This is a genomic window from Streptosporangium nanhuense, from assembly GCF_059358815.1.
Genome location: NZ_JCADBG010000007.1, coordinates 1 through 115,343 on the forward strand (window position 1 = coordinate 1; position 115,343 = coordinate 115,343).

The window sequence follows — 115,343 nt, forward strand, 5'->3', positions numbered from 1 at the left end:
CGACAGCGACTCCTGGCTCGGCGCCAACACCAGCCCGCTGCTCTTCGACACCTCGGGCAACAAGAAGGCCGCCTACACCTCGGTCCTCAACGCCCTCAACGCCGCCGACCCCAACCCCGACCCCGACCCGACGCCCACACCCACACCGACCCCGACGCCCACGCCGACCGTCACCCCGACCCCGGGTCCGGGGGCGTGCTCGGCGACGGTCACGACGACCAACAGCTGGCCGGGCGGCTTCCAGTCGACGGTGACGGTCAGCGCGGGCAGCGCGCCGGTCAACGGCTGGACCGTACGGTGGACCTGGCCCGGCGGGCAGAGCATCAGCAGCCTGTGGAGCGGCCAGCACACCGTGTCCGGCTCCAGCGTGAGCGTCCGCAACGCCGCGTACAACGGCTCCGTCGCGGCGGGTCAGTCGACCACCTTCGGCTTCACCGCCAACGGCACCGCGGCCGCCCCCACGGCCACCTGCACCAGTCCCTGACCCGATCCGGAACGGGCCGGGCCGTGGTTCCCACGGCCCGGCCCGTTCGTCACGTCCTCGGCTCACCCCCACCCCCGTGGGGGTGAGCCGGTTCTTCCACGTCGGGGGAACGGTCTTTCCTGGAAGGGAGCGGCGGGGTGGCCGAGTCGGCGGACACCCCGCCGCCCGCTCATCGCCGGGGCTTCTGCGGAAGCCTCGGCAGCACGTGGGGCGGCCCGGAGAAGACCAGGTCCGCCTTGACGGTGTTGTAGGCGCGCTTGGGCCGGTAGGACTCGTCGTACAGGGTGGCCAGGCCCTCCGGGGGATCGGTGAACCAGCCGGGCACCCAGGAGTGCCTGTCGGTGAATCCCCAGACGGTGTACGACAGGCAGTGCCGGTTGGCCAGGCACGCCTGAAGGAGCACGCTGTGGTTCGCCGCCGACGCCTGGAGGCGGGGGTTGATCTCGTTGGAGTCGCCCGCCCGCACGCCCTCGGTCATCTGGCTGCGCACGTCCACCTCGGTGAACGCCGTGGCGAGCCCGAGGCCGGAGAAGGCGTCGAGCACCTCGAGCGCCTGGAAGGCGTCGAAGTTGCCGTACTGGGTGCCGAGGTGCCCCTGGCTGCCCACGCCGTCGATGGGGACGCCGCTCGCGCGCAGCTTCCTGACCATGTCGTAGACGTACCAGGTCTTGTCGGAGGGGCCGCGGTCGCCGAACGCCTCGATGTTGTAGTCGTTGTAGAACAGCAGGGCGTTCGGGTCGGCGGCGCGGGCCCAGCGGAAGGCGTCGGCGATGTAGCCGGGGCCGAGGTGCTGCGCCCAGAAGCCCTTCAGGTGGATCGACGACGGGGTGTCCCACGGGTCGCTGGCCGCCTCGTTGACGACGTCCCAGTGGGAGATCTTGCCCTTGAAGCGCTTGACGACGGTGGTGATGTGATCGCGCAGGATGTCGCGGAGTTGCGCCTTGCCGATCGTCCCGTCGGCGACGCCCTGGGTGAGCCAGGCCGGCAGCTGGTTCTGCCAGACCAGCACGTGCCCGCGGACCTGCTGCCTGTTCTTGCGGGCGAACTCGATCAGCTCGTCGGCCGGGCCCCAGTTGTACGTGCCGCGGGTGGGTTCGAGCGACTCCCACTTCATGGCGTTCTCGGCGGTGACGGAGGAGAACTGCGAGGCGGCGAGCGCGCGGTACTGCGGATCGGCCGCGTCGTTCAGTGTGTCCAGGTCGATCGCGGTGCCGATGGCGAGACCGTGGCGGGCGGCGAGCGCGCGCAGGCTCTGCTCGGAGACCGTGGGGTGCCGCTCCTCGGCCAGGACGGGAACGGCGTTCAGCGTGCCGGCCAGCATGAGCGTGGTGGCACCGACGGTCAGGAAACGCTTCATAGAACTCCTTCGGGATCGGCCCCCCGAAACTTTCGGTTCATCAGCGAAATGAATCGTATTAAACCTTTCCCCAAGAGGAAAGGCCAATACCGGAACCCCGAAACACTTCAAAAACACTCGGCGGGCGGGGACGTCCGGCCGTCAGGCATCGGCGGCGTCGCGGCCGCCCGGTCCCGGGTGGCCGGCGGGCGCGCTCCAAGACGTCATCACCGGCCTCTTCGTCCCGTACCGCGATCGGAACGCGTACCGCGGCCGCGGTCGCGCCTCCGGCGTCGGACCCGTCTCACCGGCGCCCTTCGGGCCCGGCCGCACCTCGACGGGCCGGGGGCGGGGCGTCGCGGGAGGTGAAACTTTCAGAATCGCCGGTCTTCCGGCGGCCGGGCGGCGCCGTTGAACGACCTCGATCTCACGCGCCGGGTTTTCGCTGATGGAGAGGCGAATATCTTCCGTGCTGGGAATGTGCCGTTCGCGAATGGCCGCGTCCGTGTGGCGGCGAGCCGCCCGAAACTTTCCAGCCATGTCCTTGACACCTTTCTGGGCCTTTCCCACACTTGGGTGCCGAGCGGGACGTACGCCTTCATTCGATTGTTAGCGCAAACATGCGGTGACCGCCCTTCTCGGGCCGGCGGCGTCCGTCGCGGTGACCACGCTCGGGGCGGTGGCGACAAAGAAGGGCACTCTCGTCGGCGAGCCAGGTGCGCGGCGGGACGAACCGCCGCGGAAACCGCCGGGCCGCCCCGGCCAGACCAGCTTCGCCCGCCGGCAGCATCCGGATGGCACGATCTCGGGAGGGTCCGTGGTACGGATCGTCATGGCAGTCGCCCTTCTCGGCACCTCGCTGGTGGCCGTGGCAGGGCAGGCCGCGACAGGGCAGGCCGCGACAGGGCAGGCCGCGGCCGCGCCCGTCATCACCGTCTCGGACGGTGTGCGTTACCAGGAGATGGACGGCTTCGGCGTCTCCACGGCGTTCCGCCGGGGTGAGCTGCTGCGCAACCTGTCGACGGCGCAGCAGAACGACGTCTTCCGCCTGTGGTTCGACCGCGAGAGCGGCGCGGGACTCAGCATCCTGCGCCTGGGCATCGGCGCCTCGCCGGTCGGCAGCCCGTACGACAAGATGGTCTCCATCCAGCCGCAGAACCCGGGCGGTCCCAGCGCGTCGCCGAAATACGTGTGGGACGGCGACGACGGCGCCCAGGTGTGGGTGGCCAAGGTCGCGCAGTCGTACGGCCTGAAGCGTTTCTACGCCGACGCCTGGAGCGCCCCCGGCTACATGAAGGACAACGGGAGCGAGAACAACGGCGGCACCCTCAAGTCCGAGTGGAGCGCGGCCTACGCCCGCTACCTGGCGCAGTACACGAAGTTCTACGCGCAGGAGGGCATCAAGATCACGGACTTGGGGTTCACCAACGAACCCGACTACACGGCGACCTACGAGTCCATGCGCTTCACCCCGGCCCAGGCCGCCGCCTTCGTCAAGGTCCTCGGCCCGATCGCGCCCGACGTCAAGATCGCGTGTTGCGACTCCTTCGGCTGGGACCAGGGCAAGGCGTACACCAACGCCATCGAGGCGGACTCCGAGGCCCGCCGCTGGGTGTCCACCTACACGGCTCACACCTACGCCAGCCAGATAACGAGCCCGCAACCCGGCAACAAGCGCAGCTGGATGTCGGAATGGGGCCCCGACGGGAGCACCTGGAACGAGAGCTGGGACGACGGGAGCGGCCAGGACGGCTTCACCGTGGCCCAGGCCATCCATCAGGCTCTCACCGTCGGCAACGTCAGCGGCTACATCTACTGGCTGGGGGGCTCCTCGGGGGCCACCCGGGCGCTGATCCAGATCGACCCGGCGGCGCGGACCTACCGCGTGTCCAAGCGGCTGTGGGCGATGGCGGCGTACAGCCGGTTCATCCGGCCGGGCGCGGTCCGGCTCGGCACGTCGACGAGCAACTCGTCGCTGAAGGTGTCGGCGTTCCTCAACTCCGACGGATCGAAGGTCGTCGGGGTGCTGAACACCGGCAACTCGGCCGTCACCTGGGACGGCCTGCAGGGCGGTACCACCGCCTACGTCACCGACAACTCCAACTCGCTCACGAGCGCCACGGTCACGGGCGGCGCCGTCACCCTCAGGCCGCGCTCCCTCACGACCGTCGTGATCGGCGCCACGCCCACCCCGACTCCCACGCCCACGCCGACCCCGACTCCCACGCCGACTCCTACGCCCACTCCCACGCCCACGCCGACCCCCACGCCGACGCCGACTCCCGGCCCCGGTGGGTGCACGGCGACGATCCAGACGGTGAACGACTGGAGCGGTGGCTTCCAGTCCAACGTCACCGTGCGGGCCGGCTCCAGCGCGGTCAACGGCTGGACGGTGAGCTGGACCTGGCCCGGCTCGCAGGCCGTCAACCAGCTGTGGGGAGGCGTACGGTCCGGCTCGGGAGCGGCCGTCACCGTCCGGAACGAGACCTGGAACGGCGGCCTCGCCGCCAACGCCACCACCACGTTCGGGTTCACCGCCAACGGCACCGCCGCCACACCGGTACTGACATGCGGAGTCTCCTGACCCGATGACGACGACGCGCCGCCGCTCCCCCCGCGTGAGGGGGAGCGGCGGCGTCCTTCGTCCGGTCCACGGCATCGGCGATACCACCCTCACCGTGCCGGCGGCCGGCCGAAAGCGAGGGGTCAGCCCACCCGGCAGGAGACCGCCGGCCAGGTCCAGTCGCCGCCGTGCATCACGGTGAAGCCGAAGGTGTTGCCACTGCCGTTGGGGCGCATCGTCATGACCTTGCCGCTGCCGTCCCAGGTCGGGCTGCCGTTCCAGGTGCTGCTGACCCGATGGGCGTTGCGCAGGGTCACCGTGACGATCCAGCTGGTGCTTCCCGAGACGTTGACCGACAGGTTGAACCGGTCGCTCCACTGCTGGCCGGCGGTGACGGTGGCCGTGCAGCCGCCGCCCGGCGAGGTCGTCGGCGTCGGCGAGGGGGTCGGGGTGCCGCCGTCAGGTGCCACGGCCCTGCCGGTGGAGGGCGAGATCATGCCGGCGCACAGGTTGCGGCTCCTCAGGTTCGCGGCGATCTGCGGGATCGCGTTGAGCGTCGTCGCGTACTGGTCGTGCATCAGGATGATCTGGCCGTTCTGCAGCCGTCCGGCGGCCTGCACGATCTGGGCGGTGCTCGCGCCGTTCCAGTCCTGGGAGTCGACGTCCCAGATGATCTCGGTGAGGCCGAGCTGCTGCGCGACCGACCTCAGGGTGGCGTTGGTCTCCCCGTACGGGGGCCGGAAGAGCCTGGGCGCGGTCCCGGTGGCCTGCTGGATGGCCTGCTGGGTCCGCTGCAGCTCCGACTGGATCTGCGAACCGCTCATGTTCACCAGGTGGGGGTGGGTGTAGCTGTGGTTGCCGATCCACATGCCGGCGTCCCGCTGGGCGCGGACCAGAGCCTGGTTGTTCTGAGCGTTCTGCCCGGTGTTGAACATGGTGGCCCGCAGGCCGTTCTGCCGCAGGGCGTTCAGCAGGTTGGCGGTGTTGCCGGGGTTGGGGCCGTCGTCGTAGGTGAGCCCGACATACCCGGCGCCGCAGTCGGCGGCCTGTGCCGCGGGTGACGAGGTCACGGTGAGCGCCGCGCCGAGGACGGTGAGAAGGCCCATCACGAGCGAGCTCCGGATGCGTGAGCGGCGTAACCGGCTTCCGCCGGTGACGGTTGCGTTGTCGATCACTCTGTTCCTCCAGTGGAACATCGATCGGTAAGGACGGGGGGACGCACACGCGCACGGTCGCGGCGTAACGCGTACGGAATGCGCGGAGCCAGGGTGAGCCCTGAGTCTCGTCGCCGGTCACCCGGGTGAGGTGAGCGGGCCTGTCTGGTGAGTCATTCTGTGTATCGCCACGAAACCTGTCAAGAAAGCATCGAAAGCTTTCGGATACATTGGCCAGATTCTGATCATGAGACAGCTGTTTTCATCGGTCGATTCCAAACGCGACCGGCCGGGCGGGATTGATGAACAGGGAAAACGTCCTGCGCGGTAATCAAAATCAAGATCGTATTTCCGATATATTTCTGAAAGTTGTTGACAGTCAGGCGTGCCAAACCCACACTCTCACCATTGACAGGCCCCAACCGCTGTCGATCCGGGTCACCCGCCGCGCGGCCTGGTCCTCCGGTCGCGACCGCGCGACGACCGGCCGGCCCTGCCGCGTTGTACGACCCCGACGCGCGGTGGACGTCACCTCGGCCACCGCCCGCCCCGCGAGTCGTGTCACGCTGCCTGCCCCCACCGGCCCTCACCGGCCTTCACCGGCCTTAACCAGGAGGAAACGCGCATATGAACGATGCCCCCGCCCCCTCGAAGAGCCGAGGGCGTGGCCGTACCAGATCGCTCGTCGGCCGTGTCTGCGCCGTGGCGCTGGCCATGGCCGTGGCGGTGCTGCCCGGCCCCGCCTACGCGGCCATCACCACCAACCAGACCGGTACCAACAACGGTTACTTCTTCTCGTTCTGGACCGACAGCCAGAACACGGTCTCCATGGAGCTGGGGTCCGGCGGCAACTACAGCACCTCGTGGAGGAACACCGGGAACTTCGTCGCCGGCAAGGGCTGGAGCACCGGCGGGCGCAGGAGCGTGAGCTACTCGGGCAGCTTCAACCCGTCCGGCAACGCGTACCTCACCCTCTACGGGTGGACGAGAAACCCGCTGGTGGAGTACTACATCGTCGACAACTGGGGCACCTACCGGCCCACCGGGACGTACAAGGGCACGGTCACCAGCGACGGCGGCACGTACGACATCTACCAGACGACGCGGTACAACGCTCCGTCCATCGAGGGCAACAGGACGTTCAACCAGTACTGGAGCGTCCGCCAGTCGAAGAAGACGGGCGGCACCATAACCTCGGGCAACCACTTCGACGCCTGGGCCCGTAACGGCATGAGCCTGGGCAACCACGACTACATGATCCTCGCGACAGAGGGCTACCAGAGCAGCGGGAACTCCAACATCACGATCGGCGGCTCCTCCGGCGGCGGCGGCGGTGGTGGTGGAGGCGGCGGTGGCGGTGGTGGCGGCGGCTGCACCGCGTCCCTCTCCGCGGGCGAGCAGTGGAGCGACCGCTACAACCTCAACGTCGCGGTCAGCGGTTCGAGCAACTGGACCGTGACGATGAACGTCCCGTCCCCCGCGAAGGTCCTCTCCACCTGGAACGTCAGCGCCAGCTACCCCAGCGCCCAGGTGCTGACCGCCAGGCCCAACGGCAGCGGCAACAACTGGGGCGTGACGATCCAGCGCAACGGCAACTCGACCTGGCCGACGGTCTCCTGCAGCGCGGGCTGACCCCGGCACATCCAGCACATCCAGCACATCCGGCACATCCGGACACCGCCCTCACGGCGCGACGGCCCACCGCCGCCGCGCCGTCGAGGGCGACGGCCGCGTCGGTGGCCGCGCCGGTCGAGTCCGTGGCCGAAACGGCCGCGCCGGTCGAGTCCGTGGCCGGGAACGGGGCGCGTCGGTGACCGGCGCGGCGCGGTGCGGGGTGCGCTCAGCGACGTCGCCGCGTCGCGTCGAGCAGGGCGGGCGGCGTGTCGAACTTCTCGTGCGGGGCGAGGTCGACACCGGGGGCGACGATCGCGTCGATCGCGTCGAGCACGTCGGCGGAGAGCACGGTGTCCGCGGCGGCGAGCTGGGAGCGCAGGTGGTCCATGGTGCGGGGACCGATGATCGCGCTGGTCACGGCGGGGTGCGCGGTGACGAACCCGAGCGCGAGCTGGATCATCGTCAGACCGGCCTCGTCGGCGACCGCCGCCAGCCGCTCGACCGCGTCGAGCCTGGCCCGGTTGGCGGGGACGGCGATGTCGAAGCGCTCCGGCAGGATTGCCGAGCGGCTGGTGGTGATCTTTCGGCCCTCGCGGACCGCGCCCGACAGCCAGCCCGAGGCCAGCGGGCTCCACGCCAGCACGCCGAGCCCGTACTGCTCGGTCACGGGCAGGACGTGGGCCTCGATCCCGCGCTGCAGGATCGAGTAGCTGGGCTGCTCGGTGACATAGCGGCCCAGGTGGTTCTCCCGGGCGGCCCACTCGGCCTGCACGATGCGGTACGCGGGGAACGTCGAGGAGCCGAAGTAACGGATCTTTCCCGCGCGCCGCAGGTCGGTCAGGGCCGACAGCGTCTCCTCGTCGTCGGTGCCCGGGTCCCACCGGTGGATCTGGTAGAGATCGACGTGGTCGACGCCCAGGCGGCGCAGGCTGTTGTCCAGCTCGGTGACCAGCCAGCGGCGCGAACCGCCCCGGTGGTTGCGCTCGTCACCCATCGGCATGCTCGCCTTCGTGGCCAGGACGATGTCGTCGCGGCGGCCGGCGATGGCCTTGCCCACCATCTCCTCCGACTCGCCCTGGCTGTACATGTCGGCGGTGTCGATGAGGTTGATCCCTCCCTCCAGGGCGGCGTCGACCATGGCGGTGACCTCGTCCTGGGTGGTGCGTCCCAGGGCGCCGAAGTTCATCGCGCCGAGTACGAGGGTGCTGACCTGCACGCCGGTGCGGCCCAAGGTGCGGTACTGCATGACTGTTCCTCCTGGGGAGGTGAGGTGAGTGTGCGATGCCCGGCTTGGTGGTGGCTCGCCTCTTCTGGCATCCTGGACAAGCGGAACCGTGTTCCGCTAACCAATATGCGGAACACGGTTCCGTTTGTCAAGCGGGGTGACGGAGGGAGCGGCGCGATGGCCGACATCGACAGCGGATCGGGGGCGCCGGTCCCGCGGAAGCGGGCCGACGCCCGGCGCAACGAGGAGGCGCTGCTGGACGCGGCCGCCGCGGCGTTCGTCGCCTCCGGCGTCGACGTGCCGGTACGCGACATCGCGGCCAGGGCCGGCGTCGGCGTCGGCACGATCTACCGCCACTTCCCGACGCGGGCCGATCTCATCGTCGCCGTCTACCGGCACCAGGTCGAGGCGTGCGCCGAGGCCGGGCCGGCGCTGCTGGCGAGCAGCGACACACCGCACGCCGCCCTGGCGCGGTGGATCGACCTCTTCGTCGACTTCCTGGTCACCAAGCACGGTCTCGCCGGGGCGCTGCAGTCCAACGACGCCGCCTTCCAGACCCTGCACGCCTATTTCCTCGACCGTCTCCTCCCCGTGTGCGCCCGGCTGCTCGACGCCGCCGCCAGCGCGGGTGAGACCCTCCCCGACGTGGCCGCCCACGACCTGATGCGCGGCGTCGGCAACCTCTGCATCGGCGCGGAGAACGACCCCCGCTACGACGCGCGCCGCATGGTCGCGCTCCTCGTCGCGGGACTGCGCCTCCGCTGAGAGCCTCCACTGAGACGACACCGCGGGGCGTCCGACGTACGGACGCCCCGCGGCGGCGTTACCTGACAGGGCGGGCCGGGCCCGCCGTGGTGATCAGCTTCCGTAGACCTCGAAACTGAACAGGGAGTAGCCCCACGCCGTGGCGCGGGTGGTGCCGTAGATGCGCACGTACCTGGTGGAGGCGCTCAGGCCGGTGTTGTCGTCCTCACCGCCGTTGCCGCCGGTCACCGTCCTGGCGGTGGTCCAGGTGGTGCCGTTGGGCGAGGTCTGGATCTGGTACGCCGACCCGTAGGCCGCCTCCCACACCAGGCGCACCCGGTTGATCGTGTACGTGGCGCCCAGGTCGACCTGGATCCACTGCGGGTCGGAGAAGGCGCTGGCCCACCGGGTCGTCGCCGACGCGTCCACCGCGGCCGAGGCCGGGTAGGCGGCCGCCTCCACGCTGGACGCCGTCGCCGTCTTGTTCAGCGCGAGGTTCGACGTCGGTGTGCCACCGCTGGCGAACGTGAAGGAGTCGATGTCGAACAGCGAGCCCGCGCCACCGGTGAAGACGAGGAACAGGTTCGTCGTCCCCGACGGCGGCGTCACGGTGCCGGTGACGTTGGCCCAGGTCTCCCAGCCGCCGGTCGGCGCGACCGTGGCCGTGCCGATCACCGTCCCGGTCGCCGAACCGGCCCGCAGGGTGAGCGTGCCACCGGCGCCGGCCGACGCGACCCGGGCCGTGAACGACGTCACCCCGGTCAGGTTGTACGGCGTGAACGAGATCCAGTCCCCGTTCTCGACGTAGCCGATCGCGTTGCCGCCGTTGGCCGAGGGCTTCGCCACTACCTGCACGCCCTGCTGGGCGCTGAAGTGCTCGGCCTGGCGGGTCCGCGGCTGCAGGACGGCCTGCGGAGCGTGGACCGCGGTGGTCGAGCCGACCGGGGTGTACTCCGCGTCGAAGACGCCGAAGATGTTCGCGTTGGCGTCGTGCTCACCGTCCACCGGGGTCTGGATGGTGCCCGAGCAGCCGGTCGCGCTGGTCATCTGGTGGCCGTGGCTGTCGTGGCCGAGGATGTAGTTGATCTTCACCCGGCTGCAGTCGACGGTCGGGGCGTTCGGGTCGGTGACGCTGATCTGGAACGGGACCGCGTCGCCGAAGTTGAACACCCGCCCGTTGAGCGGCAGGTTGAGGGTGACCACCGGTTGCCCGACGCTGATGGTGGTGCTCGCCGTGGCGCTGCGACCGGTGTTGTCGCTCACCGTCAACGTCGCCGTGTACGTGCCGTTGGCCGTGTAGGTGAACGACGGGTTGGCCGCGGTCGAGTCGGTGCTGCCGTTCGTCGTGAAGTCCCACGCGTACGTGATCGGGTCGCCGTCCGGGTCGGTGGTCCCGGCCGAGCTGAACTGCACGGTGAGCGGCGCGTTGCCGGCCTTCGGGTTGGCGCTGATCGCCGCGATCGGGGCCTGGCCGGTGCCCGAGTTGTACTCGATCCTGTACACGGCCGAGTTGGCGTCGCCGCCGAACCAGCCGGTGCCGTAGTCGAGCACGTACAGCGCCCCGTCAGGCCCGAACTCCGAGTCCATCACCTGCGTGCCGGTCCAGGTGGGGAAGGGCTCGATCGTGCCCACCCCGCCGCTGCCGTTCAGGGTGACCGTCTTGATCCACCGCCGGCCGAACTCGCTGATGAACACCTTGCCGTTCATCGACGCCGGGAACTTCACGTCCGAGACGAGCGCGGCGTTGTAGTTGTAGACCGGGGCGCCCATCGGCGACCAGCTTCCGCAGCACAGCTCCGACCGGTCCTGGCCGACCCCGTACGGCAGCCAGGCCGCGCGCGAGGCCGGGAGCTGGGTGATGCCGGTGTTGTTGCGCGAGTTGTTCGTCGGCCCGCCGGCGCAGTTGAACGCGGAGCCCGAGGGCCCGGAAGGGAACGTGAAGTCGACGTAGGGCACGTTGAACTGCGAGCAGTACGGCCAGCCGTAGTTGCCGGGCTGGGTGATGCGCTCGAACGAGACCGACGCCGCCGGGCCGCGGGTGGCGCTGGCGGTGCCCGAGTCCGGCCCGTAGTCACCCAGGTAGACCGTGCCGGTGGCCTTGTCCACGTTCATCCGGAACGGGTTGCGGAAGCCCATCGCGTAGATCTCGGGCCGGGTGTTCGCGGTGCCCGCCGGGAACATGTTGCCCGACGGGACGGTGTAGCCGCCGCCCGCGCTCGGCTTGATCCGCAGAACCTTGCCCCGCAGGTCGTTGCTGTTGCCGGAGGTGCGCTGCGCGTCGAAGGCCGGGTTGCGGTCGGTCCGCTCGTCGATCGGCGTGTAGCCGCCGGAGTCGAACGGGTTCGTGTCGTCGCCGGTGGAGAGGTAGAGGTTGCCCGCCGCGTCGAAGTCGATGTCGCCGCCGACGTGACAGCACATGCCGCGGCTGGTGGGGACGTCGAGGACGGTGACCGCGGAGGCCGCGTTGAGGGTGTGGTCCGCGTTGACCGTGTACCTGGCCAGCCGGTTCACCCCGTTGAACGGGGCGAACTGGGCCGCCGTGCCCGAGGCCGGGGCGTCACCGCCCGGGGTCGACAGCGGCGGCGCGTAGTAGACGTACACCCACCGGTTCGTCGCGAAGTTCGGGTCGGCCTTGATGCTCTGCAGACCCTCCTCGTCGTGCGTGTACACCGGGATGGTGAGCGCCACCTTGGTGTTGCCCAGCACGTCGGTGTAGCGGATCACGCCGTCGCGTGAGGTGTGCAGCACGCCCCGGTTGGGCAGGACGGTGAGGCCCATCGGCTCGCCGGTCTCCGCCACGCCCTTGGCCAGCGTCACCTGCGTGTAGCCGGGCGCCGCGACCGCGGCGGCCTTCGACGCCGCCTTCGACGCGGTGCTCGGCGCGGCCTGTGCGGCCGGAGGGCCCAGGCTGAGTGCGGTCGCCAGTACGGCGACGCATGCGACTAGCTTTCTCAACATGATCGGTGGTGCTCGCTTCCTGTAGTACGAGTCCATACAGGCGTGCGCCGATCACGCCAACGACGCGGAGAGGCGGGGGGAGATCCCTCAGCGACGTCGTTCGGACAAACTGTGACCCTTATGTGTAAAACAGTCAACAGGTCTCTGTCAGGGGTTGTGAGTCACCTCGTATTCGAGTTTTCGAGGTTTTGAGGCTTCGAGGTTTTGAGGCTTCAGCCGGCCGCGAGCGGACGTGTCGGAGCGCGGCACGAAGGTGAGCGTGCGCGGGAACGCGAGGGGGGTCCCGCTCGCCGTCCGGGGAGGCCGGTGACCGGTGGGCGCCGGTGTCGTCGGCGCCCGTCGGTCTCCGCCGGCGGGTGACGAGCGAGACCGGGCCGGCGGGGGCGGTCGGCGTACGCCCCCGCCGGCCCGGCCATCTCCCTCGTGCCGGCGGCGCGGCACCACCTGGCGCCGCGCCCGCCGTCAGCAGGTCACGGTGGGGCGGATCAGCAGTCGCATGAGACGACCTCCAGGCCGTTCTTCGAGGGGGGTGTGGGGGGTGTGGATCAGCTGATCACCGCGACCGGGGAAGCCACGTCATCAGATGCGGTGGTACGGGTACGGGGTGAGCCGGGGCCGTGGAAGCCCGGCCGCCGCCGTACGGCGGGCCCTGTGGGTGAGGTGGTTCGCTCCCGGCCGATCCGGTCCGGCGGCCGCGCGCACACGCGGTGATCCGGGCCGGTCGCCGATCTCGGCTTCGGACAGCGACCTCGTGCCGCGCGGGGGACGAAGGTGCGGTGCTGCAGTCGCAAATCGCTGCACCTCCTGAACTTTCGCCACTTTTACGGCTTATTTTGTCATTCTGGTGCGATCTTAAAATGTTACGTACAGACTGTCTAGATGTTACGGCCGACTTCGTCGGACTTTCGTCGGTTAGCGACGAAAGTCCAGCGTTATCGGTCGAAACTCCAGGCTGTGGCCGTGGACCCTCGCCGTCCATCCAGGAAACCACCGGCGGTCCTCGCGTTCCCGCGACGGCGACCCCCGAGAAATCATTCCGTTCCCCGCCACCGTTGCCTCCGGCCGGTCGGGCCAAGGAGGATCTTCTTGTCAGGCTGAAGTCAGGGGACGCTGTGTCAGACGGTCACTTGGTCGGGGTCTACCGGATCACCAGGACGCCCGACGAGAACGGATCCACCGATACGGCCCTCGCCACGGGGCCCGACGGCACGCCGGTCGTCATCACCTTCCTGGACGTCGGCGACGATCCCGACGGGTCGGTCGCCCGGCGCACGCTCGACGAGGCCGAGGTGCTGCGCCGGATACCGTCCGCCGGCGTCGCCCGGGTGCTGGACGCTCAGCTGCACGAGGGCAGGCCGTACCTCGTCACCGAGCACGTCGAGGGCCCCACCCTGGCCCGGCGGGTGGCCGGCGAGGGTCCGCTGCGCGGCGACGAGCTGCACCGCCTCGCGCTCGCCACGGTCACCGCGCTGTCCGCGATCCACCGGAGTGGATTCGGCCACCCGCGGGTCGGCCCGGACGACATCGTGCTGGCCGAGGGCGGGGCACGGCTGACCGGCCTGCGCCCCTTCACCGTCCCGGCGGCCGGCGCGGTGACCAGTTCGGCCGTCTCGATAGGTTTCTCCGCGCCGGAGCGGTTGCACGCCTCGGCCACCGACCGGCCGGATCCGGCCTCGGACCTGTTCTCGTGGGCCGCCTGCGTGGTGTACGCCGCGACCGGCAGGCCGCCGTTCGGCACGACGCCGACCGAGGTGGCCGCGCGTCTCGGCGCGGGCGTGGCCGCCGTCGCGCCCGCCGACCTCGCCGCGGTCGGTCCCGGCCTTCAGCACGTGGTGAGCACCTGCCTCTCGCCCGACCCCGGACGCCGGCCCACCGCCGACGAGGTGCTGCTCCGCCTGGTGGGGCAGGACACGAGCCAGGTGGCCCGGCACATCGGCCGGCCCGAGGGCACGACACCCGCCCGGTCGTGGCGGCGGCCCGTGTGGATCGCGTCCGGGGCGGTGGTCCTGGCACTCGCGACGGGCGGCGCCGTGCTGCTGGTGGCCGCCCCCTGGGACGAGCCGGAGCAGCGGCGGTCGGCGGTCCCCGCCCGGTCGGGCCCGGCCACCCCGGCGACCTCGGCGGGCGCGACTTCGGCCGCCCCGAGGCCCGACGTCGTGCTGCCCGCCACGCGCAGGGTGGAGTTACCCGACATGGGCGCGGTGCTCAACGAGAACCCGGACGATCCGGTCCTGCTGGCCGGATACCTCGCCCCCGGCACGGAGGCCACCTACGTCAGGGACGCCGACGGCGACTCCTTCAGCAAGACAGATGACCTGTACCAGCCGGTCCGCTCACCCGACGGCAAGTGGACGGCCATGGTGAGCTGGGCCAAGTTCGGCGGCGGCGTGAACACCGACCATGTCCGGTTCGTCAGCCAGGAGAACGGCGAGCAGTTCGACGTCGAGGTCGGCAGGAAACCGGTCGGCGTGGTCGCGCCCGTGTGGTCCAGGGACGGCGAGCGGGTCCTGCTCACCTTCTACGACAGCACGCCGGGCGCGTCGGCCGCGCAGGGGTTCGTCATCGCGAACCTGGCGACCAGGACCGCCTACGAGGTCCCGCTCGGCAAGGGCCCCGACGTCAGCTCCTTCACCTGGTCGGCCGACGGGAAGGAGGTCGTCAGGGTCGCCGCGCCGGACCCGAGGCGCCCGAGCGTCCTGCGCGCGATCTGGTACTCCGAGACCGGGCGCGAGCTGCGAAGGTCGCCCGAGGAACTGGGACCGACCGTCAGCCGGGGGAACTGGCTCTCGCCCTCGGGCACCAAGTACTTCGCCGTGTGCGCCGGCACCCCCAAGAACGTGTGCGTGTACGACGCCCGCACCGGCAAGCGGCTGGCCGTGGTCCCCACCGGCACGTCGGAGGACGTCGCCAGGCCGCAGGCCTGGTTCGGCGAGGAACACCTTCTCGTGGTCAAGCCCCGGGGCAAGAACAGCCGCTACGAGGTGATCGGCTTCGACGGCGAGGTGCGGCGGGTGCTCGCGGACATCCCCGCCAAGCGCGTCCTCGACTTCCTGATGGACTTCGCGTCCACCCCATGACCCCCCTTCGCGCCGGTGACCCGGACCAGGTGGGCGGTTACCGGCTCCTGGGCCGGCTCGGCGAGGGTGGCCAGGGCGTGGTCTATCTGGCACGGGAGGCGGACAGCGACGGCGGTGGCGAAGGCGACGGCGGCGGCAGGGTCGCGGTGAAGCTGCTGCGCCGCCTGGACGACCCCGACGCCCTGGCCCGCTTCCAGGACGAGGGCCGGATCCTCCGGCGGGTGGCGTCGTTCTGCACCGCCCGGGTCCTCGACTCCGGTACGGAGGGGCGCCTGCCGTACCTCGTCAGCGAGTACATCGAGGGGTCGTCCCTGGCCACGGCCGTGGCCGAGCGCGGGCCGCTCGCCGGTTCCCCGCTCTTCCAGCTCGCGGTCGGGACGCTGACCGCGCTGGCCGCGATCCATCAGAACGGTGTGGCGCATCTCGACTTCAAACCGGGCAACGTCCTGCTGGGCCCCGACGGCCCGCGCGTCATCGACTTCGGCATCTCACGCGTCACGCGGGCCACCCAAACGGTGGAGGAGCTGGTGGGGACGCCCGCGTTCATGGCCCCCGAACAGCTCGGCAGCAACTCGGCGGGACCGGCCTCCGACCTGTTCGCGTGGGCGGGCACCATGGTGTTCGCCGCGACCGGGCGCCCGCCGTTTCCCGGTGACGCGCTCCCGGTGATCTTCTACGGTGTCCTGCACCGCGAGCCCGACCTCTCCGCGTTGCCCTCGGGACTGCGCGAGGTGGTGGCCGCGTGCCTGGTCAAGGATCCGGCACGGCGGCTCTCCGCGGTCGACGCGCTGCTGCGGCTGCTGGGCCGCGACCTGCCGTCCGAGGCGCTGCTGGCGGAGGCCACTGCCATCGCCTCGGGCGCGCCCCGCGGGAGGGGCCGCGCGGTGGCGGCCGTCAGCGCGGTCGCGGCCCTCGCCCTGTCCGCCGCGGCCGTCCTGTACGGCCTCAACCACGGCCTCAACGGCGGGCAGGCACCCCCGGCCGCCGCCCCGGCGAGCGCCGCCCCGCCAACCCCCTCCTCGTCGCAGCGGTTGCCCGGCGCGGACGTCGTCCTGTACGAGAGACCCGGCGACCCCGTACGGCTCGGCAGCTACATGACGCGCGAGTCCGGCTCCATCGGCGCCTACGCCCGGGCGGCGGCCGGGTTCCGCCTGGTGGCCCGTTTTCGCGAGCCCGCCGCCGCACCGTCCGGGGACAGGACAGCCATGATCACCAGGAACAAGTTCGCCGACGGGTCGCGCGACTTCGTCGAGATCACGAGCCCGGAGGGGACCATCACGATCCCCACCACGAGCCGGCCGGTCGGCGCGTACCAGCCGCGCTGGTCGAGGGACGGGCGCCGGCTGGTGCTCACCACCATGGAGGAGACCGGCGAGGCCAGGCGCCCGCGCGGGTTCGTGATCGTGGACGTGGCCGCGCGCACCGCCCGAGCCGTCACCGTGCCCGCCGACGAGGACTCCGGCGAGGACGACCACTACTTCTGGAGCCCCGACGGCACCACGGTCGCGCACGCCTCGGGGACGGGGGTCCGCTTCCACGCCCTCGACGGCCGGCTCGTCCGCGAGATGCGCGACGTCGGCGAACCGGTGAGCCTGGGCGACCCGTTCTCGCCGTCGGGCACGAGAATCCTCACCCGCTGTCCCGACGGCGAGGGCACCCTGTGCGCCTGGGACACCGCGACCGGCCAGGCCAGGGGCCGCTATCCGGCCCTCTCACGCCAGGTCTACGGCTGGTACGGCGAGGACGGCGTGCTGGTGCTCGACCACGGCGCCGAGCCGTACCGGCTGGTCGCCACCGACCGGCGGGGCGGCGAGACACGGCACCTCGCGGAGATCTCACGCGCCGCCTCCGAACGCTGGATCCCCCAGTTCGTCCCCGGCACCCGCTGACCACGTCCGGCATGGACGTGACGCGCAGGGGGACCGCCACCGGCCGTCGGCCGTGAGGACCTACCGCGGGGAAGGCGACCAGGTCGTGCGGATCCGGGCATCGTGAAGATCAGCCACACCCGGCCACCTGAACCCAAGGCGGCCCTCCGGCCTCGCCGGCGCAGCGGTGTTCCCGGCGGCGCCCCGCCGCCGGGAACACCGTCTCCCGCGCGAGGACGACCATGACCGCACCTTCCGCGACCCAAGACCAAGTTGGAGCGGCTGCTGTCGCGGCGCGATCTCCCGCTCCGGGGAAGACGCTCTACCGGATGTGGGCTTACAGCCGGGTAGCCGTGCGGATCAGGCCGGCGAGGGCGAGGGAGCGGCTGTGCGCGGGCCAGGCGATGTGGGTGACGACGGGGGGCGCGTCGATCAGCGGGACGGCGGTGTGTTCGGCCCACAGCCAGGCGCGGGCGGAGTCGGGGAAGATTGCCACGGTGCGTCCGAGGGCGATCAGCTGGGCCAGTTGCGTCTGGTCGTTGATCTCGGGGCCCGGGCCGGGAGGGTAGGTGCCATCGCGGGACCAGCGGGCGAGCGGCAAATCCGGGATGCTGGTGACCTCGGCCAAAAACAGCGTCTTGCGCGCGGCGAGGGGATGTCCGGCGGGCAGGATGACGATCTGCCCTTCGGTCAGCAGTTCCTCGCTGTCGAATCCGGCGAGGGAGTTGAACGGTGCGTGCATGAGTGCCACGTCGGCGCGGCCGTCGCGCAGCATCTCTCCCTGCTCGCACGTGCCGCTCGGCAGCACCTCGACCTCAACGGCGTCGGGCTCGGCCGCGTAGGCGTCGAGGAGTTTGTGCAGCAGCTCGTGGGACGCGGCGGCCTTCACCGCCAGCACCAGTCGGTTGCGGCGGCCGCCGGGGCTCCCGTCGTCGTCGGCACGGCGGGTGCGGCGCGCGGCGGCGGTGATCGCGTCGAGGGCCGCGCGGCCCTCGTGCAGCAGCATCTCACCGGCGCCGGTCAGGGCGACGCCGCGGCGGTTGCGTTCCAGCAGACGGACCCCCAGCTGCCGCTCCAACCGCTGGATCGCCCGGGACAGAGGCGGCTGGGCCATGCTCAGGCGCTCGGCGGCACGACCGAAGTGCAGTTCCTCCGCGACGGCCAGGAAATACCTCAGCTCGCGGGTCTCCAAGGTCTCCATGCCCGCCAGCGTAACCGGTGATACCTGCCGGGTATCACAGGGTGTCGTTTCGGTATTGGCTGTGCTGCTGCCGGACGGGCGAACATCGACGGTAGCGGAGCAGCGAAGCCCGCGCCGGTGCCCGGCACGGGCGCGACACGCAGCCCTCTGGAATATCCAGCTCAGCAGGGAAGACACAGCCATGAACACACCATCTGCCTCACTGCCCGGTGGCACCTGGCCCCTGGGCGACCTGACCGTCACCCGCTTCGGCTACGGCGCCATGCAGCTCGCCGGCCCCGGGGTCATGGGCCCGCCCGCCGACCACGACGGCGCGCTCGCCGTCTTGCGGGAGGCCACCGAGCTCGGGATCACCCACATCGACACTGCTGGCGCCTACGGGCCACGCATCACCAACCGGCTGATCCGTGAAGCGCTACACCCCTATCCCGCATCGCTGCACATCGTGACCAAGGTCGGTGCGGTCCGCGACCAGCAGGGCGGCTGGCCCACCGCCCGCAAGCCCGAGGATCTGCGCCGCGCCGTCCACGAGAACCTGGAGGACCTCGGCCTCGATGTGCTCGACGTGGTCAACCTGCGGCTCGGCGACGCCCAGGGGCCCCGGCCCGGCTCGCTGGCCGAACCATTCGAGACCCTCGCCGAACTCCAGCAGCAGGGCCTGATCCGACACCTGGGAGTGAGTAACGCGACCGCAGAGCAGGTCGCTGAGGCGCAGACAATCGCACCGATCGTATGCGTGCAGAACCTGTACAACCTCGCCTACCGCCACGACGACGAACTGATCGACGAGCTCGCCGCCAAGAACATCGCCTATGTGCCGTTCTTCCCGCTCGGCGGCTTCACCCCGCTGCAGTCCGCGACGCTTACCGCCGTGGCCACCCGGCTGGAATCGACACCGATGTCGGTCGCCCTGGCGTGGCTGCTGCAACGGACGCCGAACATCCTGCTCGTCCCTGGTACCTCGTCCGTGGCACACCTGCGCGAGAACGTCGCCGGCGCAGGACTCTCACTCTCCGACGAGGACCTCGCCGAGCTGGACAAGATCGGCCGCTAGCAGGACCAAAGAGCTGGGGGCGGCAGACCGGGTACGTCATGCGCTGTGCGGCGTGCGGCCGGGCCTGGTCACCGTCGAAGTGACGTCTCCTGAACCCGCTCCAGCGTCCTGCCCAGCCGAAACGCGGTCGAGTCCGAGGGGCGGCCGACACGGCAAGCCGGGCTGCCGTTGACCGATGGTCGCCAGCCGCCAGACCTGTTCTGATCTGGGACGTCTTGGGGAACAACCGAACCGCCGGGCCGGGGTCACTTGAGGAACTCGCCAGCAGCGGGACCCGCTCGGGGTCGTTGGGGTAACCCGAGCGGGGGCCTTGCCATCCCCCCGTGATTACCTCAAGTGACTGTAATGCCACTAAAAGCTATCGGAGGGGAGTGGCATGGCGACGGGTCGAGTGAAGTTGTACGACGCAGACAAGGGCTCTGGCCACATCACTCCGGATGCTGACTGTGACCGCAGGCTCAAGCGGTACAGGGCGGCTCTGGACGTCGGAGGAGATCCTGTCGTGGTCGCCGGGTGGATCAAGCAGACCCAGGGCGAGCGCACGAGGGCCGTGGCCGCACTGTATGAGTCCGGCAGCAAGCCGAAGATCACAAGAGAACTGATCGTCCGCACCATCGAGAACCTGGGAGACATGGTGAGGACCCTGCGGGAGGGGACCGCGGAGCGGAAGAGCGATGTCTATCGAAGCATCGGCCTGCGCGCCGAATTCGATCCCGAGAACAAGAAAGTGCGGGCCGAGGTGAACCTCGATCCCGCACCGTCTGGCAAATCCCGTTGGGATTTGGCTGGTGTCCGAGGGGGGACTTGAACCCCCATGCCCCGCAAAGGGCACTAGCACCTCAAGCTAGCGCGTCTGCCTATTCCGCCACCCGGACGTGGTGCCTGCACGCTGGACCGTCATCCCGCGTCGGCGGACTTAGGTTAGCAAACTCTTGAGCCGGCGTCATATCGGTAAGAGGGCGGGCACGGGCGGGGTGCCGGGAAGGGGAGGCCGACGGCAGGATGGGAGGTGGAAGCCGTACCGAACCCCAAGGAGTCCACATGACGGCGATCAACGCTGAGGACGAGGTCGTCGGGCTGTGCCGCGACCTGATCCGGATCGATTCGACCAACGCGGGCGACAACTCCGGGCCCGGTGAGCGGGCCGCCGCCGAGTACGTGGCCGAGAAGCTGTCCGAGGTCGGACTGGAGCCGCAGATCTTGGAGTCGGACAGCCGCAGGGCCAACGTGGTCGCCCGCATCGCGGGAGAGGACTCCTCCCGTGACGCCCTGCTGCTGCACGGGCACCTGGACGTCGTCCCCTTCAACGCCGGCGACTGGACCCGGCACCCGCTCAGCGGCGAGATCGCCGACGGCTGCGTCTGGGGGCGCGGCGCGGTCGACATGAAGAACATGGACGCGATGATCCTCGCGGTCGTGCGGCAGCGGCTCAGCGAGGGCCGCCGCCCGCCGAGGGACGTGGTGCTGGCGTTCACCGCCGACGAGGAGGCGGGCGGCAAGTACGGCGCGCAGTGGCTGGCCGACGAGCACAAGGACCTGTTCGACGGGTGCTCCGAGGCGATCGGCGAGGTGGGCGGGTTCAGCGTCTCCATCGACGAGGCGCGCAGGCTCTATCTGATCGAGGCCGCTGAGAAGGGCATCGCCTGGATGCGCCTGACCGCCACCGGCAGGGCCGGGCACGGCTCTATGCTCAACGCCGAGAACGCGGTCACCGAGCTGGCCGAGGCGGTGGGCCGCATCGGGCGGTACGAATGGCCGGTGCGGATGACGCGGACGGTCAGGACGTTCCTGGAGGAGACCTCCAGGGCCCTGGAGCTGGAACTCGACCTGGACGACGCGGAGAAGACCGTCGCCAAGCTGGGGCCGCTCGCCCGGATGATCGGCGCCACGCTGCGCAACACCGCCAACCCCACGATGCTGGAGGCCGGCTACAAGGCCAACGTGATCCCCCAGACCGCGACCGCGCACGTGGACGGCCGCTTCCTGCCGGGATACGAGGACGAGTTCTTCGAGACGCTCGACGGGCTGCTCGGCCCCAACGTGACCAGGGAGTTCGTCTACCACGACATCGCCATCGAGACCGGCTTCGACGGGCCCCTGGTGCGCGCGATGGCCGACGCCCTCCTCGCCGAGGACCCGGGCGCGCTGGCCGTGCCGTACACGCTGTCGGGGGGCACGGACCTCAAGGCGTTCAGCAGGCTGGGCATCCGGGGGTTCGGGTTCGCGCCGCTGCGGCTCCCCGCCGACCTGGACTTCTCCGGGATGTTCCATGGCATCGACGAGAGGGTTCCGGTGGATTCGCTCCAGTTCGGCGTCAGGGTCCTTGACCGTTTCCTGGACGGCTGCTGAGCCGTTCCCGGGAAACGCGTTGCGTTAACTCGATGTGGTGCTAGCGTAACTCTCCGTCGAGGGATGGCTCGTGTCCGAACGGGCCCGTCCAGGAGCTTTGGGGAGGTCACGTGGCACGTGTGCCGCACGGGCAGTGGAGGGCGTCCTCGCCCGCTGCCCGACGCGCGCCCGTGACCCTTCCCGTCGACGACACGATCCCCGACCGGGCTGACCGGATGGCGCGGTTCGCGGCCGGCACTCGGCGGGGCGTCAGGCGAGCCCTCGCGGTCGGCGGTCTCCTGGCCGCCGCATGGCTGCTCGCGGTCGTCTTCGGGCTCATCGGCGCCGCTCCCGCGGTCGCGGACACCACCGCGACGACAGGAGAGGCCCGCTCCCAGACCCCTCACACAGCCGCCTCCGGATCGGCCGTCAGGGCCGATGTCTTCCCCACGGTCAGCGGCGGGCTGTCGGCGACGCACAACGCCGAGGCTATGGCGGGGCGCGGTGTGGACGGGCTCACCAGCCAGTCCAGGCCGGGGTTCCCGGCACCCGCCACCGTCGAGCACGGCTCTGGCGCCAATGGATTCGTGCCCCAGAGCGGCAATGGATCCGGTCTCCCAGGATCGGGTCCGGGAGATGTCGCGTGGTTCTCCTACGACCCGCGGCAGACGACGCGGCGTGTCCCGCCGGCGTTCGTGCTCCCCCCTGTCGTCCGCACAGCGGCGGACGACCCTTCTTTCTCTCCTGACTGATCTCGTCGCACGGACCGGCCCATCCCCTTTCGGGTGATCCGCCGGTCGCGGAGCCTGCCTTCATCCTCCATCCCCAGGAGAACCGCTCCGTTCGGTGAGCGATCAGCAGGCGGCAGAAAAGGCAATCCCCATTCCTCGTGACGGCCGTCGGGGCTCCCGCTGTGCGGGTCTGTCCGGCCTTCGCATGGCCTCCATGCCCTCACGAGGGTCAGGTCCCCCCCGAAACTGCTAGGAGCTTCAATCATGCGTACGTGGGTTACGGGCACGGCCCCCGCGGCACTGCTCGCACTGGGCGTCATGGCCATGGGCGGCGGTACGGCCTTCGCCGACACCGACGGCGACCACTCGATCGGCGGCGGTAACCAGGTCAACCTGCCGATCACCCTGCCGATCGACATCAGCGGCAACGCCGCCGGCGTGGCCGGGCAGTCGACCGCGGCCTCGGAGGGCGGCGCCTCCGTCGAGAACGGCGGTGGCGACCCGGGCGCCGGTGGCAACACCACCTCCGGCCGGGGCAGCGTCCTGGGCGGCAACCAGGTCGTCGCTCCCATCACCGCGCCCGTCAACGCCTGTGGCAACGCGGTCTCGGTGTTCGGCCGTTCCGAGGCGGGATGCCGCGGCGGCTCCTCGGTGCGGAACCAGGGCGGGAGCGGCGGCGGAGCCGGCGGCAACCGCACGAACGGAGACCACAGCATCGGCGGCGGCAACCAGGTGGTGGCGCCGATCACCGCCCCGATCAACGCCTGCGGCAACTCCTTCGCGATCTTCGGTGGGGCGGCCGCCGGTTGCCGCGGCGGGGCCTCGGTGAGCAACCAGGGTGGGGCCGGCCGCGGGGCCGGTGGAAACACCACGTCGGGCCGGGGCTCGGTGCTGGGCGGTAACCAGGTGGTGGCGCCGATCACCGCGCCGATCAACATCTGCGGCAACTCCGTCGCCGTCGTCGGCGGTGCCTTCTCCGGCTGTGAGGGCGGCGCCGAGGTCATCGGCGGCGGCACCCCGGGCGGCCCCGGCAACCCGGGCGGTCCCGGGCACCCCGGTGGTCCGGGGCACCCGGGTGGACCTGGTCACCCGGGCGGCCCGGGACGTCCGGGGCACCCGGGTGGTCCGGGGTGGCCCGGTAAGCCCGGTGAGCACGACGGGCCCGGCCGGCCCGGCGGGCCCGGCGGTTCCGGAGAGCACGGCAGGCCGGGCAAGCCCGGCAAGCCGGGTTACGGCGACAACGGCGGCCGTGGGAAGCAGGGGCCGCGTCCCGGTGGCGGCTGGGAGCACGGCCCGCGTCCCGGCGGCCCCGGCTCGGGCGGCCCCGGCGACGGCTGGGAGCGCGGTCCCCGTCCCGGCGGCCCCGGTGGTTACGGCAGGCCCGGCAACGACACCGACGGGCGCTTCGGCGCCGGCAGCGGCAACCAGGTGGTGGCGCCGATCACCACTCCCGCCGAGGTCTGCGGAAACGCCGTCGGCAACGGCCAGGCGGGTTGTCCCGGAGGAGTGTCGGTGCCGGCGGGCCGGGGCGGCGGTGCGGGTGCCGGTGGCAACACCACGTCCGGCCGGGGCTCGGTGCTGGGCGGTAACCAGGTGGTGGCGCCGATCACCGCGCCGATCAACGTCTGCGGCAACGCGGTGGCCGTCCTGGGCGGCGCGTTCGCCGGTTGCCAGGGAGGCGCGTCCGTCACGGGCGGCGCCGGTGGCGGCGGTGGCGCGGGCGGTAACACCACGTCGGGCCGGGGCTCGGTGCTGGGCGGTAACCAGGTGGTGGCGCCGATCACCGCGCCGATCAACGTCTGCGGCAACGCGGTGGGCGTGCTCGGCCAGGCCGCGGCCGCGTGCAGGGGCGGCGCCTCCGTCGCGGGCGGCGCGGGCGCGGGTACGGGCGCGGGGGGCAACCGCACCTCCGGCCAGGGCTCGGTGCTGGGCGGTAACCAGGTGGTGGCGCCGATCACCGCGCCGATCAACATCTGCGGCAACGCGGTGGCCGTCCTGGGCGACGCCGCCGCGGGCTGCCTCGGCGGCTCCCGCGTCGGCGGCCCGTCCGGGCGTCCGGGCGGCGGCCAGTGGGGCGGCCCGGGGGGCCCCGGCGGTAACGGTGGCCCCGGTGGTCACGGTGGTCACGGTGGTCACGGTGGTCACGGTGGTCACGGTGACTACGGTTACGGCGACCACGACCACGGCAACGGTGGCCGAGGTGACCGGGACTCCAAGCCCGGCAGGCACAAGACCAGCGGTCTGCTGCCCGCCCTCCCGGCCGTCCCGGCTCTCGGCGGCACGGCCGGTCAGGCGTCCGTCTCCGGCGCGCCGTCGGCGCCCGCGGCCCGGGGGGCGGCCGACCAGGCGCGGTTCCCGGCCGCCGCGAAGCTGCCCGAGCTTCCCGCCGTGCCCGCCGTGCCCGCGAGCCCGGCGGGTGACCGGGCCGCGGCGGCCGGGAACGGCTCGCCGCTGGCTCCCGTCACCGACCTGACCTCCTCGACTCCGGCGGGCTCCCTGCCGGTCGGCGACCTGGGTCTGATGAGCGCCGCCCAGCCCGTCGGCGTGACCGGGATGAACGTCGGTTCCCTGGTCACCCTCCTGATCGGCGCGATGGCCGCGGTCGCCGCGACGGTCTTCGGCACCACCCGCCGGATCCGTTTCGGCAAGAAGTAGGGCGCGGAAAGTAAGGCATTAGTCACCTATTGGACACGCTTTCCCAGAGCCACTGAGGAGGGCCCGCAGACGCCTCGACGGCGGTGAGACAGGACGACCGCGCCCTCCTGGCGCGGCGTCCGCTCAGCCGGCGAGGCATGGAAGCTTTGCCCGTTCCGGGGGCGCGGCCCGGAGCGGGCAAAGCCATGTCCGGGATCACATCGTCCTGGTCACACGTATGATCTTCCGGCGCAGTCGGACGTCCCGGCGGCCGTCGGGATACAGTCGCAGGCGGTCGAGTTCCCAGTCGCCGTATTCTGCATGTTCGGTCAGTATCCGCCGGGCTGCGTCCCGGGATGTGCCACGCGGAAGGTGGAGAACCAAGTAGGAGTAGTCGAGCACAGCGATTAGTCTCCGAGGGTGAGCTGGGGGACGTCGACACTCATAGGGCTTTATTCTGCGTCCTTGCGGCTTCTCTTGGGAGTGTCCCCGGCTGAGACCGGGTAACCCGAGGGGAAGAAAACGGGGAACGAATGCGAACAGCGAGGTAGGAAGCAGCGTGCCAGCCAAGAACGGCAACGCCGACGGAACCCGCCTGGTGATCGTCGAGTCGCCTTCCAAGGCGAAGACCATCGCCGGGTACCTCGGCCGCGGCTACGTCGTGGAGTCCAGCATCGGGCATATTCGCGACCTCCCCGAGAAGGCCGACGACATCCCCGAGAAGTACAAGGGGGAGTCCTGGGCGCGCCTCGGCGTCAACGTGGATCACGAGTTCGAGCCGCTCTACGTCGTCAACCACGACAAGAAGGCGCAGGTGAGCAAGCTCAAGCAGCTGCTCAAGGACGCCGACGAGCTCTATCTCGCCACTGACGAGGACCGTGAGGGCGAGGCGATCGCCTGGCACCTTCGCGAGGTGCTCAATCCCAAGGTCCCGGTCCACCGCATGGTGTTCCACGAGATCACGCCGCGAGCGATCCAGGAGGCGGTGGCCAATCCCCGCACCCTGAACCTGAGGCTGGTCGACGCCCAGGAGACCAGGCGCATCCTCGACCGCCTCTACGGCTACGAGGTCAGCCCGGTCCTGTGGAAGAAGGTCAAGCCCAAGCTGTCCGCCGGGCGCGTGCAGTCCGTGGCGACCCGGCTGGTCGTGGAGCGCGAGCGCGAGCGCCTGGCGTTCACCAGCGCGAGCTACTGGGACCTGCAGGCCCTGCTCGACACCGGCCGCGACGAGATTCCGCACGAGTTCACCGCCATGCTCACCGGCGTTGACGGCAAGCGCGTCGCTCAAGGGCGTGACTTCGCGAGCAACGGCACGCTCAAGAACGCCGACGTGCTCCACCTGGACGAGCAGGCCGCCCACGCCCTGGCCGGGCGCCTGGCCGGCGTCTCGTACAAGGTCAGGTCCGTCGAGCGCAAGCCGTACACCCGCAAGCCGTACGCGCCGTTCAGGACGACCACGCTGCAGCAGGAGGCCAGCCGCAAGCTGGGCTTCTCCGCGAAGTCGACCATGCAGGTCGCCCAGCGCCTGTACGAGAACGGCTTCATCACCTACATGCGAACCGACAGCATCACGCTGTCGGAGACCGCCGTCGCGGCGGCCCGTAGCCAGGCGATCAAGCTGTACGGCGCGGCGTACGTGCCCGACAAGCCCCGCGTCTACGCCAGCAAGGTCAAGAACGCGCAGGAGGCGCACGAGGCGATCCGCCCCTCGGGCGAGGAGTTCCGCACGCCGGGCGAGACCGGGCTGAGCGGCGACATGTTCCGCCTGTACGAGCTGATCTGGCAGCGGACCGTGGCCTCCCAGATGAAGGACGCGGTCGGCGAGTCGGTCACCGTCAAGGTGGACGGCACGTCCGGCTCGGGCGAGCGGGTCGAGTTCACCGCCTCCGGGCGGACGATCACCTTCCACGGCTTCCTGAAGGCCTACGTCGAGGGCGCGGACGACCCGTCCACCGACCGGGACGACTCCGAGAAGCGCCTGCCGAACCTGACCGAGAACGACCCGCTCACCGCGTCCGCCCTCAACGTGCTGGCGCACGCCACCAAGCCGCCCGCGCGGTACACCGAGGCGTCGCTGATCAAGGAGCTGGAGGACCGGGAGATCGGCCGACCGTCGACGTACGCGTCGATCATCGGGACGATCCTCGACCGCGGGTACGTCTTCAAGAAGGGCACGGCCCTGGTGCCGTCCTTCCTGGCGTTCGCGGTGGTCAACCTGCTGGAGCAGCACTTCGGCCACCTCGTCGACTACGACTTCACCGCCGACATGGAGAAGGTTCTCGACGACATCGCCAACGACAGGGCGGAGCGGGTGCCGGAGCTGCGCCGGTTCTACTTCGGCGTGGACGGCGACGAGGGCCTGAAGGAGATGGTGACCGATCTCAACGAGATCGACGCCAAGGAGATCAGCTCGTTCTCGATCAGGGGCACCGACATCATGATCCGGGTGGGCCGCTACGGCCCGTACCTGGACCGCGACGGCGCCCGGGTGAACGTGCCGGAGGACCTGGCCCCCGACGAGCTCACCGCCGAGATGGCCGAGGAGCTGTTCTCCCGCCCGACGGGTGACCGGGAGCTGGGCAAGGACCCGGTGACCGGGCACGTGATCGTGGCCAAGGACGGCCGCTACGGCCCGTACGTCACCGAGATCCTGCCGGAGGAGGCGCCGCCGGCCGAGGGTGCCAAGAAGAGGACCAAGAAGGCCGACGTTCCCAAGCCGCGCACCGGGTCGCTGCTCAAGACGATGTCCCTGGACACCATCACCCTTGAGGACGCCCTGCTCCTGCTCTCGCTGCCCAGGGTGCTCGGGGTGATCGACGACCAGGAGGTCACCGCCCAGAACGGCAAGTTCGGGCCCTACATCAAGAAGGGCACCGACTCGCGCTCCCTGGCGTCGGAGGAGGAGCTGTTCACGGTCACCCTCGACCGGGCCAAGGAGCTGTTCGCCCAGCCCAAGACCAGGGGCAGGCGGGCGGCCGCCGCGCCGCCGCTGCGCGAGCTGGGTGAGGATCCCGTCTCCAAGAAGCCGATCGTGGTGAAGGAGGGGCGTTTCGGCCCCTACGTCACCGACGGGGAGACCAACGCCTCCCTGCGCAAGGGCGACGAGGTCGAGCAGATCACCACCGAGCGCGCCGCCGAGCTCCTCGCCGACCGCCGCGCCCGCGGCCCGGCGCCCAAGCGTCCCACCACCAGGGCCAAGGCGAAGGCCTGACACCCCGTTCCCGGGTCTCCGGGAACCTGCGGGTTCCGAGGGTTCCGGGAACGCGGGGCGAGAGGTCCGAGGTCCTGTTTCCGGGGTTCCGGGGTGCCGGGGACGTACGGGTTCCGAAGGTCCGGGAGAGCGTGCGGCGAGAGGCCTGACGCCCTGCTTTCCGGGGTTTTCGGAACTTCCGGGGTTCCGGGAACGCATCCGCCGTCCCGGGCGTTCTTCGGAACGCGCCGGGAACCGCCGGTGGGCGAGCGGGAGGGGCGAGTGACGATCGTGGGCTTCGTGTCGATGGTCGTCTGCGCGGTCACGCTGGTCCACTTCTACCTGTGGCACCGCCTGATCCGCGTCACCACCAGGCCCGGCCGGACCCGCCGGGTGCTGACGTGGATCCTCGTCGCCTTGGCCGTGCTCGCCCCGGCGACGTTGATCGCCTCCCGCAGCGAGTGGGGTCACTTCCTGGCGTGGCCGGGGTTCTTCTGGATCGCGGTGATGTTCTACCTCTTCGTGATCCTGGTGCTGCTGGAGATTCCCAGGGCGCTGGCCCTCGCGGTCCTGGGCGTGTTGGAGCGGCGGGCGGAGCGCCGCCGGGTCCCGCCGGGAGTGGCCGCCCGCAGGGCGGAGCGGGCCGCGCTCGTCACCGCCCAGCCGGTGCCCACCACTCAATCCGCCGCCGCCGTCGGCCGGTCCGAGTCCAAGTTCGAGCCCGAGTCCGAGGCGGGTTCCGCGATCGGCGGTGTGATCGTCGTCCCGGGTGCCGGAGACGGGCGGCGCGGCGGCGGGGCCGCGGGCCGGGCGAACGATCCGGCCGCGATGAGCAGGAGGCTGTTCATCGCCCGTACGGCCGCGGTCGCCGCCGGGGCGGGGGCGCTGGGCACGGTCGGGTTCGGGGTCAGGACGGCTCTGGGCGACCCGGTGATCGAACCGGTCAGGGTCGTGCTGCCCAGGCTGGACCCACGCCTGAGCGGCCTGCGGTTCGCGGTGGTCAGCGACATCCACCTGGGCCCGCTCACCGGTACGGAGCACACCCGGCGCATCGTCCGCATGATCAATTCCTTGAAGGCCGACGTGGTCGCCGTCGTCGGTGACCTGGTCGACGGCACGGTGGCCGAGCTCGGTCCGCTGGCCAGGCCGCTGAGGGACCTCGAATCCCGCTACGGCGCCTACTTCGTCACCGGCAACCACGAGTACTACACCGCCAACGGCCCGCAGGAGTGGATGGAGGAGCTGCGCGCGCTCGGTGTCCGCCCGCTCGGCAACGAGCGCGTCGAGATCGCCCACGGGGGAGCCGTCCTCGACCTCGCCGGGGTCAACGACCTCGGCGGCGTCGCCTCGGGAGACGGCCCCGACTTCGAGCGGGCGCTGGGCGGCGACCGCGACCGTTCGAGATCCACCGTCCTGCTCGCCCACCAGCCGGTCCAGGCCGTCCAGGCGGCCACGTACGGCGTGGACCTCCAGCTGTCCGGTCACACGCACGGCGGGCAGATGGTGCCCTTCAACCTGGTCATCCCGATGCAGCAGCCGGTCGTCTCCGGCCTCGGCGAGGTGGACGGCACCCAGGTGTACGTGACGCGGGGCGCGGGCTTCTGGGGGCCGCCGGTCCGGGTGGGCGCTCCCCCCGAGATCACCCTTCTGGAAGTCCACCGCGAGCGGCCCTAGGGACCCCGCCGCGAGCACCGGCGGAGGCACGGGCAACCTCTGGAACCCCCGTCGCGAGCACCTCTGGAAACAGTGGCACCGGTCGCTTCTTTTCCCGGGGGTGACCTGCGGGGTACGGGGCGGACGTATTACCCTCGTGCGACGGACAGCCGGGCATTTCCGCCTGGCTCGTGTTTTCCCCAGCCCAGCGAGCATCTGGATACGCTGACACTATGACCACCCCTGGCCGGAGCACCGCGCGACGCAAGCCCCCCCACGTGCTGGCCAATGCCCCGTTCCGCAAGCTGTGGACGGCGATGTCGGTGTGCAGCCTGGGAGACTGGCTCAACCTCCTGGCGCTGACCGCCCTGGCGGGCAACCTCACCGCGGCGAAGGGCTACACGCTCCAGAGCCTGGCCATCGGCGGTGTCTTCGTGGCGAAGATGCTTCCCGCCATCGTGCTGGGCCCGCTGGCGGGTGTGTTCGCCGACCGGTTCGACCGGCGGCTGACGATGTTCTTCTGCGACCTCCTGCGCTTCGCGCTGGTGCTGTCGATCCCGCTGATCGGCAGCTACCAGTGGGTGATCGTCGCCACGTTCCTGGTCGAGTGCGTGAACCTCTTCTGGGTCCCGGCCAAGGACGCCACGGTGCCCAACCTGGTGCCCAAGGAGCGCTTGGAGGAGGCGAACCAGCTCAACCTCCTGGTCACGTACGGCACCGCGCCCATCGCGGCGCTGCTGTTCGCGCTGCTGTCGGTCGCCGATGACTTCCTGGGCAGGCTGGTGCCGTTCCTGGCCCAGCGCGAGACCTACCTGGCCTTGTTCATCAACGCTCTCGCGTACCTGGTCTCGGCCGTCATCATCTTCTCGCTCAAGGACATCCCGAAGACGAGCGCGCGGACCACCTCCACGCCGTCGGTGCTGCGGCAGATCTTCGAGGGCTGGCGGTTCGTCGGCGGCAACCGGCTGATCCGCGGCCTGATCATCGGCATGCTGGGCGCTTTCGCCGCCGGTGGCGCGGTGGTCGGGGTGGCCAAGATCTACGTGGACGCGCTGGGCGGCGGCGACGCGGCGTACGGCGTGGTCTTCGGCGCGGTCTTCGTCGGCATGGCGTCCGGCATGTTCTTCGGGCCCAAGCTGCTGCGGGAGCTGTCGCGGCGGAGGCTGTTCGGCCTGTCGATCGTGGTGGCCGGGCTGGTCCTCGTGGCGGTCGCGCTCGTCCACAACCTGGTGATCGTCGTCCTGCTGACCGTGCTGCTCGGCGCGTGCGCGGGGATCGCCTGGATCATCGGCTACACCATGATCGGGCTGGAGGTGGACGACAGCCTGCGGGGCCGTACGTTCTCCTTCCTGCAGTCGCTCGCCCGGGTGACCCTGCTGCTGGTGGTCGCGGTCGCGCCGACCCTGGCGGGCCTGTTCGGCGAGCACCAGATCAGGGTCGGCCCGGATCCGGTCTACCGGTTCGACGGCTCCAACCTGGTGCTGCTCGTCGGCGGGTTGCTCGCGGTGATCGTCGGGATCGTCGCGCTGCGGCAGATGGACGACCGCAGGGGCGTCTCGATCATCTCCGACCTGGTCGCCGCGGTGCGGGGCGAGCGGTTCGCCCCCGAGAGCGCCGAGCAGGGGCGCGGGATGTTCGTCGCGTTCGAGGGCGGCGAGGGGTCGGGGAAGACCACCCAGTCCAGGCTGCTCGCGATCTGGCTGCGCGACCAGGGCTTCGACGTCGTGCAGACCCGCGAGCCCGGCTCGACCAAGGTGGGGATGCGGCTGCGCGCGATCCTGCTCGACGCGGTGCACCAGGGGCTGTCCGCGCGCTCCGAGGCGCTGCTGTACGCGGCCGACCGGGCCGAGCACGTGGAGAAGGTCATCCGTCCGGCCCTGTACCGGGGGGCGATGGTGATCTCCGACCGCTACGTCGACTCGTCGCTCGCCTACCAGGGCGCGGGCCGGGCCCTGGAGGCCGAGGACGTCACGAGGGTCAACAGCTGGGCCACCGGCGGGCTCGTCCCCGATCTCACGGTGCTCATCGACACCCCGCCGTCGGTGGGGCTGGCCCGGCTGGGCGGTGCCGCCGACCGCATCGAGTCGGAGCCCCTGGAGTTCCACGAGCGTGTCCGCCGCGAGTTCCGGGCACTGGCCGCCGCCGAGCCCGACCGCTACCTGGTCGTCGACGGGACCCTGCCCCAGAACGAGATCTCCCTGATCATCCATGACCGGGTCCGCGAGATCCTGCCCGACCCGGTGCCGCGGGAGTCGGAGGACGTCACCGGGACGATGCCCGCCATCCGCGACTGAGACCGCGTGGCGGCGGCCGGCACGGTGCGCCCGCGCCGTGCCGGGAGCGCGATCCGCGACCGGGCCCCGTGTCCCCGGCGGTAGGTTGGGGGCGTGGGAGTCTTCGATGATCTTGTGGGGCAGGAGCGGGCCGCCGCGACGCTCCGCCGGGCGGCGGCGGCCGGGGCCGACCTGCTGGCCGGGGGGCGCGGCGCCGGGATGACCCACGCGTGGCTGTTCACCGGGCCGCCCGGGTCGGGTCGCGAGGAGGCCGCGCGCGCGTTCACCGCCGCGCTGTTCTGTCCCGACCAGGGGTGCGGGCACTGCGACATGTGCCACCAGGTGGCCGTGGGCTCCCACCCCGACCTGGAGATCGTCCGCCCGCAGGGGCTCTCGTACGGCATCAAGGACACCCGGCGGCTCATCCTGCGCGCGGCCGGGGCGCCGACGCTGGGCCGCTGGCGCGTCGTGTTGTTCGAGGACGCCGACCGGGCGACCGAGGGGGCGTCCAACGCGCTGCTCAAGGCCATCGAGGAGCCGCCGCCGAAGACGGTTTGGCTGCTCTGCGCGCCCTCCCCGGACGACATGATGATCACCATCAGGTCCCGCTGCCGGCTCGTCACGCTCGTCACCCCGCCCACCGCGGCGGTCGCCCACGTGCTGGCCACGCGCGAGAACGTGCCGCCGGCGATGGCGGAGTTCGCCGCCAGGGCCGCCCAGGGGCACATCGACCGCGCCCGCAGGCTGGCGCTGGACGCGGAGGCGCGTGCGCGCCGCGAGGCGGTGCTGTCCATCCCCCGGTCGCTGACCGGCGTCGGGGAGTGCGTGATGGCCGCCGAGCGGCTGGTGAAGACCGCCGAGGACGAGGCCGCCGCGGTCACCGCGGTGCTGAACGAGTCGGAGATCACCGAGTTGCGCCAGGCCTACGGCGAGGGCTCCACGGGCAAGGGGCTCAACAGGGGCCTGATCCGCGGTGGTGCCGGGGCGCTCAAGGATCTCGAGGACCGGCAGAAGTCCAGGGCGACCCGCACCAAGCGCGACGTCATCGACGCGTCCCTGCTCGACCTGGTGGCGTTCTACCGCGACGTGCTGGCGGTGCAGTTCGGCGCGCACGTGGAGCTGGCCAGTGAGGACCGCCGCGCCGACCTGGACGAGCTGGCCCGCGCCTCCACGCCGGAGGACACCCTGCGCAGGATCGACGCGATCATGCGCTGCCGGAGGCGGCTGGCGTCCAACGTCAGCCCGCAGATGGCGGTCGAGTCGATGACCATCTCGTTGCACCGGCCCCGGCTGTGAGCGCGTCCCGGCGGTGAGCCTGGCTCGGTTGTGAGCCGGCTTCGGTCGTGAGCCGGTACCGCGCATGGGCCGGTACCGCGCATGGGCCGGTACCGGTTTCCCGCGCGAGGCGGTGCTGTGCCGTGTGTGCCGTACGTGCCGTGTGTGCCGTACCGCATCGCGGGCGGCTGCTCTCGTGGTTCACCGGGAGCCGAAGTTCGAGTGGATGAACCCCCTGTCCGGTATCGGACACTTCGAAGTTTCTCTGGACCGGCCCGGCGGATATCGGCTGGTAAGGAGGGTAGAGACCGCCATCAAGTGGTCACTACCCGTCTGTTTCCGATTAGATGGAACCATTCATCGCTAAGTCACCTCAAAGTATGAGTGTGGGTCGTTAAGATTAACAGGCAAAAATACGCTATTTCGTTATAAGTCGGTGGACAGTGTCCTGCTCTACGGGGATGAGCAGAGAAGGCCGGGGGACTCTTGGTGAGCATTGGGGCACGCCATGGGATGATTTCGCCTGTAAGTGGGCGAGCCATCACGAGCCGTGTGGGAGACGACGACACGCTGAGGATCGAATGGCCCGAGCCGGCCGTCGGAAACGACGCGGAGATCGTCCTGCGGCACGTGGAGACCGGTGAGGAATGTGGGGCCGCGGATCTGACGGCACTGTCCGCGGGTGTCTGGATGGCGTCGCGCGACGGCGAGCCCGTCGTCACCGACGACCCGGGGTTCTCCCTCGACGGGCTGTGGGCTTATGCCGAGACCCGTCGGAACCGGGAGATCAGGGCGTTCCGTACCTCCCTCGGCACGCTGGGGCTGCAGGTCCGCGAGGTCGAGCCGTACGTCGAGGTGATCCGCGTGACCGCGGAGGACGGCGTGATCCAGGTGGAGGGCGCCATCGCGTACGGCGAGCCGATCCGGGGGGCGGCCCGGCTCGTGGCGGTGGCCCGCCGGGGGCCGGAACCGGTGAGCGGGCCCGCGAGCTTCCAGGGGCGGTGGTTCGAGGGCGGGGTGGAGATCGCGCCGATGGCCGAGACGCAGGTGCGGCGCAGGGTCTTCTGGGACCTTTACGCGGAGATCTCCGGAACGCGTCTGCCGCTGGCGACCCGCCTTGATGACATAACGGACAAGAAGACCAAAGTTCGTTTTCCCGCCCAACGTGTCGGGCAGGTGAGGGTCCGGCCGTACTACACCGAGACCGACAGCCTCGCCGTCGCGCTCAGCATCGAGGAGGCGAGTTCGTGAAGATCTCCTTCCTCATCCTCAACGCCTACGGCATGGGCGGCACCATCCGCGCCACCTTCGACCTCGCCACCGCCCTGTCCGAGCGGCACGAGGTCGAGGTCGTCAGCGTCTTCCAGCACGCCGACACGCCCTTCCTGCCGCTGGGCTCGCGGGTTCGCCTGCGCTCGCTGGTGGACCTGAGGGAGGGGGCCAGGGTCCGCTGGCCGTACACGAAGAAGGCCGAGCGGCTGAGCGCGCAGGAGAGCGCGCTGATCCACCCCGAGGAGCGCGCGTACGCCTCCTTCAGCGCCTGGAGTGACGAGGTTCTCGTCCGCGAGCTGCGCAGGCTCCGCAGCGACGTGCTGGTCACCACCCGCGCGGGGCTCAACATCATGGCCGCGAGGTACGCCCGCAAGCGGGTCGTCACGATCGCCCAGGAGCACCTGCACTTCGAGGCCCACCAGCCCGGGATCTTCGAGGAGATCCGGACGTGGTACCCGAAACTCGACGCCGTCGTGACCCTCACCGAGGCCGACGAGCACGACTACCGGCAGATGCTCGACGGGTCGCCCACCCGGGTGTTCACCATCGGCAACGGGCTGCCCGGCGGGCCGCGTCCGCGCTCCCGGCAGGAGAACCGGATCGTGCTGGCCGCGGGCAGGCTGGTACCGGTCAAGGGGTACGACCGGCTGCTGAAGGCGTTCGTCCGGGTGGCCAGGGAACGCCCCGACTGGAAGCTGCGGATCTACGGCGAGGGCCGGGTCGGCGACAAGCTGGTCAGGCAGTCCGTGAAGCTGCGCCTGCACAACAACGTCACGTTCATGGGGCCCACCGGGGACATCGAGGGCGAGCTGGCCAAGGCCTCGATCCACGCGGTCAGCTCCCGTTTCGAGGGCTTCGGCATGACCATCATCGAGGCGTTCGCCTCCGGGGTGCCGGTGATCAGCTTCGACTGCCCCCGGGGCCCCCGCGAGATCATCACCTCCGGGGTGAACGGGGTGCTGGTCCCCGCCGACGACGTGGACGCCCTGGCCAGCGGGTTGATCCAGATGATCGACGACGAGGAGGGCCGTCGCCGGATGGCCGAGAACGCCCTCCGGACGGCCAGGAACTACGACATCTCCACGATCGTCTCCCGCTGGGAGAAGTCCTTCGCCGAGCTCGGCCGCTGACCGGAGCGGCGGCCCCACGGGGCCGCCGCTCACGGTGGGCGATCGGTCCGGGCACGGTCCGGGGCCGGGCCACGACCGGGGACGTCGCACGGGAGGCGTTCGGCGGTGTTCGGCGGTATTCGGCGGTGTTTAACCGGGCCGGTCGGCCGCCGGACAGGGGGTCTTCGGGCGGCACTCCGTGTTCCTGGGTATGCCGCGTAGGGTGAGCACGAGCCGTACCCCCAGGTTTGGAGCCATATGGGCATGATCATGGCGGTGAGTTTCACCCGCTACGGCAGGCTGTACTACCTCGATCCCGGCGAGCACAGTCCCAAGGTCGGAGACAAGGTGCTGGTTCCCACCGACGCCGGGCCCGAGGTGGCCGAGTGCGTCTGGGCGCCCCAGTGGACGAGCGAGGAGGTCGGCGGGCTGCCGGTGTGCGCGGGTATCGCGAACGAGGAGCACCTGACCCGCGACGAGGGCAACAAGCGGCGGCGCGCCGAGGCCCGCAGCGTCTCCAAACGCCTGATCAAGCGGCACACGCTGCCCATGAAGGTCGTCGGCGTCGACTACACGGACGCCGAGAACGTCTACACGGTCTACTTCTCGGCCCCGCAGCGGGTCGACTTCCGCGCTCTCGTCCGCGACCTGGCCCGCAACCTGCGCGCCCGGGTGGAGCTGCGCCAGATCGGCCCCCGCGACGAGGCCCGCCTCCAGGGCGGCATCGGCCCGTGCGGCCGTGACCTGTGCTGCGCCACCTTCCTCAAGGACTTCGAACCGGTCTCCGTCCGGATGGCCAAGGACCAGGACCTGCCGGTCAACCCGCTGCGCATCGCGGGGGCGTGCGGGCGGCTGATGTGCTGCCTGAAGTACGAGCACCCTCTCTATCTCGACGCGCACAGCAGGATGCCCCGCGTCGGGCTGAAGGTGGACACCCCCGAGGGGGCGGGAACCGTCGTGGGCCGCAACGTGCCCTCCGACTCCGTCGTGGTCCGCCTGGAGGACGGCGGCCGCCGCTGCGCGTGCCCGTCGGCGTCGGTGTGCTCCCCGCGCAAGCAGCACGACGCGGCGTACGGGGACGCGGTGAAGGTCGCTGACGGCGGACCGGAGGGGTGAGCGGGACCAAGCGGAGACTTGGCGGGGCCGTGGTGAAGGTCGCCGACGGCGGGCCCGAGGGGTGAGCGGGGACCAAGCGGGGACGCGGTGAAGGCCGTCGACGGCGGGCCCGAGGGAAGATGACCGGAGCCGTCGACGGCCCTCCGTGGACTCACCCGGTGAGTCCACGGAGGGCATCGCCCCGGGGTGCCCCCCCTCGCCCCGGGACGCCTTCGGCTCCGGGTGCCCCTCACTCCGAGGAGCTCGTCAGTTCGGGGTGCCTGTCAGTTCTGGGAGCCCGTCAGGTCGATGTGCGGGTGGGAGCCGTTGCGCCGCTCCTCCTTGACGACGTGCCTGACGCCCTGGAACCCCATCTCGTCCGCCCGGCGCCTGATCATGGCCTCCACCGCGGCGCGTGCCTCGGCGTCGGCGGCCTTGCCGTCGATGTCCATCAGCTGGCGCCGCCGCCGGCGGTCCTCCGCGTCGCGGTGAGCTCGGAGCTCCAGCTCGCCGACACGCCCGTCCGCGCTGAACTGCAGGCGCTTCTCGTGGATCCTCTCCTGGGTGCGGTTCGCCCGATCCACCATCCGGTCGTAGGCGGTCGTGCCCCCCATCAGCTTGACCAGGACGGGCAGGCAGTCGATCAGGATCAGGAACAGCCGGAGCAGCCAGCTCGCCCCGAACAGGTAGGGGTTCTCGACCGTCAGCTCGTGCAGTGCCCGCATGCGCTCCAGGAGCCCGACGGGATCGTCCGCCCCGGGCATCGCGTCCACCCGCTTGCGGACGTCCGCCTCGACCCGCTGACCGAAGTCGGCCCGCTTGTCGGCGAGAGGCCCGCGCAGCGCGGACACCTGGTCGTCCAGGGAGCGGAGTCTCCTCTGGTTCTCGGCCAGCTTGCTGCGGGCGGCGAAGGCCGCCGCCGCGGCGTCCAGGCGTTCGCAGAGCGGTCCCGCGCCCTTCCTGCCGCTCGTGCCCCCCACCTTGATTCCCTGGCACTCGTTCGTGGCCTGGGTGAGCATCCTGTTGTGTCGCGTGCTGTCGGCGTCGACCCGGGTGCGGAGCTTGTCGGCGTCACGCTCCAGGTCACGCAGCCTGGTCGCGTCCGACTCGGCGACCGGTGCCAGGAGCTCGGCGCCCTCGCACCCCCGCGGGTCCGGCGCGCCGGAGGGTTCCTGGGGGTTGCACCTCAGGAGCAGGGCCCGTTCCGCGTTGCGGGCGTCCTGGCGTCCGTCCAGGACGTGCTGGACCACCGCGGTCTCGAACACCTTCAGGACCAGCGGCTCGGCGATGACGAAGCCCAGCACCACGGCGACGAGCAGGCGGGGGACCAGCATCAGGAGCCTGCGCTGCCAGATGCCGGTCACGGTCGAGACGAGCCACCTGTCGAGGTTGAGCACGATGAGCGCCCAGATCACCGTGGGAACGACCAGCCCGATGTGGGAGCCGCCCAGAACCTGGCTCAGGGCGAACCACATCGAGATCCCGGCGACGACCGCCGTGCCCAGCACCACGCCGCCGAGACCCACGTACCGGGTCCGCTCCAGCGGCACCTGGTCCAGGATCTCCTCGTCCACCCCGGAAAGGACCCTGAGCCGTCGTCCCAGGTCGAGCCGTCCGCCAGGCTCGGCGGGTGAGGCCTTCGAGTGCCTGCCGGGCGACGCCTCCTCAGTCATCGAGGTCCTCCAGGCCGATCCTGCGAGGGCCGTCGTGCCCGTTCTGGAGAGACCGGCCACCGTTCGGCGCGGAGGACTCCACGGCCTTCGGCGCCTCGGCGAAGAGGTTGTCCCCGGTGACCGACGTCACCACCCTCTCGATGAGCCTCTGGGTGTCGATGGGTAGGAAGTCCAGTGCCCCGTCGGGCATGCCGTCGATCAGGTCGGACAGGGCCTTCAACCGGTTCTCCTGCGCCTCGCGGGTGACGCCGACGGCGTCGGTCATCTCCAACTTCTCCCGGCTGACGCCGAACGCCACGGTGGCCTCGACGCCGCGCTTGAAGATCTCCTCGATCCTGGAGACGTCACGGTTCTCGATCGCGGACGCCAGTTCCCTGCTCTCCCCGTCCCACTGGAGCCGCTTGATCCGCTGGCCGTGGACGAGGATGTCGTTGGGCGGGAGAAGGTCGACGTTGACCAGGGTCACCTCCAGCCCGTCGATCCGGGGCGGGTAGAACTCCAGATAGGCCCGGACCCTGTTGGTCACCTCCACGGACAGGAGGTGCACCTCCTCGATCGGCCGCGTCGTGCCGAGCCGCATCAGCTGCGCGTCGTCACGGAGATGGTTGGTCAGCACGTCCGCGGCGTTCTCGATCCCGGCGGAGACGACCGCCTCCGCGTCGGTCACCCTGCACCTGAAGACGACCTTCAGCAGGAACTGGTAGCCCATGTCCCGCGACGGGATCTCGATCGGCAGCGTGACCTGCCGGTTGCGCATGTAGACGACGCTCACGGATCTCGCCTCCACGACGGCGTCCTCGGACCCGCGCAGGTGCTGGCCCTCCGTGTACGCCTTGTAGCCTCCGTTCAGCGCGAAGACGAGGACGGTTCCCACCGGGGTCTCGGGAAGCTCGTCGGGGTTGCGGCGGGGGAAGAGCCCCAGCCGCCGGTGGGGAGGCCTGAGGGCGCGTTCTTCCACGATGGGGTATCCGCTGTACGCGGACATCGATGTTCTCCTTGATGTCATTGGTGGTTTCGCCGTGTGCCCGCGTCGAGCAGGGCGAGGACGATCTCCTTGGCGAGCGGCGGATCCCACCGCGTGTGCGTCTCGCTGCAGGCGCGATCGATCGCGCGCTTGACCAGCACCGACACGGCGCCGGGCAGGGTCGCCCAGATCACCTGGCCCAGCGCCTCCGCGGCGGCCACGGCGCCCTCCTGCTCCTCGAGGGCCCGGAGGGTTCGGCACAGCGCCCGGACCGCCTCGGCGCGGTGGTGGGCGTTGTGGAGGGTCCACGCCCACAGGACGCCGATCGGTTGGGCGCTCGACGGCTGGGACAGGAGCAGCCACGCCATGAGCGGCTTCTCGCTCTCCAGCCGGTCGGATTCCAGCACGCCGAGCACGGCTTCGAGGGCCCTCCTGGCCAGCCGCGGTGGCATGCCCTCGCCGAGGTCGCGTTCCAGATGCTTGGCGAGCAGCCGCAGGCCGGTCAGCGCCTCGCCGTCCCGTTCCGCCGCGGTCTGGAACAACAGCGTCAGGGCCCGCTGGGCCACGTTGCTCACCCGGATCCCGCGAAGCGCCAGGTACCAGAGCCAGTCGACGGCCTCACCCGGGTACCGGATGGAGAGGCCGCCCGCGAGGGCGAGGGCGGCGGTCATGGCCTGCGGTTGCCCGGCGTCCTCCACCCAGCTCAGGGCGATACCGAAGGCGATGGCCGCGGTGACGTCGTCCACGCACATCAGGGAGAGCGTGTTGGCCGCGGCGAGCCGTTCCTGGACCAGGCCTGCGGCCCAGGGCCGCAGGAAGGACTCCTCGACCTCCTCGGGGCGTGTCCTCGCGAGCAGCGCGAGCCCCGCCGCGACCTGTACCTGGATCTCGGGAAGTTCTCCGGCCAGCTCGCGGATCCACTCGCGCAGCGGCTCCCACACGCTGTACCCGTAGTGCAGGCAGAGCTGGGTGATCACGTGCTCGCGGTGGCGGGGACCGCAGAAGACCACCCTCGGCTCGCCCGCCTCGGTGGATATGCCGATCAGCGGGTGCCGGCTGTTCCACAGCTTCCGGCTCTGCGGGAGGCTCTCTCCGATCGGGCGGGTCTCACGTTCGGCCCCCTGGCGCTCGATCTCGTCCGCGATGCCCGTCAGCCGCACCAGGAGCCGCTCGAAGACCCGCTCCGGTACGCCGTACGCGAAGGCCAGGGCCGCGACGGCCAGCACCTCGGAGCGTTTCGGCTCGCCGTCGAACCACCGGATGACGGTACTGCCGTCCAGGTCGGCCAGGATCTCCCGCACGTGCCGGGCGCCGCCGGCCATCTGCTCGGCCAGCTCGACGACCCGCTGCGGTGAGCGCAGCCCGGCGACGTGTTCGCGGACCTGGGCCTCGGAGAGGGCCGGGTGATCCGTGCCGATGTAGGCGTCGAGCAGCCTCAGGGAGTCGGGAGACTCCCATCCGACCTCGAACGCCTCAAGCCCGGAACGTACCTCCGCGCGGTTGAGAGTGATCACCAGGTGCGCCTCGGCCTGGGCCAGCTTGGCGCTCAGCGTGTCGAAGGTGAAGCGCCGCAGGTTCTTCTCGACCTTGTCGTCGGTCCAGTCGTGGATGAAGTAGACGCGGTTCCTCCTGAACGAGGTCGCCAGCAGGTCCTCCAGGTCACGGCCGGGAGAGAGAACGACGATCTTGTCCGCGGGCATCTTGACCTGTGCGAGGAGGGCGGTACCGCTCGTCCACTTGCCGATGCCCTCCCTACCGACGAGGACCACCACGCGACTTTCGCGCAGGGTGGCCACGGCCCTGTCGAAACCCGGTGGTTCGACGAAGTGCCTCAGGGCGTGGTCGATCTCCTTCTCGTCGAGCCGTCTCGACGTCGATCGCGCGGTTCCGCCGCCCGCCATGCCGAAAGTCGCCTTCCGGGCCTGTACCTCGGCGAAGAAGTTGTTGATCACCGTGGCCGTCTGGCCGAGGGCACCTTCCTCGAAATCCTCGTCCGAGCGCTCGGCGGCCGGTTCGTCCGGGCCGTCCTGCTGCCGTTCCTCCTGCTGCGGCTCTTTCTGCTGCGGTTCTTTCCGCTCCGGCTCGGGGGGAGGCTCGGCCGACGGGGTGTCGCCCGGAGGGGGGTCCGCTGTCGTCATTTACGGCCGACCCCGAAAACCGCGCGGCGGGCGTCGACGGAACCGCTCAGATTGTTGATCACTTCCGCTCGCTGGGAGGTGCCGGTTCCGATGTTCTCCGCCTGGCCGTCCGTTTTCGCGTCCGCCGGATCGGACAGGAGGCGCAGATCTCCAGAGTCGAACTCCGGACTCCATATCCATGCGGAACCGGAGAACTCCTTCTCCCGAATCACCACCCTGTGAAAGTCGCCGACCCCGTAGGTGGTGTGTCCCTGCCGCACCACGTCCTCGAAAACCCGCTGGGAGAGGATGAGGGCGAGGTTCATGTCCTCCCTCATCTCGAAGAGCTTCTTGAGCGGCCGCCAGTCGACGAGCCGGCTCGCCTCGACGACCGCCTGGCCCGCGTACCCGTTGACCGACGGGTAGGCGGTGCCGAAGGCGAGGGCCACCCTGAGCTGGAGCCGCTCCTTCGGTGCCAGGCCGTCGTTGTGGTCGACGAGTCCCTGGTGGAGCGCGCGCACGTACCGGTCGACGACGAGAGGGTCGGGTTCGTCGGCGGGGAGCACCGCGAGCTCGCCGTCGCCCCCCGGCTGGATCGCCCACCGGTGTCGATCGAGCCCCGTCCGGACGGCCGCGTCCCTGTGAAGGTCCACGAAGCCGTGCTGCATGGCCTCGTGACGTTTGTCATCTCCTCGTCCGTATCCTCTTAGGTCGCTGGACATGATGAGGGCGCGTCCGAAATCGCCGCTTTTCATGGATTTTTCCGGTTCCTTATGGTCTGGTAGTAAATCCAGCTTGAAGCCATCAGTATGGGGGAATGCCGAGGGCCACATCCCCTACCAGTAGGGGATGTGGCCCTAGCAAATATGGAGAATAAGCCCCAAGGTGGATTAATACATACTCGCAACCTGGTTCGCACCCTTTCCTGGAGTTTGACGCCAAGAGGCAAGGGGAAACAATGCGCTGGATGCGACAAAAGCCTCATAAGTTAACGAATCAGGATCTAGATGGTGCGCTGGCAGTGATGATCTCGTTCCAGAATTACGTTCAGCACGCCGACGGGAAGGTGAGCGTCCTGGCCGTGTCGCACGCGGGGGCCGCCGCGATGGTCGCGGCCCAGGTCGCGGGTGTCGCCAGGCTCACCCACGCCGGCCTCGTCGCGGGGGCCGTGCTGCTGGGCCTCTTCATGCTGGGCTTCCTCGTGTCCGGGTACCACATGCTCCAGACCATCCGGCCGGTCCTGCGGCCGCCGGACACGCGGAGCCGGTACGGCATCACCGGAGCCGTCGACCACATGCCTCCGAGGACAGGTGAGGACGTCGCGGCCAGGATCGACGAGGCATGGGAGATGACGCGTCTCCTCGCCCGGATCGCCGAGCGCAAGTATCGTCACGTGGCGAGCGCGCTGCCCTGGACCGGGCTGACGCTCGTCTCGGCGATAGCGTTGACGGCGCTCGTCGTGGCATGGAGATGATCCCGCCGTACCGCGTCACCGTGCCGCCGTAGGACATCGCCGCGGGCGCGGCCCGCGAAGTGTCGTGGGAGGACGTCCCGCGGAGTTTCACGAGAGAAGGCGTCTCGCGGAGTGTCACAGGGTGTGCTCCGCGGGACGTCACGAGGGCGGGACGTCACGAGGGCGGGATGTCGAGGAGGGGCGCGCCGCGGAGCGCGGTCCGTGCTGGGCGGCGCGGCCGCGAGCTCAGTTCGCGGTACTGAAGGAGTGGAGCGCCTCCAGGTCCGTGATGACCAGTTGCCTGTAGTCGGTCAGCAGCAACCCGTTCCTCTTGAGGAGCCGGACCGCGTTGTGCACCGCGGCCTCCTTCGCCCCGATGAGTCGTCCCAGCTCGGGCTGGGACAGCCTGATGCCGAGGTCCGTACCGCCCGCGACGGCGAATCCGTGACGCGCCGCCAGATCGCCGAGCACCCGCGCCAGTCGCACCGGGACCTCGAAGGCGGTGAACTCGAGCCGGCGTTGGTTGGCCCATTCCAGCCGTTCCGCGATCATGGAGGCCAACGCCGACCACAGGAGGGGGCGCTCGTCCAGGTAGGCGAAGAACGTGGCCGCGGGGATCCGGAAGGCCACCAGCGGGGTGCAGGCCGTGACCGTCGCGGAGCGGTCCGTCCGCCGGAGCGCGGCCATCTCGCCCACCAGGTCACCGCTCAGTCTTATGCCGAGCAGAGCCTCGGCGCCGTTGTCGAGAATCGCCGTGATCTTCGCGCACGCGGGCGACGCGGACCGGACGGAACGGAGCAGAAGAACGTGGTCGCACCGGGTGTCACCCTGCCGGATCAAGACCGCTCCGGGTTCGTGACGCTGCGCCTCACCCAGGCCGAAAAGCTCGTTGCGTCCCCTGTCGTCAAGGGTCGAGATCAAGGTCCCCGCAGGCCAGGAGGGGCTGGGGGCCCGGCGGGACGTTCCAATGGACATGAGGCCTCCTCGACGGTGAGGGTGCGCGCTTCATCCGCTCGCCGATCGTCATGTTTGCGTGGCAGACCGTGAAGGACAGCCTTCGGGGCCGGGCCGGTGGCCTAAGATGCCACCGGTGGCCATTCGGAGGACACGGGGCTCCCCTGCCAAGCGCGTGACGACCGTGTTCCCACAATCTTGACATTCCGGCCTTGAGAAGGTGAAGCGGATGCGTGCACCTCAGAAGTATGAGGATCGGCCGCGTCGGGGGCTCCATGACCGAACTCCGTATGCCGGATCGGCATACGACCCGCCTCACGGAGCGGACACGGCGTGAGATCCCATGTGGTCGCCGTGCTGGCGGCGGCGGTGACCCTGCTGGCGAGCGCGTGCACCGGAACCGACGCCAACGCCGGTTCCGGCAGCGGTAAGGGCGGCGGTGAGGCCGGGAGGTCGTCGCTCGGCTGGGAGGAGTGCGAGGACGGTTTCGAGTGCGCGAAGCTCCCCGTCCCCCTCGATCACGCCAAGCCGGACGGCGAGAAGATCGAGCTCAGCGTGATCCGGCTGCCCGCCTCGGGTGACCGGATCGGCTCGATCCTCCTCAACCCCGGCGGGCCGGGTGCCTCCGGGGTCAAGTACGCGCGAGGCGCCCGTACGGCGGTGAGCGAGGCCGTACGGGACCGCTTCGACGTCGTGGGCTTCGACCCGCGCGGGGTCGGCGAGTCCGCGCCCGTCCGGTGCCTGTCGACGAGCGAGCTGGACACCTACGTCGGCCTGGACAGCTCGCCCGACTCGCCGGGGGAGGTCACCATGCTGGAGGAGGGCTCGCGGCGGTTCGCCTCCGGCTGCCAGGCCCGCTCGGGCAGGCTCCTGCCGCACGTCGGCACGGCCGACGCCGCCCGGGACATGGACCTGCTGCGCGCCGCGGTCGGCGACTCCCGCCTCACCTATCTCGGCAAGTCGTACGGCACCCAGCTGGGCGCCGTCTACGCGGACCTCTTCCCCGACCGCGTACGCGCCCTCGTCCTGGACGGCGCCGTGGACCCCTCGCTCGGCCCGCTGGAGCTGAACACCACGCAGGCACGCGGTTTCGAGGTCGCCCTCGACGCGTTCCTCGGAGACTGCCTCACGGCCACCGACTGCCCTTTCCGCGGCTCCGTCGGCTCCGCCCGCGCGGAGATCGCCGCCCTGCTCCGCCGCGCGGACACGGCCCCCCTGACCAACGCGACGGGCGACGGCCGCAGGGTGACCGAGGCCTGGACCACCCTCGGCCTGATCACCCCGCTCTACGACCGGCAGGCCTGGCCGGTTCTCCGCCAGGCGCTCGGCCGGGCGCTGAAGGGCGACGGCACCACCCTGCTCCGCCTGGCCGACCTGCTGATCGACCGCGAGGCGAACGGCGAGTACACCAACCAGACCGAGTCCAACCTGGCCGTCAACTGCGTCGACGCCCCCTACCCCCGCGACTCCGCCGCCTACGCCACGGCGGCCCGGGAGTCGGCCAAGGACGCCCCGCTCTTCGGCGCGTACGTCATGTGGAGCTCGCTGCCCTGCGCGTACTGGCCGGCCAAGGGGGGCCCGCGGGCGAAGATCGACGCACCCGGAGCCCCGCCCATCATGGTCGTCGGCACCGAACGCGACCCGGCCACGCCCTACCAGTGGTCCGAGGCCCTGGCCTCCCAGCTCTCCTCCGGCGTCCTCGTCGGTTTCGACGGCGACGGGCACACCGCCTACCTGACGGGCTCGGCGTGCGTGGACCGCCTGGTGGACGACTACCTGATCGATCTGACCGTCCCCAAGGACGGAACCCGCTGCCCCAAGATCAACTGATTCTGGGGCGCGGGGAGGCCCCGGGAGCCTGTAGACTGCCGTAGGCCGTGGTGAAACACGGCACGCCGCCTTAGCTCAGTCGGCCAGAGCACTTCACTCGTAATGAAGGGGTCTGGGGTTCGATTCCCCAAGGCGGCTCCAGGTCAAAGGCCCTTCCGGTTCGTCCGGGAGGGCCTTTGTCGTGCCGCGTCCCGATCGTGCGCGTGGGAAATATCGGCAACCCGCGCCGCCTCATGGCGCTCATTGATCGTTTGAGTCGAGAAACTCTAGAATGCCGTTCCATGCCCCCCGCGATCTTAGGCGGCCTCGCCGCCGCTCTTCTGCTGGCTTCCACCGCTCCCGCCGTGGTCGCAGCCCCCGTCAAGCCTCTGACTTCGGCCCAGCTGCGCGCCGCCCTCATCACTCCTGAGGACCTGGGCGATGATTACACCCCCAACTCGAAGCGCAACCGCGAGGCGCTGGACTCTAAAACGGCCCGCACAAAAAAGTGCGTGAAGGTTATCAAGGCGCTGAAACCCCTCCTCGGAAGTAAGGCGGCGGTTTTCATCGACGAGGAGGGCAAGCCGTCGGGCGTCAAGCAGTTCGCCATAAGCGGCACTCCCGCCCAGATGGCTCGTTGGCAGACGGTGGGCAAGGTCATGGTTCGTGACTGCACCAGGGGCAACAAGAGTGCCGATGGTGTTGGGGAGAGGATCACCAAGCTCTCCATCGGCAAATTGGGGGACTGGGTGTATGGGATCAGGTACAGCGAGACGGTCCCCGAGGCGGAAATCAGTCCGGTCCACGCGGCGGACGTTGTGCTCATCAGGGTCAAGAACACCGTCACACTGCTGGTGAGCGACGGCTTTTTTGCGACGTTCGATCCCGGCCTCAGCAAGCGGGCCGCGAGGGTGGCAGTACCAAAGCTTCGGGACGCCCAGTAAACGGTCTCGAAGTCCATATGAAGAAGTCCCTAACCAACCTCGCCGTTCACACCGTCGATCAGCTCGCCCGCACGGTCAAGAACTGGCTCAAACGGATGCAGTACCGCCCCGCTCTCATTAGCGACGCACACCTCGTCAACTTTGCCGAACGATCTTGGTGTTCAGATCGTGCAGACCTAGGGAATCACGTCGCGCGCATGTATGTGATGTGAGCGTCGCGGCTTACTGTCACCGTGAAGGAGTCGAACCTGAATGACTGACCGGGCCGAGGCCATTCTCCTCGAACTGCTGGGCAGGCGATCCAGCTGTCTTCTACGCTCCGATCATGTCGGACATCTCGTATTTCGAGGCGTGGAGCATGTGGCTGGATGGCAAGTCCGCGCTGGGCAACGACCTGGCTGGTATGCCAATGATTTGGTGGGGGCGATTCGGGAAGATCGGCGCCTTCGTTGGCGGGATGACAGTGGTGCTCGACGTGATCGGGCCTGAGCGCATCCGAGAGTTCGGCGTCAGAATCAGGCACGCGGACCCTTTTGGCGAGCAGCCATACCTCTTCCCCGCGGGCCAAATCATCGCAGCGTTGGGGGCAGTGGCGTTCATCGTTGCCGTGCTCACCGGCGGCGGTTCAATGGACTTGCGAACCTGGCTGGTCATCATGGTGTGCTGGGCCTCCGCCTTGACTCTGGTGTTCCGACTTGATCGCATCGCCAAGCTTGTGGCCAGCGTCCTGGAGAACCCCTTGCCAGAGCGCATCATTCGATGGGTGGCGGTGCTGTTGCTCGTGGTCGGCTTCCACTTCGACTTGCTCGCCTCGTAACTATCATCAGCCCACGCCTAGATCCAAAGAAGAGCCTGCGAAGTTCAAGAGACCGAGGGACCTGGCCGGACCAGGAGCATGAGGCGGACCACATCGTCACGGACGTGCTGCAGGCGATGGAGATCTTGCACGCAGTTCGGTGACCGACCAAGAAGCGGGGGAGACATAAACGTCGATCTTGCTAACGCGGATGCTAACAACAGGTCTGGACGGACCTGGACGATCGTGGACTGTGGGACCTCATGAAGGCCGCCCGAGCAGGCCCGGAAGACGGCTGTGGACGGTCCTGGACGATCGTGTTCTAACTCGTAATGAAGGGGTCTGGGGTTCGATTCCCCAAGGCGGCTCCAGGTCAGAAGGCCCTCACGAAGATCGTGGGGGCCTTCTGCGTGTCTGACTGCGTGACCAAGCCCGGGCGGGATCGTCTCGTGGCCATGTCGGCGCCAGGTGTACCTGGGCCACACCTGGCGGTGGATTGTCGTTCCATGCGAGATTGATCTCGTGAATTCCCCGGATCAGCCTTCGTCGTGGTTCGATGCGCTCTCCAAGCCGCAACAGGTGACCGCGATCGTGATGTCGCTGATCGGCTCCGTAGGTGGAGCGGTCTGCATCGTATTCGGGCCGGTAATGGAGCCTGCGCCGTTCTTCCTGATCCTCGCTTACGCACTTTTCAGCTTGATGGTCTTCAACGGCATCCCCCGTGTCCATCTATGGTTCGCAGGACAAGGCTTCCTGCTCTACCTGGGGGTCTTCGGCGTGCTCAAAGGGGCGTCAGGAGAACTCGCGACCCCCGCTATCCGCGTGAGCGTCTTCGTCATAGGTGTACTGCTGCTGACTTACCTGCTCATCCGCGCCGTACGCATCGAATGGAGGAGGCGGCAGACAGACCATGCCAAGCCGCAACTTCCCTGACACTTCTCGGCGAGATCTCACACCGGTGCAGAGAGGCCCCTGGCGTCAGACACCAGAGGCCCCCAGCGGGTTCCGGTGGGAGCCTTTTGCCAATAGCCAATACCCCTGCTGACAGCGGCTCGGACGCGCAGCCGGTCTGCGTACGATCTGGGTCGACTCAGGCACACGGCCCGACCACGATCACGACGCTGATCATGTCGTTACCGACGGGCTCCAGGCTCTGGAGCTTATGCACGCCGGGCGGTGATCGAGCTGCTGTGCCGTAGCCCCGAAGAGGCGTGCCGTACAGCACGGAATTATAGCGACAGAGCCGCACAATCCCTCACGAGGGTTTCCTCTGTCAAAGAGACCGCTGCCTACTAAGGGAATTGCTGCGGCAATACGTGCACCGCTTCCTCGGCCACCTTCACGAGACTTTCCGTGATCTCCGTATCGCCGATGAGGAAGAGTGCCATGTCGTTCTTGACCAGCACGAGCTGCCCCCATCCATGGTCGAGTGCGGCCACGGCCGCGGCGTCACCCAGTCCGTGGAGCGCACGCCCCTGGTTGTAGGTGCCGGCCTTGACGTATTCGTCCGGGCTGAGAGAGGGGTCCCTTCGGTGCACTTCGACGGTCAGCTGGATCGTGCCGGTCCTGTAGTCGCAGGCACCCAGCCCGCTCCCGCCTCTGGGCGCAATGATCTGTGCCTTGACCCCGGAGGCATCCAGCAGCTCGCCCATCCGCTCGGGCGACACCAGGCGGCATGCGTCCGAGGTGTATTGGGTCCAGTCCAGCGGGACGATGGATTCCTCGGCCGTCGGATGTACACATCCGACGGCCATGGTCAGCACACTGAACACCCCGAGGGCGGCACGCAACATGCCGGACACTATTCCCCAAGGCGGCTCCACGTCAGAAGGCCCCCACGAAGATTATGGGAGCCTTCTGCGTGTCTAAGTGCGCGACCATCGTTCCCGGTCACGTCTCGAAGGTCGGAGAGCACAGGCACGAAGCCGAGCCGCTGTTTTACCGGCTTGGCCGCTCCAGTCACCGAACATGATTCGATCGGAGCTCCCTGACCTCTTCACCAGGGCGAACCTCTGGTGGACGCGCAATGCGAGAGGCGCCGTCGGGATGGAAATCGTGTCTGGCGAGCAACAAACGTCTCAGGCGGGCTCTGAACGGCAGAAGGAGCAGATAGGCAATTCCCATCGCCGGACAGTTCCTGTACCGCTTTGATCACTGCGTAGCCGTGGAGGGGGCCTTGGGACAGGGCCAGCAGGATCAGGTAGCTCTGCTCGCGTAGCGCCATGCCTGATATATATCGCCGCTCGTACTATCAGTTCAAGAGCCGCGGTGGACCTGGCCGACCTGGATCTTGCATCCGGCGACCATGAGGGTGCCGTTGCCGGCCTCCACCCGCTCCACCTCCGGGAAGCGGCCGGTGGTGGCGTTTGGGGCTCTGGGCCAGGCGGACGCCGTGCGACCGGCCCCGCCGCGAGGACGTCGACGGGCTCGGCCTGGTGCGTACCGGCACCTCCTTGGCGATCACCCGGACGTCTGCGCGTCGATCCGCGGCGTGACCCGCTGACCGGCGAGCGAGGGGGTCACCGCGAGGTGGTGTGGGCGACGATCGCCGCGGCGATGTCGCCGAGGGCCAGCACCAAGCTGATCTGGCCGGTGGCGATGGCGGCCGCGGGCATGGAGAAGGACATCGAGGTGGGCTCGTCCTGGGCGAAGGCGGTGCCGCCGCGGTGGGTGACGGCGCGCACGCCGGCCTGGCCGTCGTGGCCGGTGCCGGTGAGGATGACCGCCAGCGCGCGGGGACCGCAGGTGACGGCCAAAGTGGCCAGCAACAGATCGGCCGAGGGGCGGGCCGGAGGCAGCGCGCCGGTGGTGAGGAGCCCGACACCGGTGGCGGAGGTGACCAGCAGGTGGTGACCCGGCGGGGCGACCAGCACCAGCCCCGCCTCCATGGCGGCGCCGTCGTCGGCGGCTCGCACCTCCAGGGCGGTCCGCCGACCCAGGATGTCGGCCAGTTTGCTGTCATAGGTGGGGTCCTGGTGCAGGGCGACCAGGACGGCGGCGGGCAGATCGGCCGGTAACGCGGCCAGCACCTGCGACAACGCCTCCAGGCCCCCGGCCGAGGCGATCAACGCCACCACGCTCACCGGGTGGTCGTCCGCATGGCCGGCCGGCGTGCTGGAACGCTTTGCCGCGGTGCGGGCGGACTCACCCGCGGGCGGCACGGCCGTTTCCTGGCGCGGAAGGGTTCATATCAACAGCCAACCACACTTATGGGGCGATCAGCGCTGGTCCGGCCCCACCCCGGCAGGTGAGCCGGAAGGAGGTCGCGACACGGCTGCGTGCCTGTTCCCGTGCTCCTCGTCCGGTGATCGGTTCCAGGGAGGGCTGGTTTCTCAGGGCACCGCACCGTACACTACGGAGTGTATTTTAAGAACTACACAAAGTCGCTTTTATCGTATTTGGCATGTTTCGTACATCGCCATCTCCCTGGGCCGTCTTGACCCCGCGTCCTTCAGGTGATGCATCAGGGAGACACCATGGGTCCATTTCATCTGGCCGTCCGCTCCGCGCACGACTACCCCGACGACCACACCGTGGTCGAAGTCGGCGGCGAGGTGGACCTGGCCACCGCGCCCCACCTGCACGTCCACCTCGCCCGGCTCATCGACGGCGCCACCGGTCCGCTGGTCCTCGACCTCAGTGCCGTCACTTTCATGGACGCCCGCGGCCTGGCCGCTCTCATCGCGGTCAGAGCCTGCGCGGACACCGCCGTGATCCCGCTCCGGCTCGCCGCGCTTCCCCCTCTCGTCCAGCGGCTTCTGCGCCTGACCCGTCTGGAGGACTCCTTCACCATCGTGACCGGCCCGGACCACCGACCGGCCACCTCCTCCACTCCCAGCGCATGAGCGACCGGCCCGGGAGCCGAGATCGCCCGTGCCGGGCCGGCCGGGTCCGCGAACGTCTCGCGGGACAGGCCGCCGACGAGGAACGGCCTGCCGTGTGAACGTCTCCGGCTACGACGTGGCGGAGTCGAGCAGCTCGGTCACGATCGGGTCCTGGTCGATCACCTGGCGGGCCACCGCCGACAGTCGCTGGTTGTGGTTGCGGGCGTAGGCGCGCAACAGCGCGAACGCCTCGGCGATGGGGATCCGGCCGCGCTCGGCGAGCATGCCTTTGGCCTGTTCGATGACGATGCGGCTGTTGAGGGCGTGTTGCAGTTGCTCGGTGACGAGCTGGTGCTGACGCAGGGTCCGCTCATGGGTGATGCCGATGGTGGCCACGTCCGCCAGCGCCTGGGCCACCGAGATGGCCTGGGGGGAGGACGGGGCGGTGGTGGCGCTGAACAGGTTCATCGCTCCCAGCACCTGGTCGCGCAGCCGCAGCGGGAAGGCCTGCACCGCGGCGAAGCCCACCTGGTGGGCCGCCGCCGCGAAACGCGGCCACTGCTGCGGGTGGGCGGCCAGGTCCGAGCAGGTCACCGGCTGCCCGCTGTGGTAGCAGTCCAGGCAGGGGCCCTCCTCGTCCTGCAGCTGGAACAGCTCCAGCAGGCGGGCCTGTTCGGTGGAGGCCGCCACCAGGGTCAAAGAGCCGCGCGGGTCGGCCAGCAGGATGCCGGCGGCGTCGACGTCGAGGAGGTCCACGCAGCGCTCGGCCAGCGTCTGCAGGAAATCGATGACGTCGAAGCCGACCACCAACGTGTCGGCCAGCTCCACGAACGTCTGCGCTGTTCGTCGGTCGAGCACTGTCTCCACCTTCGTCCTGTGATTCATGACCGTACCTGGCGGTTCATCGTCTGTGGCCGCCTCACACCGGGGCTCGTTCGCATCAGTCCGGTTCGAACCGCAGCCGTCGCGCCACCACGTCGCGAGCCACCTCCAGCAGGCTGCGCTCATAGGCGAAGGCGTGGGCGCGCAGCCGGACGAACGCGGCACTCAAGTCGGTGCCGGACTGGATCGCGACCATGCCGGTGGCCTGGTGCACCTGCGCCCAGCGCTCGGCGCTCCCCCACCGCAGCTCCCTCACCTCGCCGGCGGTTCCGCCGGGGGATGCCAGTTGCTGCACCTGCACCAGCAGTGCCGCGTCGGCGAACACCAGCGCGTCGGCCGACTGCTGCGGCGTCAGCCACCCCTTCTCGGCGCAGCTGATCTCCAGCACGCCGACCGAGATCGCCCCCAGCAGCAGCGGGAACGCGAAGATCGCCCGGACACCCGCCTGTACGGCGGCCGGGGCGAACACCGGCCAGCGCCGCCGCGTACCGTCCTCGGCCAGGTCGTCGACCAGCACGGGCCGGTCCCCGGCCAGCGCGTCATGCCCCGGACCCTCGCCCAGCGTGACCTGCAGGTCCATCAGCCGGTAGGCGCCGGCACCGTTTCCGCACACCGGTTCGTAGCCCATGAGCCGGTCTCGCAGGGCGACACTCGCCCCTTGGGCGCGTAGTGTCCGCGCACCGATCAGGCACACCGTGTCGATGGAGACCTGTTCGTTCTCGGCGCGGGCGTGGTCGTTGATCGCCGCCCACACCGCCGCCGAGCGTCGCTTGTCCATCAACCTCCGCCGTCTACGGCGCCGGTGTTCCTGACGACCAGGAACGAGCCACTTTCGCCGACGCCGAGCCGCACCTCGTCCAGGCCCGCGAGGGGTGCCTGATGCTCTGCGGGCGCTTGGCCCCATTCGGGCACCGGGTCCCAGCCGGTAAGCGTCAACAGGCGGCGTACCACCGCCGGGGCCGCCACCATCCGGATCACACCCGTGCTGCCGTCATCCATGTCGAGGCCGGCGCTGACCAGCGCGCGCAGGCCGCTCACATCGATGAAACCCAGCCCGCTCAGATCGACGTGAAAGGAGCCGTCGCCGCGAGCCGTCCGACGAGCCGCCGAAGCCAGCGCCGCCGTGACGGCGGGCACGCCGTTGCGGTCCAGTTCTCCGTCCAGCCGCATCCCCAACGGACAGATCGTCGAGGTGATGTGCAACACCCCGGATGTCCCACCGTCGCGGACCGGTGTGCAGGGAATGCCGTCAATACCGTCCATGCCGCATCCTCCAGAGGCTCACCGAAAGGACAAGCCGCGAGGTCAAGACGGCACAACATCAGCGCAAGCGGAACGCCACAGCCTCAGGCGGCCCACCGGCGAGGGACATCGTGTCCTCAGGCTACTCGCCGACGCGGTGCCTGACCACCGTCCTACCGGCGGCCTGTCCCTGATTCGGAGGCGGCTGTCGCGTGCCGACGGCGCCGATCGCCCATGTATCGGTTTCTCCGCAAAGGCCGGGGCAGACCTCGACGGGCGAACCGCGCCGGGATCGCCGGAGGCCTTCGACGTGCCTCGGCCCCTGTGGAGCCGGCTCAGCCGACGGGTGATCCCGTCGGGTCGTGCCTCAGCAGTTTCCGCAGGTCGGCGACGGGCTGAACTCCGGAGACCGGTGGCCGGCCGTTGATCACCAGACTGGGAACGCCGGTGACGCCATGCGCGGCCGCGCGACGCCGGTCGGCGCGTACCTCTTCGGCGTGGTCGTCACCGGCCAGGACCGCGCGCACCTCGTCGCCGTCCAGCCCGGCCTCGTCGCCGAGGCGCCACAGGACCTGCGGGTCGGCCACGTTGAGCCCCTCGGTGTGGTACGCGCGCAGCAGGAGCTCCATCATCCGGTCGGAATCGCCGCGGTCGGCGGCCAGCTTGACCAGCCGGTGCGCGTCGAAGGTGCTCACCGGGCGGGACAGACGCAGGTTCAGCTCCAAGCCTTCCGCGACGCCCAGCGACTGGATCTGGGCGATGCGGGCGGGCGCCTGATCGCCGAACCATCCGGCCATGGCCTCGGCGGCGGTCGGGCCGGGGGTCCGGCCCGCCTCTGGAGCGAGCTCGTAGCCGCGCCAGACGATCTCAAGACCGTCGCGGTCGGGGTACTGCGCCAGAGCGGCCGCCAGGCGTCTTTTGCCGATGTAGCACCAGGGGCACAGCACATCGGCGTATATCTCGATCTTCATGAACGTCCTTCGACATGTCGTTGCTGATCGGCAGATGTTCGCCCTCATCCAGGTCGTATCACCACCTTTGGTGATCGGCAGGGCGGAGAGGGTCTTCGGTGGCGTGGGGCGAATGACCGGCCCGGCGACTCGAACCGTCTCATGCTCCCGTGGCCGGGCCCGCGTGGCCGTGCCGGTCCGGGTGATGTACCGAAGCGGCTGATCGGCTGACGGGATCGGCCCCGCCCGTTCCTAGCCCGGCGCTCCGGCGCGCACCGCGCGCACGTGGGTCTCGTATCGCCGGGCGCCCAGCACCCGCCACAGGAACCGGGCCGGCGCGGGCATCTCTCCGAGGAACCAGGCCCTCTCCCGCGGTGTCGCGTCCTCCAGGACCAGGCCGGCCATGGTCAGCTTGTCGCCGAGGGACTTCGGGCCGTGCTTCATCGCGTGTTCCTGCGGCGCCAGCCACTCCGGCACCGTGAGGTGCTCGTGGATGAGCGGGAGCACCGCGCTCTCCTCCAGGTCGAGGTGCTCGGTGAGAGCCGGTTCGAGGTCGCGCAGGGCGCCGGCGACGCGGTCGCGGGCCGCGGGCCCCGCATCCGCGGTCCAGCCGGGCAGCTCGGCCTCGATGACGCCGACGGCCCGGGCGATCGCGTCATGCTGCCGCTGCATGACCTCGATCAGGTCCTTCCTGAGCGGGACACGTTCGACGAGGATCGGCCAGATCAGCTCGTCCTCGGCCTCATGGTGTTCGTGCAGCATGTCGAGCACCAGGGTGAGATGGGCGCCGAGCAGGCGCGCGCGGGAGACGTCGTCGGCGGGCACGGCGGCGATCAGGCCGGGGAGCCGCGCGAACTCGCGGCGCATCGCGCGATGGATGACCTTCATCTGCTGGGTCTCGGGCTTGTCCGCGGAGGAGTTCGGATCGATTTGCACCATTTCATATTAGCGGACGTACTTTGAATGTACGAGGATTACTATCAATGTGCTGCTGTCATAGTGATTTCATGACGAAACGTGCGTACACCTCGACGGTCCGGGCCGTCGCGGCACGGGAGACCCGCGCCGCGATCTTGCGAGCCGCGAAGCGGCTCTTCGCGGAGCAGGGGTACGCGAGAGCCACGGTGGCCGGGATCGCCGAGCGGGCGGGAGTCGCCCTGAACACCGTGTACACGAGCGTGGGCGGCAAGGCGGCGCTGATGGAGGCGTTGGTCGCGGAGAGCCTGGGCGACGAGCAGATCCAGGTCACCCTGAACGCCGTACTCGTCTCGGCCGACGGCCACGACATCCTGCGCCGGACGGCCGAGGGTACGGGCGACATGACACGGCGCCACGAGATCGTCATGAACCTGCTGTTCGACAACGCCACAGCCGATCCCGCGGTGGCGGCCGTGGCCGAGCACGCCGTCCAGCGCTACCGGAGCCGGCTGGCCGGCATCGCCGAACACCTGGTGGCGCTCGGCGCCGTGCGTACCGACAAGATCAGGACCGAGCAGATTCTCTGGTTCTACTTCGGCAGGGGCGGGTGGAAGACGGTCCGCGAGCTCGGCTGGGACTGGGCCGACGGCGCCGCCTGGCTGGCGGAGCAGGCCGCCGCCGCCCTGCTGGCCCCGGCGGCCGATCCGGCCCGCGAGCACTCGGCACCGCTTTGAGCAACAGCACGTCTTTGGGTAAACGGCACGGGTTTGAGCAATGTCACGGCTTTGGGCAACGGCACCGCTTTGAGCACCGGCACGGCGTCCCGGTCGCACGGCCCGCTTCGGGCCCGGCCGCCTCATCTCATGCGGTTTCTCGCCGTCCTTCGCGCGGACTGCGAGCTCGCCTTGGCGGTCCAGCTGGCCAGGAGCCGGAGTTTCTCCTCGGACGGTGATCCCGTGTCGGCGGTGTAGATGATGACGCTCTGTCCGTGGCTGTCCGGCAGGTGCAGCGTCTGATAGTTGAGCCGCATGTCGCCGACGGCCTCGTGGAAGAACCGCTTGACGCCGTGCTGGTGTTCGGAGAGCCGGTAGTCGGCCCACATGCTCGCGAACTCCTCGGACCGGGTGCTGAGCTCGCCGACGATTCTCGACAGGGCCTCGTCGTCGGTGCCGGGCACCGCGCCGGCCCGCAGGACGGCGACGACGTCGGCGGCGATCTCCGCCCAGTCGCGGTAGACGACGCGGGCGCGTGGGTTCAGGAACATCCATCGGGCGGTGTTGCGCTCCGCGATCGGCATCGCGCCGAAATCGTCCAGCAAGGCCTTGCCCGCGTGGTTGATTCCGAGCACCTCCAGGTGCGGGCCGTGGATGACGGCCGGCACGTCGATGGCGTGGATCATGGACAGCAGGGCGGGCCGTGCCTTGGCCCCGGCGGGCCTGCGGCGAGCGGCGTGCTCGATGCCCGGGTGCAGCAGTGATCGAAGGTGTCTGCCCTCGACCTCGTCGAGCCGCAGCGCCCGCACGACCGCGTCGATCACCTGCTCGGAGACGTTGCCGGCGCGGCCCTGTTCGAGTTTGACGTAGTAGTCGACGCTGACCCCGGCGAGGATCGCGACCTCCTCGCGGCGCAGCCCTTTGACCCGGCGGGTCGTGGTGGGGTGGGGCAGGCCCACGCCCTCGGGGGAGAGCGCCGCGCGTCGCGAGGTGAGGAAGTCGCGCAGCTCGTTACCGGTCGCCATGCTGACCAGTATGGCTGGTCAGGCCGTCGGCGGGCAGGCTGTGGGTGGTACTGCCGGAGCCAGGACGACGGGTACCGGTCATCCACTTCGTTCCGTCTCCCGGCGGGGCCCTAATGGGATGCGTCAGCAACATCCGGCAAGGGGGGACATCATGTCTGTTTGGTTCGTCACCGGTGCGTCGCGCGGGCTGGGCCTGGAGATCGCGAAGGCCGCGCTGGAGCGCGGCGACTCGGTCGTGGCGACCGCGCGGGATCCTCGGGCGGTCGAGAAAGCGCTGCCCGGCAGGCCGGACAACCTGCTGGTGGTGCCGCTGGACGTCACCGACCGGGGGCAGGTGGAAGCGGCCGTCGAGGCGGCGGTGTCCCGGTTCGGCGGCATCGACGTCCTGGTGAACAACGCCGGGTACGGGCTGGTGGGCGCGGTCGAGGAGACCAGTGACGCCGAGGCGCGCGGTGTCTTCGACATCAACGTCTTCGGCCTGTTGACGGTCGTCCGGGCGGTCCTGCCGGTGATGCGCGCGGCCGGTCGCGGCAGGGTTCTCAACGTGAGCTCGACCGGCGGCGTGGTCGCCTGGGCCGGCTGGGGGGTCTACAGCGCGACGAAGTTCGCGGTCGAGGGCCTCACGGAGGCGCTGCGCCTGGAGCTCGTCCCGCTCGGCATCCAGGTGACCTCGGTGCAGCCCGGCCCGCTGCGCACCGATTTCCTCGGCTCGTCGTCGTTGCGGCACGTGGAGGGGGTCATCGATGACTACGCCGCCACCGGAGGGGCGTCGCGCGCCTGGGCGGGAGAGAACCACGGGGCGCAGGAGGGTGACCCGGTGAAGGCCGCGGCCGCGATCCTGACCGTTGCGGATCTCGACGAGATGCCGGCCCGGATCCCGCTGGGCACCTCGACACTGACCGACATCCGGGCCAAGCTCGCGACCGTCGGCGCGGAGCTCGAGACCTGGCGGGAACTGGCCCGCTCGACCGATCACATCGCCGGCTGAGCCGCGCGGAAGGGACCTTCGGCCAGGCGGGAGGCCCCTCGGGGAGCCATCTCCCGGGGCGCCTCGGATGTTCGGGAACCGGAGGGCGGCCGGTCCCCGCCGCCGATTCGGTCAGTGGCGGCGGGGCGTCGCGGAGGGGCGGGGGTGCTCGTATGCGGTGTCGGTGTCGGTGTTCGTCATGTTCCGGTCCCGGGGTGGAGGCGTAGGTGGCGTTGGGCGGTGGTGACGAGGCGTGTCAGGCGGGTGGTCTCCTCGGCGAGTGTCTGGTGGCCGTGGCCGGTGAGGTCGTAGTAGCGGCGGTGGCGGCCGGAGACGACCTCTTCTTTGACCACGGTCACCAGTCCGTCGCCCGCCAGTCGGTCCAGGGCGCCGTAGAGGGTGCCGGCGCCGAGGCGTATCCGTTCCTCGGACAGTTCCCGTACCGCTTTGATCACTGCGTAGCCGTGGAGCGGGCCGTGGGACAGGGCCAGCAGGATCAGGTAGCTCTGCTCGCGTAGCGCCATGCCTGATATATATCGCCGTTCGTACTATTGGTTCAAGGGCGACCCCCGCCCGTGGCCCAGAGTTTCCTCACCGATCGGTTCGGGTTGTTCGCGGCGACGCCGAGGCCGTCCAGGCTGTTGGCGGGTTTGGGCGAGGAATGTGCGAACCGCCCCGGGGTGGGGTGCCGGAGCCTTCGCCGGCTCCGGTGCGGGTCCGGTGCGGCTCGGTACGCACAGGTCCGCGCAGGTCCGCCCAGGTCGCGAAGTGGTCCGGGCGCCTCTTCGGGTGATCTTGAGGTCGCCGGCCGCCGGTTAAAACCGGATGACATCTCGTGGCGCTTGGCGGAATGCTGGGGAAGGGCGATGAGTTTTGTCGGTGGTGTCAGTCAGTCTTTGCATGACCACGACTCTTGCGAGACCCAGGGCTGGGACACCAGCCATGACCGCGTCATGTCCGACAACTTCGATTGAGGTCCCGTGCTCAGCACACAGCTCGACTCACCCGCCACTTCCGCGACCGCACCTCCAGGTCGCACCCCGGCCGTGATCCGGCTGCTGGTGCTCGCCACGTTCGTGGTCATCCTCAACGAGACGATCATGATCAACGCGATCCCGCGGCTGATGAGCGCCCTGCACATCACCGCGCAGACCGCGCAGTGGCTCTCGACCGCCTTCATGCTGACCATGGCCGCCGTCATCCCGATCACCGGATGGTTCCTGCAGCGGGTGTCCACCCGCAGCGCGTACACCACCGCGATGGGCCTGTTCCTGCTCGGCACGGCGCTGGCCGCCGTCGCGCCGTCGTTCGAGGTGTTGCTGGGAGCCCGCATCATCCAGGCGTCCGGGACGGCCGTGATGATGCCGCTGCTGATGACGACGCTCATGCAGGTGGTGCCCGAGAGCGACCGGGGCCGGGTGATGGGCACCGTCTCCCTGGCCATCTCGGTCGCGCCCGCGATGGGCCCGACGGTCTCCGGGGTGATCCTCGAATTCGGGTCCTGGCGGCTGCTGTTCGCCGTGGTGCTCCCCATCGCCGCCCTGATCACATGGGGCGGCCTGAAGCAGCTCAAGAACGTCGGAGAGCCCAGGTCCAGCACCATCGACTGGTTGAGCGTGGTGACCGCGGCCGCCGGTTTCGGCGGCCTGGTCTACGGGCTCAGCCAGTTCGAGGGCGGTGACGTCGCCTTCGCCGCCGCGATCGTGGCGGCCGGCCTGGTCGCCATCGCCGTCTTCGTCTTCCGCCAGCTGGTGTTGCAGAAGCGCGGTGTGCCGCTGCTCGACCTGCGCACCCTGCGCTACCGCACGTACACCGTCGCGCTGATCCTGATGTCGGTGGCCTTCATGGCGATGCTCGGTTCGATGGTCCTGCTGCCGCTGTACCTGCAGAACATCCGCGGGCTCAACACCCTGGAGGCTGGGCTCCTCGTGATGCCGGGCGGCCTCGCGATGGGGTTGCTCGGTCCGACGGTCGGCCGCCTGTTCGACCGGTTCGGCGGCCGGGTCCTGGTCATCCCCGGCGCGATCGGGATCGCGCTCGCGCTCGTCGGCTTCACCCAGGTCACGATGAGCATGCCGCTCTGGCAGCTCCTCGGCCTGCACACGCTGCTGATGGTGGGTCTGGCCGCGACCTTCACCCCGGTGTTCACCCTCGGGCTCGGAGCGGTTCCGCCGCCGCTCTACTCCCACGCCAGCTCGATCCTGAGCACGCTGCAGCAGGTCGCCGCGGCCGTCGGCACCGCGCTCGTGATCACCGTGATGAGCGCGCGAGCCGATGCCCTGGAGTCCGCGGGAGCCACGACGGCGTTCGCCACCCTCGACGGCATGCGGCTGGCCTTCGTCGTCGGCGCGGTGCTGTCCGTGGCCGTGATCGTCACCGCCCTGCTGCTGCCCGCCCGGGCGGCCAAGACCGACGAGATCCAGGAGACCCAGCCGGTGAAACCGGCGTGACGGACGCGTTCAGGGGATAAGCGTTCGAAGAGGGGTGACCGCCATGGGTGCCCCTCCGGCCGGTTCCGATCCTTCCCGGGGTCCGGCCGGCTACCGCCGTCCGGCCGGTTATCGCCGTCCGACGCCGTTGAGCAGCGTGTCGACGACGAGATCGGCGGCCTGAGGGGGTTCGAGCAGGGGGAACCGGTGAGCGGCGGTGTCGACGAGGTGGTCCAGCATGGCGCGGGCCCAGTCGGCGGGCAGGTCGGCGCGTAGGAGACCCTCGTCGGCCGCCCGCTGGACGAACCTGTCGAGCCGCGCGCTCTGTCGCTCTCTGCGGGCACTCGCGGCCGGGTTCGCGCGCATCATCCGGCGCACGTCCACCGGCCACTCCCGGCTGACCGGGACTATGCCCTCCACGTATCGGTGCAGGGCCACCGCGACCTGGGCCTCGACGAGCCGGGCCTCGTCCAGCACCCGCTCGGCGGAGTCGAGTTTCGCCTCGAAGATGGCCGCGAGCAGGGCCTCCTTGGTGGGAAAGCGCCGGTAGACGGTCCGCCGGTCGACCCCGGCCTCGGCCGCGATCGTGCCGATGCTCGTCGAGGGGTCCTCGGCCAGCAGGCGGGCCCCCGTGTGCAGGACCGCGGCGAGGTTGCGGGCGGCGTCAGCTCTCATGATCCCGTCAGTGTACTTGAGGTGTGACACCTGTCGGCTTGACATGCACAACTGTGAGGCGCTAAACCCTGTTAATGTCACATCGATGTGGCAGATACTCGGCAGTCATCCGTAGGAGGCACACAGTGATCAGGACCTGGCTCATCACCGGGAGTTCGCGCGGCTTCGGGCGCGAGCTCGCGGTGGCCGCGCTCGAACGCGGAAACCGGGTGGTCGCCACCGCCCGCCGGCCCGAACAGCTCGACGACCTCGTGCGCGAGTACGGCGACCTCGTGCGCGCCTTCGCCCTCGACGTCACCGACGCGGGGGCCGCGCGTGCCGCGGTAAGGCTGGCCGTCGACGAGTTCGGCGGGCTCGACGTGGTGGCGAACAACGCCGGCTACGCCAACTCCTCCCCGATCGAGGAGACCCCGGACGAGGACTTCCGCGCGCAGGTCGAGGCCAACTTCTTCGGCGTCGTCAACGTCACGAAGGCCGCCCTGCCGGTGCTGCGCGCCCGGCGTTCCGGGCACATCCTGCAGTTCTCCTCCATCGGCGGGCGCGTGGGCGGGTCCCCGGGCCTGGCCGCCTACCAGTCGGCGAAGTTCGCGGTCGAAGGCTTCTCGGAGGTGCTCAACAACGAGGTGAGGCCGCTGGGCGTCAAGGTCACCATCATCGAGCCCGGCGGGTTCCGTACCGACTGGGCCGGGTCGTCCATGCGCATCCCGGTCGTGGGGCCGGACTACGAGGAGACCGTCGGCGCCATGAACCGGCGCCGCGCGGGCTTCGACCGGACGGCACCGGGCGACCCCGCGCGAGCGGCACACGTCATTCTCGACACCGTGGACCTCGACGAGCCGCCGCTGCGTCTGCTGCTCGGGTCGGACGCGGTGGACATGGCGGAGAAGTCGTCCCGTGCCCGCGCGGCCGAGGCGGCGCGGTGGGCGGAGGTGAGCCGCTCCACGGACTTCCCGCCCGGTGAGTGACCCTTCCGTACGGCCGCCGGGCCGCGGGCCGGGAGGGCAGCGCCGCATGTCGGGGGCTCTGTCCTGTGTTCCCCGATCGGGCCGGTTCCGCCTCCGGTTTCGCGGCGTCCCCGGGTCCGGGATCCGGTGACCGGCCGCCGTCCGCCACCGGAGACACGCGGGGGCATGCAGGGGTAGGGAAGAATGTTCGCCCCGTTTTCTGGCCGGGAGACGCACGACTGTGCGAGGAGCACCGGGAAAACCCCATAATCTATGGCTTATGTCTGAACGGGGTGAAGGGCAGTCAGGGGTCGCGTCCAAGATCGGGCGGCTTGCCGCCGTCGCGGCGGCGGCGGGGTTGCTGGTCGCGGGGATCGCGTTGCCGGCGGTGGGAGGTGCGGGTCTGGGCTTCGTGTCGGCGACCAGCCAGCTGAATCTCAAACCCGCAGACCTCGTCGAACCGCCGCCCGCGGAGGTCTCGATCGTCCAGGACGTGCGCGGCAAGGAGATCGCGCGGTTCTACGAGGAGTACCGCGAGGTCGTCGACCTCGATCAGATCGCCGAGGTGATGAAGACGGCGATCATCTCGATCGAGGACTACCGGTTCTACCAGCACGGTGCGATCGACCTTGAGGGCACGATCCGCGCGTTCGCCAAGAACCTGCACGCGGGCGGGGTGAGCCAGGGGGGCTCCAGCATCACCCAGCAGTACGTCAAGCAGGTGCTGCTCAACTCCGCCGACACCGACAAGGAGAAGAACAAGGCGCTGGAGGCCAGCTACGCGCGCAAGCTCAACGAGTTGCGGCACGCGATGGCGGTGGAGGAGAAGTACACCAAGGACGAGATCTTGGGCAAGTACCTGAACATCGCCTACTTCGGCGCGAGCGCCTACGGGGTGGAGGCGGCGGCCAAGCGGTTCTTCGGGGTGAAGGCCGAGGCGCTGAGCCTGCCGCAGGCCGCGACGCTGGCGGGTGCGGTGCAGGACCCCAACGCCACCGACCCCAACCTGGGCAAGAAGCAGCGCGAGCGGTTGCTGAACCGGCGCAACGTCGTGCTGGACCGGATGGCCGAGCTGGGCAAGATCACTCCGGTTGAGGCGGCCGAGGCCAAGGCCACCAAGCTCGGCTACAAGGGCACCAGGTTTCCCGGCGGGTGTGAGTCCAGCGACTACCCCTACTTCTGCATCTACGTGCGCAACGAGATCCTGCGCAATCCCGACTTCGGTAAGACGGCCAAGGCGCGGGAGGACTTCCTCAACCGCGGCGGGCTGACGATCCGCACCACGATCAACCCGGCCATGCAGGCGGCGGCGGACAACGCGATCAAGAAGTGGGTGCACGCCTCGGACAATCCGGTGGCGGCCGAGGCCCTGGTCCAGCCGGGGACCGGGGCGATCAAGGCGATGGCGGCCAGCCGGCCGTACGGCCGGAGCAAGGCCAAGAACGAGATCTCCTACAACCTGGTGGCGGACGCCGCGCACGGCGGCGGCGTCGGGTTGCAGGCCGGCTCGACGTTCAAGACGTTCACGCTGCTGACCGCGCTGAAGCAGGGGATGAAGGTCAACGACGGACTGTCGGCCGGTGCCGGTTTCCGTGCCTCGGGATACTCGGCGTTCCAGAACTGCAAGGGCGAGAACATCGGCGACCCGAGCCACACCGTCACCAACGACGAGGGCAACCCGGGCTGGAAGACCCTGCAGACCGGCACCTGGGGTTCGGTGAACACCTTCTTCATGGCGCTGGAGCAGAAGGTCGGCCTCTGCGAGACGATCAAGACCGCCAGGTCGCTGGGCATCCACCGCTCCGACGGGCTCAAGCTCCTGGAGTTCTCGACGTTCACGCTCGGCACCAACGAGATGGACCCGGTGACGGTGGCCAACGCCTACGCCGCGATCGGCGCGCGCGGCAAGTACTGCGCGCCGATGGCGATCACCCGGATCACCGACCGCAACGGCAAGGTCACCGACTACAAGCCCAAGTGCCGCCAGGCGATCGATCCGGAGGTCGCCGACGCGGCGGCCGACGTGCTGTCCGGCGTGTTCACCAAGGGCACCATGCGGGCCGTCGGCGGCATCGGCCGTGACGCCGCGGGCAAGACCGGCACCACCGACAGCTCCGCCACCGCGTGGTTCGCCGGGTTCACCCCGGACCTGGCCGGCGCGGTCAGCATCGGCGACCCGCGCGGCTCCCAGGACTACAAGCTGAACGGCGTCACGATCGGCGGACGCTACTACGGCTCGGTCTTCGGCGCCAGCATCCCCGGCCCGATCTGGAGGGACACGATGCTCGCGGCGCTGAAGAACGTCGAGCCGACGTCGTTCACCCCGATCAACACGGAGCGGTTCGGCGGCTGCGGCCAGAGCTGCCAGCCCGCGCCGCCCCCGTCGGAGGACGAGGACGACGAGGGCGGCATCGAGATCAACGGCCCCGACGACGGCGGTTTCGGCAGGCCCGGCTGGGGCGACGGCCCCGGCGGCCGCGGCGGGAACGGCGGCGGCGGCAACGGCCGTGGCGGCCAGAACCCCTTCGGTGAGGGCGACGGCTGACGGGAGCCACAGGAGCCAGGGCGGCGTCGGTCTGAGCGGGCACGGCGGCCCCATCCCTTCCCCGGTCCGGGGGCGCCGCGCCCTCGAAGCCGTACCGCGTGAGGATGAGACGCGGTACGTGGCGGAGTGGGCCGGCGCCTGCTCGGGCTACGCGTCGAAGCGGCGGCGGGAGTCCTCGATGTGGCCGAGGTAGCGGCTGGTCCAGTCGCACATGCCGTCAACCGTCTTCCGTAACGCCTGGCCCGACTCGACGAGGGTGTACTCGACCCGTGGCGGCACGGTGGGGTGCACCTTTCGCTCGACCAGGCCGTTGCGCTCAAGCATGCGCAGGTTCTGGGTGAGCATCTTGTGGCTGATGCCCTCGATCTCGTTCCGCAACTCGCCGAAGCGCAGGGTGCGTTCCCCCAGGGTCTCGATGATCAGAAGCGCCCACTTGTTGGCGATGTCCGAGAAGATCTCCCGCGCCAGGGAGTCCGCGCGTGTCAGGTCCGCTTCCCGGCGCGAGTCGCTGAACTGCTTGGTCACCATGAGGTTCCCCAGTCACTGAAAAGTGCGTTCTTCCATGTCAGCGAACACTCTCCTATGGTTCCCAAGTAACCACAAGAGACCGGGAGCGCCTTGGATCGCTGGAAACGGTGCCCAGTGGCTTTCCCGACGAGAGAGCGGACAACATGACCATCACCCTGGTGAACCCCGCCGGACTGCCGGAGATCGACGTCTACCGGCAGGTGTCGATCGCGACCGGGTCGAAACTGGTCTTCGTCGCCGGGCAGGTCGCCTGGGATGCCGAAGGGGCCACGGTCGGCGAAGGCGACCTCGCGGCTCAGGTCGAGCGGTGCTACCTCAACGTCGGAACGGCCCTGGCCGAGGTCGGTGCCTCCTTCGACGACGTGGCGAAACTGACCGTCTACGTCGTCGACTGGGCCCCCGACAAGATGCCGCTGTTCCTGGAGGGCGTCGCTCGGGCGGCCGCGAAACTGGGGGTCACCCCGATGGCCCCGGGTACGCTGCTGGGCGTCGCTGCCCTGTCCGTACCCGAGCATCTGGTCGAGGTCGAAGCCACCGCGATCATCGACTGAACGAACATCTCTCCGTGCGAGTCGAGGGTCAGGTACGGCGTTCGGCGCGGACGGTGCGTTCGGTGCGCATCGAGAGGTCGTCGCGGCGCGGGATGCCGGCGGGGCCGTCCGTGTCGAGCAGCCGGTCGCGCTTCGCCCTCGCCGAGCGCGGCGACCGGTTCGTCATGTTGTCGGGGCCGCTCGTGTCGAGCAGTCGGTCGCGCTTCGCCCTCGCCGAGCGCGCCGAGTCCTTCGGCCACGCGCTGATGACCACCGTCGAACGACCCCCGGTCGTTGAGACCAACCGAGAAGCGGTATCCAGGCCACGCTTCTCAGCCGGTTCTCAACGGTGATGTTCTCATGCGGGTCACGTCCTGCCGGGGGTGATCCCGTACCGCCGGAGCCGTTCGGCCTCGCCGGTGCGGCCCAGCTGTCCCAGCAGGACGATCGCCCGCCACAGGGTGCCGGGGACGCCCAGTTCGGCGGCGCGGAGGTAGGCGAGGACGGCCCTGTCCGGGTGGCCGGTCTCGCACAGCAGGACGGCGGTCCAGATCAGGGCGTCGATGTCGCCCGCCTCGGTACGGGTGCCCAGCCAGGTGACGGCCTCCTCCGCCCGGCCCGTCTCGTACATCAGGTCGACGGCGTGGCCCAGGGCGACGGTGTCGCCGCTCTCGGCGCGGGCCCGGAGCCAGGTGACGGCCTCATCGGAACGGTCCAGCTGGTACAGCAGCGCGGTGAACCGCCCGAGGGCGCCGGTGTCGCCGGCCTCGGCGCGGACTCGCAGCCAGGTGATCGCCTCCTCGGCCCGCCCCGCCTCCTGGAGCAGCTCGACCGCCTTCCACAGGGAGTCGGTGTCGCCGGTCTCGGCGCGGGCCCGCAGCCAGGTGATCGCCTCCTCGGTCCGGTCCGCCCGCTGGAGCAGCTCGACCATCCGCCACACGGCGTCGGTGTCCCCGGCGTCGGCGGCGTGCCGGTATGCGGCGAGGGCCTCCTCGGTCCGGCCCGTCTCCTGGAGCAGTTCGACCATCCGCCAGCCGCCGCCGGTGTGCCCGGTCTCGATGGCGCGCCGGTACGCGGCCAGGGCCTCCTCCCGACGGCCTCTCCGGTGCAGCAGGACGGCCATCGACCAGAGCGCACCGGCGTTTCCCGCTTCGGCGGCGCGCCGGTGGGCGGCGATCGCCTCCGTGGTCCGCCCCACCGCCTCCAGGAGCCGGGGCAGCAGGGCGAGGGCGGGGCGGTCGCCGGTTTCCGCGCGGGCGTACAGCCAGGTGATCGCCTCCCCGGACCGGCCCGCCTCCCGCAGCAGCTCGACCGCCTCTTCGAGCGCGCGGTGGTCGCCGGTCTCGGCGCGGGCCCGGAGCCGGGTGATCGCCTTCTCGATCTGTCCCGTCCGCCGCAGGAGGCCGATCGATCGCCAGTAGGCGTAGGCGTCGCCGGTCTCGGCACGCGTGCTCAGCCAGGTGATCGCCTCCTCGGTCCGTCCCGCGTACTGGAGCAGCTCGGCCGTCTTCGAGATCGCGCGGTGGTCACCCCTCTCCACGCGGGGTTCCAGCCAGATGATCGCCTCCTCGATCCGCCCCGCCTCCCGCAGCACCTCGACCGCCTCCCACAGGGCACCGGCGGCGCCCGTCTCGGAACGGATCCGCAGCCAGGTGAGCGCCTCCTCCGTCCGTCCCATCTCCCGCAGCAGGGCTACGGCCTGCTTGAGGACGTGGTCGTCGCCGGTTCTCGCGGCGCGACGGCAGGCGGCGACCGCCTCCTCCCCGCGGCCGGTCCTGTACAGCAGGGACGCGAGCCACTCCGGGGCGTCGATGTTCCCGGTCTTCGCGGCGCGACGGTAGGCGGCGAGGGCCTCCCCGTGGTGTCCCGCCCTGTCGAGGAGGGCCGCGGTCCAGACGGGAAGGCCGGCGTCGCCGAACCAGTCGTGGGCCCACAGCCAGGTGATCGCCTCCTCGACCCTTCCCTCGCCCACGAGCAGGGCGATCGCCTCTTTCGGGGCGTCGGCGTTCCCCGCCTCCGCGGCGCGCCGGTAGGCGCCGATCGCCCTGTCGCGCTGTCCCGCCGCGTCGAGGACGGCGCCGCTCCAGGCGAGGACCTGGGCGTTGTCCTGCCCGCCGTGGATCCGCAGCCAGGTGAGCGCCTCCTCGGTACGTCCCGTCTCCCCGAGCAGGGCGATCGCCTGCCGCGCGGCGTCGGGGTCACCGGCCGTGGCGGCGGCCCCGTACAGCAGGAGGGCATGATGGTAGAGACCGCGGGCCCGAGCCTGGGCGGCGAGGGGCGGCCGGTCCTCGGGGTCGGCGTGGGAGACCAGCGCGTCCCACAGGGCCGCGGGGGCGGGACGCGTACGGCGCTCGGCGTGACCGAGCTGTTCCAGGCAGCCCGCCAGCCGGTAGCGGGGGTACGCGGACGGCTCGTCGCGGCGGGGGCGGACGCGCGAGAGGGCGCCGGGGGCGCCGCAGGCGTAGGCCAGGGCCTGTTCGAACCAGCCCGGGGGCAGGGAGCCGTACTCGTAGTCGGTCAGGTAGTCGAACGCGGCGGCCTTCAGGAGCGCGTGGGGAAGGGCGGGGCCGTGTCCCGCGCGCCTGGCGTCCATGGCGGCCTCGATCACGGCCCTGGCCGGGGCGGGCGCGTCGCGGTAGCGCTCCACCATGCCGGGCACGCCGGTCAGGTACTGGGCGATCCGGCCGTCGCGGGCACCGGCGTACGCGCGCTCCAGGCGCGGATCGCCGCTCGCCGCGCCGCGTACCGTCTCCATGGAGGAGCCGGTGAAACGGTCGGGGACGTGGATGGCCGCGCCGGTCACCAGCGCCCGCGCCTGGGTACGGGCGGCGGCGCTCGCGGCGGGCGGCGAGGTGAGGGCGGCCCAGTATTCGGGCCAGAGGGTGCCGAGGACCAGCACCGGGCCACGCTCGGGGTCGCTCACCAGGGCACGCAGCCCGGCGGCGACGCGCTCGCCCATGCCGTCGGCCGGGGTGAGCAGGTAGGACTGCGACCCGTCGAGCCACACGACGGTCCGTGGCGCGAGGGAGTCCAGGGCCAGGAGGATCGTCTCGGGACGGCCGGAATCGGCCGGGTGCCACAGCCGCCACCCGCGGGGCAGGAGCCGCACGGCCTCCCAGCAGGCCCGGGTCTTGCCGGTCGACGAGTCACCGACCAGCATCGCGACCGCGCTGTGCCCGGCCACGGCCCGCCGCACGACGGAGGCCAGACGGTCGTCGTGGCGACGCGGCACGTAGGCGGGCAGGTCGCTCGCTCTGCTTCCCGCCTCCGCGCCCGTGTCGCTCGCCCTGGCCCTCACTCCGGCGTCGCCCGCCCCGGGGCCCGCACCCGCGTCGATCGCCCGGTGCACCCCCAGGGAGAACGGGTCGGCCAGCGAGCGGATCGGCAGCCCGGCCGGTGAGGCCAGGCGGGCCCGCCTCCACAGCTCGCGACCCCGAACGGCGACGCCTGCGGGGTCCCGCCGGGCCAGGCGGGCCAGCACGGCGATGACGGCCATGACGTCGGCCTGACTGGTGGGCGTCTCCGCCAGGGCCAGTATCCGGCGGACGGTGTCGCGCCGGGGGGCACCGGGGCCGGGAAGGTCGACGGCGATTCTCTCGGCGATGTCGTCGAGAGTGGGGGCCCCGGCCTCAAGGTACAGCTCGTGCAGCAGGTCCTTGAGGTCACGTAGCGGTCCGGGGGGAGGCTGCGAGCGGATGAACAGTAGCGGTCGCCGTCGTACGCCGCCGCCGTTCTCATCTCCGTTGTTCATTTCCTGTCGCCACTCATCGCAACATCATCGCTCTCTATGGAGCCTACGAAAGGTGGAAATCAACGATAATAAGGTGACAAAGATGCTTCTGGCGTAAGCGTAACTCGGTATCCCGATGATGGGATGCTCGCGGAAGGACGTGCTCTGATCGTGACTATGGATGCGGAAAGTGTGCTTTCCACTGCATGAACCGATAATAGGTATTTAGACGTTTTCAATGTATGTTCAGGGGATATTTCCGGGCTTGACGAGTGATTTTGGCGGCTCCGTCGAGCGGACCGAACCGGTTGAGCGGGACGGGTGGACCGACCCATCCCCATCCCTGTCCTCTTCCCCGCGCCGCGACGCGTCGCCGCGCTCGCCGCGCTCGGCATGTAATGAAGTGGCGTCGGCCCGCGAGCCGCTGTTTGGATGCGGGTCATGACTGTTACCGAAGGCCCCGGGGCGCCGCTGAACATACTGGACCTGATCGAGCGCTACTACGACGCGGTTCCGCGACGCGAGGCCAGGGCCGAGGACCACGGACCGCTCACCCTGTTCGTACGGGAAGGCGTGGGATGGCCCTTCTACGCGCGCCCGACTCACGGGTGGTCCGGGCCGGTGCGGGCCGAGGACGTGGTCCGGGTCCGCGAGCGGCAGCGCGAGCTCGGGATCCCGGAGAGTTTCGAGTGGGTGGCCGAGACCACCCCCGCACTCCGCGCCGCGGTCGAGGAAGCGGGGCTCGCGGTCCACGAGCACCCGCTGATGGTGCTCGGAACGGACGCCGCGTCGGTCGTGCCCGAGGAGGCGCCCACCTACCCGGCGGTGCGGGTCCTTGGGGCGGACGACCCGGTGCTGCCCTCCGCGCTGGTGGTTCCCCACCTCGCCTTCGCCGAGCCCGGCACCCGCGTCGGCGCGGCGGACACGGCGGACCTGGCGGAGGCGATCCTGGCCCGTACCGGTGACGGCTCCCTGGAGAGCGGCACCGCACGCATCCGGGCGGGGCTGACGGTGATCGCCGCTGCCGTCGAGGACGGTACGGCGCTGTGCGCGGGCCAGCACAACCAGGTCGGGGAGGTGAGCGAGATCGTCGGGGTCGGCACGCTGCCCGCCGCCCGCCGACGCGGCCTCGCTCTCGCGGTCACCGCGGCCCTGGTCGCCGACGCCCGCTCCCGGGGAGTGAAGACCGTCTTCCTGTCGGCGGGAGACGAGGACGTCGCCCGGATCTACGGCCGGCTCGGTTTCCGTCACGCGGGCACGGCACTGATCGCCGAGCCCGCCGGATAGCGCTCCGGCGCGGCACCGACCACCGAGCCCGCCGGGCGGAGGCCGATCAGGCGAGCTTGTCCAACCGGGCGATGTCGTCCCCGGTGAGTCGCAGGCCGGCCGCGGCGACGTTCTCCTCCAGATGGGCGGCGGAGGAGGTCCCGGGGATGGCAAGGGTGACCGGGGAGCGGGACAACAGCCAGGCGAGCACCACCTGGGCACGGCTCGCGCCGTGACGTCCGGCGACGTCGTCCAGCGTCCGCTCCTGCTCCGGGGTGGGGGCCATGCCGGGCGGAGCCTGTGACGTGTCCAGGCCGGGCCTGAGCATCCCCGCCGAGAGGGGGAAGTACGGGACGAAGGCGATTCCGTACTCCTCGCAGGCGGCGAGGACGTCGGAGCTGCCCCGGTCGAGAAGGTTGAAGCGGTTCTGTACCGCGACCACCTCGGCCAGCTCACGGGCCTGGGCCAGCTGGGCGGTGGTGACCCCGCTGAGCCCGAGGTGCCGGACGAGACCGCGCCCTTGCAGCTCGACGAGGGTGGCGAACGACTCCACGAAGGGAGTGTCGTCGGGGAAAAGCAGGCCGTCGCCGCCGGCCCGCAGATAGACCAGGTCGAGGCGGGCCCTGCCGAGCCGGGAGAGATTCTCCTCGACCTGGTCGCGAAGCTGGGCCGGTGCGGCGGCGGGGTTCCAGCCGCGCCACTCGTCGCGGACCACCCCGACCTTGGTGGCGATCACCAGGTTGTCGGGATAGGGGTGGAGTGCCTCGCGGATGAGGTCGTTGGCCACGTGCGGGCCGTAGAAGTCGCTGGTGTCGATGTGGGTGACACCGAGTTCGATCGCCCGGCGCAGGACGGCGCGGGCCGCCGCCAGGTCCTCGGGCGGACCCCAGGCCCCGGGGCCCGGCAGCTGCATGGCTCCGTAGCCGAGACGGCCGACGGCCTGCCCGTCGCCGAGCGCGAGGAGGCCGCCGGGGGCGGCGTGGTCGTCGGTCATGTGTGATCTTCCTTTACGGGGTTCGGTGCGCGGGCGGTGAGCCGGGCACGGATGGAGGCGACGGTGATGCCGGGAGGATGCCGTTCGAGCTTGCCGCGATTGGCCAGGTCGTGAACGCCCTGGCGGGTGATGCCGAGCATGCCCGCCGCCACGGCCACGGAGACGGCGACGGCGGTGGGATGCCCCGCCCGCCGGAGCACGGCCTGGCCGAAGGGGGTGCCCCACCACCCGGCCGGCGGGTCGAACGGGGCGTCCCCGGGGTACAGGGCGCTCACCAGGCGAATCGCGGTGTGCGTCGCCGCCTGGTCGTCCTGGCCGAGCAGCGTCTCGGCCCAGGCGCGGGCCTCGGCCGCCAGCCGGTCCCGCATCAGGTCCGCCGTACCGAAGAGGATGTCGAGCGGGTCGAGCAGCCGGCCGCCGACGACCCTCTCCAGATCGTCCGCGAGCGCGTCACGCGCCTCCGTCCAGGTGTTCATGCTTCCTCCTCTACTTGACGTTGAACGTCAAGTATCGATGATCAGTATCAAAGGCTTGACGTTCGGCGTCAAGTACTTTTCTCCGGGTGGCGGGGATCGACCGGGTGTCGGGGGCCGGAAGCCGTACAGGGCGCGCCGTTCTCGATGACGCGCGCCGCCGCTCGAACCGGGAGTTCTCCAGGTCGGCGCTCCGGGGGACTCCCGGTTAGGGCGGCCTCGATCACGCGGGGCCGGCGGCCGGGACGAAACCGGAACCGGGCCGGTGGCCGGGAGAACGGCGCCGGCGGCGTGGTGTGGTGTGGTCACTCTCCTCGACGAGACGGGCGCCTGGTCACACGGCGCTACTCGCGGTATTTCTCGAGCATCTGGCTCCCGACGTCGACATAGCCGGCGAACAGCCCGATCACGTCTCGGAGCCGGTCCTGCGCGGGACCGGGACTCACCAGGTCCTCGCCGTCGCGCAGGGCGGCGATCAGGGTTCTGGCCCGCGCATGGCTCGCCTCCAGCAGTGACTCGATCCCTCCCGTGGCTTCGACCAGGAGCCTGCGGCTGCCGGGCTGCGGGATCACCCTGGCGAGTCCCCAGGAGTCCAGCTGCCGCACCGCGGTGCTCACCGCTCCCTTGCTCAGTTCGAGGTCGGCGGCGATCGCGTCGAGAGAGGTCGCCTCCTCGGTCACCAGCAGCAGCCCGTAGACGCGGCCGGTCGCGTGGGGGAGGTTCCATGAGGCCAGCAGGTCACCCACCGAGGTGACGAACGCGCGCCGCCTGGCCGCGCTCACCGCTGTGCCCGCTTCGACGCCGAGATCCCCCGCAGGAACGCCTCGATCGCCGCATTCACCGCCTGGGGGTTGTCCTGATTGGAGATATGACCCGCGGCGGGAATGACGACCTCCTCGACACCTTCGGCCCTGGCCCACCTGGGCATCGCCGAGGCGATGTTGCCGGTGCGGTCCCGCTCGCCGCGAATCAGGCACAGGGGCACCGGCGTGCGATAGCCGGGGTCCGAGTCGAGGAGTTCCACGGTCGCCCGCCACACCTGGACGAACTCCTTCTTCGACAGCTGGGAGAATGCCCGTCGCGCGTCTGCCCGCGCGCTCTCCGTCACCGCGGAGGCCTTGGCCATCATGTCCGGAAGGCGACTGGCCGGGATCATCGACAGGCTCGGCGCGGCCGCCTTCACCAGCAGACGCTCCCTCGGTGACAGCGGCGCGGTGTTCCACGTCGAACCGATGACGATCAGCGCTCGGGCGAGTTCCGGACGCCGCCGGACAACGGCCTGGCCGAGGTTGCCTCCGAGGGACTGTCCCACGAGCACGGGCCGGTCAAGCGCGAGGTGCTCGACGAGCGCGCACAGGTCCGCGATCGCCCGCTCCGCGGTGAACCGGACACCGGCCGGGCGAGACAGGCCGTGGCCGCGCATGTCCCAGGCGACGACCCGGTATCCCCGGGCGCGAAGCCACTCGCCCTGGGCGTCGAACATCACGTGATCGGTTCCGGCGCCGTGCGAGAACACCAGCGGCACACCGTCGCCACCGGTGTCGGCATAGCGGAGAGCGCAACCGTGCAGTGGGAGCACGGAAGACAGATTTACCATCTACTAAATATAGTGAATATGTCTCCTGGGCGTGGAGCGGCCCTCCAGGCTCGCGGGGGTCACGGTGATGCCGGAAGGGCCCCTGCTCCGGGCGGCCACGATCACGCGGAGCCGGCGACCGAGACGAACCCGGAACCGGGCCGGTAGTCGGGAGACTGGTGCCGGAAGTAGGTGTCGTATACCTGGCAGTAGTGACCGCCGCGAGCCAGCAGCGTGGTGTGGTCGCCCTCCTCGACGATCCGGCCGTGATCCAGCACGATGATGCGGTCGACGTGCTCGATCGTGGACAGCCGGTGCGCGATGACGATGGAGGTGCGGTCGGCCAGCACCCGGTCCAGGCCCTCCTGGATCTGGGCCTCGGTCAGCGGGTCGACGCTGGCGGTGGCCTCGTCGAGCACCACGATCGCCGGATCCTGGATGAGCAGGCGGGCCAGCGCGACGAGCTGGCGCTGGCCCATGGACAGGGCGCGTCCGTGCTCGCCGACGTCGGTCCGCAGGCCGTCGGGCAGGGCGTCGACCCAGTCGCCCCCGCCGACCGCCGCCGCGGCGGCGAGCACCTCCTCGTCGCCCGCCTCCGGTCTCGGGTAGCGGATGTTGTCGGCGACCGTGCCGCTGAACAGGAACGGGGTCTGCGGCACCGCGCCGATCTGCCGCCGGTATCCGGCCAGGTCCAGCGTGCGGACGTCACGACCGTCGATCAGCAACCGGCCGTCCTGGAACTCGTAGAACCGGGTGATCAGCTTGCTGAGCGTCGACTTGCCCGCACCGGTGTGGCCGACCAGCGCGACGCTCTCGCCCGCCTCGACGGTGAGGTCGAAGCCGCGCAGCACGGGGCTCCCGGCCTCGTAGCCGAACGTGAGGTCGCGGAACTCGACGCGGCCCGCCAGCCTGCCGACCGGCTGGGGATCGGTCTGCACGACCCGGGGAGGCGCGTCGATCAGGGCGAAGACCCGCTCCGCCGCGGACAGGCCCTGCTGGAACTGGGACCAGAACGCGGCGATGGAGGTGAGCGGGAACCAGAAGAGCGAGACGCCCTGGAGGAAGAGGAACCAGTCACCGCTGGACAGGCCGCCGCCGAGCACGGTGGTGCCGCCCAGCTGGACGAGCATGACCGTGGCCAGCCCGGCGACGAGGAAGAGCACGGGGAAGATGCCGGAGAAGACGAACCCCTGCCTGAGCGTCACCTGGTAGCTCTGCCGGTTGATGGGGAGGAACTCGTCGTAGACCCGCTGCTCCTGGCGGAAGTTCTTGGCGACGGTGATCCCGCCCATGGTCTCCTGCAGGGTGGCGTTCACCCGGCTCAGCGAGCGTTGCGCCCTGCGGGTGCTGCTCCGGGCGACCCGCCGGAACAGCAGGGCGATGCCCGTCACGATCGGCGCCACGAGCAGGGTCAGCAGGGCGAGCTCGACGCTGCGCAGGAAGAGCAGGACCGTGACGAAGCCGACCATCAGCACCTGGCTGATCAGGTCCATCGTCAGGGTGGAGACGGTGGCGAAGTCGTCGGTGTCGGAGGTGACCCGGCTGACGATCTTGCCCGACGGGGTCTCGTCGTAGAACGACAGGTCGCGCTCCAGCACGGCGTCGAACGCGTCCTGGCGGAGATGCAGGACGACGTCGCCGGTGACCTTCGCGCTCTGCCACTGGCGGACGAAGTTGAACAGCCAGCCGAGCACCCCGGCGAGCAGCAGACCGGCGGTGAGCTGCGGGCCCAGGTCGGCGATCGTGCCGTCCTCGACCCCGTCCACCCCCCAGCTGACCAGCAACGGCATCGCCGCCTGGCTCAGTGAGAACAGCACGATCATGACCGCGACCAGGATCATCGATCCCAGCTTCGGCCGGAAGTAGGACAGGATCCGGCGAAGGAGGTCACGATCGCCGTAGGTGCGGTCGTAGTCCTCGGCGTCGAGGCCGTCCATGATGAAGCCCATCAGCCCTGCGCTCCCTGCTCGCCCGCGAGGACCGCGGCCGGGTCGGTGGTGTCGCCGGACACGGCCGTCTCGGTGCCGCCGGCCGCGTCGACCACGTCGGCCATGTCGACCTCGTCGTAACGAGCGAAGATCCGCCGGTAGAGGCGGCTCCGGGCGAGCAGCTCGTCGTGCGTGCCGTGGTCGACCAGCTCGCCCCGCCGCAGGAGCAGGACCTTGTCCGCCCAGCGGATCTGGGAGAGCCGGTGGGTGATCAGGAAGGTGGTGCGCCCGTCGAGGACGCGGCCGATGGCCCGCTGGATCCTGTCCTCCGTCGCGGAGTCGATCGCGCTCGTCGAGTCGTCGAGCACGAGGATCGCCGGATTTGTCAGCAGCGCCCGTGCGATGGCCAGACGCTGGCGCTGGCCACCGGAGAGGGTGATGCCGCGCTCACCGATGACCGTGTCGTAGCCCTCGTCGAGCTCGCCGATGAAGTCGGCGGCCTGGGCCTCCTCGGCCGCCCGGACGACGGCCTCTCGATCCACCCGCCGGCTCAGCCCGAAGGCGATGTTCTCGGCTACCGACCGGGAGAACAGCACGATGTCCTGCTCGATGGTGGAGATCTGGGAGCGCAGCGAGTCGAGGTCCCACTCGCGGACGTCCACGCCGTCGACCAGGATCCGGCCGGCGGTGACGTCGTAGATCCGGGGGACCAGCTTCGCCAGGGTGCTCTTGCCCGAGCCGGTCTCGCCGACGATCGCCACGGTCTCGCCCGGTCGTACGGTGAACGTCACCCCGCGCAGCACCGGCTCGTCCTCCCCGTAGCCGAACGTCACGTCCTCGAAGACGATCTCCCCGCTGATCGGCGCGGTGTGGCCGTCGGCGCGCTGCCCGAGCTCGGTCTCGGTGTTCATGATGCTCAGGATCCGGCGGGAGGACACGATGCCGATCTGGACCAGCGAGAAGGTGAAGATCGACATGCTGGTCGGGAAGCCCAGCATGGCCACCAGGCCCATGAAGGCGACCAGCTCGCCGATCGTGAGGTCACCCGCGGAGTGCAGGTGGAGGCCGTGCCAGAGCGAGCCGGCCATCGCGAAGGCGAAGAGCAGGGTCGGCAGGTAACGGGCCTGGACCAGGCCGTTGTGGGCGAAGGAGTCGCGGTAGTGCCGCGCCAGGGTCCTGAACCGCCGCCGCTCCTGGGCCTCCTGCGCGGTCACCTTGATGACCTCGATGCCGCGGACGGCCTCGTTCAGCCCGGCGTTGAGATCGCCGAACTGCTCCCGCATGCGGGTCGCCACGGGGCTGAGCCGTCCCATGTAGTGCCGGAGCGCGACGACGAAGGCGACCGCGAAGACACCGGGCACCAGCAGCAGACGCGGATCGATCGTGACGATGAAGACCAGGGGGACGATGCCGCTCAGGCCGGAGTCGACGATCAGGTCGACGCCCGGACTGATCATGGTGGAGAGCTGCCGGATGTCGTTGGCCGCCCGCGCCATCAGGTCGCCGACCCGTTGCCTGTTGTGGAAGGTCTGGCTCTTGCCGAGCAGGCTGACGTAGAGCTCGTCCCTGGCGTCCCGCTCCAGCCGCTTGGCCAGCACCTCGCTGGACAGCCGCGCGACGATGTCGAAGGCGCCGCGGGCCAGCACGATGACCAGCAGTCCCAGCGAGATCGCGCCCAGTGCGCGCGCCCCGCCGCCGTCCTTGCCCAGCACGGCGTCGAAGGCCGCGCCGGTGAGCCCGGGGACCATGGCGTTGAGCACGACCATGATCAGCGAAGCGCCGAGGAACCCGGTCAGCTGGAGCGGCTGGCGGCGGAGATGGGACCAGAGCCAGCGCACCGGACCCCGCCTGTCGTGCGGGCGGCCGGATACGGAGAACTCCGAACTGCTGGTGACCACGAGCTCGCCCCCGAGCGGATCGATGATGGGATCGAACTTGTTTTCTACCATCGGGCACCGACGGATTCCCATCGCATTTTCCGGCCCCGCCCTGCCCTGTCCCGCTCGGACCTGCGCCCTTGTCAGGACACCTCCCCGTGCGGCCCGGTGCGGCCCGGTCCTCGCCCTGTCCGTTTCGGCGCCGTCTGTTTGAGCCCTGCCCGGACCTGCCGGGGTTCGGCCGCCCTCCTCGTTCAGCCGGGGGACGGATACGCGGGACGCTCCTCCTGCGAGGCTCGGCCCGGTCGGGACTCGAAGATCAGCGGTTGGTCTCGCGCGCTCCGCCGGGCCCGGCCAGGTTGGCCGACATCCTCGTCAGAACGTCGATCGTGGCCAGGTACTCCTCGGCGCCGATCCCCTCGGTGAGACGGACGCGGTCGGTGCTCACCCGCCGTCGCAGGTCTTCGTGCGCCCGGACTCCGGCGGCGGTGAGGGTCATCCGCTCGCCTCCTTCCAGCCAGCCTCGCTCGCGCAGGTCGTCCGTCAACGGGCGCAGGGAGGGGCGCCGGTCGTCGAGGAAGGGGGCGAGGGCGGTGTCGAGGTCGTCGAGTGTGAGGGAGCCTGCGGCGACGACGTTAAGCACCTGCCAGTGGCGGCGGGTCAGTCCCCGATCGGCCAGGATCTCGTCGAGGGAGCCCTCGACGAGGTCGTGGAGATGCTTGATCCAGTAGCCGATGGGACGCCTCTGGCCGGTGACCTCGGAGATGTTCACGGTTTCGCCTTCCCTGCTCGATACATGTACTTTGACAATAACATGTATTTTTACATGTAATATTGGAACATGGAAGATCCTCAGGTGGCCGCCGTCGAGCGGGCCATGGTGGCGATCCGGCGCAGCCAGACCCGCCGGGCCCTCCAGCGCGGCGCGGGTGGCGACGGGTTCGACCCCGCGCTCTTCGGGGTGATCGACGCTGTGGAGGAAGGAGCGGAGGCCGCGACGGTGACGTCCGTCGCGGGCCGGATGGGCGTCGACCAGCCCCGCGCCAGCCGCCTGGTGGCCAGGGCCGTCGAGGCCGGGCTGCTTCGCAGGGTGGCCGACCCGGTCGACGGACGCCGCAGCACGCTGGAGCTCACCGAATTGGGCGCCGGGCACGCCGAACGGGTCCACCGCTTCCGCCGTGAGGTCTTCGACGCGGCGATGCGCGGCTGGTCCGAGCGGGAAAGGAGAGAGTTCGCGCGCCTGCTCACGGCCTTCGTCGCGGAGCTGGGCCGACGCCACCCGGAAGGCTGACTCCTCTGCCCGGGTGACGGAGAAACCTCGTCGGTCGCGGCAAGGGGCGACGTGGCGTCTCCCGGCGGGCTCCGGTGTACCGGGTCACCCGCCGGGAGGCGCCGGGTCAGTTCGTCACCTGGAGGTCACTGCCAGGTGTCCAGGCGGCAGCCGTCGGTGGTCTTGCCGTTGTTGCAGTGGTTGAGCTGGAGGGCGTCGAGCTGGTAGGCGAAGGTCTGGCCTGCGGGGCTGACCACCGAGATCTGGACGCCGGCCGTTCCGGCCGGGGCGGTCGCGCTGTGCCGGTACTCCGTCCAGGTGCCGGTCAGCGCGGTGGTCGGGCCGTCACTGGCGGAGATCAGGGTGTTGGACGAGTTGTACCACGACAGGCGCAGTTTCACGTTGCCTGAGGTGGCGGTGGTCATCTTGGCGAAGAACTTGTAGGTCTGGCCGGCGGTCACCGCGGGTTTGCGGGTGACCGATACGACGCCGGCGGCGTGCGACTGCACGTTCATGGTGAGCGACCGGCGGCCGTCGTAGTGCTTGGCCGAGATCTGTGACGTCGGGCCGGGCGGGGTCACCTGGATCCAGCCGCCGCCCGAGACGCTGAACCCGGTCGGGGTGGCGTACGGCGCGTCGGCCTCGACGGTGCGTTCCTGCGCGGTCAGCAGGTCGTTGCTGTAGCCGATGTCGCAGCAGGTGGGGGTGGTGAAGTAGGGCCAGGCCGCGACGTTCACCTTGCGGGTGTCACTGGCCTCGTTGCCGGTGTAGAAGGTCGCCGTGGTCTCGCTCGGGTCGTAGTAGTTGTTGAAGTCATGGTCCAGCTGCCAGTCGTATCTCGGGTTGGACATGACGTCGGGATAGCTGAGGTGGTCGACGGTCTCGGTGACCTTGGGATGGTCCACGTAGAAACCGTCCGCGCCGAGGTGGATCAGTTCGTGCAGCTGGGTGGCGCTGGACCATTCGTCGGCGGTCGCCGCGCACGTCGTCGTGCACCAGGCGGTCGCGGTCCCGTTGAAGTCCTCGAACACCAGGTACTTGCGGTTGGCGTTGTCGTATCCCGCCGTGCCGAGATCATCGGTGATCTTGTCCACCGTGGTCTCGCCGCCGATCACGCCGGCTTCGATCTTCTCCGGTATCACCAGCGCGCGGGCGTAACCGGAGTAGGTGCTGGTGTCGTAGCCGGTGCGGCAGCTCAGCTTCAGGTGCTGGTCGTAGTTGGTGGAGTCGTCCAGCTCCAGGTCCATCCGGTCGACCAGCTTGGCGATCTGCTCGACGTGGGTCTCGTAGTTGTTCCCGCCGCCGTCGTGCCAGGCGTAGATCACCTGGATGGCCGGCGTGCTCCCGCTCGCGTTCTTGGGGTCGGACAGCGTCGTGGTGCAGCCACGCTTGGGCACGGCGGCGTCCACCGGCAGTGTGTACGGACCGGTGGGTTCGTCGATGTACGGCGGCGCGAATGCGGCCACCGGACTCGCCATCGCCAGGACGACAAGTCCCCCCGCGGCGATCGCCGACATGATGCGACGCAGTTTCAATGACAAAGGTTTTCCTCCCGTTGAGAACCCATGATCGGGAGAGTAATCAGCGTCACTGGCGAAATAAATACCTCATTTCAAACATTTTCGGACTGATAAATAAACATCCAGCTTTGCTGTGGTATCGGGCGTGCCGTAACCAAAAGTGCGATCCTGATAATGGTTTCATTCGACCAGCTTTTGACGATAAAATACTAATAAGGAAACTTGGATGGATTTAATTACTCATGTCCATTAAAAGGATGCTTTGGGTATTTTGCGCTATGTAACGGAGCCCATGAGCTGACAGGGGCCCCGTGGTAAACAGCGAAAATCCAACGAATACGGCTCTGAACTGCGGTTGCCGAGGATTTTGAGGACGGTTGTCGACCTCCCCGGCCACCCAGGTGCCCGGCCGCCGTGCGACGTAACGGTGGATCCGGTGGGCTCGGCGGCGATGTGTCCCGGGAGGGGTTCACCGGCTCACGAGCACCGGGGCGGTCTGCTCGCCGTGGGCAGGACGACCCGGTCGCCAGGCCGTACCGACTGGAATCGGGATGCCGGGCCTGAAACCGGCATGTAGCCTGCGCGGGGACTTAGAAAGAGGGAAGCGCAGTGGCACATGTTGAGGTTGGCCATCTGACATACGTCCTGCCGGATGGGCGGCCGTTGCTCGACGACGTGTCCTTCCGGGTCGGCGAGGGGGTCAAGGCGGCACTCGTCGGGCCCAACGGGGCGGGCAAGACGACCCTGATGCGGCTGATCGCGGGCGACCTGCAGCCGGTCGACGGGAGCGTCGCCAGCTCCGGCGGCCTGGGCATCATGCGGCAGTTCATCGGCAGCATCCGCGACGGCAGGACCGTGCACGACCTGCTGGTCAGCGTCGCCCCGGGCCGCGTGCGGGAGGCGGCCGCGCGACTCGACGCCGCCGAGCTGGTGATGATGGAGCGCGAGGACGAGAAGGCGCAGATGCGCTACGCGCAGGCCATCACCGACTACACCGACGCGGGCGGCTACGACATCGAGGTGCTCTGGGACACCTGCGCCATGGCCGCCCTCGGCATGCCGTACGACGACTGCAAGTACCGCGAGGTCAACACGCTGTCGGGCGGTGAGCAGAAGCGGCTGGTGCTGGAGGCGCTGCTGCGGGGGCCCGACCAGACGCTGCTGCTCGACGAGCCGGACAACTACCTGGACGTGCCGGGCAAGCTCTGGCTGGAGCGGGCGCTGCGCGAGACGCCCAAGACGGTGCTGCTGGTCAGCCACGACAGGGAGCTCCTGGCCAACGCGGCCGACCGGATCATCACCGTCGAGTCCGGCAACATCTGGGTCCACGGCGGGGGCTTCCGCTCGTACGCCCAGGCGCGCAGGGAGCGCAACGAGCGCCTCGACGAGCTGAAGAAGCGCTGGGACGAGGAGCACGCCAAGATCAAGCGTCTGGTCCTCATGCTGAAGCAGAAGGCCAAGTACATGGACACCATGGCCGCCGCCTACCACTCGGCCCAGACCCGGCTGCGCAGGTTCGAGGAGGCCGGGCCGCCGGAGGCGGCGCCCAAGGAGCAGTTCATCAGCATGCGGCTCAAGGGCGGCCGGACCGCCAAGCGGGCGGTGATCTGCGAGAAGCTGGAGCTCACCGGCCTGATGAAGCCGTTCGACCTGGAGATCTGGTACGGCGAGCGGGTCGCGGTGCTGGGGTCCAACGGCTCGGGCAAGTCGCACTTCCTGCGACTGATCGCCGGGGAGGAGGTCAGGCACACCGGCGTGGCCAGGCTCGGCGCGCGGGTCGTCCCCGGCCACTTCGCCCAGACGCACGCCCGTCCCGAGCTCATCGGCCGGACGCCCTGCGAGATCGTGATGACCGAGCACGCCCGGCTCAAGAACGAGGCGATGAAGGTGCTGTCCCGCTACGAGCTGGCCGGGACCATCGCCGAGCAGCGCTTCGAGACGCTGTCCGGCGGCCAGCAGGCCCGGTTGCAGATCCTGCTGCTCGAACTGTCGGGCACCACCCTGCTCCTGCTGGACGAGCCGACCGACAACCTCGACCTGGCCAGCGCGGAGGCTCTCCAGGAAGGGCTGGACGCCTTCGACGGGACCGTGGTCGCCGTCACCCACGACCGTTGGTTCGCCGATGACTTCGACCGCTATCTGGTCTTCGGAGCCGATGGGAAGGTCTACGAATCATCCGAACCGGTATGGGACGAGGCCCGCGTGGTCCGGCAGAGGTAAAGACTCGGGCCGTTTGCGGCGTGTCCAGGTGGGCGGGGGGCCGTCACCGGTTATCACGGCTACGTGACGCACAGCACCCGAATCGTCGGCGCCCTCGCCCTTCTCCTCCTCGTCGGATGCGCCGGATGCACCGACGACGAAGAGGAGACGAAGCAGGCAGCCGCGCTCCAGCCACTCGCGGTCAGGGAGCAGGCCTCGTCCATCGTCAAGGGCGACGATGGGTACGTGGTGAACTGGGCCGGAGTGCTCGCCAACACCAACCCGTGGCACTTCGGCGAGCACGTCGTGGCCACCGTGGTGGCCAAGAACTCCGAGGGCAGGGAGGTCGTCCGGCTGGAGCAGCCGCTGGACGCCGTACCCCCCGCGGGGACGCTCCCCTTCACCGGCCAGGTGGTGACCCAGGACAAGCCCGCCGACGTGAGCATCGCGTACCGCCCGGCACGCTGGCACCAGGCGGGCCGGATCGTCTCGGCCTTCCAGCCCTTCCCGGTCCGGGAGGTGCTGACCGACCGCACGGCCGACGGCGACTATCTCGTCACCGGCTACGTCGGCACCCCGTACGTGATACCGGCCCGCAGCCTGGCCGTCACCGCGCTCCTGCGCGACAAGCGGGGCAAGCTGCTCGGCGGCGGGAGCACGTTCGTGGACAACGTCCAGGCGGGCCAGAAGCGCCGCTTCATCCTGCAGATCAAGAGCGTCGAGGACACCCGCGACATCGCCTCGGCGGAGGTGACCGCGCGCACCTGGGGGTCGAGCAGCCGCCCCTTCGAGCAGCTCGCCCTGGGTGGTTCGCTGCCCCTGAACACGACCAAGCCGAAGATGCCGCCGTTCGCCAAGGACCGGGGACGGCAGGCCCCCCTCGCGGGCGCCGTCCGCCCGTGATCGTTCGCCCGTGATCGCCCGCCTGTGGCCGTCCGGCCGTGACCGTCCGCCCGTGACCGGTCGTGGCCTGTCGCTCGTGATCATCCGCCTCTGACCGCCGGTCCGTGACCGTCCGGCCGTGACCGCCCGCCCACGGCCGGGAGTTCTTCCCCGATGTACCAATAGGCACGATTAATTCGATTAAATAGCTATTCATCAATATTTATGATTGCTGTTAACAGTGGGCCTTTACTTGATTCATTGACGTGAAGGAGACAATCGAAGTCACCGTTCGTGAATCGCTGGAATTTCCGCTCACTCAGCGTTTACCTTCGATTACATGACTGACAGTGTCCTGGTCGCGGCGTTGCGCGCGAGGAGTCCGGGAGCCCTCGCCGATCTCTACGACTCATACGCGGAAAGCGTCTACCGATACTGCCGTTCAATGCTCGCCACCTCCGAGGCCACGGAGTCGGCGCTCCTCGGCACCTTCATCGCCGCCGAGGCCCATGTTCACGCGCTCGCCGACTCCCGTCGGCTGGAGGCGTGGCTGTACGCACTCGCTCGGGGGGAGTGCGTACGGCGTCATCTCGCCGAGGGGCCCGACCCGGTGGTCCCCGCTCCGGCGGCCCCCGTCCCGGTGGTCAGCGCCGGAAGCGACGCGGACCTGCGGGTGATGGCGTGGAACGCCATCCGGAGCCTGTCGCCCGACGACCGCGAGGTCCTCGACCTGAGCTGCCGGCACGGCTTCGGGCCCATCGACCTCGCCGCGGTCCTGGGCGTCACCCCCAAGGTCGCCGGCGCCCTGTACGAGTCGGCGAGGGAACGCCTGCGTGACGTCGTCACCGCGGAGGTCCTCGTCCGCAAGGGACCGTACGACTGCGCGAGCCGGGCCCGCATGCTCACCGGCTTCACCGGCGAGCTCACGCCGGAGACGCGCGAGCGGGTCATCCGCCACGTGAACCGCTGCGACACCTGCGCCCCGCACCGGGTCAGGCAGGTCTCCGCGGCCAAGGTCTTCGACCTGCTCCCCCCGGTCGCGCTCCCGCCCACGCTGCGCGCGTGGGTGATGGGCCACTTCACCGACCCCGAGGGGGTCCCCTACCGGCGCGACGTCGCCCGCCTGGCCGGTCCCCTCGACGGTTCCGGGTTCCCCGCCCGCGGGGTTCGCGCGAGTCGCCGGCCCTACGCGCTGGCCGGCGCGACGGCCGCGGTCGCCGCCGCGGCGGCGCTGGTCATGGTCCTCGCCCAGACCGTGGTCGACCGGGGGGACGCGGGTTCCGGCGTCGCCTCGGGCACGTTCCCGGTGGTGGCGGAGCCTCCGGGCGCCCGGACACCGGGGGAGCCCCGCAGGGGAGGTGTGTCCGTGCCGCTGGAGTCCGTCGGGGAGGGGGTGGCCGTCGAGCGGATCGGCTCGCTCGGGACGACGGAGCCGGTCAGTGCCGTCGGGCCCGCCTTCGAGGACGACCGGCGGGGGGAGCCGGGTCCGGTCGGCCCTCGGACGGAGGTCTCGCCCCGGCGACCCGATGACGGGCCCTCCGGCGACGGGCCGGCCGATCCCGCCCGTCCGGCCCACGAAGAGCCCTCGGACGAGGGACCGGCCGCTCCGGCCGAGCCGCCCTCACCCGTGTCGCCGGTGCCGCCGGGATCTTCCGGGATCGGCGCGCCGGACCGGCACCACCGCGACCATCACGGACACTCCGCCCGCCGTTGCGGGATCACCCACCGACCGGCGGATCCGGTGTCCTCGGGGTCGGACCCGGCACCTCCGCGGGCGAATCCGAGGTTTCCCCGAGGGGAGCACAGGCCCCCGCGCGCGGTCCCCCGGCCACCGCGGACCGATCCGGAGCCTCCACGGGCGAACCCCCGGCCCCCCGGTGCGGACTCCGGGACCTCACGGGCGAACCCCCGGCCGCCGTACGCCGAGCCGCGACGCCCGCGTGCGAACCACGGCCACCCGAGGTCCGGTTCGCGGCAGGTCCCCGACGACTCCCGGCCGGCCCCCGCCGGTCCGAGGCGGTCCTCGGGCGGCGCGGGTCACGCGGAAAGCCCCGGCAGCCAGAGCCCGGAACGAATCTCGACCAGATCGGGCCACGGGCGGGCCTCAGGCGACTCGGGCGACTCGGGTCACGGGCGCGCCTCGGACGGCGCGGGTCAGGGGCGGTCGTCGGGCGGCTCGGGCCAGGGGCGGTCCTCGGGAGGTTCTCCGCCGGCTTCCACCGGCACGAGTCCCGCCGCACCGTCCTCGCGCCCCGGGTCTCCCGCCCTCTCCGGGGCGGCCGGCGCACCGGCCTGACCCATCTCACCGGCTCGGCCGGTCCGCCGTCGCCTCCCCGCTCCCCGGCCCTGCCCTTCCTGGGCTCCGGCTCCCTCATCTCGGCCCGCTCCGGACCTCCACCGGGCGGGCCGTACGGATGTCCGGGGAGAAAACCACCACGCATCCGCCGACCGGAAGATCTGGCGTGGGATACGGGGGCCGAGGCCCGCGCCGACGGGGGTATTGTGGCGGGCGGTGACTACGAGGCGTGAGTGACATGTGTGCGGAGAGTGACGGACGGGAATGTTGAGGTAGGCCGCCGCCTAATACGCGGCGACGTGCCGTGTCACGCGGTGAGGCCGCGACACGCAGTGAGGCCGCGACACGCGGTATTCGAGGGGGACTCCGGGGGGAGACGCATGCATTCAGTCAGACGGCGCCGTCATGCCGCCGCGGTGGCGGGCCTCGCCTGTTGCCTGATCGCCGGGCCGGGGCTCCCCGCCGGCGCTGTTCCGGGCCGGCCGGGACCCGCCGACGACGCCGCTCCGGGCGGCGTGTCGGGTCCGTCGGCCGACGAGGTCGCCAAGGCGCGGGCGCTGGCCCGCGAACGCGACGAGAGGCTCGGCTCGACCACGGTCCTGGTCGCCGAGGCGCAGGCCAGGCTGGAGGAGCTGGTCGCCCAGGCGGAGCGCCTCGTCGAGTCGTACAACGGGGAGCTGGTCAGGACGGCCCGCGCCAAGGAGCTCGCCGAGCAGGCGGCGGAGCGGGCCAGGAGCGCGGGTTCCCAGGTCGGGGAGGCCAGGGAGGCGGTGGCCGCGATCACCACCCAGAGCTACGGCGGCCTGGACGTCACCCAGCCGATGATCGCCATGATGACCGACAGCGGCGGCCCCACGGACGACGGCTACCTGCGCAGGGCCAGCATCCTGGCCCACATGGGCGGGGGGCAGGCGGAGACGCTCAAGCAGCTGCGGGACGCCCAGGAGGTCTTCGCCATCCTCCAGGCGCAGGCGGACGACGCCTACGCCGCGCAGCGGGAGGCGCAGGCGAGGGCCGAGGAGGCGAAGGCCGCGGCCGAGGAGGCCGTCGCCGGGCAGGTTGACGAGACCCGTCGGATCAAGGAGGAGCAGGCCCGGCTGGAGAAGCTGGCCGCGGAGGCGCGCGACACCGCCGACCTGCTCGCCAGAAGGCGCGAGGCGGCCCTGGAGCAGGCCAGGATCGCCAGGGAGCAGGCCGAGCGCGCCCGATACCAGGCGGCCGCGATGCGCCGCGAGGCGGCACGGATGGCGGTGGCCTCGGGAGAGTCCGCGTCGCGCTGGGCGCGCGACATGACGGCCGGTTCCGCCAGGGGCGACATCGCCGCCGACTGGGCGCTCACCCAGCTCGACAAGCCGTACGTGTGGGCGGCCGCCGGGCCGTCCGCCTACGACTGCTCGGGGCTGACCATGCGGGCCTGGGAGCGGGTCGGGATCGCTCTGGACCACTGGACCGGCACCCAGTGGACGGCGGGCCCGCACGTGCGGCTCAGCGAGCTCCAGCGGGGCGACCTGCTCTTCTACGGGCAGATCACCAGCAACCCCGGCGACATCCACCACGTGGGGATCTACATCGGCCGGGGGCTGATGGTGCACGCCCCGCAGACGGGAGACGTGGTCAGGGTCGCGCCGATGTGGCGCAGCGACCTCGTGGGCGCGACCCGTCCCGCGTGACGACCGGCCGAAGGAACGACCTGCCGAAGGTACCGCCGGCCGGAAAGGCGACCGGCCGGAGAAGGACCGTTAGAGGAATGACCGTCCGGAAGACGACCGGCCAAGGGGCGGCCGGTCAAGGACCGGACGACGAACCGGTCACGAATCAGTGCTTTCCGTGGACCTCGTCCTTGGCGCGCTTGATGGAGCGGACGATCTCCTCCTCGGCCTCCACCCTGCCGACCCAGTTGGCGCCCTCGACGGACTTACCGGGCTCCAGATCCTTGTAGACCTCGAAGAAGTGCTGGATCTCCAGGCGGTCGAACTCCGGCACGTGGTGGATGTCGCGGATGTGTTCCATCCGGGGGTCGGTGGCGGGGACGCACAGAACCTTGTCGTCGCCGCCCTTCTCGTCGGTCATGCGGAACATGCCGACCGCCCGGCACTTGATCAGACAGCCGGGGAAGGTCGGCTCCTGGAGCAACACCAGGGCGTCGAGTGGATCACCGTCCTCGCCGAGCGTGTCTTCGATGAAGCCGTAGTCGGCGGGGTACTGCGTGGAGGTGAAGAGCATGCGGTCGAGCCTGATGCGGCCTGACTCGTGGTCCACCTCGTACTTGTTCCGTTGCCCCTTGGGAATCTCAACGAGAACGTCGAACTCCACCGCGGTTCCTCCACTCAGGCCCCCGGGCACCCCCGGTTGGGCGTTAATGTCTCGTAGGCGATTTATGCCTTTTGGATACCGATGATGAGAGGACGGCGACGAAATGCGGCGTGAGCGGTGGGTGGCTTTGGTCACTCTCGTCCTGCTGCAGATCTTCGTCGTCGCGGCCGGGGCACACCTGATCACCAGCGATGTGCTGGTCGAGGGTGAGCCCGAGACGATCGTCGCGTCGGCCGAGCCGCCCCCCGTCCCGGTCATCACCGCGGGTCCGGTGCTGGCAGCGGGGGGGAACGGCCCTCTCCCCGCCAAGGGTACTTTGGCGGGACGGCTGACCGAGGCGTTGGGTGACCCCGCCCTGGGGGAAAGTGTCGGCGCCGCGGTCCTCGACGCGGAGACGGGCGCCCTGCTGTTCGGCAGCGGCGCGGCCACGGGCATCACCCCCGCCTCCACCACCAAGGTCGTCACCGCGGTCGCCTCGATGGCCTCGCTGGGACCCGACACCAGGCTGAACACCCGTGTGGTGCGGGGCTCCTCGCCCGGTTCGATCATCCTCGTCGGCGGCGGCGACCCCACCCTGGCGAGCCCCAGGACGGCGGGGAGTCCGGTCTATCCCCGGCCCGCCTCGCTCGCCACCCTCGCCTCGCGTACCGCCAGGGCGCTCAAGGCTGCCGGGGTGACCAAGGTGACGGTGGCCTACGACGACTCCCTCTACACCGGGCCGCGCACCGCCGCGACCTGGAAACCCGGCTACGTGCCCGAGGGCAGCGTCGCCCCCGTCACGGCGCTCATGATCGACGAGGGAAGGGTCTCCCGGGGCGGCGACCAGCGGGTCTCCGACCCCTCCCGCACGGCGCACGCCGCGTTCGTGTCGCTGCTGTCGAAGTACGGGGTCGCGGTCTCCAAGTCCGCCAGGCGCTCCAAGGCCCCGGCCGGCGCGCAGGAACTCGCCCGGGTCGACTCCGCGCCTGTCTACGCCCTGGTCGAGCGGGCCCTCACGCTCAGCGACAACGACCTGTCGGAGGCGCTGGCCAGGCACGTGGCGATCAAGGAGGGGGAGCCGGCCTCCTTCGACGGCGGCGCCGCGGCCGTCGGCAAGGTGCTGGCCAGGCTCGGCGCGGAGAAGGGCGTGCGGGTGTTCGACGGCAGCGGGCTGTCTCCGAAGAACCGCATCGCCCCCGAGGCGCTCGCCCGCCTGGTCGCCGTGGCGGCCTCCCCGGCCAACCCCGCCCTGCACCCGATCGTCAGCGGCATGCCGGTCGCGGGCTTCAGCGGCACCCTCGGGCACAGGTTCGGCAAACTCCACTCCGCCTACGGGCTGATCCGCGCCAAGACGGGCACCCTCGACGGGGTCAACACCCTGGCGGGCATGACCAGCACGCGCGGCGGACGCCTGGTGACCTTCGCCTTCATGGCGGACAAGGTCCCGCCGGGCTGGGGCAAGGCGGAGGCGGCCCTCGACAGGCTCGCCGCCGCGGTCGCCGCCGGCTGATCACGGGTTCCGGGTGCGCGAGTCGGCGGCGGAGCACGTACGGTGGACGGTATGCAGGTGATCGACTGGGATCTTGCCGTAGCGACCGGAACGCGCCTGGTGCGCCCCGGGCCGCAAGTCAGCCGAGAGGAGGCCCGGCAGGCCGTCGCCGATTTACGGCGGCTCTCGCGCGAGGCCGAGGGGCACGTCCGCGAGTTCACCCGAATCGACACCGAGACCGCGCCGCAGGCCGCGACCGTCGTCGACAGGCCCGGCTGGATCAAGGCCAACATCGAGGGGTTCCGGGTGGTGCTGGAGCCGCTCACCGAGCGGATGGCCGCCCGGGGCAACCAGACGCCGGCGATCGTGAGCGCGGTGGGCTCGCGCGTCACCGGGGTCGAGGTGGGCGCGGTGCTGGCCTTCCTCGCCTCCCGGGTGCTGGGGCAGTACGAGCTGTTCCTGCCGCCCGACCCGACCGGCCAGGCGCCCACGGGACGCCTCACCCTGGTCGCGCCCAACATCGTCCACGCCGAGCAGGAACTCAACGTCAACCCGCGTGACTTCCGCCTCTGGGTCTGCCTGCACGAGGAGACCCACCGGGTGCAGTTCACCGGCGTCCCCTGGCTGCGCGAGTACGTCAGGACGCAGACGACCGACTTCCTGCTCGCCTCCGACATCGACCTGCCCGCGCTGCTGGAGCGGCTCCGCTCGGCCGCCGGCACGTTCACGGACGTCGTCAGGGGCGGGGAGGGCAACCTGATCGACGCGATCCAGACGCCCGAGCAGAAGGTGATCCTCGACCGGCTCACCGCGGTGATGACCCTGGTCGAGGGGCACGGCGACTACGTCATGGACGCGGTCGGCCCCTCGGTGGTCCCCTCGGTCGCCGACATCCGCGCCAAGTTCCACCACCGCCGCGAGGGCGGTTCCCGTCTCGACCGCACGATCCGCAGGCTGCTCGGCCTCGACCTCAAGATGAAGCAGTACGCCGAGGGCTCGGCCTTCGTCCGCACGGTCGTGGGGCAGGTGGGCATCGACGGCTTCAACAAGGTCTGGACCTCGCCGGAGACGCTCCCCACCCAGGCGGAGATCGCCAAGCCGGAGCGCTGGATCGCCAGGGTGATCGGCACCCCGGCCATCCCCGAGGCCAGCGGCACCATCGGCTGACCGGCCCGGCCGGGTCACCCGATCGACCGGACCATCCGGCTCGACCGGGCCGCCCGGCCGGTCCGAGGCCGCTCACGAACGCGACGCCCGGCCCGAGGGCCGGCCGTGAGCGATGCCCGACCCCGCCCGAGGCCGATCGCGGGCGGTCACTCGCCCCGAGGACGGGTCTGAGCGGTGCCCGGCCTCGCCCGAGGACGATCGCGGCCAGGCGCCCGCTCCCGGGACCGGCCGTGATCGCGAGGCCCGGTCCGAGGACAGGTCTGAGCGGAGCCTGACCACGATCGTGGGCGGGCACCCGCTTCGGGACCGGCCGCGAGCGGGGCGGTCGCGCCGCCTTGCCTCCGAAGGCCGGACAATGGCGGGCATGGGTCCGCATCCCGCCGTCGCCGACGTCCGACGCGCCGTACGGCTCGCGCTGGGCGACATGGAGCCGGGCTCCCTCGTGCTGGCCGCGTGCAGCGGCGGTGCCGACTCCCTGGCCCTGGCCGCCGCGCTGGGCTTCACGGCGCCCCGCGCGGGGCTGCGCGCCGGTCTGCTCAGCGTCGACCACGGCCTGCAGGAGGGGTCGGGCGACCGCGCGGGCGACGTCGTACGGCTCGCGCCCGGTCTGGGGCTCGACCTCGCCGAGGCGCTGCCCGTCTCCGTCGGCACCTCGGGAGGGCCGGAGGCGGCGGCCAGGCAGGCCAGGTACGCGGCCCTGTCGGAGGCGGCGGAGCGTCTCGGGGCGGTGGCCGTGCTGCTCGGGCACACCAGGGACGACCAGGCCGAGACCGTGCTGCTCGGGCTGGCCAGGGGGAGCGGCACCCGGTCGCTGGCCGGGATGCCCGCCCGGGCCGGGATCTACCGGCGTCCGCTTCTGGAGCTCGGCCGCGCGACGACCGTGGCGGCCTGCGCGGCGCTCGGCCTGACCCCGTGGGACGACCCGCACAACCTCGACCCCCGCTACACCCGGGTCCGGGTCCGCGAGCGGCTGCTGCCCGCCCTGGAGGACGAGCTCGGCCCCGGCGTCGCCGAGGCGCTCGCCAGGACCGCCTCCCTGTGCCGCGACGACGCCGACGCGCTGGACGCCTGGGCCGGGGAGGTCTACGCCCGCGTCGCCGTACGGGATTGCGCTCTAAGCGATATCGGAGCGGTGACGGTGGCCGTACGGGACCTGGAGGCACTTCCGGCCGCCGTGCGGCGGAGGGTGTTGCGGAGGGCGGCGATCGACGCGGGATCGCCGCCCGGCACGCTCGCGGCCTCACACGTCCTGCAGGTCGACCGTCTGATCACGGCGTGGCGGGGGCAGCGGCGCGTAGAGGTGCCCGGGGGGGTGGGCGCGATCCGCCGGTATGACACCCTGATACTCGCCAGACAGCCAGCCAGCCCCGTTTCGTAAGGAAAATCCCAGGTGGACGCAGCCGATATGGGCCGGGACCTCTCGAAGGTCCTCATTCCCGAGGAAGAGCTCCAAGCCAAGATCAAAGAGCTCGCGAGCCGGATCGACGAGGACTACGCGGGCAAGGACCTGCTGATCGTGGGCGTGCTCAAGGGCGCGGTCATGGTGATGGCGGACCTGGCGAGAGCCCTGCACCTGCCCGTGCAGATGGACTGGATGGCCGTCTCCTCCTACGGGGCGGGAACCAGGTCGTCGGGCGTCGTGCGGGTGCTCAAGGACCTCGACACCGACATCGCCGGCCGCCACGTCCTGGTCGTCGAGGACATCATCGACTCCGGCCTGACCCTGTCGTGGCTGGTCCACAACCTGAAGTCGCGCAACCCCGCCTCGGTGGAGATCTGCGCCGCGCTGCGCAAGCCGGACGCGGTCAAGGTGCCGATCGACGTGAAGTACATCGGTTTCGACATCCCCAACGAGTTCGTGATCGGTTACGGCCTCGACTACGCCGAGCGTTACCGCAACCTTCCCTTCATCGGAACTCTCGCCCCCCACGTATACGGAGCGGGCTGAAAAGTACGCCCTGCGCGAAGTAAGCCGTTCACAAACGCGACATTGCCCATAGCGGCGGGGAACACGGACCTACCTGACGTACGTTGGTAGGGCAAAGCCGGTCTGTCCGCGCGGTGACCCCGCGCGCCACGCCGGTGTACCTTCGGACAACCGAAGAGGTGGCCTCCCGCCGTCTCTGGGTAGTCAGTTGGAGCGGTTAGGGATACCGCGAACCCCGGGTTCGCCCGGGGTTGCCAGGCTCTGGTCAGGAAGGGACGGGCCCGCCGGGGTTCCGCATCGGATGGATCTCAAGCGATTTACACGTGGGCCACTGCTGTGGATCCTGGGCATCGTCGTACTGCTCCTTCTCGTCACCTCCATGTGGGGCGGTGAGGGCAACTTCGAGAGGGCCGACACCTCAAAGATCGTCAGCTGGATCGACGAGGGCAAGGTCTCGAACGCCAAGATCATCGACAAGGACCAGCGCATCGAGGTCACTCTGACCGACAAGAAGCGCTACTACTCCTCGTGGGTGACGGGGCAGGGCGTGCAGCTCGCCGACAAGCTCCAGGCGGCCGAGGACGCCAACAAGCTGCCCGGCGGATACAACGTCGACGTGCCCAAGGAGAACTTCCTTCTCGGGCTCCTGGTGAGCTTCCTGCCGATCGTTCTCATCGTGCTGTTCTTCCTGTTCATCATGAACCAGATGCAGGGCGGCGGCTCCAGGGTGATGAACTTCGGCAAGTCGAAGGCGAAACTCATCACCAAGGACACCCCGAAGACCACCTTCGCCGACGTCGCGGGTGCCGACGAGGCCATCGAGGAACTCCAGGAGATCAAGGAGTTCCTGCAGGCCCCGGCCAAGTTCCAGGCGATCGGCGCCAAGATCCCCAAGGGCGTCCTGCTCTACGGCCCGCCCGGAACCGGCAAGACCCTGCTCGCCAGGGCCGTCGCCGGTGAGGCCGGGGTGCCGTTCTACTCCATCTCCGGTTCCGACTTCGTCGAGATGTTCGTCGGTGTCGGCGCCTCGCGAGTCCGTGACCTGTTCGAGCAGGCCAAGGCGAACGCTCCGGCGATCATCTTCATCGACGAGATCGACGCGGTGGGCCGCCACCGCGGCGCCGGTCTCGGCGGCGGCCACGACGAGCGCGAGCAGACGCTGAACCAGCTCCTCGTCGAGATGGACGGCTTCGACGTCAAGGGCGGCGTGATCCTGATCGCCGCGACCAACCGGCCCGACATCCTCGACCCCGCGCTGCTGCGCCCCGGTCGTTTCGACCGCCAGGTCACCGTCGACCGCCCCGACCTGGAGGGCCGCAAGGGCATCCTCAAGGTGCACGGCCGCGGCAAGCCCTTCGCCGAGGGCGTCGACCTCGACATCATCGCCCGCCGGACGCCCGGTTTCACCGGTGCCGACCTGGCCAACGTGATCAACGAGGCCGCGCTGCTCACCGCGCGGGCCGACGAGAAGCTGATCACGATGGAGCTCCTGGAGGAGTCCATCGACCGCGTGATGGCCGGGCCCGAGCGCAAGTCCCGCGTCATGTCGGACCAGGAAAAGAAGATCATCGCGTACCACGAGGGTGGGCACGCCCTGGTCGCGCACGCGCTGCCCAACTCCGACCCGGTCCACAAGATCACGATCCTGTCCCGCGGACGCGCCCTCGGTTACACGATGACGCTGCCGATGGAGGACAAGTTCCTCGCGACCCGCTCGGAGATGCTGGACCAGCTCGCGATGCTCCTCGGCGGCCGTACGGCGGAGGAGCTCGTCTTCCACGAGCCCACCACCGGTGCCTCCAACGACATCGAGAAGGCCACCTCCATCGCCCGCCGCATGGTCACCGAGTACGGCATGAGCGAGCAGCTCGGCGCCCGCAAGTTCGGCAGCGGCAACGGCGAGGTCTTCCTCGGCCGTGAGATGGGCCACGAGCGCGACTACTCCGAGAAGATCGCCTCCACGATCGACGAGGAGGTCCGCCGTCTCATCGAGTCCGGTCACGACCAGGCCTGGGAGATCCTCGTCGAGTACCGCGACGTGCTCGACAACCTGGTGCTGGAGCTGATGGAGAAGGAAACCCTCTCCCGCGACCAGGTTCTGCAGATCTTCGCCCCGGTCGTCGTCAAGGAGAAGAGGCCCTCCTACTCCGGCTACGGCAAGCGGCTGCCCTCCAACCGCCCGCCGATCCTGTCCCGCAAGGAGCAGTCCGGCAACGGCTCGCTCCCCGCGGGCGAGGCCGGCGGCAACGGCGCCCTCCCGGCGGGGACGGGTCACCCCGACGTCTCGCCCAAGGACGTGAACTGAGCGTGGGTGGTGCCAAGCCGCTTCAGGTCGACGCGGCCCGGCTGGAAGGCGCCGTCCGGGAGATCCTCATCGCCATCGGTGAGGATCCCGACCGCGACGGGCTCCGCGACACCCCCGCCCGCGTCGCCCGCGCCTACGCGGAGCAGTTCGCCGGGCTGGGGCAGGCCCCGGAGGACGTCCTGACCACGGTCTTCGACGTCGACCACGACGAGATGGTGCTCGTCCGCGACATCGAGGTCTACTCGACCTGCGAGCACCACCTCGTGCCCTTCCACGGCGTCGCCCACGTCGGCTACATCCCGAACGCGAAGGGGCAGGTCACCGGCCTGTCCAAGCTCGCCCGCCTCGTCGACGTGTACGCCAGGCGTCCCCAGGTGCAGGAGCGGATGACCTCCCAGATCGCCGACGCGCTCATGAACGTGCTGGAGCCGCGGGGGGTCATCGTCGTGATCGAGTGCGAGCACCTCTGCATGACCATGCGGGGGGTCCGCAAGCCGGGCGCCAAGACGATCACCTCGGCGGTGCGCGGCGACTTCCGCAACAGTGACAAGACCCGCGCCGAGGCGATGGCCCTCATCATCCGCTGATCGCCCTCCCTCGCGCTTTCGAGAGCCTGTACGGGTGACCCCGCCCGGACCGCCGATCGGCGGTCCGGGCGGGGTTTCCGCTTTCTCAGGGGCTCTGTCAGGATCCCCGGCAGGGCCGCGGCCGGGTTCGTCAGGGGCTCTATCGGGATCCCGGCAGGGCCGCGGCCGGGCCGGTGGCCGGACCCGGCCGGCTCGGTGGCCGGGAAGGGCTGCGGGAGGGGGAAAGTTCCCCAGGCCGACCGTGACCGGGCTAATATCGCCACACCCGGCAGGGCCGGGCTTTTCTCCGACTCTCGGATCGAGACGGCCACGCCCGAAGGTCCCGCGGAGCCGCCGACCCCGAGTGGAGGAGAACGCATGCCGGCCAGAGGTCCCGGGCGCGACACCGGCCGAGGGCCGTCCGCCCTGTGACGGGTGTGCGGATTCGTTATGGCGCAAGCCGGACCCACGAGACGGGCGTACAGTGCGCAACGCCTAGGCTGGTCGCCATGACTACGTGGAGTGTGCCCGGGCTGCCGGACGCGGGCCGGTGCCTCGTGATGGGCGTGGTCAACGTGACTCCCGACTCCTTCTCCGACGGGGGCAGGTGGTTCGACCCGGCGGTGGCCGTGCGTCACGGCCTGGAGCTGGTCGAGCAGGGCGCCGACATCGTCGACGTCGGTGGCGAGTCCACCAGGCCCGGCGCCGCGCGGGTGTCGCTGGAGGAGGAACTCGCCAGGGTGGAGCCCGTCATCCGGGGGCTGAGCCGCGAGGGCGTCACCGTCAGCGTCGACACCATGCGGGCCGAGGTCGCCCAGATGGCCGTGGACGCCGGGGCGAGACTGGTCAACGACGTCAGCGGAGGGCTGGCCGACCCGGCGATGCCGAGGGTCGTGGCCGCCTCCGGGGTGCCGTACGTGGTGATGCACTGGCGGGGGCACAGCCACGCCATGGACCGCAGGGCCGTGTACGGCGACGTGGTGACCGAGGTGCGCGAGGAGCTCGCCAAGCGGGTCGCCTCCGTGCTGGCCGAGGGGGTGGCGGAGGAGCAGATCGTGCTCGACCCGGGGCTGGGCTTCTCCAAGAACCCCGAACACAACTGGGCGCTGATCGCGGGCGTCGACAGGCTCGCGGAGCTGGGTTACCCGCTGCTCGTCGGAGCCTCGCGGAAACGCTTCCTGGGTCGCCTCCTGGCCGACCCGGAGGGCGTGCCGCGCCCTTTCAGTCGTAGTGACGATGCCACGCTCGCCGTGACCGCGCTCGCCGCGCAGGCGGGGGCCTGGTGTGTGCGCGTGCACGACGTCCGTCCGAACGCGGACGCCGTCCGTGTGGCTGCCGCAGTTCAGGGAGCGAGATCATGAGCGTCGACACCACCGCCGTCGAGACGGTCAACCAGGCGTTCTACACCGCCATCGAGGACGCCGACCTCGACCGGATGACCGAGATCTGGGCCGAGGACATCGAGGGTGAGCAGGTGAGCTGCGTCCACCCCGGCTGGCCGATCGTGAACGGCCGGCAGGAGGTGCTGCGCTCGTGGGCGCTCATCATGGCCAACACGCCCTACATCCAGTTCGTGCTGACCGACGTCCGTGTCATGGTCCTGGGCGACGTCGCCATCCTCACCTGTGAGGAGAACATCCTCACCGCGGGCGACGAAGGTGATTCCAGCTTCGCGGCGGGCAAGGTGGTCGCGAGCAACACCTTCGTGCGGACGTCGGCGGGGTGGCGGCTCTGGCTGCACCACGGTTCACCCGTGCTGCAGGGTGACGACGAGGACGAGGAAGAGGAAGCCGCGTGAGCGAGCGCACCGGTGAACGGTCCGGCGGGAGTGGCGGTCACCCGGCGGCAGGGGAGCGGCCCGCCGCGAACGGCGGCTTCGTGACAAACGGGCGGCCCGGCGGGCGCGTCGATTCCACAGTGGGCGCGGGGCGAGCCGGTGACGGGTTCGGGAACGGATTCGGGGACGGGTTCGACGGCGGTGACGGGTCCGGGAACGGATTCGGGGGCGGGTTCGACGGCGGTGACGGGTCCGGGGGCCGCGACGACGCGCCACTGCGGATCGACGACGGCGTCAGCGACCTGATCGGAGACCCGGCCGACGAGCCGGTCGGCGGCCGGTCGCCGGACCCGCTGGACCCGCTGGACCCGCTGGGGAACCTCGCCCCGGGCCTGTCAGGGGAGGTGGCGTACGGCCTGCCGCCGGGCGCGTCCGGCAGGAGGGCCACCGACCGGATCAGCCTGAGAGGGCTGCGGGTGCGCGGTCGGCACGGCGTGCTGGCGGCGGAGCGGGAGCTCGGCCAGGAGTTCGTCGTCGACGTCACCCTGTTCCTCGACACGGCGCCGGCGGCGGCCGGTGACGACCTCACCAGGACCGTCCACTACGGCGAGCTCGCCGAGGACCTGGCGCGGGTCGTGGGGGGCGAGCCGGTCGACCTGATCGAGACCCTCGCCCAGCGGCTGGCCGACGTCTGCCTGTCCCGCGAGCTCGTCCAGGCGGCGGAGGTGAGCGTGCACAAGCCCGCCGCGCCGATCCCGCTGCCGTTCGACGACGTGATCGTGACGATCACCCGGGGCCGGGGATGAGGGTGGTCCTGGCGCTCGGCAGCAACCTGGGCGACCGGTTCGACACCCTGCGGGGCGCGCTCGACGCCCTCTTCGAGCAGCCGGGGCTCACGTTCGTCGCGGTGTCGCCGGTCTACGAGACCGACCCGGTCGGCGGGCCGGAACAGGGCGCCTACCTCAACGCCGTGGTGGTCGCCGAGAGCGCGCTGGAACCCCGGGAGCTCCTCGATCGTGCTCAAGGTGTGGAGAACGCCTTCGGAAGGGTCCGGGTGGAGCGCTGGGGAGCGCGCACCCTGGACGTCGACCTGATCACCGTGGGGGACGTCGTCATGGACGACCCCGACCTCACCCTGCCGCACCCCAGGGCGCACGAGCGCGCGTTCGTGCTGGTCCCCTGGGTGCGGGCCGACCCCGGCGCCGTCCTCTCCGGGCGGCGGGTGGCCGACCTGCTGGCCGGTCTCGACCAGGGATACGTACGGCCGCGCCCCGACCTGACCCTCCAGAGGCCCGCGTGAAGCCAACCCGTCCCGGCGTTCTCATCGGGATCTTCCTCGTGTTCGCGATTCTCACCTGGGGGCTGCTCAGACCGCTCTACTCGGATCTGCCGACCGTGCCGTGGACGGCGATCCCGACGGTGCTGCTGCTGGCGATCGGCGAGTTCTACAGCGGCTGGATGACGAAGGCCAGGATCGAGCGCAGGCCCGACACCAAGCCCGTCGAACCCCTGGCCGTGGCCCGCCTGGCCGCCCTGGCCAAGGCCTCCGCGTACGGCGGGGCGATCTTCGGCGGGATCTTCGCCGGGTTCACCCTCTACACGGTGGAGCTGCTGGAGCAGGAGGTCCCCCGCCGCGACTTCTTCATCACCGGCGGGTCGCTGCTGGCGTGCGTGCTGCTGATCTGCTCGGCCCTGTACCTGGAGCACTGCTGCAAGGTTCCCAAGGACTCCGCGGACGACGACCGCTGAGGCGGGCGCCGCGCCGGCGTGGCCGCCGTGTCCCGGCGTGGCCGCCGCTTCCTAACGCGGCCGTCTCGCCGTCCACTTGCGGCCGAAGAGCATGATGACCGGGAGCGTGCAGACCAGCGCCCCGGCGACGGCCACGGGGCGCTCCAGCCACCAGAACAGGTCGGGCCGCACCCCCGAGCCGGGCCCGCCGCCCGCCAGCCACCAGGTCAGCGCCACCCAGATCGCCATGCCGGTCGTGTGGAACAGGAACAGCGGGAGCGCGAACCGGTTGACCGTCTCGTTCACGCGCTGCCACCTGGGACGTTCGAGCAGGCGTTCCATGGACGGCCTCAGCACCTCCACCAGGCCGATCTGGAAGATCAGGAGCGCCACGATGACGAAGGTGGGCGGGGCCATGTTGGAGAGCTTGTCGCCGGGGACGCCCACCATCGAACCCGGGTAGATGCCCGAGTAGACCAGGCCGAAGAGGGCGAACAGGCCGGTCCACAGGATGGCGACGTCGAAGCGGCGGGGAAGCGCCACCACCCTGTCGTAGAAGAAACCGGCCTGGTGGGCCAGTCCCCAGACGATGATCATGTTGAGCCAGCCCGCGGCCTCGTACCCGTAGCGCAGCCGCAGCACGTCGACGACGAGCGCCGCCCCCGCCAGCCAGATCAGGGCCAGCACGTCGTAGTGCCGGTGCAGCCAGAGCGAGATCGGGAGCAGGGCGATCAGCACGAGGTAGACGCCGATGAACCAGAGCGGGCTGATGACGAGCAGGACCACGCGGTCCATCCACTCGATCCCGAGCGCCCACGCCACGAGCGCGCCGAACACGATCCAGGTCCCGGCCAGCGCCAGCGCGGGGATCGCGAGGCTCCGGATGCGCCGCCACACGAAGGTGCCGATGCCGACACCGCGCTCGCAGGCCCGGTTCCACGACAGCAGGTGGACGTACCCGCCCACGTAGAAGAAGAGCGGCAGCACCTGCAGCAGCCACGTCAGTATCCACAACCCCGAGGTGAAACCCAGCGGGCTCGTCGGCGAGGGGCCGTCGGGGCCCCACTGCAGGATCGTGAACGCCCAGTGCCAGACGACCACGACGATCAGGCTGAACGCGCGCAACCAGTCGACGTACCGGTCCCGGCGCGGCCCGTCCCCGGCGGGGGGAGTCTCGGGCGGAACGGGATCCGAGGTCGTGGTGGTTCCGGTGACGGTCGCGCCGGGCTCGGGGGCTCCCGGAGAAGTGACGGGCTCGGGGGTTCCGGGAGAAGGCTCGGGGGTTCCCGGAGAGGTCGCGGAGAAGGTGCGGGGGGCGGGCGGTGCGGAGGGGGTGGGGAGCGCCGAGGGGGTCGCCCTCTCCTGGTCCTCACCGGGTTCGATCATGCGGTTGCAACCGTGCCTTACTTGTCGATGTCGCCGACGACGAAGAACATCGAACCCAGGATGGCCACCATGTCCGCGACCAGGTGGCCGGGAAGCATCTCGCGCAGCACCTGGACGTTGTTGAAGGAGGCCGAGCGGAGCTTCATCCGCCACGGCGTCTTCTCCCCGCGCGAGACCAGGTAGTAGCCGTTGAGGCCGAGCGGGCTCTCCGTCCAGGCGTAGGTGTGGCCCTCGGGAACCTTCAACACCTTGGGCAGGCGCTGGTTGACCGGCCCCGGGGGCAGGTCGAGGAGCCGTTCCACGCAGGCGTCGGCCAGGTCGAGGGAGACCTTCACCTGCTCCAGCAGCACCTCGAACCGGGCGTGGCAGTCTCCCGCCGACCGGGTGACGACCTTCACCGGCAGCTCGCCGTAGGCGAGGTAGGGCTCGTCCCTGCGCAGGTCGACGTCGACGCCCGCGGCGCGGGCGATGGGGCCGCTCACGCCGTACTGCATGATCGTCTCGCGGTCGAGGACGCCCACCCCGCGCGTGCGGGCGAGGAAGATCTCGTTCCCGGCGACGAGGTTCTCGATGTCGGGCAGCCGCCGCCGCACGTCGGCCACGGCCTGGGCGACCCGGCCCGTCCACCCTTCGGGGATCTCCTCCTTGAGGCCGCCGACCCGGTTGAACATGTAGTGCATGCGCCCGCCGGAGATCTCCTCCATCACGGCCTGGAGGGTCTCGCGCTCCCGGAACGCGTAGAACATCGGGGTGATCGCGCCCAGCTCCAGCGGGTAGGAGCCGAGGAACATCAGGTGGCTGAGCACCCGGTTGAGCTCGGCCATCAGCGTGCGCGTCCAGACCGCCCTGACAGGCACCTCCATGCCGAGCATCCGCTCCACCGCGAGGACGACGCCCAGCTCGTTGGCGAACGCCGACAGCCAGTCGTGCCGGTTGGCCAGCACGATGATCTGCCGGTAGTCGCGCACCTCGAAGAGCTTCTCGGCGCCCCGGTGCATGTAGCCCACGATCGGCTCGGCCGCGCTGATCCGCTCCCCGTCCAGCGTGAGCCGCAGCCGCAGCACGCCGTGCGTGGAGGGGTGCTGCGGTCCGATGTTGAGGATCATGTCCTCGGTCGCGAGCTCCTTGCCGTACGCCCCCCGCACGGCCTCGGCGCCCGCCCCCATTCCCACGTTCAGCTCGCGGGGCGCGCCTTCAGTCATAGGGCCATGCTGTCACGTCAGCCGCGCGAGGCAAGATCCCGCAGGGCCTCGACCAACCGGTCGACGTGCTCGGAGGTCGTGCCGATGCCGATGGAGGCGCGGACGGCGGAGGCGGTGACGTCGTCGCAGCCGCCGTCCTTGGCGCCCAGCAGGTGCCGTACGAAGGGGTGGGCGCAGAACTTGCCGTCGCGGACGCCGATGCCGTAGTCGCCGGACAGGGCCTCGGCGACCTCGCGGGCGGTGAAGCCGTCCACCACGAAGGAGACGATGCCGACGCGCGGGTGGTCCGGGCCCCACAGGGACAGCTCGTGGACGCCGGGGACGGAGGCGAGGCCCGCGCGCAGGCGCCCGAGGAGGCGCTCCTCCTCGCGGACCAGCGGGGTCCAGCCGGTGGCGGTCAGGGCGTCGCAGGCCGCGGCGAGCGCGACGGCGCCCAGCACGTTCGGGGTCCCGGCCTCGTGCCGGGCCTCGGGGTCGTCGTGCCACTCGGTGCCGTCGTCGTTCACGGCCTTCACCGCGCCGCCGCCCCGCAGGTACGGCTCGGCCTCGGCCAGCCAGTCGGAGCGGCCGATCAGCGCGCCGGTGCCGAACGGCGCGTAGAGCTTGTGGCCGGAGAAGACCACGTAGTCCAGGTCGAGCGCCGTCAGGTTGAGGCGGCGGTGCGGGACGAGCTGCGCGGCGTCGACGAGGACGCGGGCCCCGTGGCGGTGGGCGATGTGGGCCAGCGCGGCGATCGGCCAGAGCTCCCCGGTGACGTTGGAGGCGGCGGTCACGACCAGCAGCTTGGGGCCGTCGATCGAGGCGAGGGCGTCGTCGGCGGCCCGGACGGCCTCGCCGGGGAAGGCGGGGGCCGCGAGCCGCACGGCCCGCTCCCAGGGCAGCAGCGAGGCGTGGTGCTCGGTGTCGAAGACCACGGCGGTGGTGCCCTCGGGCAGGCTGCGGGCGAGCAGGTTGGTCGCGTCCGTGGTGTTGCGGGTGAAGATCACCGAGTCGTCGGGCCGGGCGCCGACGAAGGCGCGCACCGTGTGCCTGGCCTGCTCGTAGCGGGCCGTGGTCAGCTGGGACGCGTACCCGGCGCCGCGGTGGACGCTGGAGTAGGCCGGGAGCGCGGCGGCGACGGCGGCGCTCACCGGCTCCAGACAGGGGGCGCTCGCGGCGTAGTCGAGGTTGGCGTAGCGGACGAGCCTGCCGCCCCTGACCGGGACCTCCAGGTCCGAGCCGAGCACGGCCGGGATCGGGCGGTCACCCGGCGTACGGGTCTCGGGGGTGCTCGCGTGAGCGGGGACGAGGCTCTCGGGGGTGCTGAAGATCGTCAGGGTGGACATGCCAGGGCTCCTTCGAGGTCATCGGACCCCAACCCGTGACACAGGTGCCTGGAGCCCGCGCTTGCCCGGCACACCTCGTGCCGGACCAGGTCCTCACCCGGGGCACCCCGCCGCGGACGCGAGGGTTGCCGGCCAGCGAGCCGGGGCTTGTCACTGGCACTCATGACCTACGGGGGAACTATAACCGACACCCCGCGGTGCCTCGCAAGTCCGAAATGTGATCAACCCGATATCAGAGCCTGGACGGGCGCCTTCGGGAGCGCCCGGCGAATTGACAGCGAAGCGTGATGAAGGAGAGGAACTCCGGGCGTCTCCCGGTCGTCCTGGCAGTCAGCCGAAGAAGCGTTCGGGCAGTTGGCCGACGGTGTGTCCCAAGCGCCGACCGACGAAGGAGAAAGCAATGGACTGGGTGACCAACCCGGAGATATGGATAGGGTTCTTCACCCTTGTCGCCCTGGAGATCGTCCTGGGGATCGACAACATCATCTTCATCTCGATCCTGGTGAGCAAGCTCCCGCCCGCGCAGCGTGACAGGGCTCGCAGGCTGGGCCTCGCCGTCGCCCTGATCAGCCGCCTCCTGCTGCTGCTGGCGTTGTCGTGGGTGGTGAGGCTCACAGAACCGATGTTCGAGGTCTTCGGGCAGGGGATATCGGGGCGCGACCTGATCCTGATACTCGGCGGCCTGTTCCTGCTGGGCAAGAGCGTCCACGAGATGCACGGCAGCCTGGAGGGCGACTCGGGCCACTCCGAGGGCAAGGTGGCCGCGTCCTTCACCTCGGTGATCATCCAGATCATGATCCTCGACGTCGTCTTCTCGCTCGACTCGGTGATCACCGCGGTCGGCATGGTCGACGAGCTGGGTGTCATGATCGCGGCCGTCATCGTCTCGGTCATCGTGATGCTGGTCGCCTCCGGGCCGATCAGCCGCTTCGTGGAGCGGCACCCGAGCATCAAGATGCTCGCGCTGTCCTTCCTGGTGCTGATCGGTGTCGTGCTCATCGCCGAGGGGTTCGAGCAGCACATCTCCAAGGGCTACATCTACTTCGCCATGGCGTTCTCGCTGCTGGTGGAGCTGCTGAACATCCGGATGCGCGGCAAGGCGAAGCGCAAGCCGGTCGAGCTGCGAGCCCGCTACGAGGCCGAGGGCGAGGCCGCTCCGGGAACCCCGGAGACCCCGGAGACCCCGGTGGGTCAGGCGGCTCCGTCGGGTCGCGCCGACGAGCCCGCCGAGAGGGGGAAGCCGGACGAACGGGCCTGATCCTGAGCCGGGGATTACGATGCCTACGTGCTCTTTGATCCCTGGAATCCGGAATTCGTCGCCCATCCCTACGACGTCTACGACGAGCTGAGGCGGGAGCGGCCGGTCAGCTTCTTCGAGCCGACCGGCCAGTGGCTGGTGGCCAGGCACGCCGACGTCAACGCGCTGCTGCGGGACCGCAGGCTCGGCCGCTCCTACCTGCACGTGGCCTCGCACCAGGAGTTCGGCAGGCCGGACGACCCCGGGTTCCAGGACCCGTTCTGGCGGGTGATCAGGGCGGGGATGCTCGACGTCGAGCCGCCGGTGCACACCAGGCTCCGGCGGCTGGTGTCGAAGGCGTTCACCCCCCGTATGGTCGAGGCGCTCCGCCCCAAGGTCGCCCGCATGGCCGGGGAGCTGGTGGACGCCTTCGTCGAGCGCGGCGGCGGAGACCTGATCGCCGAGGTCGCCGAGCCGCTCCCGGTCACCGTGATCGCCGAGATGCTCGGCGTCCCCGAGGCCGACCGGCACCTGCTGCGGCCCTGGTCGGCCGACATCTGCGGCATGTACGAGCTCCAGCCGTCGGTCGAGGCCCAGCACACGGCCGTACGGGCGGCCGAGGAGTTCTCCGCCTACCTCGTCGAGCTGGCCCGCGCCCGCAGGGCCGACCCCGGTGACGACCTGATCAGCGCGCTCGCCCTGGTGGCCGACGAGGGTGACAGGCTCACCGAGGAGGAGCTGGTCGGCACCTGCGTGCTGCTGCTCAACGCCGGGCACGAGGCCACCGTCAACGTCACCGGCAACGGCTGGTGGTCGCTGTTCCGCAACCCGGCCGAGCTGGACCGGCTCCGCGCCGACCACGCGCTGCTGCCCACGGCGGTCGAGGAGCTGATGCGCTGGGACACCCCGCTGCAGATGTTCGAGCGCTGGGTGCTGGAGGACGTCTCGGTGGGCGGGGTCGACATCCCGCGCGGCGCCGAGGTGGCGCTGCTGTTCGGCTCGGCCAACCGCGACCCCGAGGTCTTCGCCGACCCCGCCCGCCTGGACGTGGGCCGGGCCGACAACCCGCACATCTCCTTCGGCGCCGGCATCCACTTCTGCCTGGGGGCGCCGCTGGCCAGGGTCGAGCTGATCGAGTCCTTCGGCGCCCTGCTGCGCAGAGCGCCGAAGATGGAGCTCGCCGCCGAGCCCTCCTGGGGCCCGGGCTACGTCATCCGGGGCCTGACCTCCCTCGATGTGCGGGTCTGAGAACCTGCCGAATCCCGGCCGGCGAGCGGGACCCGTCGGCGAGCGGGATCCGTCCCGGGCGGTGGGCCCCGCCGGAGCGACATCGGCCCGGCGGGTGGGCGGCGGCACTGGGACGGCCGGCATCGGTGCGGCGGGTCGGGTGACGGCTCCGGGACGGCCGGCATCGGTGCGGCGGGTGGGCGGCGGCACTGGGACGGCCGGCATCGGCCCGGCGGGTCAGTGACGGCTCTGGGAGAGCCAGCCGAACCCGCCGAGGCCGCCCGCCGCGATGAGCTCCGCCTCCTCCGAGGCCCTGGCGAGAGCCTGCAGGTAGCCGCGCGGGTCTTTCCCGGCCTGCTCGACCGGGGGGCGTCCTCCGGTGACCCCGAGGGCGCGCAACGCCTCGCGCTGCGTGGTCAGCGCCGTCGTGACGGCCCCGGCGCTCTCGCCGGAGGCCGCGCAGGCGTCGAGCGCCACGTGGGCGGTGATGTCGCACGAGCCGTCGGGCACGGGCGCGACCATCGCCCCGTCGCGGTATCCGGCCAGCGTGCCGTACGGCGGCCGGTCGTCCAGGGCGTGGGAGTAGTCGATCGCGACCGCCCGGCCGCGCGCCAGCCGTACGATCACCGACGCCCAAGCCCTGTCGCGCGGCCTGCCGATCTCGGCCCGCTCCCCGACGGTCCGCATCGGCCACCATCGGTCCAGCCAGGCGAGATCCACCTCCGAGGGCCTGCCGCCGAGGCGCTCCTCACCGTCGGTGACGTTGACCATGACCAGCCGGGGCCCGTCCGCCGTCTGCTCCGCGACGTCGACCGGGACGTTGTCGAGCCACTCGTTGGCGATCACCAGCCCGTGGATCCCGTCCGGCGCGGCCCTCGCCCAGACGATCTCCCCGGGCAGCTCCGGCGGCCGGGACGCCAGGTCGACCGCGGTCACCCGCAGTCTCGACCGGAGCGCGGGCGGCGCCGCGGCCAGCACGCCGGCCGCCAGCTCGCCCTCGCCGGCGCCGATGTCGACCAGGTCGAGCCTGGCGGGGCCGCCGAGCGCCTCGTCGATCGCGGCCAGCTCACGCAGCACGGCCTCGGCGAAGACGGGGGAGGCGCCGACCGATGTCCGGAAATGGCTGGAGGGGCGCTCCCGGAGATAGAAGCCGCTTTCGCCGTAGAGCGCATGCTCCATCGCGGCACGCCAGGTGAGCCACACGCTCTCAGACGCTACCCGCCGGGGCGGGGGAACGAGATCGACTCGGGCTGACGCTTCGAGTGAATGCATGACTACATTCTGTCACCGGTTTACGCGATCGTCGTCGACGCCGCGTCGGCGCGCCGCGGTCCGGATCGCCGCGTGAGCCGGGCCCGCGGGTTCTCCGGCGGGTCCCTTACGCTCCCGCTTCGCCCGTCCGGGCCGCTCGGGGAGAGCCCCGCCTCCGCTACCGACCGCTACCGAAGACGCGGCTTGCCGCGGTTACGACGGCCTGGCCCGTTACGCTGGTCAATCGGGCACGGAGCCCCACATGGTCGAAGGACGGGACGTCATGGACGCAGTCGATCGCCCGGCACGGCTGGCCGTCGGAGTGGTTGGAGCGGGCAGGGTCGGTTCGGCGCTCGGCGCCGCGCTCGTCAGGGCGGGACACCGGGTGGTGGCGGCGAGCGGTGTCTCCGACGCCTCCAGGGAGCGGGCGGTCGAGCGGCTCGGGCTCGTCCCCACCCGGCCCGAGGACGTGGTGGCCGGTGCGGACCTCGTCCTGCTGACCGTCCCCGACGACGTGCTGCCCGGCCTGGTCTCCGGCCTGATCGAGACCGGCGCCGATCTGCGCGGCAAGCTGGTGGCCCACACCAGCGGCGCGTACGGCCTGGCCGTGCTGAACCCGGCGATCAAGGCCGGGGCGCTGCCGCTGGCGCTGCACCCCGTGATGACCTTCACCGGCCGCGACGACGACCTGCGCCGCCTCACCGGGATCTCCTACGGGGTGACCGCTCCCGACCCGCTCCGCCCGGTGGCCGAGGCCCTCGTCATCGAGATGGAGGGCGAGCCGGTCTGGATCGCCGACGAGGACCGGCCGCTCTACCACGCGGCGCTGGCGCAGGCGGCCAACCACATGGTGACGCTTGTCGCGGAGTCCTCGGAGCTGCTGGAGAGGATCGGCGTGGAGCAGCCGGGCCGGATGCTCGGCCCGCTGCTCGGCGCGGCCCTGGAGAACGTGCTGAGGCTCGGCATCGCCGGGCTGACCGGCCCGGTGGTGCGCGGCGACGCCGGGACCGTCCGCAGGCACGTGGACGCGCTGATCCTCGCCGCCCCCGAGGCGGCGGACGCCTATGTGGCGCTCGCCAGGCTCACCGCCGACCGGGCGCTGGCGGCCGGGCTGCTCAAGCCGGAGGCCGCGGAGCGCCTCCTGGACGCCCTGGGCGGCAACATATGGACCTGAGTGGCCATGGTGGACACGAGAGTGGCGCAGGAGGCGGCGGGCGGCCCTGAGCGCCCGTGGGGCACGAGAGCGGCCCGGGAGGCGGGGCGCGGTCCCAGGGTCTCGCTGTGCCGCCCCGATGCCGGACCTGATGCCCGACCCGGTGCCCGCTCCGGCGACCCGATCCGGTTAGCTGATCCGGTGAGCCGGATCCGCCCGGCGAAGGCGACCGGCGGATACCGGCGGATTCCGATGACCGTCATTCCTCTCCGGCCCGGGAGCCGGAGGACCCCCGGGAGGTTCCAGTGATCGTGGCGGACGACCGCGCAGGGCTGCTCAAGGCCCGCGAGACACTGGGGATCGGCGCGGGCGCCTCCTCGGGGGGGAACGCGCTCGCGCTCGTGCCGACCATGGGCGCGCTGCACGAGGGCCACCGCTCGCTCATCCGGCTGGCCCGCGAGAGGGCCGCGCACGTGGCGGTGAGCATCTTCGTGAACCCGCTCCAGTTCGGGCCCACCGAGGACTTCTCCCGCTATCCCCGTACGTTCGACGCCGACGTCGAGATCTGCGAGGCCGAGGGGGTGAGCGTGGTGTTCGCCCCCTCGGCCGAGGACATGTACCTGCCGGACAGGCAGGTCGGCGTCTCCGCGGGAGGGATGGGATCGGTCGTCGAGGGGGAGTTTCGGCCCGGCCACCTCGACGGCGTGCTGACCGTGGTGCTGAAGCTGTTCAACCTGGTCCAGCCGGACGTGGCGGTGTTCGGGCAGAAGGACGCCCAGCAGCTCGCGGTGATCCGCAGGATGGTCGCCGACCTGAACCTGCCGGTCTCGATCGTCGGCGGGCCCACGGTCCGCGAGCCGGACGGCCTGGCGCTGTCCAGCCGCAACCGCTACCTGTCGGCGGAGGACCGGGTGACGGCCCTGGCCCTGTCCCGCGCCCTGACGGCCGGGTCCGCGCGGCGCGTCCCCGCCGAGATCCGCCGGGCCGCGCTCGCCGTCCTGGAGGCCGAGCCGTCGCTGGCGCTCGACTACCTGGTCCTGGTCGACCCCGCGACCTTCGCGGAGGTCGGCGACGACCACGCGGGCGAGGCGATCCTCGCGGTGGCCGCCAGGGTGGGCTCCACCAGGCTGATCGACAACGTCACGCTCGCCACCGGCTGACTCCGGGCCGCTTGCCGGTGAGGGCCGGTGGGCGGTAGCGGTAGGCGGTGGGCGGCTGACAGCCGGCGGTGGCGGGGTGGGCGGCTGACGGCGACCGGTGAGCGGTGGCCGGTGGGTGGTGGACGGCTGGTGGCTGGCGGTGGCCGGTGGGCGGCCGGTGGGCGGCCGATGCCGGTTGGTGACCGGTGGGCTGTCGCGTACGTCCCCAAGCTGCTGTTATTTCAATGATCGGGTGAAATGTCCCACCCCGGGGAACAGCCGCTTCGCGGGCCGCGTTATCGTCACACTGACGAAATGAACGGCCTCTAATGAACCCCGCGAGGAGGCGGCTATGAGCATCCCGGCCATTCCCCAGAGGTTGACCGCTCCCGCTCCGGGCTGGACGGTACGGGCGGACGTGGTCGTGGTGGGCTCCGGCGTCGCCGGCCTCACCCTGGCGCTGCGGTACGCCGCCCTCGAACCCGGGGCGAAGGTCCTGGTCGTCACCAAGGACGTCCTGTCGTCCGGCTCGACCCGCTGGGCCCAGGGCGGCATCGCCGCCGTGCTCGACCCGCGGGACACCCCCGAGGAGCACCTGTCCGACACGCTCGTCGCCGGGGTCGGCCTCTGCGACGAGGAGGCCGTCCGGGTCCTGGTGACGGAGGGGCCCGGCGCGCTGCGCGGCCTGATCGCGGTGGGGGCCCGGTTCGACACCGACGCCACGGGGACGCTCCAGCTCACCAGGGAGGGCGGCCACCGGCGCGACCGCATCGTGCACGCGGGCGGCGACGCCACCGGGGCCGAGGTGCAGCGGGCACTCGTCCAGGCCGTCGCGGAGTCGGACATCGAGGTGATCGAGCACGCGCTCGTCCTCGACCTCCTCAAGGACGCCGAGGGCCGTACCGCGGGGGTGACCCTGCACGTCATGGGCGAGGGCGAGCGCGACGGGGTGGGCGCTGTCACGGCCGGGGCCGTGGTGCTGGCCACCGGCGGCATGGGCCAGGTCTACGCCGCCACCACCAACCCCGTCGTCTCCACCGGCGACGGGGTGGCGCTCGCGCTGCGCGCGGGAGCCGTCGTCAGGGACCTGGAGTTCGTCCAGTTCCACCCGACCGTCCTGTGGCTCGGCGAGGACTCCACCGGCCAGCAGCCGCTGGTCTCCGAGGCGGTCAGGGGCGAGGGCGCGGTGCTGGTCGACGCGGACGGCACCCCGTTCATGCGGGACGTCCACGAGCTCGCCGACCTCGCCCCCCGCGACGTCGTGGCCAAGGCGATCATGCGGCGGATGCGCGCCACCGGCGCCGACCACGTCTATCTCGACGCCCGCCACTTCGGTGAGGAGAAGTGGCGCACCCGCTTCCCGACGATCCACGCGGTCTGCCTGGAGCACGGCATCGACCCGGTCACCCAGCTCGTCCCCGTCGCGCCCGCCGCCCACTACGCCAGCGGTGGCGTGCGCGCCGACCTGCGCGGCCGTACCAGCGTGCCCGGCCTGTACGCGTGCGGCGAGGTCGCGTGCACCGGCGTGCACGGCGCCAACCGGCTGGCCTCCAACTCCCTGCTCGAAGGCCTGGTCTTCGCCGGGCGCATCGCCGCCGACATCCACGCCGTACGGGCCGCCCGCGCCGAGAACACGACGTCCGTGGCGAGTGAGCCCGTTCCCGACGACCGGCCCACCGGCCTGATCGACCCCAGGGCCCGCAGCAGGATCCAGGCGCACATGAGCCGGGGGGCGAGCGTGCTGCGCGGCCAGGAGTCCCTGGGAGAGGTCGCCAGGGCCCTGATGAACCTCAGGTGGACCCCGGTGGCGGTCGAGCCCTGTACCGAGTCCTGGGAGACCACCAACCTGCTGACGGTCGCCTCCGCGCTCGTGGCGGCCGCCCGCGAACGCCGGGAGACCCGGGGCTCGCACTGGCGGGAGGACTTTCCCGAGCGCGACGACGACCGGTGGCTGGGCCACCTCGACACCACCCTGACAGCGGAGGGACCCGCCATGACCTACGTACCGCACGGGCGGCGCGCGACCGGGCTGCCGGCCCAGGTGGAGAGCGACCTGATCGAGGCGGGCCTGGACCCGGCGGCGGTGGCCGCGATCCTGCGGGCGGCCGAGGCCGAGGACCTGCGGGAGGCGGGCGACGTCACCAGCCTGGCCACCATCCCCGCCGACCAGACCGCCACCGCCGACGTGGTGGCCCGCGAGGACGGCGTGGTCGCGGGACTGGCCGTGGCCGAGGGCGCGTTCTCCCACCTCGGCCAGGGCCGCCTGGTGACCGAGCGCAGGGTCAAGGACGGTGAGCGCGTCGTCCGGGGCGACGTGCTGATGACCGTCACCGGCCCCACCCGGGACCTGCTGACCGCCGAGCGCACCGCGCTCAACCTGCTCACCCACCTGTCGGGCATCGCGACCCTGACCGGCCGCTGGGTCCTGGCCGTCGAGGGGACCGGGGCCCGGATCAGGGACAGCCGCAAGACGCTGCCCGGACTGCGCGCCCTGGAGAAGTACGCCGTCCGGTGCGGCGGCGGAACCAATCACCGGATGTCGCTTTCGGACGCCGCGCTGATCAAGGACAATCACGTGGTGGCCTCCGGCGGGGTCGCCGAGGCGTTCCGGGCTGTCCGTGACGCCTACCCCGGCCTGCCGATCGAGGTCGAGGTCGATCGGATCGACCAGATCGAGCCGGTGCTGGCGGAGGGAGCGGAGGAGATCCTGTTGGACAATTTCACCGTCGAGGAGCTGGCACGGGCCGTACGGCTCGTGGACGGCCGGGCGCGGCTGGAGTCCAGCGGGGGGCTCACCCTCCAGGTCGCTCGTGACGTGGCCGAAACAGGTGTTGACTACCTTGCCGTGGGCGCGCTCACGCACTCGGCACCGGCGCTGGACATCGCCTTGGACCTTCGGGGGAATTGATGCTGCTTGCCATCGACGTCGGCAACACCCACACCGTTCTCGGGCTCTTCGAGGGTGAGGACGTCATCGAGCACTGGCGGATCGCCACGGACGCCCGGCGTACGGCGGACGAGATCGCCGTCGTGCTCCAGGGGTTGCTCGGGCAGTCGCCACTGCTCAAGGGCGCCGACGTCAACGGCATCGCGATCTGCTCCACCGTCCCCTCGGTGCTCAACGAGATGCGCGAGATGTGCCGCCGCTACTACGGCGACGTGAACGCGGTGATCGTCGAGCCCGGGGTCCGCACCGGGGTGCCGGTCCGGATGGACAACCCGAAGGAGGTCGGCAGCGACCGCATCGTCAACGCGCTGGCGGCCATCCAGCTGTACGGCGGGCCGTGCGTCATCGTCGACTTCGGGACCGCGACCTCCTTCGACGCCGTCTCCGCCAAGGGGGAGTACGTCGGCGCGGTGACTGCCCCCGGCATCGAGATCTCGGTGGACGCGCTCGCCGCGGCCGGGGCGCAGCTGCACAAGGTGGAGCTGATCCGCCCCCGCTCGGTGATCGCCAAGAACACCGTCGAGGCGCTCCAGGCCGGCATCATCTACGGCTTCGCCGGTCAGGTGGACGGGATCGTCGAGCGGATGGCGGCCGAGCTCGCCGCCGACCCCGACGACGTCACCGTGGTCGCCACCGGCAGCGCGGCGCCGCTCGTGGTCAGCGAGGCACGCTCGATCGACATGCACGAGCCCTGGCTCACGCTGATCGGCCTGCGGCTGATCTACCACCGCAACGCCCCCTGAGGACACCGCGGCACGTCGCGGCACGGGAGAACACCCCTTCCCGTGCCGCGCGACCGGCGAACTCACGGGGTTCGCCGCATCGGTACCCTTTGGAACTGTGACCGATGACGTGACGAATCCCGCCGAGGATCTGCCCGAGCAGATGCGCGTGCGCCGGGAGAAGCTCGACCGCCTCCGTTCCGAGGACGTCGACCCCTACCCGGTGAACTTCCCGCGCACCGCGACCAACGACGAGATCCGCCAGAAATACGCTGATCTCTCCGCTGACACCGCGACGGGCGACAAAGTGGGCGTCACCGGCCGCGTGATGCTGTCCAGGACCGGCGGCAAGCTCTGCTTCGCCACCCTCCGCGACGGCTCCGGCGACCTCCAGGTCATGATCTCCCTGGACAAGGTGGGCGAGGAGTCCCTGGCCGCGTGGAAGCGCGACGTCGACCTCGGCGACCACGTGGGCATCGAGGGTGAGGTGATCACCTCCCGCAGGGGCGAGCTGTCCATCCTCGCCGACCGTTGGGCGATCACCTCCAAGTGCCTGCGCCCGCTGCCGGAGAAGCACGCCGGGCTCACCGACCCCGAGGCGCGGGTCCGCCAGCGCTACGTCGACCTCATCGTCAACGACGAGGCCAGGAAGCTCGCTCACACGCGCAGCGCCGTGGTCCGGGCCGTCCGCGACTTCTGGCACGAGGAGGGCTACCTGGAGGTCGAGACGCCGATGCTCCAGCCGATCCACGGCGGAGCCACGGCCAGGCCCTTCAAGACCCACATCAACGCGTACGACATGGAGCTCTACCTCCGCATTGCGATCGAGCTCTACCTCAAGCGGCTGGTGGTCGGCGGGCTGGAGAAGGTCTTCGAGATCAACCGCAACTTCCGCAACGAGGGCGCGGACTCCACGCACAACCCCGAGTTCACGATGCTGGAGGCGTACGGCACGTACCTCGACTACAACGACATCGCCGACCTGACCCAGCGGATGATCCAGAAGGCCGTGCTGGCCGCTCTCGGCCACTCCGTGGTCGTCCACCAGGGCCAGGAGATCGACCTCGGTCTGGCGAAGTGGCCGCGGATCACCCTGTACGGGTCGGTCTCCGAGGCACTGGGCGAGGAGGTCACCACCGAGACGCCCCTGGAGCACGTCCGCAAGCTCGCGGACGCGCGGGAGATCCACTGGGACGCCAAGTGGGGCCAGGGCAAGCTGGTCCAGGAGATCTTCGAGGCCCTCGTCGAGCACACGCTCGTCCAGCCCACGTTCGTCATGGACTACCCGCTGGAGACCTCCCCGCTGGCCCGCATCCACCGGGACAACCCGCTCCTCACCGAGAAGTGGGACCTGATCGGCTTCGGCACCGAGCTGGGCACCGGCTACTCGGAGCTGAACGACCCGATCGAGCAGCGCCGCCGTCTCACCGAGCAGTCCATGCTCGCCGCGGGCGGCGACGTCGAGGCCATGCAGCTTGACGAGGACTTCCTCACTGCCCTGGAATATGCGATGCCGCCCACCGGTGGCATGGGCCTCGGCATCGACCGCCTCATCATGGCCTTCACGGGCAAGAACATCCGCGAGACCATCCTGTTCCCGCTGGTCAAGCCGACCGCCTGAGCAGGCGGGCGGCACGGAAGGACGATCTTCCTTCTGCGGTGGCGCCGGGCCGGGGACTCCCCGGCCCGGCGCCACCGCCATGAGGGGCTGTCCGCCTCCCGGCGACGGTGTGTTCCCAGGCGGGGGCGCCCCTGTGCCGAGGCCGGGGCGGCCCTGTTCACCGCTCGGGACGTCGGGGTCGAGGAGCGCCCGGAGAGCCTGATCGGCCGCGCCGGGCCGCGCCGGGCCGCGCCGGGCCGGGCCGCGCCGGGCCGAGCCGAGCCGGGCCAGGCCGCGCGGCGCCGCGCCGAGCGTCACCGTCCCGCTCCCGCCGAGCGGCGCCCTCACCCCGCCCACTCCCGCCGAGCGGCCCCGTCACCGTCCCACCTCGCCGATCGGCGTCCCGCGCGGTCTCGCGCCGGTGGGTACAAATGGGTACGAAACGGAGCGTGAGCTGCGCGCGGCCGGGTCACGCCGCAGCGGTTCCCCCACCGTCTCCTGGCCGTCCTCGTAGGAGAATCGTCTCGGGGCGCCGGGGCGAATCACCCTCGCGGAGTCTCACGGATCGGGACGGTTCCCCGTGGAAGCGCCCGGGGCGTCGGGGCGGATCCGGTGGGTGGGAAACGGTCGCCGGGCCCGTGGTTCCACCGGCTCCACTGCTTCCGCGCAATACCGGACGCTTTTCCGCATGGTGCAGATATCCCTTTCCAGTATGTCCAATATCGCCCGACGGTCCGCCGTTGCGCGGTACTTCGCGAATGCCGCAAAGCCTCGCCCTTGACCCTCATATTTCCGCGTTTTCCGTGGCGTGTGGTCAAGGCGGTGAGGCATGGTCGCCGGAGAGCGCGGGGAAGAGATCAATTTTTGCCGGAAAATACGGGCGGGCCGGGATCCCCGGGGGATCGGCTTCGGAGTGTCCGGCGAGACGGTGGTTCCGGCGAAACCTTGTTCTGCCGGGACTTCGATCGTCGCAGCCAGGGGGTGCTTGCCGGCTCGTGCCTGGGCTCGATCATGACATAGCCGCAAAGGCACTGACATATCATGAGTACTTCACGTAGCGCCTGCTATGTCAATACTGGACGCACGCTATGAAGAGCGGAACTTGACGACCTTTGAACAAGGCGTTTACCGTTCCTGGCGGACGGTATTCATTTCCGGCGTCTCGCACCCGG

The 115,343-nt window shown here is 70.4% G+C and carries 91 protein-coding genes, 2 tRNA genes and 1 riboswitch; of the genes, 55 read left to right on the forward strand and 38 right to left on the reverse strand.

The window, feature by feature from the left end:
• A partial coding sequence (locus AC5L38_RS15220) for a cellulose binding domain-containing protein (RefSeq protein WP_495243438.1) occupies nucleotides 1-484 on the forward strand: 484 nt, incomplete at its 5' end.
• A gap of 169 nt (nucleotides 485-653) precedes the next feature.
• Here the strand turns inward: AC5L38_RS15220 and AC5L38_RS15225 are convergent.
• Nucleotides 654-1,841 carry an endo-1,4-beta-xylanase gene (locus AC5L38_RS15225; protein ID WP_495243439.1) on the reverse strand — a complete coding sequence of 396 codons (1,188 nt, stop codon included), beginning with the start codon at nucleotides 1,839-1,841 and terminating at the stop codon, nucleotides 654-656.
• 811 nt (nucleotides 1,842-2,652) lie between these two features.
• Between AC5L38_RS15225 and AC5L38_RS15230 the strand changes: the two genes are divergently transcribed.
• Nucleotides 2,653-4,404 (forward strand): cellulose binding domain-containing protein, encoded by a 1,752-nt coding sequence (locus AC5L38_RS15230; RefSeq protein ID WP_495243440.1) that lies wholly within the window; start codon nucleotides 2,653-2,655, stop codon nucleotides 4,402-4,404.
• A 122-nt stretch (nucleotides 4,405-4,526) separates the two neighbouring features.
• Here the strand turns inward: AC5L38_RS15230 and AC5L38_RS15235 are convergent, their stop codons facing one another.
• The gene (locus AC5L38_RS15235; protein ID WP_495243441.1) at nucleotides 4,527-5,558 is read right to left on the reverse strand and encodes a polysaccharide deacetylase family protein; all 1,032 of its coding nucleotides are present in this window, start codon (nucleotides 5,556-5,558) and stop codon (nucleotides 4,527-4,529) included.
• Nucleotides 5,559-6,164: 606 nt separating this feature from the next.
• Between AC5L38_RS15235 and AC5L38_RS15240 the strand changes: the two genes are divergently transcribed.
• A complete protein-coding gene (locus AC5L38_RS15240) occupies nucleotides 6,165-7,169 on the forward strand; it encodes a glycoside hydrolase family 11 protein (protein WP_495243442.1) in 1,005 nt (334 codons plus the stop codon).
• Between the two features lie 208 nt (nucleotides 7,170-7,377).
• On the opposite strand, the gene AC5L38_RS15245 is transcribed toward AC5L38_RS15240, so the two are convergent.
• Nucleotides 7,378-8,397: an aldo/keto reductase gene (locus AC5L38_RS15245; protein WP_495243443.1), complete on the reverse strand. Its 1,020-nt coding sequence runs from the start codon at nucleotides 8,395-8,397 to the stop codon at nucleotides 7,378-7,380.
• A gap of 156 nt (nucleotides 8,398-8,553) precedes the next feature.
• Between AC5L38_RS15245 and AC5L38_RS15250 the strand changes: the two genes are divergently transcribed.
• Nucleotides 8,554-9,141, forward strand: coding sequence for a TetR/AcrR family transcriptional regulator (locus AC5L38_RS15250; RefSeq protein ID WP_495243444.1), 588 nt, complete (start codon nucleotides 8,554-8,556; stop codon nucleotides 9,139-9,141).
• Between the two features lie 93 nt (nucleotides 9,142-9,234).
• Here the strand turns inward: AC5L38_RS15250 and AC5L38_RS15255 are convergent, their stop codons facing one another.
• A complete protein-coding gene (locus AC5L38_RS15255; protein ID WP_495243445.1) occupies nucleotides 9,235-12,078 on the reverse strand; it encodes a carbohydrate-binding protein in 2,844 nt (947 codons plus the stop codon).
• A gap of 1,112 nt (nucleotides 12,079-13,190) precedes the next feature.
• Here AC5L38_RS15255 and AC5L38_RS15260 point away from each other — a divergent pair.
• Nucleotides 13,191-15,155 carry a serine/threonine protein kinase gene (locus AC5L38_RS15260; protein WP_495243446.1) on the forward strand — a complete coding sequence of 655 codons (1,965 nt, stop codon included), beginning with the start codon at nucleotides 13,191-13,193 and terminating at the stop codon, nucleotides 15,153-15,155.
• Nucleotides 15,152-17,044, forward strand: coding sequence for a protein kinase domain-containing protein (locus AC5L38_RS15265; RefSeq protein ID WP_495243447.1), 1,893 nt, complete (start codon nucleotides 15,152-15,154; stop codon nucleotides 17,042-17,044). Before AC5L38_RS15260 ends, AC5L38_RS15265 begins: the two co-directional genes overlap by 4 nt.
• 316 nt (nucleotides 17,045-17,360) lie before the next feature.
• On the opposite strand, the gene AC5L38_RS15270 is transcribed toward AC5L38_RS15265, so the two are convergent.
• A complete protein-coding gene (locus AC5L38_RS15270) occupies nucleotides 17,361-18,224 on the reverse strand; it encodes a LysR family transcriptional regulator (protein WP_495243448.1) in 864 nt (287 codons plus the stop codon).
• Nucleotides 18,225-18,405: 181 nt separating this feature from the next.
• On the opposite strand from AC5L38_RS15270, the gene AC5L38_RS15275 reads away from it, so the two are divergent.
• Together AC5L38_RS15275 and AC5L38_RS15280 are read left to right on the forward strand one after the other, a co-directional pair.
• Complete coding sequence (locus AC5L38_RS15275) at nucleotides 18,406-19,278, forward strand: aldo/keto reductase family oxidoreductase (protein ID WP_495243449.1); 873 nt, start codon at nucleotides 18,406-18,408, stop codon at nucleotides 19,276-19,278.
• A gap of 502 nt (nucleotides 19,279-19,780) precedes the next feature.
• The gene (locus AC5L38_RS15280; protein WP_495243450.1) at nucleotides 19,781-20,086 is read left to right on the forward strand and encodes a hypothetical protein; all 306 of its coding nucleotides are present in this window, start codon (nucleotides 19,781-19,783) and stop codon (nucleotides 20,084-20,086) included.
• On the opposite strand, the gene AC5L38_RS15285 is transcribed toward AC5L38_RS15280, so the two are convergent.
• A tRNA-Leu gene (locus AC5L38_RS15285) sits at nucleotides 20,065-20,153 on the reverse strand. The genes AC5L38_RS15280 and AC5L38_RS15285 overlap by 22 nt on opposite strands.
• A gap of 166 nt (nucleotides 20,154-20,319) precedes the next feature.
• Here AC5L38_RS15285 and AC5L38_RS15290 point away from each other — a divergent pair.
• The 3 genes from AC5L38_RS15290 (at nucleotide 20,320) to AC5L38_RS15300 (ending at nucleotide 24,992) form a co-directional block, all read left to right on the forward strand.
• A complete protein-coding gene (locus AC5L38_RS15290; RefSeq protein WP_495243451.1) occupies nucleotides 20,320-21,627 on the forward strand; it encodes a M20/M25/M40 family metallo-hydrolase in 1,308 nt (435 codons plus the stop codon).
• Nucleotides 21,628-21,797: 170 nt separating this feature from the next.
• A complete protein-coding gene (locus tag AC5L38_RS15295; protein WP_495243452.1) occupies nucleotides 21,798-22,358 on the forward strand; it encodes a hypothetical protein in 561 nt (186 codons plus the stop codon).
• Nucleotides 22,359-22,601: 243 nt separating this feature from the next.
• Nucleotides 22,602-24,992, forward strand: a complete 2,391-nt coding sequence (locus tag AC5L38_RS15300) for a chaplin family protein (protein ID WP_495243453.1) — start codon at nucleotides 22,602-22,604, stop codon at nucleotides 24,990-24,992.
• 195 nt (nucleotides 24,993-25,187) lie between these two features.
• Here AC5L38_RS15300 and AC5L38_RS15305 read toward each other — a convergent pair whose 3' ends face one another.
• Entirely contained in the window at nucleotides 25,188-25,604 is a 417-nt protein-coding gene (locus AC5L38_RS15305) for a DUF5703 family protein (RefSeq protein WP_425581893.1), read from the reverse strand.
• Here AC5L38_RS15305 and topA point away from each other — a divergent pair.
• From topA to AC5L38_RS15340, 7 genes are all read left to right on the forward strand, one after another.
• Nucleotides 25,531-28,182 carry a type I DNA topoisomerase gene (gene topA / locus AC5L38_RS15310; RefSeq protein ID WP_495243454.1) on the forward strand — a complete coding sequence of 884 codons (2,652 nt, stop codon included), beginning with the start codon at nucleotides 25,531-25,533 and terminating at the stop codon, nucleotides 28,180-28,182. The genes AC5L38_RS15305 and topA overlap by 74 nt on opposite strands.
• Nucleotides 28,183-28,443: 261 nt before the next feature.
• The gene (locus AC5L38_RS15315; protein ID WP_495243455.1) at nucleotides 28,444-29,835 is read left to right on the forward strand and encodes a metallophosphoesterase; all 1,392 of its coding nucleotides are present in this window, start codon (nucleotides 28,444-28,446) and stop codon (nucleotides 29,833-29,835) included.
• 212 nt (nucleotides 29,836-30,047) lie between these two features.
• Nucleotides 30,048-32,108 carry a dTMP kinase gene (gene tmk, locus AC5L38_RS15320; RefSeq protein WP_495243456.1) on the forward strand — a complete coding sequence of 687 codons (2,061 nt, stop codon included), beginning with the start codon at nucleotides 30,048-30,050 and terminating at the stop codon, nucleotides 32,106-32,108.
• A 93-nt stretch (nucleotides 32,109-32,201) separates the two neighbouring features.
• Nucleotides 32,202-33,383, forward strand: coding sequence for a DNA polymerase III subunit delta' (locus AC5L38_RS15325; RefSeq protein WP_495243457.1), 1,182 nt, complete (start codon nucleotides 32,202-32,204; stop codon nucleotides 33,381-33,383).
• Nucleotides 33,384-33,914: 531 nt separating this feature from the next.
• Nucleotides 33,915-34,613, forward strand: a complete 699-nt coding sequence (locus AC5L38_RS15330) for a hypothetical protein (protein WP_495243458.1) — start codon at nucleotides 33,915-33,917, stop codon at nucleotides 34,611-34,613.
• Nucleotides 34,610-35,764 carry a glycosyltransferase family 4 protein gene (locus AC5L38_RS15335; RefSeq protein WP_495243459.1) on the forward strand — a complete coding sequence of 385 codons (1,155 nt, stop codon included), beginning with the start codon at nucleotides 34,610-34,612 and terminating at the stop codon, nucleotides 35,762-35,764. Before AC5L38_RS15330 ends, AC5L38_RS15335 begins: the two co-directional genes overlap by 4 nt.
• A 237-nt stretch (nucleotides 35,765-36,001) precedes the next feature.
• Nucleotides 36,002-36,859 (forward strand): PSP1 domain-containing protein, encoded by an 858-nt coding sequence (locus AC5L38_RS15340; RefSeq protein ID WP_440086796.1) that lies wholly within the window; start codon nucleotides 36,002-36,004, stop codon nucleotides 36,857-36,859.
• Between the two features lie 263 nt (nucleotides 36,860-37,122).
• On the opposite strand, the gene AC5L38_RS15345 is transcribed toward AC5L38_RS15340, so the two are convergent.
• From AC5L38_RS15345 to AC5L38_RS15360, 4 genes are read right to left on the reverse strand one after another with little or no spacing between them, the layout of a single operon-like run.
• Nucleotides 37,123-38,511 (reverse strand): DUF4407 domain-containing protein, encoded by a 1,389-nt coding sequence (locus AC5L38_RS15345; protein WP_495243460.1) that lies wholly within the window; start codon nucleotides 38,509-38,511, stop codon nucleotides 37,123-37,125.
• Nucleotides 38,504-39,496 carry a hypothetical protein gene (locus AC5L38_RS15350; protein ID WP_495243461.1) on the reverse strand — a complete coding sequence of 331 codons (993 nt, stop codon included), beginning with the start codon at nucleotides 39,494-39,496 and terminating at the stop codon, nucleotides 38,504-38,506. Before AC5L38_RS15350 ends, AC5L38_RS15345 begins: the two co-directional genes overlap by 8 nt.
• Before the next feature lie 17 nt (nucleotides 39,497-39,513).
• Entirely contained in the window at nucleotides 39,514-41,613 is a 2,100-nt protein-coding gene (locus tag AC5L38_RS15355; RefSeq protein ID WP_495243462.1) for an nSTAND3 domain-containing NTPase, read from the reverse strand.
• Nucleotides 41,610-42,425, reverse strand: coding sequence for a hypothetical protein (locus AC5L38_RS15360; protein ID WP_495243463.1), 816 nt, complete (start codon nucleotides 42,423-42,425; stop codon nucleotides 41,610-41,612). Before AC5L38_RS15360 ends, AC5L38_RS15355 begins: the two co-directional genes overlap by 4 nt.
• A gap of 191 nt (nucleotides 42,426-42,616) precedes the next feature.
• On the opposite strand from AC5L38_RS15360, the gene AC5L38_RS15365 reads away from it, so the two are divergent.
• A complete protein-coding gene (locus AC5L38_RS15365) occupies nucleotides 42,617-43,066 on the forward strand; it encodes a Pycsar system effector family protein (RefSeq protein ID WP_495243464.1) in 450 nt (149 codons plus the stop codon).
• A 225-nt stretch (nucleotides 43,067-43,291) separates the two neighbouring features.
• On the opposite strand, the gene AC5L38_RS15370 is transcribed toward AC5L38_RS15365, so the two are convergent.
• The gene (locus AC5L38_RS15370; RefSeq protein ID WP_495243465.1) at nucleotides 43,292-44,020 is read right to left on the reverse strand and encodes a Crp/Fnr family transcriptional regulator; all 729 of its coding nucleotides are present in this window, start codon (nucleotides 44,018-44,020) and stop codon (nucleotides 43,292-43,294) included.
• A 312-nt stretch (nucleotides 44,021-44,332) separates the two neighbouring features.
• Here AC5L38_RS15370 and AC5L38_RS15375 point away from each other — a divergent pair, with 312 nt between their 5' ends.
• The 5 genes from AC5L38_RS15375 to AC5L38_RS15395 all read left to right on the forward strand — a co-directional run bounded on the left by AC5L38_RS15375 (nucleotide 44,333) and on the right by AC5L38_RS15395 (nucleotide 48,481).
• Entirely contained in the window at nucleotides 44,333-45,829 is a 1,497-nt protein-coding gene (locus tag AC5L38_RS15375; RefSeq protein ID WP_495243466.1) for an alpha/beta hydrolase, read from the forward strand.
• 64 nt (nucleotides 45,830-45,893) lie between these two features.
• A tRNA-Thr gene (locus tag AC5L38_RS15380) sits at nucleotides 45,894-45,970 on the forward strand.
• A gap of 140 nt (nucleotides 45,971-46,110) precedes the next feature.
• Nucleotides 46,111-46,752 carry a hypothetical protein gene (locus AC5L38_RS15385; protein WP_495243467.1) on the forward strand — a complete coding sequence of 214 codons (642 nt, stop codon included), beginning with the start codon at nucleotides 46,111-46,113 and terminating at the stop codon, nucleotides 46,750-46,752.
• A 325-nt stretch (nucleotides 46,753-47,077) separates the two neighbouring features.
• Nucleotides 47,078-47,569, forward strand: coding sequence for a hypothetical protein (locus AC5L38_RS15390; RefSeq protein ID WP_440103757.1), 492 nt, complete (start codon nucleotides 47,078-47,080; stop codon nucleotides 47,567-47,569).
• Nucleotides 47,570-48,070: 501 nt separating this feature from the next.
• Nucleotides 48,071-48,481 carry a hypothetical protein gene (locus AC5L38_RS15395; protein ID WP_495243468.1) on the forward strand — a complete coding sequence of 137 codons (411 nt, stop codon included), beginning with the start codon at nucleotides 48,071-48,073 and terminating at the stop codon, nucleotides 48,479-48,481.
• Between the two features lie 359 nt (nucleotides 48,482-48,840).
• Here AC5L38_RS15395 and AC5L38_RS15400 read toward each other — a convergent pair whose 3' ends face one another.
• Nucleotides 48,841-49,341, reverse strand: coding sequence for a hypothetical protein (locus AC5L38_RS15400; protein ID WP_495243469.1), 501 nt, complete (start codon nucleotides 49,339-49,341; stop codon nucleotides 48,841-48,843).
• A 726-nt stretch (nucleotides 49,342-50,067) separates the two neighbouring features.
• Nucleotides 50,068-50,709, reverse strand: a complete 642-nt coding sequence (locus AC5L38_RS15405; RefSeq protein WP_495243470.1) for a chemotaxis protein CheB — start codon at nucleotides 50,707-50,709, stop codon at nucleotides 50,068-50,070.
• 315 nt (nucleotides 50,710-51,024) lie between these two features.
• Here AC5L38_RS15405 and AC5L38_RS15410 point away from each other — a divergent pair, with 315 nt between their 5' ends.
• Entirely contained in the window at nucleotides 51,025-51,393 is a 369-nt protein-coding gene (locus tag AC5L38_RS15410; RefSeq protein WP_495243471.1) for an STAS domain-containing protein, read from the forward strand.
• Nucleotides 51,394-51,501: 108 nt separating this feature from the next.
• Here the strand turns inward: AC5L38_RS15410 and AC5L38_RS15415 are convergent, their stop codons facing one another.
• The 5 genes from AC5L38_RS15415 to AC5L38_RS15435 all read right to left on the reverse strand — a co-directional run bounded on the left by AC5L38_RS15415 (nucleotide 51,502) and on the right by AC5L38_RS15435 (nucleotide 55,382).
• Complete coding sequence (locus AC5L38_RS15415) at nucleotides 51,502-52,257, reverse strand: GAF and ANTAR domain-containing protein (protein ID WP_495243472.1); 756 nt, start codon at nucleotides 52,255-52,257, stop codon at nucleotides 51,502-51,504.
• Nucleotides 52,258-52,312: 55 nt separating this feature from the next.
• Nucleotides 52,313-53,032 carry a GAF and ANTAR domain-containing protein gene (locus AC5L38_RS15420; RefSeq protein WP_495243473.1) on the reverse strand — a complete coding sequence of 240 codons (720 nt, stop codon included), beginning with the start codon at nucleotides 53,030-53,032 and terminating at the stop codon, nucleotides 52,313-52,315.
• Nucleotides 53,032-53,517, reverse strand: a complete 486-nt coding sequence (locus AC5L38_RS15425; RefSeq protein ID WP_495243474.1) for an STAS domain-containing protein — start codon at nucleotides 53,515-53,517, stop codon at nucleotides 53,032-53,034. The genes AC5L38_RS15420 and AC5L38_RS15425 overlap by 1 nt, the downstream gene beginning before the upstream one ends.
• 314 nt (nucleotides 53,518-53,831) lie before the next feature.
• Nucleotides 53,832-54,467, reverse strand: coding sequence for a DsbA family oxidoreductase (locus AC5L38_RS15430; protein WP_495243475.1), 636 nt, complete (start codon nucleotides 54,465-54,467; stop codon nucleotides 53,832-53,834).
• A gap of 231 nt (nucleotides 54,468-54,698) precedes the next feature.
• Nucleotides 54,699-55,382 (reverse strand): hemerythrin domain-containing protein, encoded by a 684-nt coding sequence (locus AC5L38_RS15435; RefSeq protein ID WP_495243476.1) that lies wholly within the window; start codon nucleotides 55,380-55,382, stop codon nucleotides 54,699-54,701.
• Between the two features lie 71 nt (nucleotides 55,383-55,453).
• Here AC5L38_RS15435 and AC5L38_RS15440 point away from each other — a divergent pair, with 71 nt between their 5' ends.
• A complete protein-coding gene (locus AC5L38_RS15440) occupies nucleotides 55,454-56,098 on the forward strand; it encodes a TetR/AcrR family transcriptional regulator (RefSeq protein ID WP_495243477.1) in 645 nt (214 codons plus the stop codon).
• A 122-nt stretch (nucleotides 56,099-56,220) separates the two neighbouring features.
• Here the strand turns inward: AC5L38_RS15440 and AC5L38_RS15445 are convergent, their stop codons facing one another.
• Nucleotides 56,221-57,102, reverse strand: a complete 882-nt coding sequence (locus tag AC5L38_RS15445) for a helix-turn-helix transcriptional regulator (RefSeq protein ID WP_495243478.1) — start codon at nucleotides 57,100-57,102, stop codon at nucleotides 56,221-56,223.
• 151 nt (nucleotides 57,103-57,253) lie between these two features.
• Here AC5L38_RS15445 and AC5L38_RS15450 point away from each other — a divergent pair, with 151 nt between their 5' ends.
• Nucleotides 57,254-58,090: an oxidoreductase gene (locus tag AC5L38_RS15450; RefSeq protein ID WP_495243479.1), complete on the forward strand. Its 837-nt coding sequence runs from the start codon at nucleotides 57,254-57,256 to the stop codon at nucleotides 58,088-58,090.
• A 176-nt stretch (nucleotides 58,091-58,266) separates the two neighbouring features.
• Here the strand turns inward: AC5L38_RS15450 and AC5L38_RS15455 are convergent, their stop codons facing one another.
• On the reverse strand, nucleotides 58,267-58,593 hold the full coding sequence (locus AC5L38_RS15455) for a PadR family transcriptional regulator (protein WP_495243480.1): 327 nt from the start codon (nucleotides 58,591-58,593) through the stop codon (nucleotides 58,267-58,269).
• Between the two features lie 456 nt (nucleotides 58,594-59,049).
• On the opposite strand from AC5L38_RS15455, the gene AC5L38_RS15460 reads away from it, so the two are divergent.
• Entirely contained in the window at nucleotides 59,050-60,519 is a 1,470-nt protein-coding gene (locus AC5L38_RS15460; RefSeq protein WP_495243481.1) for an MDR family MFS transporter, read from the forward strand.
• A gap of 108 nt (nucleotides 60,520-60,627) precedes the next feature.
• Here AC5L38_RS15460 and AC5L38_RS15465 read toward each other — a convergent pair whose 3' ends face one another.
• Nucleotides 60,628-61,173, reverse strand: a complete 546-nt coding sequence (locus AC5L38_RS15465) for a TetR/AcrR family transcriptional regulator (RefSeq protein WP_495243482.1) — start codon at nucleotides 61,171-61,173, stop codon at nucleotides 60,628-60,630.
• Nucleotides 61,174-61,298: 125 nt separating this feature from the next.
• On the opposite strand from AC5L38_RS15465, the gene AC5L38_RS15470 reads away from it, so the two are divergent.
• Nucleotides 61,299-62,138 carry an oxidoreductase gene (locus AC5L38_RS15470; RefSeq protein ID WP_495243483.1) on the forward strand — a complete coding sequence of 280 codons (840 nt, stop codon included), beginning with the start codon at nucleotides 61,299-61,301 and terminating at the stop codon, nucleotides 62,136-62,138.
• 259 nt (nucleotides 62,139-62,397) lie between these two features.
• On the forward strand, nucleotides 62,398-64,662 hold the full coding sequence (locus tag AC5L38_RS15475) for a transglycosylase domain-containing protein (protein ID WP_495243484.1): 2,265 nt from the start codon (nucleotides 62,398-62,400) through the stop codon (nucleotides 64,660-64,662).
• 147 nt (nucleotides 64,663-64,809) lie between these two features.
• On the opposite strand, the gene AC5L38_RS15480 is transcribed toward AC5L38_RS15475, so the two are convergent.
• Nucleotides 64,810-65,190, reverse strand: coding sequence for a winged helix-turn-helix transcriptional regulator (locus tag AC5L38_RS15480; protein WP_495243485.1), 381 nt, complete (start codon nucleotides 65,188-65,190; stop codon nucleotides 64,810-64,812).
• A 143-nt stretch (nucleotides 65,191-65,333) separates the two neighbouring features.
• Here AC5L38_RS15480 and AC5L38_RS15485 point away from each other — a divergent pair, with 143 nt between their 5' ends.
• On the forward strand, nucleotides 65,334-65,741 hold the full coding sequence (locus AC5L38_RS15485) for a RidA family protein (RefSeq protein WP_495243486.1): 408 nt from the start codon (nucleotides 65,334-65,336) through the stop codon (nucleotides 65,739-65,741).
• Nucleotides 65,742-65,769: 28 nt separating this feature from the next.
• Here AC5L38_RS15485 and AC5L38_RS15490 read toward each other — a convergent pair whose 3' ends face one another.
• Both AC5L38_RS15490 and AC5L38_RS15495 read right to left on the reverse strand, forming a co-directional pair.
• Complete coding sequence (locus tag AC5L38_RS15490) at nucleotides 65,770-65,994, reverse strand: hypothetical protein (protein WP_495243487.1); 225 nt, start codon at nucleotides 65,992-65,994, stop codon at nucleotides 65,770-65,772.
• A 93-nt stretch (nucleotides 65,995-66,087) separates the two neighbouring features.
• Entirely contained in the window at nucleotides 66,088-69,471 is a 3,384-nt protein-coding gene (locus tag AC5L38_RS15495) for a hypothetical protein (RefSeq protein WP_495243488.1), read from the reverse strand.
• A gap of 420 nt (nucleotides 69,472-69,891) precedes the next feature.
• Between AC5L38_RS15495 and AC5L38_RS15500 the strand changes: the two genes are divergently transcribed.
• On the forward strand, nucleotides 69,892-70,737 hold the full coding sequence (locus AC5L38_RS15500; protein WP_495243489.1) for a GNAT family N-acetyltransferase: 846 nt from the start codon (nucleotides 69,892-69,894) through the stop codon (nucleotides 70,735-70,737).
• Between the two features lie 46 nt (nucleotides 70,738-70,783).
• On the opposite strand, the gene AC5L38_RS15505 is transcribed toward AC5L38_RS15500, so the two are convergent.
• The 7 genes from AC5L38_RS15505 to AC5L38_RS15535 form a co-directional block, all read right to left on the reverse strand.
• Complete coding sequence (locus AC5L38_RS15505) at nucleotides 70,784-71,710, reverse strand: oxidoreductase (protein ID WP_495243490.1); 927 nt, start codon at nucleotides 71,708-71,710, stop codon at nucleotides 70,784-70,786.
• A complete protein-coding gene (locus AC5L38_RS15510) occupies nucleotides 71,707-72,186 on the reverse strand; it encodes a hypothetical protein (RefSeq protein ID WP_495243491.1) in 480 nt (159 codons plus the stop codon). The genes AC5L38_RS15505 and AC5L38_RS15510 overlap by 4 nt, the downstream gene beginning before the upstream one ends.
• 341 nt (nucleotides 72,187-72,527) lie before the next feature.
• Nucleotides 72,528-72,965 (reverse strand): GbsR/MarR family transcriptional regulator, encoded by a 438-nt coding sequence (locus tag AC5L38_RS15515; RefSeq protein ID WP_495243492.1) that lies wholly within the window; start codon nucleotides 72,963-72,965, stop codon nucleotides 72,528-72,530.
• Nucleotides 72,962-73,780, reverse strand: coding sequence for an alpha/beta fold hydrolase (locus tag AC5L38_RS15520; protein ID WP_495243493.1), 819 nt, complete (start codon nucleotides 73,778-73,780; stop codon nucleotides 72,962-72,964). The genes AC5L38_RS15515 and AC5L38_RS15520 overlap by 4 nt, the downstream gene beginning before the upstream one ends.
• A 101-nt stretch (nucleotides 73,781-73,881) precedes the next feature.
• Complete coding sequence (locus tag AC5L38_RS15525) at nucleotides 73,882-75,708, reverse strand: ABC transporter ATP-binding protein (protein WP_495243494.1); 1,827 nt, start codon at nucleotides 75,706-75,708, stop codon at nucleotides 73,882-73,884.
• On the reverse strand, nucleotides 75,708-77,636 hold the full coding sequence (locus AC5L38_RS15530; protein WP_495243495.1) for an ABC transporter ATP-binding protein: 1,929 nt from the start codon (nucleotides 77,634-77,636) through the stop codon (nucleotides 75,708-75,710). The genes AC5L38_RS15525 and AC5L38_RS15530 overlap by 1 nt, the downstream gene beginning before the upstream one ends.
• 247 nt (nucleotides 77,637-77,883) lie before the next feature.
• On the reverse strand, nucleotides 77,884-78,336 hold the full coding sequence (locus tag AC5L38_RS15535) for a MarR family winged helix-turn-helix transcriptional regulator (protein ID WP_495243496.1): 453 nt from the start codon (nucleotides 78,334-78,336) through the stop codon (nucleotides 77,884-77,886).
• 69 nt (nucleotides 78,337-78,405) lie between these two features.
• Between AC5L38_RS15535 and AC5L38_RS15540 the strand changes: the two genes are divergently transcribed.
• Complete coding sequence (locus AC5L38_RS15540) at nucleotides 78,406-78,855, forward strand: MarR family winged helix-turn-helix transcriptional regulator (RefSeq protein ID WP_495243497.1); 450 nt, start codon at nucleotides 78,406-78,408, stop codon at nucleotides 78,853-78,855.
• Nucleotides 78,856-78,980: 125 nt separating this feature from the next.
• Here the strand turns inward: AC5L38_RS15540 and AC5L38_RS15545 are convergent, their stop codons facing one another.
• Nucleotides 78,981-80,369, reverse strand: coding sequence for a carbohydrate binding domain-containing protein (locus AC5L38_RS15545; RefSeq protein ID WP_495243498.1), 1,389 nt, complete (start codon nucleotides 80,367-80,369; stop codon nucleotides 78,981-78,983).
• 594 nt (nucleotides 80,370-80,963) lie between these two features.
• Between AC5L38_RS15545 and AC5L38_RS15550 the strand changes: the two genes are divergently transcribed.
• The 4 genes from AC5L38_RS15550 to AC5L38_RS15565 all read left to right on the forward strand — a co-directional run bounded on the left by AC5L38_RS15550 (nucleotide 80,964) and on the right by AC5L38_RS15565 (nucleotide 87,401).
• Nucleotides 80,964-82,574 (forward strand): ABC-F family ATP-binding cassette domain-containing protein, encoded by a 1,611-nt coding sequence (locus tag AC5L38_RS15550; protein WP_495243499.1) that lies wholly within the window; start codon nucleotides 80,964-80,966, stop codon nucleotides 82,572-82,574.
• A gap of 63 nt (nucleotides 82,575-82,637) precedes the next feature.
• Complete coding sequence (locus tag AC5L38_RS15555) at nucleotides 82,638-83,456, forward strand: hypothetical protein (RefSeq protein WP_495243500.1); 819 nt, start codon at nucleotides 82,638-82,640, stop codon at nucleotides 83,454-83,456.
• Nucleotides 83,457-83,775: 319 nt separating this feature from the next.
• Nucleotides 83,776-85,731: a hypothetical protein gene (locus tag AC5L38_RS15560; RefSeq protein WP_495243501.1), complete on the forward strand. Its 1,956-nt coding sequence runs from the start codon at nucleotides 83,776-83,778 to the stop codon at nucleotides 85,729-85,731.
• Nucleotides 85,732-86,111: 380 nt separating this feature from the next.
• Entirely contained in the window at nucleotides 86,112-87,401 is a 1,290-nt protein-coding gene (locus AC5L38_RS15565) for a C40 family peptidase (protein WP_495243502.1), read from the forward strand.
• 145 nt (nucleotides 87,402-87,546) lie between these two features.
• Here AC5L38_RS15565 and AC5L38_RS15570 read toward each other — a convergent pair whose 3' ends face one another.
• A complete protein-coding gene (locus AC5L38_RS15570; RefSeq protein WP_329087576.1) occupies nucleotides 87,547-88,044 on the reverse strand; it encodes an inorganic diphosphatase in 498 nt (165 codons plus the stop codon).
• A gap of 121 nt (nucleotides 88,045-88,165) precedes the next feature.
• Here AC5L38_RS15570 and dacB point away from each other — a divergent pair, with 121 nt between their 5' ends.
• The 11 genes from dacB to AC5L38_RS15625 all read left to right on the forward strand — a co-directional run bounded on the left by dacB (nucleotide 88,166) and on the right by AC5L38_RS15625 (nucleotide 99,003).
• Nucleotides 88,166-89,533, forward strand: coding sequence for a D-alanyl-D-alanine carboxypeptidase/D-alanyl-D-alanine endopeptidase (dacB, locus tag AC5L38_RS15575; RefSeq protein WP_495243503.1), 1,368 nt, complete (start codon nucleotides 88,166-88,168; stop codon nucleotides 89,531-89,533).
• 51 nt (nucleotides 89,534-89,584) lie between these two features.
• Nucleotides 89,585-90,679, forward strand: coding sequence for a zinc-dependent metalloprotease (locus tag AC5L38_RS15580; RefSeq protein WP_495243504.1), 1,095 nt, complete (start codon nucleotides 89,585-89,587; stop codon nucleotides 90,677-90,679).
• A 364-nt stretch (nucleotides 90,680-91,043) separates the two neighbouring features.
• Complete coding sequence (tilS, locus tag AC5L38_RS15585; RefSeq protein ID WP_495243505.1) at nucleotides 91,044-92,057, forward strand: tRNA lysidine(34) synthetase TilS; 1,014 nt, start codon at nucleotides 91,044-91,046, stop codon at nucleotides 92,055-92,057.
• Nucleotides 92,058-92,069: 12 nt separating this feature from the next.
• Complete coding sequence (hpt, locus tag AC5L38_RS15590; protein WP_362695307.1) at nucleotides 92,070-92,627, forward strand: hypoxanthine phosphoribosyltransferase; 558 nt, start codon at nucleotides 92,070-92,072, stop codon at nucleotides 92,625-92,627.
• A gap of 280 nt (nucleotides 92,628-92,907) precedes the next feature.
• Nucleotides 92,908-94,911: an ATP-dependent zinc metalloprotease FtsH gene (gene ftsH / locus AC5L38_RS15595; protein WP_495243506.1), complete on the forward strand. Its 2,004-nt coding sequence runs from the start codon at nucleotides 92,908-92,910 to the stop codon at nucleotides 94,909-94,911.
• Between the two features lie 2 nt (nucleotides 94,912-94,913).
• Nucleotides 94,914-95,498 carry a GTP cyclohydrolase I FolE gene (gene folE, locus AC5L38_RS15600; protein ID WP_495243507.1) on the forward strand — a complete coding sequence of 195 codons (585 nt, stop codon included), beginning with the start codon at nucleotides 94,914-94,916 and terminating at the stop codon, nucleotides 95,496-95,498.
• A gap of 488 nt (nucleotides 95,499-95,986) precedes the next feature.
• Nucleotides 95,987-96,838 (forward strand): dihydropteroate synthase, encoded by an 852-nt coding sequence (gene folP / locus AC5L38_RS15605; RefSeq protein WP_495243508.1) that lies wholly within the window; start codon nucleotides 95,987-95,989, stop codon nucleotides 96,836-96,838.
• Nucleotides 96,835-97,275: a nuclear transport factor 2 family protein gene (locus AC5L38_RS15610; RefSeq protein ID WP_350972537.1), complete on the forward strand. Its 441-nt coding sequence runs from the start codon at nucleotides 96,835-96,837 to the stop codon at nucleotides 97,273-97,275. Before folP ends, AC5L38_RS15610 begins: the two co-directional genes overlap by 4 nt.
• 395 nt (nucleotides 97,276-97,670) lie before the next feature.
• The gene (gene folB / locus AC5L38_RS15615; protein ID WP_495243758.1) at nucleotides 97,671-98,060 is read left to right on the forward strand and encodes a dihydroneopterin aldolase; all 390 of its coding nucleotides are present in this window, start codon (nucleotides 97,671-97,673) and stop codon (nucleotides 98,058-98,060) included.
• Nucleotides 98,057-98,554, forward strand: coding sequence for a 2-amino-4-hydroxy-6-hydroxymethyldihydropteridine diphosphokinase (gene folK, locus AC5L38_RS15620; protein ID WP_495243509.1), 498 nt, complete (start codon nucleotides 98,057-98,059; stop codon nucleotides 98,552-98,554). Before folB ends, folK begins: the two co-directional genes overlap by 4 nt.
• The gene (locus AC5L38_RS15625) at nucleotides 98,551-99,003 is read left to right on the forward strand and encodes a DUF3180 domain-containing protein (RefSeq protein ID WP_495243510.1); all 453 of its coding nucleotides are present in this window, start codon (nucleotides 98,551-98,553) and stop codon (nucleotides 99,001-99,003) included. Before folK ends, AC5L38_RS15625 begins: the two co-directional genes overlap by 4 nt.
• A gap of 51 nt (nucleotides 99,004-99,054) precedes the next feature.
• On the opposite strand, the gene AC5L38_RS15630 is transcribed toward AC5L38_RS15625, so the two are convergent.
• Genes AC5L38_RS15630 through AC5L38_RS15640 form a run of 3 tightly spaced genes read right to left on the reverse strand, consistent with a single transcriptional unit; the run spans nucleotide 99,055 to nucleotide 102,895 of the window.
• Complete coding sequence (locus AC5L38_RS15630; RefSeq protein ID WP_495243511.1) at nucleotides 99,055-100,368, reverse strand: acyltransferase family protein; 1,314 nt, start codon at nucleotides 100,366-100,368, stop codon at nucleotides 99,055-99,057.
• 17 nt (nucleotides 100,369-100,385) lie between these two features.
• Nucleotides 100,386-101,570: an NADH-quinone oxidoreductase subunit D gene (locus tag AC5L38_RS15635; RefSeq protein ID WP_495243512.1), complete on the reverse strand. Its 1,185-nt coding sequence runs from the start codon at nucleotides 101,568-101,570 to the stop codon at nucleotides 100,386-100,388.
• A 17-nt stretch (nucleotides 101,571-101,587) separates the two neighbouring features.
• On the reverse strand, nucleotides 101,588-102,895 hold the full coding sequence (locus tag AC5L38_RS15640; RefSeq protein WP_495243513.1) for an aminotransferase class V-fold PLP-dependent enzyme: 1,308 nt from the start codon (nucleotides 102,893-102,895) through the stop codon (nucleotides 101,588-101,590).
• A 52-nt stretch (nucleotides 102,896-102,947) separates the two neighbouring features.
• Nucleotides 102,948-103,063, reverse strand: a riboswitch (SAM riboswitch).
• Between the two features lie 232 nt (nucleotides 103,064-103,295).
• Between AC5L38_RS15640 and AC5L38_RS15645 the strand changes: the two genes are divergently transcribed.
• Both AC5L38_RS15645 and AC5L38_RS15650 read left to right on the forward strand, forming a co-directional pair.
• Nucleotides 103,296-104,153 carry a TerC family protein gene (locus AC5L38_RS15645; protein WP_495243514.1) on the forward strand — a complete coding sequence of 286 codons (858 nt, stop codon included), beginning with the start codon at nucleotides 103,296-103,298 and terminating at the stop codon, nucleotides 104,151-104,153.
• A 27-nt stretch (nucleotides 104,154-104,180) separates the two neighbouring features.
• The gene (locus AC5L38_RS15650; protein WP_495243515.1) at nucleotides 104,181-105,380 is read left to right on the forward strand and encodes a cytochrome P450; all 1,200 of its coding nucleotides are present in this window, start codon (nucleotides 104,181-104,183) and stop codon (nucleotides 105,378-105,380) included.
• 216 nt (nucleotides 105,381-105,596) lie between these two features.
• Here AC5L38_RS15650 and AC5L38_RS15655 read toward each other — a convergent pair whose 3' ends face one another.
• Complete coding sequence (locus AC5L38_RS15655) at nucleotides 105,597-106,538, reverse strand: SAM-dependent methyltransferase (protein ID WP_495243516.1); 942 nt, start codon at nucleotides 106,536-106,538, stop codon at nucleotides 105,597-105,599.
• Between the two features lie 355 nt (nucleotides 106,539-106,893).
• Between AC5L38_RS15655 and AC5L38_RS15660 the strand changes: the two genes are divergently transcribed.
• From AC5L38_RS15660 to lysX, 5 genes are all read left to right on the forward strand, one after another.
• Nucleotides 106,894-107,784, forward strand: coding sequence for a Rossmann-like and DUF2520 domain-containing protein (locus tag AC5L38_RS15660; RefSeq protein ID WP_495243517.1), 891 nt, complete (start codon nucleotides 106,894-106,896; stop codon nucleotides 107,782-107,784).
• Between the two features lie 311 nt (nucleotides 107,785-108,095).
• Nucleotides 108,096-108,923, forward strand: a complete 828-nt coding sequence (gene panC / locus AC5L38_RS15665; protein WP_495243759.1) for a pantoate--beta-alanine ligase — start codon at nucleotides 108,096-108,098, stop codon at nucleotides 108,921-108,923.
• A 331-nt stretch (nucleotides 108,924-109,254) separates the two neighbouring features.
• On the forward strand, nucleotides 109,255-111,810 hold the full coding sequence (locus tag AC5L38_RS15670) for an L-aspartate oxidase (RefSeq protein WP_495243518.1): 2,556 nt from the start codon (nucleotides 109,255-109,257) through the stop codon (nucleotides 111,808-111,810).
• Nucleotides 111,810-112,592: a type III pantothenate kinase gene (locus AC5L38_RS15675; protein ID WP_344744003.1), complete on the forward strand. Its 783-nt coding sequence runs from the start codon at nucleotides 111,810-111,812 to the stop codon at nucleotides 112,590-112,592. Before AC5L38_RS15670 ends, AC5L38_RS15675 begins: the two co-directional genes overlap by 1 nt.
• Before the next feature lie 97 nt (nucleotides 112,593-112,689).
• On the forward strand, nucleotides 112,690-114,192 hold the full coding sequence (gene lysX, locus AC5L38_RS15680; protein ID WP_495243519.1) for a bifunctional lysylphosphatidylglycerol synthetase/lysine--tRNA ligase LysX: 1,503 nt from the start codon (nucleotides 112,690-112,692) through the stop codon (nucleotides 114,190-114,192).
• The last annotated feature ends 1,151 nt before the right edge of the window (nucleotides 114,193-115,343 follow it).

Excerpts from the sequence above, each read along its gene's own strand:
- AC5L38_RS15290 (WP_495243451.1), top strand. The coding sequence starts at position 20,320 with ATGACGGCGATCAACGCTGAGGACGAGGTCGTCGGGCTGTGCCGCGAC.
- AC5L38_RS15580 (WP_495243504.1), top strand. The coding sequence starts at position 89,585 with ATGCAGGTGATCGACTGGGATCTTGCCGTAGCGACCGGAACGCGCCTG.
- folK (WP_495243509.1), top strand. The coding sequence starts at position 98,057 with ATGAGGGTGGTCCTGGCGCTCGGCAGCAACCTGGGCGACCGGTTCGAC.
- AC5L38_RS15560 (WP_495243501.1), top strand. The coding sequence starts at position 83,776 with ATGACTGACAGTGTCCTGGTCGCGGCGTTGCGCGCGAGGAGTCCGGGA.
- AC5L38_RS15350 (WP_495243461.1), bottom strand. The coding sequence starts at position 39,496 with ATGTCCGCGTACAGCGGATACCCCATCGTGGAAGAACGCGCCCTCAGG.
- AC5L38_RS15500 (WP_495243489.1), top strand. The coding sequence starts at position 69,892 with ATGACTGTTACCGAAGGCCCCGGGGCGCCGCTGAACATACTGGACCTG.
- folP (WP_495243508.1), top strand. The coding sequence starts at position 95,987 with ATGACTACGTGGAGTGTGCCCGGGCTGCCGGACGCGGGCCGGTGCCTC.
- AC5L38_RS15440 (WP_495243477.1), top strand. The coding sequence starts at position 55,454 with ATGACGAAACGTGCGTACACCTCGACGGTCCGGGCCGTCGCGGCACGG.
- AC5L38_RS15675 (WP_344744003.1), top strand. The coding sequence starts at position 111,810 with ATGCTGCTTGCCATCGACGTCGGCAACACCCACACCGTTCTCGGGCTC.
- AC5L38_RS15340 (WP_440086796.1), top strand. The coding sequence starts at position 36,002 with ATGGGCATGATCATGGCGGTGAGTTTCACCCGCTACGGCAGGCTGTAC.
- AC5L38_RS15480 (WP_495243485.1), bottom strand. The coding sequence starts at position 65,190 with ATGGTGACCAAGCAGTTCAGCGACTCGCGCCGGGAAGCGGACCTGACA.
- AC5L38_RS15245 (WP_495243443.1), bottom strand. The coding sequence starts at position 8,397 with ATGCAGTACCGCACCTTGGGCCGCACCGGCGTGCAGGTCAGCACCCTC.
- AC5L38_RS15635 (WP_495243512.1), bottom strand. The coding sequence starts at position 101,570 with ATGACTGAAGGCGCGCCCCGCGAGCTGAACGTGGGAATGGGGGCGGGC.
- AC5L38_RS15250 (WP_495243444.1), top strand. The coding sequence starts at position 8,554 with ATGGCCGACATCGACAGCGGATCGGGGGCGCCGGTCCCGCGGAAGCGG.
- AC5L38_RS15485 (WP_495243486.1), top strand. The coding sequence starts at position 65,334 with ATGACCATCACCCTGGTGAACCCCGCCGGACTGCCGGAGATCGACGTC.
- AC5L38_RS15430 (WP_495243475.1), bottom strand. The coding sequence starts at position 54,467 with ATGAAGATCGAGATATACGCCGATGTGCTGTGCCCCTGGTGCTACATC.
- AC5L38_RS15530 (WP_495243495.1), bottom strand. The coding sequence starts at position 77,636 with ATGGTAGAAAACAAGTTCGATCCCATCATCGATCCGCTCGGGGGCGAG.
- tmk (WP_495243456.1), top strand. The coding sequence starts at position 30,048 with ATGACCACCCCTGGCCGGAGCACCGCGCGACGCAAGCCCCCCCACGTG.
- AC5L38_RS15610 (WP_350972537.1), top strand. The coding sequence starts at position 96,835 with ATGAGCGTCGACACCACCGCCGTCGAGACGGTCAACCAGGCGTTCTAC.
- AC5L38_RS15270 (WP_495243448.1), bottom strand. The coding sequence starts at position 18,224 with ATGGAGACCTTGGAGACCCGCGAGCTGAGGTATTTCCTGGCCGTCGCG.
- AC5L38_RS15420 (WP_495243473.1), bottom strand. The coding sequence starts at position 53,032 with ATGGACAAGCGACGCTCGGCGGCGGTGTGGGCGGCGATCAACGACCAC.
- AC5L38_RS15540 (WP_495243497.1), top strand. The coding sequence starts at position 78,406 with ATGGAAGATCCTCAGGTGGCCGCCGTCGAGCGGGCCATGGTGGCGATC.
- AC5L38_RS15450 (WP_495243479.1), top strand. The coding sequence starts at position 57,254 with ATGTCTGTTTGGTTCGTCACCGGTGCGTCGCGCGGGCTGGGCCTGGAG.
- AC5L38_RS15565 (WP_495243502.1), top strand. The coding sequence starts at position 86,112 with ATGCATTCAGTCAGACGGCGCCGTCATGCCGCCGCGGTGGCGGGCCTC.
- AC5L38_RS15495 (WP_495243488.1), bottom strand. The coding sequence starts at position 69,471 with ATGAACAACGGAGATGAGAACGGCGGCGGCGTACGACGGCGACCGCTA.
- AC5L38_RS15265 (WP_495243447.1), top strand. The coding sequence starts at position 15,152 with ATGACCCCCCTTCGCGCCGGTGACCCGGACCAGGTGGGCGGTTACCGG.
- AC5L38_RS15400 (WP_495243469.1), bottom strand. The coding sequence starts at position 49,341 with ATGTTGCGTGCCGCCCTCGGGGTGTTCAGTGTGCTGACCATGGCCGTC.
- AC5L38_RS15300 (WP_495243453.1), top strand. The coding sequence starts at position 22,602 with ATGCGTACGTGGGTTACGGGCACGGCCCCCGCGGCACTGCTCGCACTG.
- AC5L38_RS15225 (WP_495243439.1), bottom strand. The coding sequence starts at position 1,841 with ATGAAGCGTTTCCTGACCGTCGGTGCCACCACGCTCATGCTGGCCGGC.
- AC5L38_RS15365 (WP_495243464.1), top strand. The coding sequence starts at position 42,617 with ATGATCTCGTTCCAGAATTACGTTCAGCACGCCGACGGGAAGGTGAGC.
- AC5L38_RS15425 (WP_495243474.1), bottom strand. The coding sequence starts at position 53,517 with ATGGACGGTATTGACGGCATTCCCTGCACACCGGTCCGCGACGGTGGG.
- AC5L38_RS15670 (WP_495243518.1), top strand. The coding sequence starts at position 109,255 with ATGAGCATCCCGGCCATTCCCCAGAGGTTGACCGCTCCCGCTCCGGGC.
- AC5L38_RS15370 (WP_495243465.1), bottom strand. The coding sequence starts at position 44,020 with ATGTCCATTGGAACGTCCCGCCGGGCCCCCAGCCCCTCCTGGCCTGCG.
- tilS (WP_495243505.1), top strand. The coding sequence starts at position 91,044 with ATGGGTCCGCATCCCGCCGTCGCCGACGTCCGACGCGCCGTACGGCTC.
- AC5L38_RS15475 (WP_495243484.1), top strand. The coding sequence starts at position 62,398 with ATGTCTGAACGGGGTGAAGGGCAGTCAGGGGTCGCGTCCAAGATCGGG.
- AC5L38_RS15505 (WP_495243490.1), bottom strand. The coding sequence starts at position 71,710 with ATGACCGACGACCACGCCGCCCCCGGCGGCCTCCTCGCGCTCGGCGAC.
- AC5L38_RS15390 (WP_440103757.1), top strand. The coding sequence starts at position 47,078 with ATGTCGGACATCTCGTATTTCGAGGCGTGGAGCATGTGGCTGGATGGC.
- ftsH (WP_495243506.1), top strand. The coding sequence starts at position 92,908 with ATGGATCTCAAGCGATTTACACGTGGGCCACTGCTGTGGATCCTGGGC.
- AC5L38_RS15655 (WP_495243516.1), bottom strand. The coding sequence starts at position 106,538 with ATGGAGCATGCGCTCTACGGCGAAAGCGGCTTCTATCTCCGGGAGCGC.
- AC5L38_RS15660 (WP_495243517.1), top strand. The coding sequence starts at position 106,894 with ATGGACGCAGTCGATCGCCCGGCACGGCTGGCCGTCGGAGTGGTTGGA.
- AC5L38_RS15355 (WP_495243462.1), bottom strand. The coding sequence starts at position 41,613 with ATGACGACAGCGGACCCCCCTCCGGGCGACACCCCGTCGGCCGAGCCT.
- AC5L38_RS15630 (WP_495243511.1), bottom strand. The coding sequence starts at position 100,368 with ATGATCGAACCCGGTGAGGACCAGGAGAGGGCGACCCCCTCGGCGCTC.
- AC5L38_RS15255 (WP_495243445.1), bottom strand. The coding sequence starts at position 12,078 with ATGTTGAGAAAGCTAGTCGCATGCGTCGCCGTACTGGCGACCGCACTC.
- AC5L38_RS15455 (WP_495243480.1), bottom strand. The coding sequence starts at position 58,593 with ATGGCGCTACGCGAGCAGAGCTACCTGATCCTGCTGGCCCTGTCCCAC.
- AC5L38_RS15410 (WP_495243471.1), top strand. The coding sequence starts at position 51,025 with ATGGGTCCATTTCATCTGGCCGTCCGCTCCGCGCACGACTACCCCGAC.
- AC5L38_RS15415 (WP_495243472.1), bottom strand. The coding sequence starts at position 52,257 with ATGAATCACAGGACGAAGGTGGAGACAGTGCTCGACCGACGAACAGCG.
- AC5L38_RS15230 (WP_495243440.1), top strand. The coding sequence starts at position 2,653 with ATGGCAGTCGCCCTTCTCGGCACCTCGCTGGTGGCCGTGGCAGGGCAG.
- AC5L38_RS15525 (WP_495243494.1), bottom strand. The coding sequence starts at position 75,708 with ATGGGCTTCATCATGGACGGCCTCGACGCCGAGGACTACGACCGCACC.
- AC5L38_RS15445 (WP_495243478.1), bottom strand. The coding sequence starts at position 57,102 with ATGGCGACCGGTAACGAGCTGCGCGACTTCCTCACCTCGCGACGCGCG.
- AC5L38_RS15385 (WP_495243467.1), top strand. The coding sequence starts at position 46,111 with ATGCCCCCCGCGATCTTAGGCGGCCTCGCCGCCGCTCTTCTGCTGGCT.
- AC5L38_RS15520 (WP_495243493.1), bottom strand. The coding sequence starts at position 73,780 with ATGGTAAATCTGTCTTCCGTGCTCCCACTGCACGGTTGCGCTCTCCGC.
- AC5L38_RS15640 (WP_495243513.1), bottom strand. The coding sequence starts at position 102,895 with ATGTCCACCCTGACGATCTTCAGCACCCCCGAGAGCCTCGTCCCCGCT.
- AC5L38_RS15275 (WP_495243449.1), top strand. The coding sequence starts at position 18,406 with ATGAACACACCATCTGCCTCACTGCCCGGTGGCACCTGGCCCCTGGGC.
- AC5L38_RS15510 (WP_495243491.1), bottom strand. The coding sequence starts at position 72,186 with ATGAACACCTGGACGGAGGCGCGTGACGCGCTCGCGGACGATCTGGAG.
- AC5L38_RS15345 (WP_495243460.1), bottom strand. The coding sequence starts at position 38,511 with ATGACTGAGGAGGCGTCGCCCGGCAGGCACTCGAAGGCCTCACCCGCC.
- AC5L38_RS15645 (WP_495243514.1), top strand. The coding sequence starts at position 103,296 with ATGGACTGGGTGACCAACCCGGAGATATGGATAGGGTTCTTCACCCTT.
- AC5L38_RS15305 (WP_425581893.1), bottom strand. The coding sequence starts at position 25,604 with ATGGTCTTCGCCTTGGAAGGCGACTCGACGATCACCAGGCGGGTTCCG.
- AC5L38_RS15240 (WP_495243442.1), top strand. The coding sequence starts at position 6,165 with ATGAACGATGCCCCCGCCCCCTCGAAGAGCCGAGGGCGTGGCCGTACC.
- AC5L38_RS15360 (WP_495243463.1), bottom strand. The coding sequence starts at position 42,425 with ATGTGGCCCTCGGCATTCCCCCATACTGATGGCTTCAAGCTGGATTTA.
- AC5L38_RS15465 (WP_495243482.1), bottom strand. The coding sequence starts at position 61,173 with ATGAGAGCTGACGCCGCCCGCAACCTCGCCGCGGTCCTGCACACGGGG.